A 111874-nucleotide genomic window follows, 5' to 3' on the forward strand; every position below is an offset into this window, starting at 1 on the left:
GATGCATCGCGGCGTCCTGACTTCGGAAGCGTGAAACGGCGAACGGCCTGGATAGTCGACGTCATTCACCGGAGACAAAACATATACTTCGTAGCCGATACGAGTGTACCGCCGTGACATGGTAACAGCTACTCTGGCCGCGTCGAGCGTCTACACCGTCGCTGGGATCGAACTCACCGCGTTCGAGGCCGTCCTCGCGCTTGGAATTCTTCTCCTCGGTGGTTTCGTCAAAGGCACCGTTGGGTTCGCAGTCGGTCTCATCACGGTGGCTGGACTCGTCCAGGTATTCCCTCCCCAGATCGCCTTAGTAGCGCTCTCGATCCCGTTTTTCGTATCGAACGTCGTCGTACTGGCCGGAGACGGTGTTCCTGTGGGGTTTCTCCGGGAGCAGATCCCGTTCGTGGTCGCTCTCGTCGTCGGTCTGTTCGCAGGTGTCTGGTTGCTCACCGTCCTTTCGCCGGAACTTCTGTACCTGTTCATCGCCGGGTACGTGATGCTCTTTCTCGGGTTCCAGCACGTCGAAGAGCGGATACAGGAACACGCCTCCAGCGACAGCGCGGGAGCGTTCTCGGGATCGCTTAGCGGTCTCCTCGGCGGCGCGGTGAGCGCACCGGGCCCACCGCTTGTCATTCATACGTACCTGAACACGATCACGGATCGTCGGGCGGTGTTCGTAACCGGTGTCTCTGCACTGTTTCTCATCGCCCACGCCGTTCGAGTCCTCTTTCTCGCCCGCGCGGGTCTGTTACACGTCAGAGAGATCCTGCTTGGCGCTGTCTTTACCGTCCCGATCTTCGTCGGGGTGACGCTCGGAATCGCCTTCCGACCGCACATCGACGACGAGACGTTCACGCTGTTGATCAAGGTACTCCTGGCCGTGATCGGTATTCGGCTACTTCTGAACGGGTTCGGCTGGTAGGGCCCGCAGGCTACGAGCGGATCGTATCGACGCAGTCGGCGAGTTCGTCACTGGCGTTCTCGAGCGCTTCGCGCCGTCCGTTGATGGTGACAGCGTCCTCGTCGAGGTTTGCCCGTCGGTCCTGGATCATCCGCTGGACTTCTCTCGGAGCTGGACCGCCAGGAACGTCGTGAGCCTCGACGAACTCCCGAGGATCGAGCGCGGACTGAACGAACTCGTCGTCGATGTCGAGTTCGTCTCCGGTTATCTCGACGGCCGATTCGTTGACGAGGTCTGCGTCGACCTCGGTTGCGTCGAGGTTCCGATCCAGTGCACGCCCGACTAGATCGCCCACGATTCGGTGGGCCGTGCGGTACGTCAGGTCTGTCCGGCGGTCGATCTTGGCCGCGAGTTCGCTGCAAGATGCGAACCCTTCGGCCGCGAGTCGCTCCATCTCCTCGGCGTTGAACGTCGCGCTTCCGACGGTCCCATCGAGAAGCGTAAGCGACCGTTCAACCTCCTCGAACGCGTCGAACAGGGGGTGGACCGCGTTCTCTTCGACGTCTTTGATGTCCTGGAAGTTGGTGTTGTGAAGCGTCTCGAAGACGGCAGACACGTGCCCTACCGCGTACGCTGCCCGCCCACGGACGTACTCGAACGGGTACGGGTTTTTCTTCTGTGGCATGAGACTGCTCGAGCCGGAGTATTCGTCGCCGATCTCGACGAAGTCGAACTCCCAGGTGTGCCACGTATAGAGGTCCTGGCAGAACCGGCTCAACGTCACCATCATGTTCGCCATCGCCGTGGCCGGCTCCATGTGATGGTCGCCACCGGAGACACAGTCTATCGTGTTCTCTTTGTAGCCGTCGAACCCCAGCAGATCTGCCACGAGCTGTCGATCAAGATCGTACGACGCTCCGGAGAGGGCACCACAGCCGAGGGTGCACTCGTTTACCGTCTCGTACGCACCGAGCAGCCGCCGGGTGTCGCGTTCGAGCGAGTCGACGATTCCCAGCAGGTAGTGAGCGACCGTCGACACCTGCGCGTGCTGGTAGTGGGTCCACTGTGGCATGACCGTCTCGATCTCCCGTTCGGCGAGATCGAGGAGCGTGCTCCGTAGCGAAACGACGCACTCGAGCACGTCGAGTAACGACTCGCGTTCGACCATTCTGGCGAGCGGTTCGGGACGGGTTCGCCCGATGTTGATGTTGCCGGCCACGTCTTCGCCGACCCGTTCGTTGAGCTGGTACTCCATGTGCGAGTAGAAGTACTCGAGGCTCGGGTTGTACTCCCCGAGTACCTCCGGCCCTTCGTCCTCGAGATCCGCGAGTGCGTTCAGCAGTTGTGCGCCGTCGTCCTCGTCGACGATGCCCGATTCGACGAGCATCACCGTCCAGGCCTTGTTCGTCTCGATGAGCGGGTAGAAGTAGTGGTCGCGCTTGAACTCGTACGTCGGTTGCTGGATCGTTTCCGTGTACACTTCGCCCGGTGCGGTCTCTAGTCGTTCCCGTGAGATTTTCTCGTCTGACGACATCGACTTTCGCTTGTCGTCCGGACAGTATAAATCCAGGGGGTGACGTCGGGACCGATCACGGAGACGCGAACCGGAGATCGAAGTCGTCGGCAGCAGGGTTAGACTCAAATACCTACAGTTTGTTGTAGCAAATCACATGGTTCAGTACGCTGAGCGAGCAACCGATGTAGCGATCATCGGTGCCGGAGGTGCAGGGCTGTTCGCGGCGATGTATGCCGACGATAACACCCCCGATGATCTCGACGTGACCGTCGTCGTCAAGAAACTCGCCGGGAAAAGCGGCTGCACCCGCATGGTGCAGGGAGGGTACAACGCAGTACTCCATCCAGACGACTCGATCGAGGACCACTACGTAGACACCATCGAGGGCGGAAAGTGGATCAACGACCAGGAGCTAGCGTGGACGCTGGTCGAGAACGCGCCGAAGGTCATTCGGAAACTGGAAAACGATCTCGGGGTCTTCTTCGACCGAGACGAGGACGGTAACATCCATCAAAAGCCGTTCGCGGGACAGTCGTTCGACCGGACGGTCCACAAGGGCGATCTGACCGGGATCGAGATCATGACGAAGATCCGTGACGAGCTGTTGACCCGCGACGTGACGTTCCTCGAGGAGACCCGGGCCGTCGACCTCCTGACTCGAGACGGTGAGGTCGTCGGCGTCGTCGTGTTGGACATGCGCTCCGGCGAGTTCGAGGTGATTACCGCCAAGGCCGTCGTCCTCGCTACCGGTGCCGGCGCGACGATGTACCGTATCTCGACGCCAGCTCTCGAGAAGTCTGCGGACGGACAGGCGATGGCGTACCGTCGAGACGCTCCGCTGCAGGACATGGAGATGATGCAGTTTCACCCGACTGGGTTGCTGGCGGGAGATACGAAACTCACGGGTGGCGTCATCGAAGAGGGAATCCGTGGGGAAGGAGCACATCTCTACAACGCCGAAGACGAGCGGTTCATGGAAAAGTACGCGCCCGAGGAGATGGAACGGGCGACGCGAGATATCGTTTCCCGGGCGAGCTACCAGGAGATCATCGACGGTCGAGGAACGGAACGCGGCGGTGTGTTACTCGATGCGACCCACCTCGGAACCGAGTTCGTCGAGGAGACGTTCCCCGGAATGACGGAGCGAACGCGAAACGTCGGACAGGATCTCTCGACCCAGCGAGTCGAGGTATCGCCGACGTCTCACTATCACATGGGAGGCGTCACCATCGACTCCGACTGTGGGACGGAACTGCCGGGACTGTTCGTCGCTGGGGAAGACGCTGGCGGTGCCCACGGGGCGAACAGACTGGGCGGAAACGGCGTCGTCGACTCGACGGTACTCGGCAAGCAAGCCGGGGAGGCCGTCGCGGACTACGTCGAGGACCGACCGCGCCCGTCGTACGACTCAGAACAAGTAGAACGCGTGATCGAACGGGTCACAGCGCCTCTCGACCGGGAGGACGGAGCCGACGTATACGACCTCCGTGACGAACTCGAGGACGTGATGTGGGAGCACGTCGGCGTCGTCCGAACCGGGGAGAAACTCGACACGGGAATCGAACGTATTTGCGGGATTCGCGACGCACTCGACGACGTCGCGGTGTCGGGGACCCGCAGGTACAACCTGGAGTGGAACGAGTACATGGACCTCGAGAACCTCTCGCTGATCGCGGAGACGGTCGCACGAAGTGCCCGCTACCGGACGGAGAGCCGGGGGGCACACTACCGCGACGACTACCCCGAGCGCGACGACGACGAGTGGATCGCCAACGTCTACGTCAGGCGCACCGACGACGGAATGGAGCTTTGGAAGGAAAACGCCGCGTTCAGTCGGACGCACCCGAACGACGTCGAGGACGCCCTCGTGACCGTGTCGGACGCTGACGACAGACGGGCAAAGAGTGACTGATCCAAACCGAAATCTACCAATGACCGAACAAGAATTCACCGTTCATCGCTACGATCCGGAGACCGACGATGAGGCACAGTTCGAATCCTACGATGTCCCGATCACCGAATCGACGTCGGTACTCGACGGGCTGTTCTACATCCAGGAAACGCTCAACGAGAACCTCTCGATGCGGTTTTCCTGTCGGCAGGGTGTCTGTGGGAGCTGCTGTATGGAGATAAATGGAAAGGCGCGGCTCGCCTGTCAGACGCCAGTCACCGATCTCGCTGACCAGGACGTCACCGTCCGACCCATGTACAACTTACCAGTCATCAAGGATCTCGTCGTCGACATGGATCCGTTTTTCGAGAGCTTCGAGGAGATCGATCCATCCTTCGAAGCCGACGGGAGAGACGAGGACAGCGAAACCGCAGTGATACCCCCCGATTCTCGAGAACGAGAAGTCATCGATCCTCGAACGGACTGTGTCGGGTGTGGTGCGTGTTACTCGAGTTGTAGCGTTGCGGGCGAGACGTATCTCGGCCCAGCCGCCATAAACAAGGCCGTAACGCTTCTGAAGGACTCGCGGGAGACGAAAACTGACGAACGTCTCGCTCGGCTCTCCGAGACCGATGGCGTCTGGGGCTGTCACGTCCAGGGCGAGTGTAGTGACGTGTGTCCCAAGGATATCCCCGTCTCGGAGGGTATCCAACTGCTCAAACGGGACGCCGTCAAACGTGGAATCAAAGCACGTCTCTTTTCCTCGGACTGAGAGCGATAGACGTACTGCTTCCAACTCTACAATCGGAATTGTATCCGCCCTTCGAACGGGTAGCTATGCGTTGCTTTACCACTCCTCTCGATTCGATAGGATCGAACACGTGATTTATATTCTGGTCACTGTTATTGGCGCCTATGCCAGAAAACAACGCGCGGGGGCGTGCAGTGAAGTCCGACGAGCGGTTGTTCGACATAGTCGAATTTATCAGGGAGCAGGATGGTGCAGGCGTCACCGAGATCGCGTCGGAGGTCGGACTCGCAAAGAGTACCGTCCACGGTCACCTGACCTCGCTTCGCCGACGGGGATACGTCGTCAAAACCGACGACGGATACCGCCTCGGGCTGGAGTTTCTGAATCACGGTAAATACGTTCAGACCTCGTACAGCCTGTACACGATCGGTCAACAGAAGGTCAAACAGCTGGCGGCAAAGACCGACGAACGGGCGTGGTGTGTCGTCGAGGAAAACGGACTGGGATATTACCTTACGGGAGCCGAGGGGGACCATCCGGTACATCCGCCAGCCCGTATCGGGCAACGCGTTCACTTACACCCGCTGGCGTCCGGGAAGGCGATTCTCGCGCACTTACCGGAGTCACGCGTCGACGAAATCGTCGATCAGCACGGCCTGCCGGAGATCACATCGAACACGATCACCGACGAGGACGAGCTGTTCGCGGAGTTAGAGCGGACAAGAGAGCGTGGCTACGCCGTCAACAACATGGAGTCCCTATCCGGATTGTACGCGATCGGCGCGCCGGTCGTCGACGAGACCGGCGTCGTCAGGGGTGCACTATCGATTTCCGGACCCAAAAACCGACTGAAAGCCGAGAACAAGCAACACCGGTTCGTCGATCTCTTGCTCGGCGCGACGAACGAACTCGAGATCAACATTCGCAACCACCGTTCGATGTAGTCGAACCGGCACTGGATTACTGAGATCCGAGCGGTTCGTCTACGTCACGAGCGGACGCGCACACAGAGGAGAGGTAGCGACGTCGTCCGGCATTCAGGAGCAGTCGGTATCGAGCCAGACGAAGTGAGTAAGTCGTGTATCCGTTGTTGCACTGTTCGTGGCCGCTACCGGCAACGGCAGATACTTGGGCAGGAGCTCGAGCGAGATGCGTCCGTAGTTCGATACCAACGAACAGCTCGACTGCGACGCTGTCACCGACTCTCTCGCTCGAGTATCGTCGGGGCGATACCACGAGAACGTTGGCGGGTTCGACTTTCGCCTCTGACGCTCGTGGCCGAGGACTCTCGGAAGAATTACAAGCATATTGTTGTAATGGGAGTGTCTGCTTGGACAGAGGTAGATCGACAGTGCCTCGGTACCGAATCTCCCAATTAGATCACATACATATGACTGTAACAGCCTTGTCGGATAGAACCGATGAAACAGCACGGTTTGTTATCGTACGTAATCTCGAGCCTGCGCTGCTACTGCGATGGATATCCCTCGTCACTTCCTCCTTTCGAACGGGTCAGTATAGACATGCTATAGTAACAGATAATAAATATTATTTTCTGGCTTTATTTCCCATCAGCCATCGTCGATCCAGGCTCGAGTGGTCGACCACACCATCTCAAATTTCACATACTATGTGCTATACACTATATGGCCAATATATAATCTAGGTTAGGTATGGCTAAGCTGGTGAATATTTGGAAGTGAATTATCTAGCCACATGCCAATACAGGGTGTTAAATCCTAAACTTCCGGCCTCAACATCACACTCGGATGTCGTCGAAGACTATATCAATATTACTATAGTAGCGTTCCAATGGTAGACTAATATTATTTCGAGGAGAAGAATATGCCTCCCATATTGGACACATAAATAAAGTAGTTATATTATTGTTTCCATAGGTTGGCAGAGAGTCGAAAGAAGTCCGACGAAAACGTCATTAGATATATTTCATGCGTTTGGGTTTGCTACGATTGGCGGAGGTGGGCTGAAACCGATGGCAAATGTAGCATACACCGCGAGAACCAGTGGAGAGATTCACTTCCTGGACGGTGCTTCGGCGCAACCGTATCTATCGTGCGTTCGTAGCACTAGCGTGCCTTCGGCGGTGACGTCTCGCTGTAACCAGTCTCCGGGATCGACGATAAACACAGCATCTCGAGCCGCGCTCCGTCGACGGGTTCGTCGAAGAAAGTCTCATCGAGGGATCGTTGAGAAGGGCCGTACGTGACTGTCCTCCGACGGCTGCTGGAGTGTGGTCCTATAATATTCATAGATCTGCTATATCTCCTTTACTATTTCTAAAATGGTATTTCTGTGGTCGTTTGGCTCACACGGTTTCGTACCGAGACTGAAAGCTGTAATCAAAACGCATATCTGCAGAATATGGCATTAAACCGACCGAGATCGGCATTCCCGGTGTAGTCTCTTTCGACATTTCATCGAGAAACGTCGAGGTGTGCGTGACCGCTCGCGCTGGATAGATACTGCGTCGTGAGGCCTGTCACTTGCTATATCTCGTCCTTCATCGTTCAGGCACGGTCGGTCCGCCGAACCCATATGATATTATATATGTTTATGAGAAAAGTTGTATTTGAATATGATATATTTGTGACCGAGATACGAACCGGAGCCGTCGATAGACGAACTACCATACTCCCTGCTGGAGAGCGTGCAGATTGCGTACTTTCGTGGTGGGGTCCCAGGCCGGAGTAGTGTCTGAACACGGTCAGACCGACCGAACATTGACGGGGTACTACGAAAACGGTTATCATAATGTCTATCACGCCAACTCGAGTCGCAGTCGGTCTCGCCCTCGCTCTCGCAGTCGGCGTCGCGTGGTACGTCGACGGGCGCGGGCGGTGGCGAACGGCCGCTTCGGACCGGTTGCTCTACGGCGTACCGTGGGGAACCGCCGTCACCGTCGTGGTGGTCGTTGCTTTCTACCTGTTGGTCCAGGGCGGACTGGATCACTGGGACGACCCCGTCACGTACGCGTTCGTCACGTGGTCGTACTTCTATCCGGAGGGGCTTCTCACGGCGGGGCTCGCTCACGGTGGCCCGAATCACCTGCTCTCGAATATGACCGCGACGGCTGTCTTCGGGGTGATCGCCGAGTACGCCTGGGGTCATTATCCCGGGCCGGACCGACGGAACAGCGAACCGACCGAAGAATCCGAGGGTCGGGCCGACGGCGGACGGGACGGCTTGCTAGTGCATCCTGGGTTCCGAGCGTTCGTGGCGTTTCCGGCGGCGTTGCTCGTGGTCGCGTTCTTCACGGCTGCGTTCTCGCTCGGACCGGGGCTCGGCTTTTCGGGAGCCGTCTACGCCGTCGTCGGGTTCGCGGTCGTCGTCTATCCGCTCGCGACAGTCGTCGGTCTCGCGGTTACCTCGAGCCTGTCGGTGGTGATCGACGCGCTCGCCAGCCCCGTCGTCCGCGAGACCGTCGAGGTGGGGCCGCCGATGCCGCCGGGGTGGGCCGGCGTCGGCTTTCAGGCGCACTTGCTCGGGTTTCTCGTCGGCGCGCTCGCCGCCGTCGCGTTGCTGTCGCGTCGCGGGCGTCGCCCGTCGTTCGCGACGCTCGCGTTCGGCGTGCTCGTCGTCGGCGCTGTCCAGGCGCTGTGGCTGTTGCCCCTGGGCGGTAGCGCCGACGAGTACGTCCTCTATCGAGGCGTCGGCGTCGTGATGGTCGTCGGGGTGACGCTGGTAGTTGCGGGAGCCGCCGCGGGTAGCGATCGGCGGATTCCACGACCGTTCGGAGGGGTCGACTGGATACCCTCGAGGCGAACGCTGTCGATCGCCTGGCTCGCGGTGGTCCTCGTCGGCTTCCTGCTCGGCGTCGGTGGTGTCTTCTTCGTCGGTGACGCGATCGTGCTGTCGATCGGCGTGTTGGTGGTCCTCGCAGCGGTACTCGCCGTGCCCGGACTCACGGTGGTGCTTCCGGATCACGTCATTCCGACGCCGGTCTCGCGGCGACACGCCGCAGCTACCGTTCTCGTGGTAGTCACTGCTCTCGTCGCGCTCGTGAGCGTCCCGATGGGGTTGACCGTCGTCGGGGACGACGCGGTGCCGGAGACGAACGCGATGGCCGTCGACGACTACGCGGTGACCTACGCCGAGAACACGACCAGCGGACAGAGCTGGGTCATCGACGTCAGCGAAGAGGAAGACGCCGAGAACGGCACCGTAAGCGGCGTCATCGTCGTCAACGACGAACGCGAGATGTGGACCCTTGGTGTCACCGATGAGTTGCTCGCGTTCGAAGGCGAGGGCAACGTCACGGTGGGTGGCGTCGACTGGCGAGAGACGATCCACGTCGAACGTACCGGCTGGGAGGTCCTCGGCAACGACACGGTTTACGCGGTCGACGTAGCGCGAGAGGGTGACGGAGAAACGACCCGGGCGTTTACCTCCGAGTCGGCCAGTGCAGCGGCGGAACTCGACGGTCACACCGTCGACGTCGTCCCGACCGACGACGGGTTCGACCTCGAGGTCAGTGCCGACGGCGAGGACGTCGGCACCGCGTCGGTGCCGGACGTCGGCGAGTCGACGAGCGTGGGTGACCTCTCGTTCTCGACGGTCGAGTCGGGCGACGCAGCACGCGTCGTGGCAGCGACCGACGACGCACGCGTCCAGATCGCCGAACGAGAGACGTACCCGAGCGCGACGAACTAGTATTTCGAAGCGACGTCAGCCGCCGACTCGACGAGTGCGTCCGGCGCGAGCGACCGTGACGGCGCGGCAAGCGGACGCGTCTCGGCTCCGTCGACGACGACCAGATCCGCGATCCTGACGGCTCCGCCCTCGAGGTCGGTCACCGCCGCCTCGAGTCGGACCACCGCGCCCGTCTGGACGGTCTCGTCACGGCCGGGCCGTTCGTGGGGCTCGAGGCCGACGCCGTGGACCGTCGTCTCGATACCGTCGTCGAAACCGAAGGCCATGACCTCCGCCTCGAGGTCGCCTCTGATGGCCGGAACCGACGTCTCGCCACCGGCGAGCATCGCACGGGCCGATTTCAGTGCGCCCGTGACGGCGACGTGGGCGCGTCGCTCCCGTCCGCCGTCGCCGTCGACGACGACCGTGCGAGCGAGTCCGCCGCGGTAGCCGTCGGGACCGCGGGGAGCGAGTGCGACCGTGATCGCCTCGCCGGGACGAACTTCCTCGTCGGCCGCCCGGCCGCCCGCGTCGACGACGGTGGTTCCCGCGGGGTAGGCGCCGGCGGCGACGACGGCCTCGTCGGCCGTCCGGCGCAGTCGCTGTGGGGTCAGTACCGTTCCGTCGACCGCGAGACGGTCGTGGCCGTGATCGTCGACGACCGACGCATCGGCAAGCGACGACGCGACCGCTCGAACGCCTTCGCTTGCGGCGGCCTGAACCCGTTCGATGGCCTGCCGCTCCGCGGGCGTCTTGACCGCACGCGCTCGCTCGAGAGCGTCGCTCGAGGCGAGTTCGAACCCTGCCTGCTCGAGGTAGCACGCGGCGTCGTGGGGAATCGTCCGGGGCGTGAGAACCGGTCCGGAGATCCCGCGGTCAGACAGCCGGGTGGCGAGTTCCTGGGTGGGGTGGGCGGTTCCGACTCCGTTCTCGTCCGCACTGACGTGCTCGAGTCCGTCGTCTGCGGTGACGGCGACGGCGTGGCGGCCGACGCCGGAGAGCGCGCTCGAGCTGTCCGTCTCGCTTGCGTCACTCTCGAGGCAGTACCGAACCGACGGATTGGCTGCCGGACCGACGTGTACGAACGCGCCTGCGTCACGATCTGTGAGCGTCGTCTCGATCGTTTCCTGGAGATGCGTCCGCCGATCGGTCACGGCGCTTCGGCTTCGAGTTCGTCCTCGACTGGCTGTTGGGCCTGCTCGACGAGTTCCTCCAGGTCGTCGTCGGTCAGACGGTTGTACAACAGGACGTCGACCGGCAGCGTCGGTGCGCCGTCGACGAGGTTCTCGAGTAAGACGAGCCGTTCGCGGGCACGGGACATGCCGACGTAGAAGACGCGCCGTTCGTTGTCGGTGAGAATCGGCACGGGGTTGGTCGACTTGGTGAACTCCTCACAGCCGGGAACGGCTTTGGGATCTTCGACCGTGGCGGCCATCTGTTCGACGACCTTCTCGGTGAGGTCGGTCGCGACGAAGACGTGGTCGGCCTCGCGGCCCTTCGCGGAGTGGATCGTGCCGATGCGGACGCGATCGGTGTCCATCCTCTGGTACTCGCCGATGGCGAAGTACGCCTGCACCGACTTTTTCTGGAAGTTCGTTACCTTCCGGACCATGTCGGAGGCCGAGGCGGGACCGGGCATAAACGGCGCGTACTCCTCGATGACGTCTGCCGGAATCGTCAGGTCCTCGAGGTCGTCGACGCCGGCGTCTTCCTGTCGTTCGTCGATCTCGTCGAACAGGTCGTCGCGATCGTTGGTGCCGAACGCCGAGTCCATCAGCATGTCCGCAAGTCGGCGGGCCTGCAGCCCGTCGACGTCCTCACCGGCGTCGATCGCCTCAACGGCGCGGACGTACTGTGTGAGCCGGTCGGTCCACATCCGCTGATCGGTCAACGCGGTAAAGGGAACCCCCTCGGTGATGAACTCGTCGACGAACTGGAACATCTGGTAGCGGGCCCGAAACAGCAACATGATGGTGCCCTCGCCCTCGTCCTCGACGAGGGTTCGACGGACCATCCGAACGAGATCGAGCATCGACGGGCCGGCGTAGGCCTCGACCGAACCGCCCTCCTTGCGTGGTTTGAGGTCTTTGTCCTGTCGTTTGTCGATGTGGCGAATCTCCTGGTTGACCGCGTGTAATACGTTCGAGGGGAGTCGATAGGAGTTTGGCAGAATGACGTCCTCGTCGACCTCTTCGTCGAGCAAGAGTGCGGGGTCAGCCCCCTGCCAGGAGTAGACGACCTGGTCGTCGTCGCCGGCGATCAACACCCGGTCGACGTGGGGTTTCCACTCCTGGTAGACACCGTACTGCAGCGTCGTGATGTCCTGGAACTCGTCGATGACGAGGTAGTCGACGTTCGGAACGAGCGAGCGCTGTTTGACCCGCTCTAACATGTCCGCGAAGCCGATCTTGCCCTCCTGGCCCTTGTAGGAGCGCCAGGCACGGATCGCTTCCGGGACGTCGATCCGATCGTCGTCGCTCGGCCAGGTCGGCGTGTACTTGTTCCCTTCCTGGGCGTTCGGATCGATCTCGGGGGGGAGACGGACCTCCTCTTCGTTCCACTGGAAGGGGACGTCGTACCAGTCCGCGACGTCGCGGTTGGTCCGCTGGAGCCACTGGCTCGTCGCGATGATCTTGTTGCCGATTGTCGTCGACCGCGCCGTTCGTCGGCCGGCTCCGCTGTACTCGTCTTCGTACTCGAGGCCGTACTCCTCGCAGAACTCCTCTTTGTCGGATTCGTCGATAACGTCACCACGGGAGAGATCCAACAGCTCGTAGGCTTTCGCGTGCATCGTACAGACGTTCCCCTGTAACGCCCGCGGACTCACCTCGAGGCGTTCGGCGAGTCGTTCGCGGACCTCCTGGGCGGCAGCGCGCGTGTAGGAGACGACGAGCACGTCCCGAAAGCTCACCTCGTCGTCCTCGAGAATCTCTTCGACGTGGTCGAGCAACGCTGTCGTCTTCCCGCTTCCCGGACCCCCGAACAGCCGGGTTATCTCCGTCTCCGTGGTAGCCATTGCTCACATGCAAGCGCGCGATACCTATAAGTGACGTGGGTTTCACGCGACGATTCGTCGGGCGGTCACGCCAGCCCCTTAGTTGTCCCGCGGCGAGCGCGCCGTTCTGACGTCTGCACCGTCGCGGATCTTGTCCTCACAGTCGGGACACACGCGCGGGTTCTCGACGTCTCGAGGCGTAAACACGCGAGCGTACGCTTCCGTTACAAAAGCACCACAGTTCTGACATTCCGGCATCGTATCTCTCCAGTTCGGTATAGGGAAATGATAGGTAATAATTGTGCCGGATGATGGAGCGGTAAAATACACGAACGGCTCCGCTCGGCCAGGACGGTGGAGCAAAAAACGCGACGGTGGTCAGTCGACGATACGTCGGATCAGCCTCGAGGCTCCCACCCGCAGACGGCACACGACGTCGCGGTTGTATCGTGGAGTCCGCCACACTCCGGACACTGTTTCTTGTTATACTCCCGTTCCCAACCTACTCGTTCGACGTCGTGGCCGCGGTCGGTCAGGAACTGGTCAAACACGTCGTCGGCACCGTCGGGTGCGGATGCCATAGGCGTGTTATCGCACACCACAATAATAAATCGCCCGGTCGTGGCAGGCGTTACCAACTCTCAAAGATAGTGGTAGTCAGTGAACACTACCCACGAACTTTTCTCGTCGCCCGTCAAAGTAGGTGTATGAGCGATCTCCGTCTCGACGCGACACAGCTCGATCGGTACTCGAGACACGTCATCATGGACGAGGTCGGTCCCGAGGGACAGAAGCGGCTGCTCGAGGGATCGGTACTCGTCGTCGGTGCCGGTGGGCTCGGCTCGCCGGCGATCCAGTATCTCGCTGCGGCCGGCGTCGGCCGGCTCGGTATCGTCGACGACGACGACGTCGAACGATCGAACCTCCAGCGCCAGATCGTCCACGGCGACGACGACGTCGGCCGTCCGAAAGTCGACAGCGCCGCCGACTTCGTCGCCGCGTTGAACCCCGACGTCGACGTCGACCGCCACGAGACGCGACTCACCGCCGACAACGTGGGCGACCTCGTCGACGACTACGACCTTGTCCTCGACGCCAGCGACAACTTCGCGACCCGGTACCTGCTCAACGACTACTGTACGCTCTCCGGTGTCCCGCTCTCACACGGCGCGATCTACCGGTTCGAGGGACAGGTTACGACGTTCACGAACGACGGCGACGGCCCGTGTTATCGCTGTATCTTCCCTGAAGCGCCCGAGCCCGGCACCGTCCCGGACTGTGCGACGACGGGCGTCCTCGGCGTCTTACCCGGCACCGTCGGCTGTATCCAGGCGACGGAGGCTGTCAAGTACATACTCGGCGACGGCGAGTTGCTCGAGGGACGGCTGTTGATGTACGATGCGATGAACATGAGCTTCGAGACCGTCGAGGTGCGACAGAACCCGGCCTGTCCGGTCTGTGGCGACGAGCCTGCTATCGAGTCGGTCCGGGACGCGGAGTACGAAGGAACCTGTACACTCTCGGCGGACTGACGGACGACCCTGGCGGCCGGTCGTCAATGGGCGTGCGCTTGCATGACAACCCTTTTCCGATCCGGAACAGAAGCCCAGACATGGCCGAGGACAACGATACCAACGACGACAGCGACGAGGAAAAATCGTTCCGCGAACGCGTCGAGGAGATCCGCGAGAAACGCGCCGAGGAGGGCGAAGAGGGCGACCGCCCCGACGATCCGTTCGGCGGCGGCCCCGGCGGTCCCGGCGGTATGGGCGGTAACCCGTTCGCACAGATGATGGGCGGCATGATGGGCGGCGGCCCCGGCGGCCCCGGCGGAGCCGGCGGAGCCGGCGCGGAGGAAGTCGGCAACGAAGAACTCGTCCGGGAGGTGCGCCAGCTCCGCGACGAGATGCGCGATCAGACGCGAGCGCTCAAGCGCATCGCCGACGCTCTCGAAGACGAGTAGCCGGCGACGATCGACACACCGATACGTTTCGTAGAGCGAGTTGCGACAGGTTCGCGTGACCGATCACCGACGGTGCCTGGAGAGTCGCTGTGTCCGACTCGATATCGACTCCACCAGCTCCGAGACCGACCAGTTCTCGACGAGTCGTACCGAGAGTGCGACGCTTACGACCGCGAGGGCGAGTCCGGCGACGACGTCGACCGCCCAGTGGATACCGAGGTAGACCGTCGAGACAGTGACGCTCGCTGCCAGCGCGACCGCGAGATAGTACCACGACGGATAGACGTCCCGCGTCCGGTAGGCGAGCAAGGCGGCTGTGGCCGCAAGCGACGTATGTAACGAGGGGAAGACGTTGGTGTTGCGGTTGACCTGCCGGGTGAGATGCTGATACTGCGGGTACGTCTCGTACAACAGGGCCTCGACCGGCATCACGTTCCGTGGTCCGTAGGCGATCACCAGGACGTAACAGACCAGCCCGAGTACGTAGTTGAGCGTGTACGCGGTCAGAAGCTCCCGGAGTGGTCGCATCCTCGACAGCGCGAAGTACGCGACGAGCGGGAACACGAGCAAGAAGACGTAGCCGTAGACGTAGACGAACGAGAAATACGCCGTCGCTTGCGGCGTCGCGTACGACTGTACCCAGAGAACGAACTCTCCCTCGAGGTCGTGGATCGAATCGGTCAGCCCCCAGCCGATTAGCCACGAGAGGTCGTACCCGATCTGTCTGGCGGCGCTGTTGAAAAGCAAGACGGCGGCGAGGACGGCAACGATCGGAGCGATGGACCGGAGCCGTCCCAGCCACTCCGCACGAGCTCTCGCGAGCCTGTCGCGGCCGACGACGAGCACGATCGCGACGACGAGCATGATCGCAACGACGACGATCACCTGGAGGAGGACGCGATAGTACTCGGGAGCCCATTCGTCTATCATAGTTTGTCAGTGTCTCGCCAGAAGGCGACCCTCGTCGTCGTACTCGAATCCCGCTTCTTCGAACGCCGTTCTCGCGACCGTCTCGTTGAACTCGCCATCCGTTCCAAGAAACGGCACTGCCGGATCCGTACCGTCCCACGCCAGCTTCTCGGGAACCCACTCGCCGGTCATGGGCGTTCCGACCGGGATCGCCTGTCCCTCGAACACCTCCTCGACGATCCAGGCCTTATCGAGCAGCCTGGCGACGGTTCGACGGAAGTAGGGATTGCTACAGGGTGCGTTCCGGGCGTTGAACCCGACGTGATAGAACGCCCGGGAGGGCGACTCGAGCAGCCGAATCGGCGCTGATTCGTTCACGCCGCCGGCCAAACCGGGCGCAAGCGGCGTGATCGTGACGTCGACGTCGCCGTCTTTGACGGCCTCGATCGCCGACGCGCTCCGTGGGTGGACGACGATCCGAACCGTCTCGGCCGTCGCCGCGGGAAGGGTCATCGATCGTCGACTGAAGTGATCGTCGAACTGCTCGAGAACGAGCGATTCCCGCTCGGTTCGTTCGACGAACTGGAACGGGCCGCTGCCGATCGGCGGGACGTTGTCGGTGACGACGGCCTCCGTCGTTCCCGGTGTGGTGCCGAATCCGGCCACGTCGGCGTCGTTTGTCCGGTCGGTCCAGACGTGTTCCGGCAGAATCGGGACGGTAAACGCCCGCTCGCCGACCGCGGGGGTGGCGTCGACGTCGATGGTGAGAGTCAGAGTATCTTCGGGGTCGACAGCAACCGACGAGACGGCTGCGGCCCGGCCACGATACAGCGGCGGCGGTGACGGGGCCTCGCTCTCGCCGAGCGACGTGTCCTCGAGGAACCGGTAGGTGAACGCGACGTCGTCGGCCGTCAGCACCTCGCCGTCGTGCCACCGGCAGTCGTCCCGGAGCGTGACCGTCGCGGTCGAGCCGTCCCACTCCCACTCCGACGCGAGCCACGGTCTGACCTCGTCGTCGACGGCCGTCCCGAGCGAATCGTAGACGAGCGAGACGAGCGGCCCCTCACCCCGATACTCGACCGAGAGCGGGTTGAGATTTATGGTCGGACGCGTGTCGGTGATCGCACCGGCAAACGAGTCGTCGTTTGCGAGCGGGTCGAGACCGAGATAGCCGAGTCGGGTCGTCGGGTGATCGTCGCCCCACCCTTCGAAGCGATCCGTCCGGACGATGCGTCGTTCGATCGGCATGCAGATCGGGACGAACGGCTGTTCGTTCGCGACTCCGGTGAGGATTTCGGCGACTTCTTCCCGCCGCTGGTCACCGTCGAGGTCGCGCTGGGCCTCGAGACGCTCGTCGAACGCCATGCTGGTAAAGCCGAACGGATTTTGCCAGCCGGACTCGTCGGCGTACCTCGAGTGTAACAACTCGTAGAGAAAGTCGGGATCGACGTCGCCCGGATGACGGCCGACGTAGAGGTCGAAGTCGTGGTTGACGAGGACGGTTCGCAGAAATTCGACCTGTGCGAGGTACTCGATCGAGACGTCGATGCCGACTGCCTCGAGAGCGTCACCGAGCAACGAGGCGAGCTGGACCAGCTCGGTGTCGTAGTCCGAGGGGACGGTCGCGATCGTCATCGACAACTGATCGGTCGGGTTTCGCCCGAGCACATTTCGGGTCTGGCGGACGCAGCCACTCGCCGCGACCGTCAGTCCGGTCGCTGTAGCTGAGAGGAGGGATCGACGGCTCGGAGAGCCGTTCGAACGGGGGGTGGCGGGTGCCATTTGCCTTTTCTGTAGATTCGGGGCTGCGATACAACAGTATTGCGTCTCTCTTTTTTGTATGTCTAGTATAACGTTCCGAGTGTACGAGTACGCGTGTGTTAGAAATGTAACCCAGCGAGCAAAACGGTTCTGGAACGTCGTACGCGTCTCTGACCGTCGGGCCGAAGAGCAAGACAGATAGGACGTCCCTCCTAACGGCCGACAATGGCTACTGCAGACGCGCAACGGCGGCTGCGAGAGAACCCCCTCGGTGCGACGGCGATCCTGACGGTCGTCGGGTACGTGCTGGTGATCGGGACGTTCCTCGTCGACGTTCCGATATATCCCGATCTCACGCTCGCCGAAGTCAACGCCCTGACACACGCGATCGCGGTCATCAACGCCGCGACGACGGTGTTGCTCGTGGCGGGGTGGTACTGGATTCGAAACGACGAGGTCGACAAACACCGACTCGCGATGGTCGGAGCGTTCGGACTCATCTTGCTTTTTCTCGTCGTCTACCTGGTCCGGGTCGGTGGCGGCGGCGAGAAGTACATCACGGGCGTCTCCGATCCCGTCTACTACTCGTATCTCGCCATGCTCGGGATCCACATCCTGCTGTCGATCGTCGCCGTTCCGGTCGTCCTCTATGCGCTGATTCTCGGGCTGACGCACACGCCGGCCGAGCTGCGCGGAACTGCCCACGCGAGCGTCGGTCGGATCGCCGCTGCCTCGTGGATCCTGAGCCTCGTCCTCGGGGTCGTCACCTACGTGATGCTCAATCACATCTACGCCTATGAGTTCGAGCCGATGGTGATCGGCTAGGCTCGAGCGTCGCCGTCGGCCGTGAACGGAGCTTCCTCGAACTACGATCAGAATGCTCGAACTATCTGCAGCGTTCTCTTTCGCTTCGCATTTCATACTCCGTCACTCCGACGTCCCCGCAACGACACACCGCTCGGGGTGACCAGCGCGACCCAGAAAGAAGACGAGAAGCACGAGACCGCCGATCCGAAGGAGCGTGCCGTCGTACGGAAGAAGCGCCAGCCCGCCAGTCGTTCCCAGAAACCCGAGCAATCCGGCACCACAGCTCGCACAGCCCGACGCGAGGAGCCCGGGAAGTACGCCGGAGAGATCGGTCAGGCTCGAGGCACCCGCGTCCGTACCTGTGCGGCGACGTTGACGGTCGCGACGCCCGTGAGCACGGCATAGTAGTCTGTATCAGACGGTTCGGTGTCGCTCGACGTATCCCTGCATCTTTTCGAGCGCGGCTTCGGCCTCGGTCCGATTCTGCTCGAGACGCTCTCGAACCCCGGGAGGGAGTTCGAGATTCCCGGCCAGAAGAAGCAGCCGGTCGAGAAGCGTAATCTCGATGCGCTCGTTGATCGTCCCGATCCCGATCGCATCGAGGTCACGGAGGTCGTCGCGTTCGACCTCGTGTACGAACTCGTCTTTCTCCGCGAGGAGTCCCTCCATGATCGGACTGCCCCTCTCGGTCGGCGATTTATCGAGGATGTCGAATATTTCCTCGATGCGGGTGATCTGTGTCACCGTATCCTCCCGATGACCGGCGAACAGATCGCTGACCTCGGCGCTAGCTGCCGCCTCCGACAGATCACCGTGAAGGTCGAGAATCTCGACCTCGGCGTGGTACAGCTTCTGTAACTCCCGTTCGAACATGTCGGCTTCGGTTCTAATGCTCATGCGCTTCTCGTACTGTCGGACCCGGATCGATCCTGACTGTCACGCCGGCCGGGCCGCCGAAGACGGCTACTCTTCATCGACGATCACCTCCCGGAGGCAGTCCTGTACGTCTGCGGTATCGATCCTGTCGCTCTCTATCAGAAGGCGTAGCTCCGCCGGAGAGACATCGTTTCCCGCTTTCAGATCCGACAGGACCGCCGCGACCGACGCCCGAGTTGCTTCGACTGTCAGATCGACGTCCTCGACGAGGATCCCGTCCCGTTTTCCGGCTCGATATACGGCGTCCGCTAACAGCTGTTCTGCCAGCGGTTCGGATTCTGTGGGTCCCTCTCGGATCATCGCCTCCGTAATTCCGGTACTGTACAGAATAAACGCGAGCCCATCTCGCAACCCGTTCGTGAACGCTTCGTCGTCATCGGTTTCGAGGCCCCGGTCGTCTACCCCTTCGAAGAGTTTCGATCGCTCGGCCTCCTCGAGATGTTCGACGAGAAGCGTGAAATCGAGGATCGTACTGTAGATTCGCTGTCGGATATCGCGTCGGCGCTGGTACCGCTGTTGTTTGGCGTGCTCGCCTTCGTACGATTTCTCGCCGGTGAGCCAGCGACGGTCTTCGGTCGTCAGCATCGCGTTCTTCCGGCTCGTCATACCATGTCCGTGGTGGTCGCACTCGCCACGGGTAAACGCACCGGCTAGTAAATGCTATCTCATATATAGTCTATGAGAATCTATTTACTGGTGCAGCGTAACACGCCGCATATGGACACGAGAGAGAACATGACGTTCTCCTCCGTCGGGCGGGCCACGATCCGTCGGCAGGCGTTGCGAGGTGAGCGATGACCGAAACGACAGCGAGTGACGTCGGGCATACCTATCGCGGGGAGACGACGTCGGCGAAGTTACTCGAAATTGCCCGCTATTTCCTGTTCATCGGTATCGTCGGCTTCGGCGGTCCCCTCGTCCACATCGCGATGATGGAAGACGACCTCGTCGGCGAGGACAGCAAGGGCTGGACCGACGAGTCGATCTTCATGGAGGGACTCGCGATCTGTAACATGTTGCCGGGTCCAGCCTCGACACAGCTCGGTATCTTCATGGGCTGGATCTACGCCGGGAACCTCGGTGCGCTGGTGGCCGGCTTCTTTTTCATGCTCCCGACGTTTCTCATCGTCGTGTTCTTCTCGTGGCTGTACTTCGCCTACCAGGAGCTGCCCGCGGTCGAGGCGATGTTCTACGGAATCAACCCCGTCGTGATCGGTCTCATCGTCGGCGCAGCGTGGTCGATGGCCCAGAGTGCACTCGCTGAAGGGCGCGGACACCACGAGTTCGACGTCGGTTCCGAAACGTGGTCGATCGACTTCCTTCTCGTCGGATTACTCGCTGCGGCCGTCGTCGCCACCGCGACGCTAGGTTCGAACCCCGTCGTCCAGTTCGTTCTCGCCGGGGTCGTCGCCGTCGCGATCTATCGCTCGAGGTGGGTGCGCGAGAACCTCCGTCGAGTCACTCTCTGGTCCGTCGTCGCCGCTGTTCTCGGAGCGTTGTTCGCGTTCCGCGATCGTCTGCTGGACCTGCTCGGTCCCGCCGTGCGCCGAACGGTCGAGGCGAGTCCCCTCTGGGGTGCGCTGCTCGCGCTGTGGTCGAACCCCTGGGTCCAGCTGTTCGCCTTCATGGTGTACACCGGCTCGTTCATCTACGGCGGCGGACTCGTCTTGATTCCCTTTATCGAACTCTACGTCGTTCGGGAGTTCGGCTGGATGACCGGTCGGGAGTTCGTCGACGGGATCGCGATCGGTCAGCTCTCACCCGGTCCAGTGGTGATGACGACGGCGTTCGTCGGCTACAAGCTCATCCTCGACGTCACCGGCGGGCTGGTCTGGGTGGCCGTCGTCGGGGCGCTCGTCGCGACGATCGGGGCCTTTGGCCCCTCCTTTGCGTTCATCATGGGCTTTTTCCCGTACTTCGCGAAGGTCCGCGAGAACGATGTCGTCCAGACGGCGCTTACGGGCGTCAACGCTGCGGTCGTCGGGGCGATTCTCGGCGCGACGGTGACCCTCGCCGTCGAGTCGTTCGTCGACGTCTTCACCGTGGTACTGGCGCTCGTCACCGTTGGACTGTTCGTACGCGGACTCCACGCCGCCTATCTCATCGTCGGGGGCGGAGCCGTCGGAATGGCGTGGTACTTCCTCGTTCTGTAACGGAGACGGCGGCGACTGCATCGACGACTCGAGCCGGCGTCTCGAGGGGACAATTCTCAAGGCCGCCCGGCGGGAAGGTGTTTCCATGAGCGAGTCGGACGACGACGGCGTGAGCCTCACCGTGCGTGCAGCCGAGAAACGCGACGCTGGCCGCGGCGTCGCCCGCATCCCCGAGATGGCACGGCGACAGCTGGGCGTGTTGAGTGGCGACAACGTCGTCATCGAGGGCAAGCAGGCGACGGTCGCCAAGATGTGGCCGGCGGATCCGACTGCGCCGGAAAACGCCGTCCAGATCGACGCCGACACTCGCGCGAACGCGGGCGTTCACGTCGGCGACACCGCCACCGTCCGCACGACGGAACGCTCGACGATCCGTGAGGCCGAGGCGGTGACGCTTGCGGCCCCGTCGTCGATCAGTGAGGCCGAGTCCGACCTCGCCGACCGGGTCGTCGAGGGGAAACTCAGAAACCGGCCGATCAAAGAGGGCGAACAGGTTCGCCTCGAAGGCGTCGCCCCCGAGCCGTTTACCGTCCTCGAGACGGAGCCGCCGGGTGACGTCCGCATCACGGGCTCGACGACGATCCGGATCGTCGAGAGCGAAGCGTCGACGGCGACTGCCGGCACGACGGACACCGACGAGGGTACCGACGGGGACCTCGAACCACCGTCTGGCGTAACCTACGAGGACATCGGCGGACTCGACGACGAACTCGAGCTCGTCCGGGAGATGATCGAACTCCCGCTGTCGGAGCCCGAACTGTTCCAGCGACTCGGCGTCGATCCGCCCTCGGGCGTTCTGCTGTATGGCCCGCCGGGCACCGGCAAGACCCTGATCGCCCGGGCGGTCGCCAACGAGGTCGACGCCCACTTCGTCTCGATTTCGGGTCCCGAGATCATGTCGAAGTACAAAGGCGAAAGCGAAGAACGGCTCAGAGAGACCTTCGAGGAGGCCCGTGAGCAAGCGCCCTCGATCCTGTTTTTCGACGAGATCGACTCGATCGGGAGCACCCGCGACGGCGACGGCGACGCGGAAAACCGCGTCGTCGCCCAGCTGTTGACGTTGATGGACGGGCTGGAGGGTCGCGAGGAGGTGATCGTCATCGGCGCGACGAACCGCGTCGACACGCTCGATCCAGCCCTCCGACGCGGCGGGCGCTTCGACCGCGAGATCGAGATCGGCGTCCCGGACGAGGGCGGCCGCACGGAGATCCTCGAGGTCCACACCCGCGGGATGCCACTCGCCGCGGACGTCTCGATCGAGACGATCGCGAGTCGAACCCACGGCTTCGTCGGGGCCGACCTCGAGTCGGTTGCGAGCGAGGCGGCCATGGCCGCGCTTCGGCGACGGCCGACCGACGAGGACGCCCGGGCGGAGTGGAACCGCGATCCCGAAGTCCGCAAGACCGACTTCGACGCCGCACTCGCCTCGGTCGAACCCTCCGCGATGCGTGAGTACGTCGCCGAGTCGCCCGGGACGGACTTCGACGACGTCGGCGGTCTCGAGGAGGCGAAATCGACCCTTCGAGAGTCCGTCGAGTGGCCCCTGACGTACGACCGACTGTTCGAGCAGACGAACACGGATCCGCCCTCGGGCGTCTTGTTGTACGGGCCGCCGGGAACCGGCAAGACGTTGCTCGCGCGGGCGCTCGCAGGCGAGACCGACGTCAACTTCGTCCGCGTCGACGGCCCCGAAATCGTCGACCGCTACGTCGGGGAAAGCGAGAAGGCGATCCGGAAGGTCTTCGAGCGCGCCCGTCAGGCCGCCCCTTCGATCGTCTTCTTCGACGAGATCGACGCCATCGCCGGAACCCGCGGCGAGAGCCACGAGGTGACCGAACGCGTCGTCTCCCAGCTGCTGACCGAACTCGACGGCATGAGTGAGAACCCGAACCTCGTCGTGCTGGCGGCGACGAACCGGAAAGACGAGATCGACCCCGCCCTGTTACGTCCCGGCCGGCTCGACACCCACGTGCTCGTCCCCGACCCCGACCGGGGGGCACGTGAGAAGATCCTCGCGGTCCACGCGCGGGAGAAACCCCTCGCCGACGACGTCGACCTCGCGGCGCTGGCCGCCGACCTCGAGGGCTATACCGGTGCCGACATCGAGGCGATCGTCCGGAACGCTTCGATGAACGCTATCCGCGAGGTCGCCGAGGAGTACGGCCCGGCGGCGGCGAACGAGCGCGCCGACGAGATCGTCATCGAACGCCGTCACCTCGAGGCCGCCCGGGAGGGTGTCGAGCCGACCAACGGCGGTATCGGTCGCGAGTAGGCCGTGTCCCGTCCCCGAACGCGGGTTGCGGTCGGCGATAGTCGCTTTCGAAACATCTCACGCGAAGTGGCGATGCCAACGTCTACATAGCTCGCCGGGGACGGCTACGGCGATGACTGACGAGCCCGCACGCAGCCGACGAACGAGCGATCCGTTCGAGCAAAGCGAGCGCATTCTCGAGGCCACCGGCGGGACGATCGACGCCCACGAGCAGCTACTGGCGTCCTGGCGTGCGAGTCTCGAGGCCCAGCGAACGCTGCTCGGTGCCTGGACGACCGCCATCGGCGGCCGACAGGTCGATCGAGAGCGCACGACGGATTCCGATCACGAGCCGGTTACACGAACCGTCGACTATGACGGTGGCACCGAACAGGCGACCCCGGCCACCGCGGACCGGCTGTACGCCCTCGAGCGACGACAGGACGCCCTCGAGCGGAAGGTCGATCGTATTCTGGACGCGATCGAGGAGTCGGAGCGGCCGTGAGACGTCGCCAGCGGCGACCGTCGCCGGTCGTGCAGTAACCGCGTACCACGTCCGGGACATCGCTGGAACCGACGAGGCTTTGAGGTCGCCGGTCCCCGCCTCGGGTATGGCCATCCAGTTCGTCACGGGTAACGAAGGAAAGGTCCGGGAAGCGCGCAGCTACCTCGAGGACGTCGCCTCCGTCGAGCAGGTCTCGTACGACTACACCGAGATCCAAAGCGACGACCTCGCAGAAATCGCCGCCTACGGCGCGCGCGAGGCCTACGCGGAACTCGGCGGTGACGGGGTCCTCGTCGGCGACGCGGGGCTGTTCGTCGAGGCGCTCGAGGGGTTCCCGGGACCGTACTCGGCGTACGTCGAAGAGACGATCGGGATCGAAGGCGTCTGGCAGCTCGCGAGCGAACGGGAAAACCGGCGGGCGTACTTCCGGACGGTGCTCGCATTCGCCGACGAGGGCGGTGTCGAGACGTTCGACGGATCGGTCGGCGGCACGTTAGTCGCGCCACGCGGCGAGGGTGGGTTCGGCTACGATCCGATCTTCGCGTACAACGGCCAGACGCTCGCGGAGATGAGCACCGAAGAGAAAAACGCGATCTCACACCGCGGGCGGGCGCTCGCGACGTTCGCGGACTGGTACGCAGACCGGGCGTGACTCGAGCCGCGAGCGTCGTCACCGGTCGACGGTCCGCTCTCGCACCGTCATCCCCTTGCGACCGAGGTGCTGGAGTTGTTTTCGGGCGAACTCCTCCTCGCGGGTGCCGCGGGTCGCGAGCACGTAGACGAGCGCGCCGCCGGCCGGTCGCATCGTCCGTCCGGCACGCTGGGTCCCCTGCCGGCGCGAGCCACCCAGCCCAGAGGCGACGATTGCGAGGTCGGCGGTGGGCAGGTCGATCCCCTCGTCGCCGACGCGAGAGACGACGAGGACGTCCAGTTCGCCGTTTCGGAACGACGCGAGTAGCCGCCGGCGTTCGTGGTGGGGCGTCTCTCCCGAGAGAAAGGGGATCTCGAGGGCATCGGCGACCGCCCGGCCCTGCGCTAAGTAGTCGACGAAGACGATCACGTTCGCGTCGGGGTGTGCCGACAGCAGGTACCGGATTTCGTCGATCTTCGCGCTGTTCGTCGCCGCGAGCTGGCGTTTCTCCCGCCCCTCGGCGGCCGCGTAGGCGTTTCTGTCTTCCTCGTCCCAGGGAACGTAGCGGATCTCGAGTTCGGGTTCGGCGACGAAGCCGGCCTCGAAGAGGGCTTCCCAGTCGGTGCCGATCGGTGGCCCGACGAGGGTGAAGATCTCGGCCTGGCGGTCGTCCTCCCGGATCGGCGACGCTGACAGGCCGAGGCGATGCCGGGACTGCAGGCGCGTGCTCCGCGAGTAGACGTCGCTTGGAACGTGATGGACCTCGTCGAAGACGATCAGGCCCCACTCCCGGTCGTCGAACAGCGACCGGTGGCGATCCATCCCGGCGATCTGGTAGGTGGCGATCGTCACTGGCCGGACCTCCTTGCGGCCGCCGTGGTACTGGCCGACCTGGTCGGGCTCGAGGCTGGTGTTCGCGAGCAGGGCGTCCTCCCACTGGCGGACGAGGTCCCGGCTGGGGGCGAGAATCAGCGTCTCGCCCTCGATCCGGGCGAGGACGCCCATCGCGGCGACGGTCTTGCCGCTGCCGGGTGGGCCAACCAGCACGCCCTCGCCGGCCTCGAGGAAGCGCTCGACCCACGTCCGCTGGTACTCCCGCAGGCTCACTCGGAGGTCGACGGGGAGCTCTTCGCCTTCCTCGAGGTCGCGCTCGTCCTGGACGGGGTAGCCGGCCTCGTAGAGAATGCGCTTGATCGCGGCCGCGGCCCCCTCCTGGACCCAGGCCTCGGTCTCGGAGATCGGTGCGTGGAGCTGGTCCTCGTCGAGTTTCTCGCGGGCGACGTTGCCCATCACTTCGGCGCTTTCGGCCTCGAGGACGGTGTAGCCGTCCGGGTGGGTGCGGAGTCGGAACTGCCGGGCCCGGTCGTACTGGCTTCGTACCCACTCCTCGAGGTCGGCCGAGCGCTCGCCGAGTGCCTGGCGCATCGTCCGCGCCAGCGCCGCGAAGGAGTCGTGGGGAGCCTGCCAGACGTCCTCCGGGCGGACGACGTAGCGGTAGCCACCCTCGCCGTTCGTATCCGCGAGGTGGGCGAACTGCGAGAGCTGTGCCCGAGTGAACTGGCTCGGCCGATCGACGACGACCTCGCGTCGCTTCGGGAAGACGACCACGCGCTCGCGGTCGGTGAGGTCCTCGAGTTCGCTCGGGTACCAGACGACGGGGTCGGCCGCGACGGAGAGCCGTTCGACCTCGCCGCGGTCGGCAAGGGCCGCGAGTCGGTCGCTCGCCTCCTCGTGGGAGATCCCGAGGGTACGCGCGACCGCACCGGCGGTGAGGACGGGCCGGCCCTCGTGCTGGCAGACGTCGTGAAACGACGAGAGCTCGAGGTCGTCGCCGTTGGCCGCCAGCCGTGAATCGCTGCCGCCAGTCGACGCCTCCGCGGTGTCCTCGAGCGATCGATCGTCGACGCCGCCACTCGTGGATGGATCACGATCGTCGGTCACTACCGACCGGTAACGGCGACGCGGGTAAACCGGTTGCGCTCGAGTGGGTCGATGATATATGCGGGTGGACGGCATACACCTGTGTATGTTCCGTGCGATCCTGCCGGAAGGTCAGATCATCTGTGAGCGATACGACCGCGCCGAAAACGGCATCGAACTCTACGACGAGGACGACGAGTTCGTCGCCTTCGTGCCGTACAACAACCTGCACGCACTGATGAACGAGGATGTCTACACGGAGAACGAACGCTCGATCATGTAGCGTGATCTCGGACTCGACTACGGCGAGCGATCGATCGCCTCGAGCTGTTCGCGATACCGGTTCCGGACGGTGACGACGGTCGTCTGTGCGGTGTCTGCCACCGCCCGTTGCGGAACGGTCTCCTCACAGAGCAGGCCAGCGGCGTAGATGGCGGCCGCGGCGTAACCGGTCGGCGACTTCCCCGAGTGCAGCCCCTGATCGGTCGTCTCGTCGATGATCTCGACGGCTGTCGTCTCCACGTCCTTGCTGACGTCAAGCTCCGAGCAAAAGCGAGGAACGAACTGGCTTGGATCGGTCGGCTCGAGGTTGATGTCAAGTTCCGAAGCGACGTAGCGGTAGGTGCGCCCGATCTCGCGCTGGTCGACGCGGGCGACCGCGGTGACCTCCTCGAGACTGCGAGGGATGTCCTCTTTCCGGCAGGCGGTGTACAGCGCCGAGGTCGCGACGCCTTCGATCGATCGGCCGCGGATGAGATCTTGCTCGAGTGCCTGCCGGTAGATGACGCTTGCGGTCTCTTTGACGGGGTCGGGAACGCCCAGGGCGCTGACCATCCGATCGATCTCCGAGAGCGCGTACTTCAGATTTCGTTCGCCAGCGTTTTTCGTCCGAATTCGTTCCTGCCAGACCCGCAGTCGATGGAGCTGGCCGTGTTTGTCGGCGGACATCGAGTGGCCGTTTGCGTCCCGGTTTCGCCAGTCGATCGTCGTCGTCAGCCCGCGATCGTGCATCGACTGGGTAAGCGGTGCGCCGACACGAGAGAGTTCCTCGTGTTCGGTAGCGGTAAACGCCCGCCACTCGGGGCCGTAATCGATAGGATCTTCGCTGAGGACGAGGCCACAGTCCCGACAGACCCGCTCGCCACGATCCGGGTCGTGGACGATCGTGTCGGTCTCGCAGTCGGGACACCGCCCGGCCTCGGTCGCCTGCGATTCGTGTCTGACGCGATTGGTGATCGACTGCGTCATCAGTGCCTTCAGGCATCCTCGCCGTCACTGTAAGGGGCTTACATGGTTTCGCGAGAAACCGAATCTTACCGCGGACGTGTCCGCTCGGAAAGAGAAGAGAGATCCGACGCTGGTCTTCGAGTGTGTCCCCGTGGTGGATGGCGAACCGACGATACCGTGTCCCATCGGTTGCGGTGGGCGGAGGTTCGCGAGAACGCTCCTCCCGGACGGGAGTGTGCGAACGACGAACATGAAACTGGCGTATCGTTACGACTGTACGTCGGAAGAAATCCGATCGTTCGACGTGTAATACCCGTTTATCGTCACGGATGATCGTGTTTGACACGCCGAACCGTCGCCCTTATTTAAGTATCGGTGGCCACACGGAACGGTTCGAAACGGCGTCGTATCGACCGACCTCGTCAATATATTCATATGCTTTATCTCCGTCCAACGCGTTCGTGCTCACGTCGTCCGTTTCGGCGTATCTCGAGGGTACGCTCGCGAACGCGGTCTATACTCCCGTCGCCTGACGCCGATATCCGTGGCCGGTCGCGCGATACAGCAGGTGTCGTCGGTCCCATCGTCGGCATCGGGAGACCATCACGAGAAGCGATAGGTAACCGAGACGTCGAGACTGGAAGACGGAACGTATCCCTGTTGCAGCCGCTGCGAAACGTGACTGTGTTTATTAGTTTCTACGTTGCCCTCCAAATTGGTGTGTCAAACGTGCCTGCGTGCCACCCGTCACCGGAAACGTCGTTGCTGGCGATACCGTTATGGGGACAGACGTCGGATGTCTCCGATGAACAACCAGATGCTACCGACCGACCGAATCACTGGCAATCGACGGGTATCGGCGTAACGCCTGTTTACGACGAGGTCGTCAACTAATGTCGTCGATCGATACGTCACTGCCCGAGGAAATCACGTCCGTCACCGAAGACGAGGACGACCAGCTTTCGAAAGACGTCATCTTCGAACTGTTGAAAAACCGCCGGCGACGAGAAGTCCTCACCTACCTGCTCGAGGCCGACGATACGGTCACGCTGGGTGAACTCGCAGAACAGATCGCCGCCTGGGAAAACGATACGGACGTCAATGCGTTGAGCTCCGATCAGCGAAAACGGGTTTACGTTGCGCTCTATCAGACGCATCTGCCGAAGATGGACGACGCCGGTATCATCGAGTACGATCAGGACCGGGGCCTGATCGAACTCTCCGACAACGCCGATCTGTTGATGATGTATCTCGACACCGACACCCACCGGACGGATCGGTGGGACCGGTGGTACGCCCTCGTAAGCGTCGTCGGCGCGGCAGCGATTACGGCCGCAGTTCTCGGCGTCCCGCCGTTCTCGTTCGTCCCGTCGGTCGCGGTCGCAGTCGTCGTCGTCGTCGCGTTTCTTTCCCTCTCGATCGCACACGTCGCCGTGAACCACCGTCGCAACCAGGACGTCGACGGCAAGCTCTCCCGGATCGAGTGACGAGAAGGGTTTTTACCGGTCGATCCCCTACCCTCGACCGGCTCCCGACGTCTCCAGTACCGGAGCAGTTCGCGTGCCAGCAACTCGTTCCCGGCGCGGGAGCCATCTTCGCTTCGGACTGGCGCTTCTCTTGGAGTCGAACCTGCGGGCTGATACTGTCGACGTACAGCCGATGGTATGACCGACCGCTTACTCTGTCGTCGACACCCGTGAATTAGTCGGCCGTCTGCGGTCGCATCCGGTCGCCTCGAGTACGTCGGCACAGAACGACTCCAGTCGCTCGGCCTGGGCCTCCCAGGTGTACTCGAGGGCGCGCTCGCGGGCCCGTTTGCCGAATCGCTCGCGTCGGTCGGAGTCGGTGACGAGGCTCGAGAGGCGGTCCGCGAGCCCGGAGACGTCACCGACCTGGACGAGGTAGCCGGTCTCGTCGTCGTCTGCGTACGCCTCGATCGCCTCGAGCTCGCTCGTCACGATCGGTGTTCCACACGCCATCGCCTCGAGGTTCGCCATCCCGAAACTCTCCGTGTGTGAGGGCAGACAGAAGACGTCCGACGCGGTGTAATAGCCCGGCAGGTCGAGGTGTGAGACCTCGCCCTCGAGGATCACGTCGTCCCCGATTCCCAGATCTCGAGACGCCTTTCGGACGGCGGGCGTCTCCCCTGCGCCGACGAGACGAAGCTCCGCGGGCTCGTCGAGCCGTGCAAACGCCTCGAGCAGGTCGAAGATGCCCTTCTCGGGCACGAGTCGACCGACGAACAGCACGGTCGGTCGGTCGCTCGAGAAGGCGGGATCGACGTCGGGACGAAACCGCGTCTCGTCGACGCCGGGCGGGACGACCGCGTCGACCTCGTAGCCGAACGTCCGGGACACCGTTCGGGCCGTGGCCGTGGAGTTAGCGACGATCCAGTCGGTCCGGGAGAGCCGTTCGCGCGCTCTGGCACCGAGGCCGACGCTCGCGAGGCCGTGAATGCCGTAGATCGTGGGGACGTCCACGAGATGCGACAGGAGCAGGTCGTCGAGAAACTGGTACGTTATCAACACGTCGACGTGGCGCTCGACGTGCTCGAGGAGACCGTTTCGCAGTCCCCACAGGGTCATCGCGAGTTTGGCCTGGCTCTGGGGGCCGAGCGGGAGCAAGCGTTCGAGGGGATCGGGGACGGAACCGGTGAACGACGGCGTCGTGACCACCTCGGCGTCCGAGCGAGCGAGCAGGTCGGCGATCTCTCCCGTCTGGGTGTAGACGTACACCTCGTGGTCGGCTGCGAGCTCCGCGGCGACGTGTTGGGTGTAGACTGCGATTCCACCGGCGTGTCGGGTCCCCGCGGAGTCGTGATAGAAGCCGATTCGCATGCGTCAGGCGTACCCGAGCGAACGCAGTCGGTCGGTGACGACACCCTCGTCTGCGTCGGCGTCTGCGTCGGCGTCGACCGGCGGCTCGGCGACCGTCCGGCGGCGCTCGTCGCGTTCACTCTCGAGCCAGGGTACCGCGAGCAGCTCCTCGTGATGGAGCCCGCGTGGATGGCCGTACATCCGGATCGGAATCGGGAACCCTCGTTCCCCGACGAGGTTGCCGTGATCCGACGTGACCACGCTCTTTCCCGAGAGCGTCTCGAGCAGCTCCTCGACGTGAGGGAGAACGAGGTCGAGGTTCTCCCGGTAGGCGGCGAGTACCTGCTCGCGACCGACTTCGTCGCCGTAGACCAATCCGAACCAGGGATTCGGCGCGTCGCTTCGGTCGTCGTCTGCAAGGTGGGCGTCGATCCCGGTGTGAGCGAACGTCCGACCCGTCGGCCCTAGGAACGGAAAGTGGGGCTGCATGAAATGAACCAGCAGACGTTTCTCGGGGTAGCGTTCGTGGGCCGCGATCGCCTCTTCGACGACCGCCTCGGGGTGGACCGTCCCCGTCTCCTCGTCCCAGCGGGTCTCGAGCAGGTCGACGACGGCGTGGAACGTCCCCTCGGGAAGCTGGTAGACGTGAGGGTTTGCGGTGACGTAGACGGTGTCGTGGAGGTTCCGTCCCGCGAAGTTCTGTTCCATGAACTCCCAGCTGTCGCTGCCCTTCGAGCGAACCCGACGGAGCTCGCCCTCGAGGTCGGCGCGGGCGGCGAAGAGGTCGTACCGACAGGCGTCCAGTATCAGGAGGTTGTCCCAGTCGGCGGCGATCACGTCGACGCCCCGGTCCGCGCCCGCGAACGCGTTCAGGACGGTTCGCGTTCGCGAGTTGACGCCCAGTGCGAGGGTAAACAGCTCTCTCCGAAGGAGCTCGGGATTCCGGAGGACCCGCTTCAGGTTCGCTGCGGTGTATCGCCCCGGCAGGATCGAGTCGACCATACTACTCGAGTACGCCGGCGGCGAACCCGTTGTTATGCTCCCGGAACGAAACGCTAGCCACGCCCTAGTGCACTTGCAAGCGTCGACTGATGAGTGAAACCGGTCAACCGCACTCGGTTTCACCCATCAGTTCAGGCTTTGAACGCCAGTAGACCCGATGGGAGCGCTCAGGCGTAGCCGAGTTTCTCGAGTCGATCCTGGACGGCGGCGTCGACGGCGTCTTCACTCTCGCCGTCTTCGGCCAGCCGTCGCTTGGCCGACGCCGCGTCCTCGTCGAAGTACTCCTCGGCCCACGGTGGGACCGACGCGTCGTCCTCGACCCGACGCTGCCAGCACGGCCGCGCGGGGTCGAGACCGTACGCTCTCGCGTTTCCGAGCGAGTCCCAGACGACCTTTCGTCCGTCCTCGTAGGCCGCCCGCATCAGCCGGTCCCAGTACTCCCGACGCTCCGGCGGCTCGGGTCCCGCGCTCATGCCAACGTGTTCGGCGACCACGCGGTCGCGGGTGAGGTCGACGACCTCCTCCCGGGCGAACGCCGCGAGGAGATCGCCGAGTTCGAGGTGAGAGACGTAGCCATCTTCGATCTCCGGGTAGCCGTCGGGTGGGTTGACGACCGCGAGCGGGACGTGTAACAGCCCCTCTGAAAGGCTGCTCTTGTGGCGGACGTGCCCCTCCTCGCAGGGGTAGCCCTGATTCTCGCCGTGGTCTGCCGTGATCACGACCGTCGTCTCCAGGGCGGTGTTCGTCTCGAGCCAGGCGAGGAAGGGCGTAATCGTCCGATCGAGGTAGTCGACGGTGGCGTCGTACAGCTCGCGACGCGTCTCGAGGAACGACTCGTGGTCGTCGGTCGCCTCCATCAGCTCCCAGACGGAGCGTTCGTACGTCGTGAATCCGTTCGACGCCGAGTGTAGCGAGCGGTCGAACCCGCGAATGTGCTGCAGTGGTGTGTGAGCCTCCATAAACGTCGTAAAGAGGAACAACGGCTCTCTGGACGTCGTGATCGATCGTTTGCTCTCTTTGATCACGGCACGTGCGCCGTCGTCGAACAGCTTCGGGACCGGCGCGTCCGCCGAGACGGTATCGAGAAAGCCGACCGCGCCGTTTGCGAGACTCTCGAGCGGACGATCGTGTCTCACTGCCTCCCGGAGAAACTCGAGGTAGGCGCTCGGACCGGACGCATCCGACTCTGCGGTCAGCGAAGCCGGATCGAGCGCGTCGGGATACCGGTTCGACTCCGTCACGTCCGCGAACCGATCGAAGAACCGGTCGAAGCCAAACGCCGAGCCGGCGAAGGCGTTCGTGCTCACGCCGATCGCCTCGTGGCCCTCGAATGCCTCGCGTGCGAGGAACGTCTCGGAGGGGTCGATGCTCGAGACGCGTTTGTCGTGGGTGCAGACACCGTGGTCGTGTGCCAGGTCGCCGGTGAGCATGCTCGCGTAGCTCGGGGCGCTCCAGGAACTCGCGGCACGACACTGTTCGTAGGACAGCTCGATCCGCCGGTCGAGCCGACGGGCGTAGGCGTCGAACGTGTCCTTTCGGACGGAATCCAGACAGAGCAAGACGACGTTTCGCATAGCGGCGGCTGTCGGCGAGTGCGATCATTGTTACGCACCTGTTATCCACACGACGACAAAGCCCGCTGGGGTGTAGGAGAGCCGTTCGCCGTCGAGCGTCGCCCGTCAGCGCGCCCGTAACCGGCCCACTACTAAATGAACGAATCGGGAACGCCCGGTGGATGGCCGACGATTCTTCTGGCAAGACCGGACTGGCGTCGCTACGATCGGTCGCAGACGGCGCGTCGCTTCACTACGTCGGGACTCTCGTCGTCAACGTCAGCGGCTTTCTGCTGAACCTCGTGTTGACCCGGACGCTCGGGGCGAGCGTCTACGGCATCTACGCCTACGGGACGATGGTACTCGCCTCGGTGCTGACGTTCGCGAACTTCGGGACGGACGTCTCGGCGACGCGATACCTGTCGGCGAACCACGACAACAGAGCCTACCAGAACCGGACGCTCGGACTCGCCTACCTCACCACGATCGCCATCAGCGTTCTCATCGCGGCGATCCTCTACGTCGCCGCGCCGACGATAAACGCCTACACGCTCGAGGAGCCGCTGTTTACCCCCGCGATGCAGGTGTTCGCGATCGCGCTCCCGTTCCAGGCGTTGGTCCACATCGTCTCGAGTACGTTCCGCGGACTCGAGCGAGCCGTCGACAAGACCGTGGTGATGGTTCTCGGACCGACGCTGCAACTCGTCGCCGTCGTGGCTGCCGTCGCCGTCGGCTACTCGCTGCTCGGCGTCGCCGCAGCCTACGCGCTCGCGTGTCTCATGGCGTTTCTGATCGCTATCTGGTATGCCTTCTGGCGGACGAATCTGCGTCCGTCCGTCGAGTTCGACCGGCAGGAGGTCGCCGACTTCTACAACTACTCGGCTCCGCTTTCGCTCTCGAAAGCGAGTTCGTTCCTGTTCAAACGCGTCGACGTCTTCATGGTCGGGATCTTCCTGACCTCGGCGAGCGTCGGCATCTACAACATCGCCGTCTTGATCGCGGGGATCATCGCCATGCCGCTTATCGGCATCAACCAGCTGTTTCCGCCCGTCGCCTCCCGGCTGTACGCCGAGGACGATCGCGGGCAACTCGAGTCGGTGTACGAGACGGTGACCCGGTGGTCGATCACGGCCTCGCTGATCGTCGCCCTGCCGCTTGTCGTCTACCGGACCGAGGTGCTCGCACTGTTTGGCCCCGAGTTCGTCGCCGGAACCGCCGTCGTCACGCTGTTCGTCGCCGGACAGCTGTTCAACGCCGCCGCCGGCCCCGCAAACGACCTGTTGACGATGACCGACCACCAGTACGTCGTCATGACGAACCACCTCGTGCTCGGGGTCGGCAACGTCGTTCTCAACTACTACTTCATCCTCGAGTTCGGTCTCGTCGGCGCGGCGATCGCAACCGCGGGCGTGCTGGCGTCGCTCAACGTCGTCCGTGCGCTTCAGGTCTGGTATCTCGAGGGACTGGTCGGTTACTCGGTCGATCTCTGGAAACCCCTTGCTGCAACCGCCGCCAGCGCCTTCGTGATGTTCGTCGTCGGACTGTACCTCGGCGGGCTCGTCGCTGTCGTCGTCGGAAGTGCGGCCGGCGTCGGTACCTTCCTCGCCGCGTTGTATCGGTTCGGACTCGAAGAACAAGATGTCGAACTCGCGGGCGATTATCTCGAACTGATGTCGTAACGTCCACGCCGGTGTCGGACTTTCCCCCGTCACTGAACCCACCACAGCCGACGCCCGTCGTCGCCTCGAGTTCGACAGTCGCGTGCCAGCGATTCGATCCCGGCGCGGGATCCGTTTCGTGAACTCGAGCGACGGTCGTGGCGTCGGCACGCCCGTCTATCGGATGGCGCAGCACGATCCGCGACTCGTTACTGATCTCGTGCGTTGTACTCGACGTCGACGTTCGCCTCGCCGAGTACCGTGACGTCTTCGACCTCGCCGTCGAACCAGTAGGCGTCGTTCCAGTCGGCGACGACGCCGCGGACGGTTCCGTCGGAGACGACGGCCTTGTGGTTCGCGTCACCGGCGCTCGCCTTGGCGAGGGTGCCATCGACGTGGATCGAGTAGACGCTCGGACCCGACGCCTCGGTGCCGTCGACGACCAGCGCGTGCGGAAGTCGTTCGTCTTCGCCGTACTCGTCGGAATCGATCTCCTCACCGTCGACTCTCACCGTTGCACTCCCCTCGGTGACGGTGATGGCTGTAATCGTCCCGGCGAAGTGAAACCGCTGGACGTCCTCCGTGATCGAACTCTCGACGGTGGTCCCCGAGACGACCGTCACGTCGTCGTCGCCGTCGTACTCGATCTCGCCGTCGACCGTTACCTCGTAGCTTGCGGGCTCGTCGCCGGCTTCGATCTCGAGGGTGTGAGGCAACCGGTCACCGTACTCGTCGGGATCGAGCTCCTCGCCGTCGAGGACGACCGTCGCCGGTCCGTCGACGGTGAGTTCCTCGAGGTCGCCGTCGAACCGCCACGCGTCCTTCCAGTTCGCGACGACGCCCGAGGCGGTGCCGTCTTCGACGGTCGCCTCGTCGTCGACGGTCGCACCCTCGTCCGTCGAGGGGGCGACGTCGCCGGAGACGACGAACTCGTATCGCGTGGTGGCTTCCTCGCTGCCGTCGAAGAGGAGCACGTTCGCGTCGCTGTCGTCATCGTCGCGGTCGTCAGGATCGATCTCCTCGCCGTCGAGAGCGAACGTCGCGGGACCGTCTGCCTCGAGCGTCTCGAGATCGCCGTCGAACGCCCAGGCGTCGACCCCTCCGTAGACGCGGCCGGTGGCCTGGGCCTCGTCGTCCGCGATCGAGATGTTGTCGTTGATCGTCGCGCCGTCGTACGCGGAGGGTTCGATCGGGCCGCCGTCGACGGTGAGCTCGTAGTCGGTCGGCTCGCCCGGTTCACCGTCGGCGACGAGGACGTGGTCGCGTTCGTCGGCCGGATCCGTCTCGTCGGTCTCGTCCGGATCTGACGGTGCGTCACCGCTCGATCCCGAGCCGCCGCTTGCGGCTTCCTCAGCCGACGTCGGACAGCCGTCGGGAACGACGTCCTCGGGATCGCGGCCGTTGCCGGAGACGAGATTGATGGTGCTGCCGTTTGACTCGACGAGGCCGTCGTCCCACTCGGTGTCGTAGACCTCGACCTCCGAGCCACGGTTGCTCGCGCCGCCGACGAGTGCGTTGTGTCGGCCGTTCATCACGAAGTGACAGTCACGGACCTCGACGGGACCGGGGGCCCACGCCCACAGACCGCGGCCATTCTGGCCACCGCCGTCGTTGACGGCGACGCTGTTCGTCACCTGGCCGCGGGCGAGTCGGTAGTGTGCGACCCAGGAGTTCTTCGAGTAACAGCCGTCGATGTGGACGGTGCCGCTGCCACCGGGGGGCGAGCAGTAGAAGGAGTTGTCGCCCATGCCCTCGACGTAGACGTTTTTGATCTCGAGGTGGCCGCTGTGTCGCGGCGCGACGTAGATCCCGAGTCCGGCGCGGCTCTGGTTAATCGCGCCGTCGCCGAGGTAGACGTTCTCGATGCGACCGGTCGATCCGGCGTCGACCGAACAGCCGATGTACGAGCCACGGGCCTTGTGCGGCCCGACGACGCCGATGTTTCGGATCGTCCAGTCCGAGCCGTTCACCCTGAACCTGACCTGTGCGTTGTTCGCGCGCTGGTCGTAGAGTACGTTTTCGTGTGTTTCACCGTCGTCGAGTCGTACCGTCCGGAGCTCGCCCGGCTCGAGCTCGACGACCTCGTACTCGTCGGCGGCCGCAGTGCCGGCTGCAGCCGTGCCTGCAGCCACAGCCGCGGTCGCGCCAGCGAGTTTGAGATACGATCGTCGGTGAAGTAATCCGTCATTACCGCCTCCAGTCGGACCCTCGTCCGACGAGCGGTCCGCGTGGTAATCGTCCAGTACCGAAGGTTCGCGTGCCATGCAGTTCGGGTAATCAGACTATACTCGCATAAACCTTACTTCCGATAGATCGGTTAAATTTACGTATATTCAATTGTTCATTACGTACATCTCGATCAATCTTCCGTATTTATTCACGAATATATATAACAGGCCGACGCTCAGTCGGGCGAGTAATATCGTATTACCCGCCGCTTACGCTCGAATCGGCGCTGAATCGCCGACAGTCGTCACGATCCGACAGCTAGCCGGGACAGAAGGCGGTCGAACGACCGTCACGAAAAATCAAAACGGCGTCGAACGAAGCGTCAGGGGGACGAGACGGCGGAGGGCCGAGCGTCAGGGGGACGAATGCGGCGTCGAGTGGAGGGGTGGAGTGGAGGGTGACGCCGAGTGTCAGTGGGGGTTAGAACAGTCGGTCGCGCAGGGGCGATTCGTCCGTTTCGGAGCTCGTCTGGCCGTCGCCGCTTGCTGCCTCCTCGGGGGAGGTCGGACAGCCGTCGGGAACGACGTCCTCGGGGTCGCGGCCGTTGCCGGAGACGAACTCGATGGTACTGCCGTTAGACTCGACGACGCCGGTGTCCCACTCGGTGTCGGTAACTTCGATGCGCGAGCCCTGGTTGCTCGCGCCGCCGACGAACGCGTTGTGGCGGTCGTTCATCAGGAGGTGACAGTTCTCGACCTCGACGGGACCCGGAGCCCAGGCCCAGATACCCCGGCCGTCGTGGTCCTCGCCGTCGTTGACGGCGACACAGTTGGTAACTTTCCCCTGTGCGAGTCGATAGTGTGCGACCCAGGAGTTCTTCGAGTAACAGCGGTCGATGTGAACGGTGCCGCTGCCGCCGGGGGGCGAACAGTAGAAGGAGTTGTCACCCATCCCCTGAATGTTGACGCGTTCGACGTCGAGGTGGCCGTTGTGCTGGGGCGAGACCCACATACCGAGGCCGGCCCGGTGCTGGTCGATCGCGCCGTCGCCGAGGTAGACGTTCTCGATCGTACTGGTGTTGCCGCCGGTGTCGGCGACGCCGAACTGGGCACCCTCGGCGACGTTCTCGCCGGCGATGCCGATGTTACGGACCGTCCAGTCCGTACCCTGGGCGACGATGACGACCTGTGCGCCGTCGGCCGTCTGGTCGTAGAGTTTGTTCTCGAGCGTTTCGCCGTCGCCGACTTGGACCTCGTGTCGTTCGCCGGGCTCGAGTTCGACGACCTCGTACTCGTCGGCGGACGCGGTTCCGAGCGCTGCCGCACCGGTCGTCGCCGTCGCAACTGCAGCGAGCGAGCGAACGTAGGAACGACGCGTTAATCGCGAGTTACTGCGTTCGTTCAGGGCGGTCTCGGTCTCGGTATCGCGGGGGTTCTGCGCCATTGCATTCGGGTAACCCCGCGTTTTCTCTATAAACCTTTCCTTGTGGATCCCTATTAAATTTATTGAATGTAAATAATACACTACGCAAATGGAACGGCATTTTGGATATTTCTTCGCGAATTAAATACAGTGTCCGGTCGCCGACGATCCGGATGAGTCGAACGAAAAGGGCCAGTTACGCGGATGAAACGGAACGGAAATAGACTGTTACTCGAGGGAATAGCCGTTCTCCGTCGTGAATTCGGTCAGTAGCGTCGGCCGGGCTGCTCGAATATCTTCCGGTGCTCGCAGTCGAAATCGGGTCGGACGTTCGACGGTTCGCGGCCGTAATCGATTAGTTAGACGACCGGTTCGATCGGCGATAGGCGACAATCATCGATTGTCCGTACCATTCCCGATCGTGTGGTGGTCCGTGCGAGCGAGTCATACCGGACCGGAAAGTCAGTCCGAATCGATCGGGCGTCGTCCGGGCTCACTCGTCGGACTCGATGGCGTACATCCGGAACTCCTCGTTCGAGACCACCTTGTTCGCGTTCGGGGACGCATCGACGCCCTCGAGAGCCGCTTCGCTGTGGTGGAGTTCCTGATAGACCTCGAACTCTCGGGTCTCGTCGTACTCCGTGGCGACGAAGTAGTACTCGCCGTCTCCGTACGCGCCGCTGTAGTTTCCGGACTCGAACTCGTCGACGTCGACTCGTCCGTCGTCGACGCCCTCGTAGTTGCCACGTTCGTCCCCTTCGACCCCATTGAGCCCGTCACCGTACCGGTTGACGCCGAAGCCGAGCCCCGCGTAGGGGCGGTCGTCGCCATGTTCGAGTGCCGACCCGTAGCCGCTTACTTTCTGATCGGTGACGTGCTGGGTCGGCGAGTAGATGTACGGCGACGCGAAGACGACCGGCAGCGAGAGAACGAGACAGGTCCCGAGCAGTATCGCAGCGAGCGTGTTCGACCCGGGCCTCGGAAGCAAGCCTGCGAGCCGTCCGAAGCCGTGGGCGAGGCCGATGCCGGCGAGGATCGTCCCGAGGACGTAGATGAACCCGACCTGTCGGAACGCCATCGCCTGGGTACCGAAGAAGTAGACGACGAAGATTACGGACAGCGGAATCGAGGCGACACCGAAGTACGTGACGAACGCCTTCGACTCGCGGTCGGTTCGCGTCCAGCCGAGCCAGGTGAGCAGTACGAACAGCCCGACGACGACGGCGACGAGCGCGCTGACGAGAAACAGCTTCGTGAACAGTTCGGGGACGCTGCCGCCGATCTCCGCGAGCGACGTCTCTCGCTGTTCGACCTCTTCACCCGTACCGACGTCCTGGGTGAGCAGACCGTATATCAATCCCGCGAACGCCTGCCGAAACCGTTCGTTGCTCGCCGACCAGACGAGGAAAAAGCCGCCGAGAACGACCGTGTGAGCGTACGCTGTCGGCTGTTCGACGATCGGGTGAGAGACGTACCGGTGACGAGCCACGAACTGGATCAGCGAAATCGTCGCCAACACGAGCACGACGTTTACCATCTGCTGGGGGTGGACGAACAACAGTCCGGCACCAGTCACGAGCACGACCACGCCGTACGGCGAGACGCCGAACGGCAACGCCGTGTGGTCGCCGTGACGCCGCAGATACGCGACGATCGCGAAGATCACGACGGGAGCGAAAAACAACGCGTTGGAGTTCGTATGCACGCTCGTGTGCGTCGCGATGTTGTTGATCGGCAGGACGAACCAGGAGACGATCGCGGCGAATCCGACGGCGGCCGCGTTGCCGGTTATGTCACGCACCACGAGCGGAACGAACACGACGAACAGGACGAACACGACCACGAGCGAGAAAAGGAGGGCTCGCTCGAGGGGAACGCCGCCGACGAGGTGGATGATCGCCCCGAGGCTGTGCATTCCGGGATAAAACAGCTCGTAGGGTGCGAGCGAGCCGTCGACGATGTCTGTCGTCCAGCCGAGGTGTGTAAGCGCGTCGCCCATCCCGGAAAAGCGGTAGTTCCTGGTGAGCGGAAGGCTCACGATCGACGTGATCGCCGTCGCGCCGAGTGCGATTCCAAGCGCCTGGTACCGACCGCGACAGGCGAGTGTCACGCCGAGTGCAACGGCGAAGGCAACCGCGATCCCGACCCAGGTCACAGTCGGCGTTCCGGCGTAGATCGACGCCTCGTACCCGTCGGGCGGAGACGCTCTCGCGACGGCGACTGCCACCGCGATCGAGAGAAACCCGACCGAGAGGAGCCAGTTCAATGCAGGACGTGTCATGTCTCGACGTCGTCCACTCCGGCGGTCGATCCAGCGGACCCGTCACAGCCATCCGAACGACTACCGATACACATGTGCCGCGACGGTCTGTGACGCGGTAATTTGTTATCCACAGAATAGCTGCGGATGCCCTCGAACCCGCTGCAGTAGTTCAGGAATACGAGCACGTCCTCGCGCCTTCGCAGACGGTACGGATTTTCGAAACGGTTCAACGATTCGGATGATTTTTACCGTCGTTCGTGATCCGTCGGGTCACGAGACGGTATCGGACGCTGCCGTTTCCCGACCACCATGCAATCCGACCCGTTCGTCCGCATCGACCGAATCGACGTGACCGGAACCAGCCTCGAGTGTACTGTCCGCCCGTCGCCGTCCATGCGGCGATTCTTCACCGGCGAGCCGTTCAGAGCGCGGTACGACGTCGAGATCGAGGACGTCCCCGACGGCGTCCTCGCGATCCCCGTCCTCGCGCAGGTCTGTCCCGTCGCCTGGACCCAGGGGGCGGACGTCTACGTCGACGAAGTCGACACCACCTTCGCACACGCACTCGAGGACGCCGAGACTGCGCTCCGTTCGCTGTACCCGGAGTTTATGCTCGGCGGGGATCTCCAGGTCCGGGAGACCGTCGACGTCGCGCCCGACAGTAGCGGCGACGACAGTGCGAGCGGCCTGCTGTTTACCGGCGGCGTCGATTCGACGTGTTCGCTCGTCCGCCACCGCGAGGAAGCGCCCACGCTGATCAGCGTCCGGGGGTGGACGGTCAGGCCCGACCCGGTCGACGACGGCAAGTGGGCCGACCTTCGGTCGCGGGTCACCCGCGTCGCCGACCGACGCGACCTCGAGGCGTCGTTTGTCGAGTCGAACATGCTCGCGACGCTCGACAACCCCATGTTGCTCGCACACTTCGGCCACCGGGTCGACGGCGGCTGGTACAGCTCCGTCGGCCACGGGCTCGGTCTGCTCGGGCTCTGTGCGCCGCTCGCGTACGCACGCGGGCTCGAGAACCTCTACGTCGCTGCCACCCACTGGGAAGGCGTCGACCTCGAGTGGGGTTCCCGGCCGGAAATCGACGACCACGTTCGCTGGGCTGGCACGCAGTGTCATCACGACGGCTACGAGCTGACCCGCCAGGAACGGATCGACGCCATCGCTGCGTTCGTTCGCGAGACCGGCGACGACCTCGAGCTCCAGACCTGTAACGACCGGATGGACGGCAACTGCAGCGCCTGCGAGAAGTGTTACCGCACGATGGTCGGCTTGCGCCTGTCGGGACTCGACCCCAACGACCACGGCTACCGGTTCGCAGACGCCGACTACGCCGACCTCCGGCGATCGTTCGAACGCGGCGAGTGGGTCCTCGGCGAGGACGAACGCATCATGTGGGCCGACATCCGCGACCGCGTCCGCGAGACCGAGCCCCGCTCGCCCGTCGAGCGGGCGTTCTTCGCGTGGCTCGAGGAGGTCGACCTCGAGGACCTCGTCGCGGATGCGGAGCCGCCGCTGTCACATCGGCTGCTGCGGGCGACCGCACGGAACGCGCCACACGGCGTCTACAACGCACTCTATCCGGCCTGGACGGCGGCGAAGGTGGGAACGCGTCGCCTCGGGCTACGCTAGCGGATCCGAGACGGAGATCCGTCCGGATCATATATACTTCCGCGCGCCCGAGTCCCGAGCATGCGCGTTGCTATCCTGGGCTGTGGCTACGTCGGTCGCGAGCTCGGCCGGCAGCTGCTCGCGGCGGGACACGATCCGATCGGGGTCAGGCGGTCGAGCGAGGGGGTCGCAGCGATCGAATCGGACGGCTTCGAGGGCGTGCAGGCGGACGTCACGGAGTCGCCCTCGCTTGCGGTCGTGCCGGACGTAGACGGCGTCGTCTTCGCCGCCAGCAGCGGCGGCCGCGACGCCGAGGCCGCCCGCGAGATCTACGTCGATGGTCTCGAGACGGCGATCGAGGCGTTCGGTACGCGGGAGGACCCACCCGAACGGTTCGTTTACACCTCCTCGACGGGCGTCTACGGCGACCACGGCGGCGACTGGGTCGACGAGGAGACGCCGATCGAGCCGACGACCGACAAGACCGAGGTGCTCGCCGAGGCCGAACGAATCGCTCTCGAGGTTCCCGATCGGTACGGTATCGACGGGACCGTCGCCCGCTTTGCAGGGCTGTACGGTCCCGATAGGTACCGCCTCGAGCGCTACCTCGAGGGGCCAGTCACGGAGGGCTACCTGAACATGATCCACCGCGACGACGCCGCCGGCGCAGTTCGATTCCTGCTCACCGACGACCTCGCACGCGAGGAGACGGTGCTCGTGGTCGACGACGAGCCGGCAGATCGCTGGACGTTCGCCGACTGGCTGGCCGAACAGTGTGGGCTCGAGCCGCCCGAGAAGCGGACGACCGACGAACGCCTCGCCGAGGACGATCTCTCGGAGGCGACGCGTCGTCGCGTATCGACGAGCAAGCGGTGCTCGAACGCCACACTCCGGGGACTGGGCTATGATCTCGTGTATCCGACCTACCGCGAGGGGTATCGCGACGCGATCGAGCAGTTCCGTCGCGAACGTGGACGTCGACCGTAACAAACGACCAACGAGGGAGAAAGTTCTTGGTCGTTCACTTTGACTGTGGCGTATGAGCGACCGGATCGTCCGGACGACCGCTGACGGGGCGACCGCACCGCTCGTCGTCGACGGGACGACCGACGCGCTCCAGGACGTCGATCCGCTCGTGCTCTCGCTCGCCGTCGTCGTCGTGTTCGTTGCCGTCCTCGGTGGCTGGTGGCTCGTCCGCTGGTTCCGGCGACCCGTGGGGATCCGCCTCCAGCGCGTCCTCGAAGGGTACGACGACGTGACGGTGTTGATGCACCCGAACCCGGATCCGGACTCGATGGCGTCCGCGATGGGTGTCGCACGGATCGCCGAGTCGGTCGACACCGACGTGACGTTGCAGTACGCCGGCGAGATCCGCCACCAGGAAAACCGTGCGTTCCGGACGGTGCTCGAACTCGATCTGGAGACGATAGAGACGAGTACCGATCTCGCCTCCGAGGCGGTCGTCCTGGTCGATCACAACACCGCCCGTGGGTTCGCCGGCGCACAGCGGATCGAGCCGATCGGCGTCGTCGATCATCATCCCGGAAACGGGACGGGGACGGAGTTTACGGACGTCAGAACCGACTACGGCGCGGCATCGACGATCGTCGTCGAGTATCTTCAGGACATCGACGGGATCGGAGACGAGGACGACGACGGACCCGGCATCTCGCCGGAACTAGCGACCGGACTCTTGTACGGCATTCTCTCCGATACGAACCACCTGACAAAGGGATGTTCCGCGGCCGAGTTCGAGGCCGCCGCGTTCCTCTTTCCGGGGATCGACGAGGACCTGCTCGATCGGATCGCGAACCCGCAGGTCTCGGACGAAGTGTTACAGATCAAAGCCGACGCGATCACGGACAAACGCGTCGAAGGGTCGTTTGCGGTCTGTGACGTCGGCCAGATCGGAAACGTCGACGCGATCCCACAGGCCGCAGACGAACTCGTGCAACTCGAAGGCGTCACTGCCGTGGTCGTCTACGGTGAGAACGACGGGACGCTTCATCTCTCCGGGCGCTCGCGCGACGACCGGGTCCACATGGGCGAGACGCTCCGACACGTCGTCAGCGACATCCCGATGGCAAGCGCCGGCGGTCACGCGCGGATGGGCGGCGGACAGCTCTCGCTCGATCACATGCAGGGGATCGGGCCCTCGAGCGGCCTCGACAGAGACGAGTTCGAAGATCGACTGTTCGCGGCGCTGTCGGGCGAGCGATGAGGGCGATCGAGTCCGGAATCCGGTATCAGACCGTAAAGACGGGACAGCCACAGGTCCGGAGCACGCGGTCGGCGACGCTGCCGATGTGTGGCAGTTCGGCTTCTCCCTCACCGTGTTTCCCCATCACGACGAGGTCGGCGTCGACCGCATCGGCCACTGTGACGATCTCCTCGTGTGGCATGCCACGTCTGCAGTGAACCTCCGTGTCCAGATCGTGCTCGCGGGCGCGCTCTGCGAGCGCTTCCAGATCGGCGAGCGCCTCGTCTTCGGCGTCCTCGAGCGTGAGTTCGTAGTTCGAGAGCGCTGGCGTGTCTCCGTGGCGGATCTTGTCGATAATGTGAACGAAGTGGACGTCCGCATCGTTGTCGGCGGCGATCGAGAGTCCGTGTTCGACGCCGCGTTCGGCCGGTCGGCTACCGTCGGTCGGAATCAAGATTGTGTCGTAGGTCGGCATATCTTCCGCTGGGTCGTCCAGCGAGGTGAAACTACCGACCGCCGTATTCTCCTCGGCCGACCCTTCACTCGAGCACACGCCACGTCCACATCACGCTTATACTGTCGGTCATACATACGTACCCTACCTGTGAGAGCGGACGGGCTGACATGCGCTGCAACGCCGGTTCTGGCACACGCCAGTTCATCGGTCCACGACCGACAGTATTAACAGCGGCGGGTGTTCGCTGATGAGGGCGATCCCGAGAGCACGATAGAGCGTCCTCACAGGGAGTGCCGGAGAGAGACACGAAGGAATCGAACGGTCGTCTACGGTGAGAACAGCCGCCGGATCCTGGCGAGGATACCGCCGTCGTCGGCTCCGTCTGCACCGTCATCGTCCGAATTCGGCTCCCGTGTCGCTGTCGCCGTCGTCCCCTCCTCTCCCGACTTCGCGAGCGGACCGTCGGCCGGTTCCGGTTCGGCTGCCACGTCCGCCGAGTCCGGCCCCGCCTCGAGGTCCTCGAGCGAGAGGTCGAGTTCGTCGACCTCAGGCGTCGGCTCGCGGTCGGCTCCGGCTTCGGCGCTGCGAACGTCCGCGCCAGTTACGTCGCCGCGCTCGACTCGTGTGGCAAGGTCGTCCGCCGCCGACTCGAGATCGGCCGGTGGCGACTCGGCGCTTGGATCATCGTCGTCTGCCGGCTCGTCCTCGATCCGGACGCCTCCGTCCTCGCCGTCGGCTGGCGTCGTCTCGTCCCCGTCTGGCATCGAGGAGATCGACTCGAGGATGTCGTCGACGCCCTGATCCGAGACGACGCGCCGTGGTCCACCGCCGGGAGACATCGGGTCGCTGCCGTCGTCCGTGTCGGTCGCGGTGTCCTCGTTGTCCGCGCGTTCCTCGTCGTCGCTCATCGTCCACACCTGTCGGCTGCGTCGTTATATACTATCGGACGTACCTGTGTGACGATTCTCGCCACCCCGAGGCGGCGAGAATCGTTCACGACGTACGTCCGGCAGTATAACTCCGGGCATCACGCGGCGGCGTCCGGTCGTGCGAGGACCACGTTGATCACGGCTCCGAGCAGGATTAGGATACCGGCGAAGTACAGCCAGGTGACGAACAACAACACGGCACCGATGGCACCGTAGGCCTCGTAGCGAGCGGCATTTGCGGCGTAGAGTTGAAAGCCGGCCTGGAGGACCACCCAGCCGACGGCGGCGAAGGCGGCTCCGGGAACGACCTCGACGAGGCCTACTGGAACCGGTGGAAGGACGTAGTACACCGGGAGAAAGGCGAGAAAGAGCCCGAGTAACAGGGCGAGCCAGCCGAGCGAGCCGGCGGCGGGGATCTCGTCCGCGACGATCCCGAGGACGACGCCGATGACGATCATCAACGCGATCGCACCCGCGACCGCGAGGACGACCACGATGCCGTCACGAAGCTCCTCGAGTAGGGAGTCCTCGCCTGCCGTGCCGTAGACCTCGTCGAAGGCCTTGCTGAGTCCCCGAAACACCTTCAGGCCACCCCAGGTCGCGACGGCGAGTGCAACGATCGACGCTTCCGCACGGCCCGCCTCGGTCGTCAGTGCAGCAGTGACGAGGTCTTCACCGGCCGCGGGAAGCAAGTCGCCGGCGGCGTCGATCAACCGTTCGGCGAGTTCCTCTCCGCCGAGCAGCGAGCCAACCACGAGCGCCAGCAACACGAGCGGGATCAACGAGACGAACGCGTAGTACGCGAAACCGGCCGCGAGAAGCGTGATTTCGCGGTCGCTCGCGGTCCGGTATATCCCCTCGAGCGTCTCCCGGGCGTTCATACCGTCTCCGACGGTGTCTCCGGCAAAGAGTATGCAAGCCGTACACCCGAATTCGCCGCGCAGGCAGCAGATCCAGACGGCTTTACTACCTCTGGCGTCTACGTCCGCCACACGCACATGGGCCTGACCAAACGCATCATCCCCTGTATCGACGTCGACATCGACGACGACGGCGACCCGGCGGTCTACACCGGCGTTCACTTCGAGGACCTCGAGTACACGGGCGATCCGGTCGCGATGGCACGCGAGTACAACGAAGCTGGCGCGGACGAGTTCGTCTTTCTCGACATCACGGCCTCTGCCGAGGGCCGGGAGACGATGCTCGATGTCGTCGAGCAGGTCGCCGACGAGGTGTTCATCCCGCTCACGGTCGGCGGCGGCATCCGGACGACCGAGGACATCAAAGAGACCCTGCGTGCCGGCGCGGACAAGGTCTCGATCACGACCGGCGCGCTCGAACGTCCCGAACTGATCAACGACGGCGCGTCGGCGTTTGGCAGCCAGTGTATCGTCATCAGCGTCGACGCCCGTCGCCGGTACGACGAGGCCGGCGAACACTACGTCGAAGTCGACGGCGAGTCCGTCTGGTTCGAGTGCACGAAAAAGGGGGGGCGTGAAGGAACGGGAATCGACGTCCTCGAGTGGGCCGCCGAGGCCGAATCCCGTGGCGCGGGCGAGCTGTTCGTCAACTCGATCGACCGGGACGGGACGAAAGACGGCTACGACATCCCACTGACGAAAGCGGTCTGTGAGACCGTCGACACGCCGGTCATCGCCTCCTCGGGCTGTGGGAAGCCCGAACACATGCACGAGGTGTTCACCGAGGCCGGAGCCGACGCGGCGCTTGCGGCGTCGATCTTTCACTTCGACGAGTACTCGATCGGCGAGGTCAAAGCGTACCTCGACGAGCGGGACGTGCCGGTCCGGTTGTAGCCGCTCGATATCCCGGAACGACGGCCGACCAAGCGGCTAATCGGCTGTTTCTCGTCGCTGTGTGCCGTGGTATATCCGACGAATCGAATACGCATACCGGTACACCTTTCCGTCTTCCACCTCCATCGTAACGTATGGGTTTTGGTAGCTACGACGAATCCGAACAACAACAGCAGACGGCAGACGATGACGAGGACGTCGAAGCCGTCAACGTCCACGAGAACGACCACGAAGGGGAGCTGTCTTTCGAGTCCGACCTCTCGACGGACGAACTCGTCTCCCAGCTCGGGGAGATGAAAGACGAAGAGTAAGTCGACTTCTCTCGGACCGACGTCGCGGATTCTGCTGGTCACAGACCAGTGTTCAGGGGACGAGCACCCATGCTGAAGTTCTCCGACACGTCGGCCATGCCTGTCCCCCGCCGTTCGAGTGAAGGCAGGGCCACGTCGCTATCGACGAGCATCGGTCAATACGACGCCACCACGGTCACGCAATCGTCCGACGACAGAGATCGTCGATCGCTCGGCGGAGTCGCTGTGAAATCGCGGATTTCGAGACGCCAAACCGCCGTGCGAGTTCGGCTTGTGAGATCTCCCGTGGCACCTTGAAATACCCCTCTTCGTAGGCGACGCTAAGCAACTCCGATTGCTCGGGTGTGAGACCGACGATGGTGTCGTTCTCCTCGTCTGCCGTCTGCAGGTACGTGACCTGGAAGGCGACGTCTCGGTCCTGACAGCGGTCGTTGAGCGCGACAAGTGCATCCCGATCCGGAAGCCACAACTGCACGGTCCAGCCGTCCCGACGGCCCGTTTGATCGAGGATTCGCCCCCCGACCTCGGCCGTCGCCGGAACGTACGTGATCGCGCGATCGGTAAGCGTGACGCGGTAGACGTGTCGATCGGAGTCACGACGGATGAGGATCGGATCGACCACGGTCGGATCGTCCTCGAGCCCCGCCTCGAACTCCTCGAACGCGGAGGCGTAGGCGGTGAGATACAACAGCGTGTGGTCTCCGTCGACGGTCGTCTGGTAGTCGGGTTCGACCATCACGTCCGATCCACGCCGGAGCGTCGGCCGCAACAAGAGATCGGGGTGGTCGAGCTGGACCGCTGCGACGACACCGTCTCCGACCTGCGATTGAAGTTTCGCACGGCCGGCTCCGATGGCGTTCGTGCTCACCGTTTCACCTCCGTTCTCGATTCCGTTGGACCGTCCAACGAACGACCCCCGTAGTGATAGACCAGTACCGCAAGTTCGCGTGCCATGCAACCGGGTACTATCACGATACGTGTATAAACCTTTCTCAGACAAAATCTATTGAATTAACATAATATAACTTGTTTCTTACTGAACTATCACACAATCTTCTACGTTTCGTCGCGAGTATATGTCCGCTGTCGCGTCGATCGAACGAGTCGTGCTGTCCGCTTCTCGGTGACTGACGTCCGCGTTCGACCCGCGAACTCAGACCGGAAGCGTACCCACGACGCCGAGATAGATCTGGGCAAGCCCCGCGACGATCATTACACCGCCGGCGACCCGCTCGAGCGTCCCGATGTATGCCGATAGCCGGCCCGCGCCCGCGACCAGCCCCATCCCGGTTGCGACGGTCACCGCGAGCATGAGTGCGGCGACGATCCCGGCGTAGGTCGCCATTACGAGGACCGCACCGCTGGTCGAGAGCGTCACCGCCCGGCCGACGACGCCGACGAAAAGCGGCGCGACACAGCCGGCCGCCGCCAGTGCGTAGCCGGTTCCGAAGATTCCGAACCCGAGCACGCTCGAGCGACGTTTTGGCAGGGTCATCGACAGCGACGGTGCACGGTCGACGACGACGAGAACGCCGAAGACGACCAGAAGCGCGCCGACGACCGGCTCGAGGATCGTGACGCGCGAGAAGGCCGCGTGTCCGATCGAGAACGCCACCGCCGTGAGGACGGCGAACGTCGCGAGGATGCCAACGCTTGCGGCGATACCCCGACTGATCGCGCCGCCAAGTGAGGCGTCGCCGTCGGTCTGGCTGACGTAAAATCCCACGTAGCCGGGCAACAGCGGGTACGCACACGGGGAGAAAAACGTCGCGACGCCCATCGTAGCCGCGAATCCGATCGTTCCGAGTACTGCAGCATCGAACATCGTCAGGTATCACCCTCGGTGACGGTACTGGCGGCCTGGACGGCGTCGACGATCTCGTCGACCGACTTGTCGCCCGCCTCGGTCAGGTGTGGCGTCCCTCGCTCGTCGAGGACGACCGTCACGGGGACGCTGATGGCGTCGTAGCGTTCACCGAGTTCCAGGTCCGGATCGTGGCCAACCGGCCACTCGCCGCCGTGTTCGTCCCACCACTCGACGAGCGTGTCCTCCTCGACGGTTCCACCGGGATCGTTCGACACCGCCAGAAACTGCACGTCGTCCTCGAGTTCCGCCCGTGCCTCCCGAAGCGTCGGCAGCTGGCGCTCGCAGTGAGAACAGGAGGTCAGGAAGAACTCGAGGACCATCACCTGTCCCGGCTGTGGAACGGCCATCGTCCCGGCCTCGCTGCCCGGCGCGTCGATCGTCTCGACCGTGATCGGGTCGTCGTCGTACGTTTCGGGCTCGTCGTCACCGTTGAACGCGTCGGTCGTAACCGCACCCACGCCAGCGAGGACGGCGACGCTTCCGAGCCCGGCGATGAGTTCTCGTCGTCGCATCTATGAGTGGACCATTGGTTAGTTCGACTCGTCGGTCGGTTCCTCGATCGCGGCGACGGTACCGTCGACGGCGTCGACGAGTTCCTCAACCGTCTTCCGGCCGGTATTGTTCCAGTGGACGTCCCCCGCGCCGTCGATGACGACGGTTTCCGGGACGCCCGTGACACCGTACCGTTCGAACAGGTCGACGCTCTCGTCGCGACCGACGGACCAGTCGCCGTCGTAGTCGGCCCACCACTCGGCGAGTTCTGCGTTCTCGATGCTGCGTTCGTGCGTCACCGACAGGAAGCGAACGTCGTTGTCGTCGTCGAGTGCTGCTCTCGCCTCGGCAAGCACCGGCATCATGTCCTGACAGACGCCACAGGTCGTCATGAAGAAATCGAGGACCATCACCTGTCCCGGCTGTGGGACAGCCATCGTCCCGGCCTCGCTGCCCGGCGCGTCGACCGTCTCGATCTCGATCGGATCGTCGCTGTAGTCTCCCCTATCGGCGTCATCGCCACCGTCGCCGGCCGACGGCAGCCCCTGTGTTGCGACGACGCCACCGCCAGCGAGCACGGCCAGGCTGCCGACGCCTGCGATGAGATCGCGCCGTCTCATCCCTCGACCACCGTCCCGAGGTCGTCGCTGATCGTCGACCACTCGACGCTCGTCGCGTTCGGATACGCGCGTTCGACGATCCCGTCTTTGTTGACGAGCAGGATCAGGTTGTAGTGGACGATGTCGTACTCGCCCTCGAGGTCGTCGCCATCGTCGTCGGTCTCGTTGTGGTCGTGGTCCTCCAGGGCCTCGTTTCGCAGCGTCAGCCCGAACTTCTCGTCGAGGATGTCCCGTGCCTCGAAGAAGTTCTCCGGACGCAGGAAGTGCCAGTTACCAGCCTCGAGGTCGACGTCCTGTATCTCCGCTTCCTCACGGAGTGTGTCTTCGGTGTCTCTGTCCGGATCGAACGTCATCGCCAGAAAGGCCGTTTCGTCGGCGTACCCGCCATCGATCGCGTCGTGTTGTGCGTGAGCGAGCCGCGAGAGCAACATCGGACACGAATCGTCGTGGCAGTTCGTGTAGATAAACGTCAGCAAGAACGCGCGCTCGCCCTCGAAGCCCTCGGTCGAGACCTCCTCGCCGAGCAGCGGGTCGGGAAGCGAAAGCGACGGAAACTCGTCGCCGTGGGTGGGATGGGTGGAGGCACTCAGGTCCTGTTCCGGCGGCCCGAGTACCGTCCGACTGGAGCCCACGCCGGGGACGGTCTCGAGACAGCCTGCGACGCCGGCCATACCCGCGATCCCGAGCGACCGAAGATACGTACGCCTGTCCATGCCCGAGGGATATGGAGCGAACGAGCAAAGGCACATTGGTTCGTTCCTCAAAACTGAGCCGTCGTGACGGTGGGTGGTGGCCTCGCTCGTTCGTGCGTCACGGCATCGGGAACACCGGCCACGGATGGATACAATACTTGAGAGTGCCCAATATTGTGTTTGATGTACAATATTACAGGAGTTTTGGTACGATCGTCGAAAACATCGGGAAGTGGCCAAAAGGTTTTATGACAGCTGATGGAGTGATTAACGGTACCGATGGGGAGGACCGTATACGCGTGCAGTGACGGAACGTACTACGGAGACGTACAGGTCTGGGAACGATTCGAATCTGGAGCGTGGCAACCGTGCTGTTGGGACGACGACTCCGGCACGGAGTGGGTCGTAACGAGCGACGGCGACTTGCTCACTCTGCTGCCTGTCTCGCGCGCTGACCTTCCCAACCGGACGGGCGTCGAACGCGTCGCAGCCGGCGTCGTCGTCACCGGAGACCGAAACGTTCCCGATCGGACACAATCCTCGTCGGCCCGCCCGTTCACCGTATCGGCGAGCGATCGCTAGTCGTCGCGCCCGACTCAGTTTTCGGTTTCGCTCGACCGGTTCCGGTCGGGCATCGTCGAGTGTCGCGTCACGCTCCGAACGTCCGGTCGCTCCGATGGCGGCGGCGCTATCGTCGAGTACGTCGTCGGGTTCCGCGACGAATCCGCTCCGGACGGAATCCAGTCGTCCTCTTCGCTCGCCTCGTCACCGCCGCCGTCATCGTCGCCACCGTCGTCGGTATCGCTCGCCACCGTCTCGAGTCGATCACGGAACCCACGGACGTCGTCGCCGAACTTCTCGAGCGTCGACCGCACCGTCTCCCGAAATTCACCCTCGAGGTCGTCGACCGCCCCTTCGTCGGTCTCGGCCCCGTCTTCGGTCTCCGTCCTCGGCTCGTCGGCCGTCCGTTCGTCGACCGCTTCTTGGAGGGTCGAAAGCGACTGTCGTCGCTCGGACTCGTCCTCGCTGTCGGCGAGTTTGGCGAGCGTGAGGAGCGCACGGAGCGTCGCGACCCGTTCGCGCTCGCCGTGGACGATAGCTTCGGGAATCGACGCCGGCTCGCTCCCGTCCGACAGTTCTGCCAGTCCGAGCGCGGCGAGTAGCTCGTCGGCGTCCGTCGTCTCGAGGAGGTCGCTGGCGTCGTCTGCGGTCTCGTGCAGACCGTCCTCGAACGTTTCGTGAAGTTCGTCCTCGCTTGCATTTCCAGGTGTCGGCACCGACTCGAGAGCCGCCTCCGCCTCCGCGAGCAGGTCGCTCGCCCGTTCGTCTACTCCGGTCACGGCTCGGTCACCTCCGGCAATCGGGCGATCACGATTCCTCCGTGACCGTCTCGACGATCCGGTCTGTCATCTCCTCTCTGCTGAGGTTCGCTTTCACGCCGACATCTTTCGCGACCGACTGCAGGTCCTCGTAGGACATCACCTCGAGGAAGTCCTCGAGGGTCTCTCGTCGGAGGTTCTCGAGGTCCTCGACGGCGGTCTGGTCGTCTGCGTCTCCGGCTTCGGCCTCGGCTTCGACCGCGGCCGACGTATCCGCGTCCGGCTCTGGGGCGTCGGATTCGCCGGTCTCATCCTCCGTCTCGGCGGCTTCGGCGTCTTCCGTCGCATCCTCGCGTTCGCCGGTCGGCACCGCATCGGTCAGTTGCTCGCCGAGGCCACCGTCGTCACCCAGAGTCCGCAGGAGCGACCCGACCGTCTCGCTGGCACCGAACCCGCGGACGGCATCTCGGATCGCCTCGAGGACGGCCTCCTTGAGGTCGGCCAGAATCGCTCGCAGTCGTTTCTCCTGTTCGAACCCTTCCGCAATCGTCGCGTGAGCCTCCCGACCGATCTCTCTTCCCAGCTCGCGGCCGAGCCGTTCGCCGAACTCGCGACCGACTGACGCACCGACTTTCGCCGTGTCAATCTCTGCTTCGAGACTGCCGTCACCGAGGAGGTCGCCGACGTCGAGCTGGTTGGTCACTTCCTCGGTGACGACGTCGGTCAGGTCGGAGTCACTCACGGTGACCACCTCGAGCCGGAGTGCGACTGAACCGGCGTGTCGCTCGTGGAGTCTCGCATCGAGTTACCCCTCGTTGCCGTCGTCTTCGGACTCCGATTCGTTCTCCTCGCCCCCGTTTCCGTCGTCCGCGTCGGCTTCCGACTCGCGTTCCTCCTCGTCGGATTCGTCCGTTTCGGCCTCGTCGTCCGGCTCTTCCTCGACGTCTTCTTCGGGTTCGGCTTCGCTTTCCGCTTCGGCCTCCGCCTCTCCATCGCCGAGAACCTCCTCGACGAGCGTCTCGCTGATCGTCCGGCCGAGCACCTCGCCGACCGCCCGTCCGACGATCTCGCCGACGATGCCGCCGATCGTCTCGCCGAGGTTCTCGTCGTCTTCGAGCTGGTCTTCCCACTGGGTTCCCTCGAACAGTTCTTCGACCTCGATTTCGTCGGCGATCCGTTCGTAATCGAGTCGCTCTACTAACGTTTCGTCGCTCATGACTGGGCCTCGGCCTGTTGATCGCTCTCTGATTCCGGCTCCTGTTCCATCTGTTCTTCCGCGTCAGCTCCCTCGTCGGTCGCCTTGCTCGCAGTCGACTCGGCCTGTTCGACGAGCTGGTTGATCGCCGTCTTGACGACCGTCGCAACGACCTGCTCGAGCGGCAGGGCCGCGATCGCCCCGCTTACTTTCGCTCGGATCCATCCGGTTATCGAGGAGACGACGCCGCGCAACCGGTCAGCGATCGCGGAGAGGACCCCGCCACGTGCCCCATCTTCTCCATCCTGTTCGGCTCCGTTCGCTTCGCCGCCGACGCCAGGAAGCACGCCGAGGAGTCGATCCGTCACGCCACCGAGCAGCGACCCACCGCCGCCGAGTAGCCCGGACACCGCAGACAACAGGTTCCCGAGCAGGTTCTTCTCGCCCGGCCGGGCCGACACGTCGAGGTTGACCTCGTTCAGGGTGACCTCGAGACCGAGCACGTCGAGGAACAACCCGTCGAGATCGAGGTGAGCGACGCCAGCGGTGTCTTCGTCTTCGTACGTCGCTTCGGCGTCGGTGCCGTGTTCGTCGGAATCCATCTCCGTCTCGTCGTCCGTTGTCGGCTCTTCACCTTCCGTCTCCTCGCCTTCCAGCTCGTTCCCTGCCGTCGTCTCGTCGTCTCCCGTTTCCGATTCGCCGTTCTCCGTTTCTGCCGTCTCCACTTCGTCGCCCGACTCGTCGTCGCCGTCTTCGGAAGACGCCGTCTCTCCCTCGCTCGTACCACCGTCGGTCACCAGTCGCCGAGTCGGGCTCGACAGAAGAGGCGTCGCGCGCCCACCTGTGACGTCCCGAGGCCCGGCCCACTTGGAACCCGGACGGTCGTGATTGCGTTCGTGTTCGCTATCCATGAACGAAAACCAACGATAGATACGACGAGCGAGCGTGTGGGAGTTCGGCTTGCGTGTGCTGCAGTCGCACGGCCAGTGGCCAGCAGCACCGACGAAGGGCTCGCAGCCGTCGCTATCAGGCCCGCTCGAGCGGAGCGTGCTCGAGTCGGTATCCCGACGGCGTCTCCCGGACGGCCTCGACTTCCCGGAGTCGGATCTCCCGTTCCATCTTCGTCATCACGGGAAAGTCGTAGTGTTCGGCGTCGTAGCCCAGTTCGTCGCCGTCCGCGCGACGCCGACTGACGAACGCGCGGTGATCCTCGAGTCTGGTCTGGGCCACCGACCGGGACAGTTCCACGACGTCTCCGACCCGGTCTTCGAACACCGAGACGAACTCTGACTCGAGTTCGTAGCCGACCGAATCGCGAGCGCCACACATCGCCGCGAGCGTGGTCGTCCCGGTCCCCCAGAACGGATCGAGGACGGTGTCGCCGTAGGCCGAGTACATACAGATCAGCCGGTACGGGATCTCGAGGGGGAACGCGCCGGATCGCTCCCGCAGGTCGTCTCGCTCGAGTGCCTGCAGTTCGCCTCTGACGTCGGTCCAGACGTCCGAAAACCAGCGGTTGCGCTCCTCCCAGAAGTACGCGGCCTCGTAGCGGCGGTCGACACACGGCTCGAAGCTGCGACTCTCCCCACCCTTGCGAAAGACCAGCACGTACTCGTGTTCCAGCGTGACGTAGGCATTCGGCGGCAGGGTGCCGCTACCCATGAACTTCGCGGCGCTGTTTGCCGGCTTGCGCCAGAGGACGTCGGGGAGGGGATCGAATCCGCGGCGTTCGAACGCCTCGAGGATCCGGGCGTGGTTCGGATAAACGCGAAAGCTCCCGTCGACGGTCCGGGTCGCGTCGCCGACGTTGATGCAGGCGATGCCGCCGTCGACGAGTACGCGCTCGAGTTCGTCCCAGACGCGGTCGAGCTGGGCGTGCATCGTCTCGAACGCCGCCTGCCCGTCGCCGGCCTCGAGTGCCTCCTCGACGGCCGGGTCGAACTCGGCGAAGAGCTCGTCCCAGAGCTCGATCATCGGGTACGGTGGCGAGGTGACCACGAGTTCGATCGAGTCGTCTTCGAGTTCCGACAGTTCCCTCGAGTCGCCGACGACGACGCGGTGGGACGTCTCCATTGGGCTACAGTGTCGCCGTCATCCCCTTAGGTGCTTCCGTTGACTCGTTGGGAATCCCCAGCGTTCTCCATTAAGCGATCGCAGATCTCGAGGGAGCGGACCCGGCCGAGCTACCGCCGATGTACGACTGCATAGATGGGATGCTCGAGAACCTCTTTTCGCATCCTCCCGCACCGACGCACAGATGGAGATCGAGTTCACCTATATGACATACCGGATTGCTATCGAGCAGGACGGGACCGCGACGTTCGTGAGTGCAGAATGAGTTCCCCGACTCGAGACGGCACGCCGCTTCGAGTGACACTCAGGCCGACTCCGAGAGGCTCGCGTACCGCTCTTCGAAGCTCGAGCGACAGACCGGACAGCAGAAGTGGTATCGCTCGCCGTCGATCACGACGGAGTCGCCGTTGCTCGTGACGGGGTTGCCACACTCGGCACACTCGAGTGCGAGGTCGGCGTCGCCGACCGAGGGCGACCAGCGCCGTTGCTCGATCAGGTGGATCCGGTAGGACTCCACAGCCTCGAGGTCGACTGCCTCCCCGAGCAGCGCCCGAGCCCGGGTCGGCTGGACGGTCGCGACCGCGAGCAGCCTGCTGTCGGCGGTCTCGATGACGTGTTCGACCCAGTCGGTCTCGGCGAGTTGTGAACTGACCCCGTCGTCGGCTCCCGGCTGGAGGTCGAGGTCGACAAGAACCTCGACGCCGTCGGTGATCGTCGATCGATCGAGGTCGACGGTGAACCGTTCGATGACGCCAAGTTCCTCGAGGCGGTCGATCCGATCCGAGACCGTCGGCGCCGACCGGTCGACGCGCTCGGCGATGTCGCTGTATGGTCGGCGCGCGTCCTCGACGAGCAACCGGAGGATCTCGAGGTCCGTCTCGTCAAGCGTGCTCATAACGGACGTTAGGAGAGCCGTCGCTTACGACTTTCGTCCGCGAAGCCAGGTCGCTTTCGCGTCGCCGGAGCCGAAACCGATCCTTTCGAGACGGTACGCACCGGTTTCCGAACCGTATCAGCCTCTTACTAATATCGGATCCGGTGAACGTTCGTCACGTATCCCTGTCACCCTGTGCCCATCACCGTCCACGTTCCATTCCCTCCCCCCTACCCCCAGACGACAGGGATACAGGGCCGATTTTTATGCCTCCCGCGTCCAAACACCACGTATGGCTCTCGAAACCATGCGGCCGACCCCGACGTGGGACGCCGTCGCCTACGAGGACACCGTCGAGGTACTCGCTGCCCACCGCGACGAACTCACCTACAAGATCTGGGGCGGCGACTGGTGTAAGGACTGCCGCGCTCTGTTGCCCGACTTCGGTGCCGCACTCGAGGCCGCCGACGTCCCGGACGAGCGCATCGAGGAGTTCGCCGTCGATCGGGACAAGCAGGGCCCGGGCGTCGAGGCGTACGACGTCGAGTACATCCCGACGATCGTCGTCGAGCGCGCAAACGGCGAGGAACTCGTCCGCTTCGTCGAGGAAGAGGACCGTCCGCCGGCCGTCTGGCTCGCCGACGAGATCGAAGCAGCGCTCGAGACGGCCTGATCGTCGCGTTCCGTCGCTCTCTTCTACCGGCCACCGTAACCACCTCTCGAGCGGCTAGAAGCCGAACGGTCCGTCCTCGGTCTCGTCCTCGTCCTCGTCCTCGTCGCCGGCCGTGTCGTCGCCGTCGGCGTCCGTCGGGTTCAGCCACTTGGCCTCCGTCTCGTCGTCTTCGGCGCTCTCATCGACTTCGTCCTCGTCCTCGTCCTCGTCCTCGTCCGCCGGATCGACCTCGCCGATCCATTCGAGCGCCGCTTCGACATCCTGAACGGGTGGCGAACACGTCCGAGCCCGACAGACGTACAGCGTCGGCTCGCCCTCGCGTGCCTCGCGGTCGGCCCAGATCGTCGGTGGCTCCTCGAGGTCGAGTGCCTCGAGCCAGTCCTCGAGTCCGTCCGCAGTCGGCGGTCGACGCGCGAGCAGTCGGTCGGGGAGGTAGGCCTCGCCGAAACGGTCGCGCCACCCCCGGGGAAGCTCCGCCGCGGCGACCGTGATCTCGAGTTCGCCCGCGTTGTACTGGTCGGCGGCGAGACAGAGCGTGACGAACGCCAGCGGACTGCCCTCGAGGCGGTCGGCGTGAGTCTGCAAGACGGTGCCGGCGACTTGCTCGAAGTCCGCGTCGGCGAAGTGAGACAGCGAGAGCAAGACGTCGACGGCCACGCCGGTCGAAGACGGCGTCGAGGCGTCGTCGAGCTCCTGGGGTCGAGTGACCAGCGACTCGCCGCTCTCGGGGGTGAAATACAGCGTCCCGGCCTCGGGATCGAAGAACTCGGCCTCGATCGCCCGGGCGAGTTCGAGCGCGAACGCGAGGTGGTCGACGTTGCCTGTGGCCTGGTAACAGTCGAGTGCCCCGCGGGCGAGGAACGCGTAGTCCTCGAGGTAGCCGTCGACGGCGACGTCCCCATCCTTGTACCGCCTGTTGAGCCGGCTCGTTTCCGCGTCCCAGAGCTGCTCGCGGACGAACTCGAGGGCGTCGACGGCCTGGGCTACGTAGGCGTCATCGCCGAGGACGATCGCGCCCTCCGCGAGCGTCGAGATCATGAGTCCGTTCCAGCCCGCGAGGACCTTCTCGTCGCGGGCGGGGCGGGACCGCTCTTCCCGAGCGTCGAAGATCTCCTCGTGGGCCGACTCGAGTCGCCTCTCGACGTCGCTCTCCTCGAGGTCGAGGACGTCCGCGAGGTCCGCGATCGAGGTCGTGACGTTCAACACCGTATCGCCCTCGAAGTTGCCGTCTTCGGAGATGCCATAGCGGTACCGGAACAGCTTCGCGTCGGTCTCGTCGTCGACGGCCTCGGTTACCTTCTCGGGCGTCCAGACGTAGAAGTGTCCCTCCTCTTGCTCGCCCTCCTCGTTCTCGTTTCTGGCGTCGAGCGTGCTGAAGAAGCCGCCGTCCTCGTGGGTCATCTCGCGGTCGAGGAATTCGAACGTTTGCTCGACGACTTCGGCGTAGCGGTCGTCGCCGGTGAGCTGGTAGCCGGCGAGAAACGCCCGCGGGATCTCGGCGTTGTCGTACAGCATCTTCTCGAAGTGAGGCACCGTCCACTGCCGATCGACGCAGTAGCGATGGAAGCCGCCGCCGACGTGGTCGTAGAGTCCGCCGTTTGCCATCGCATCGAGCGCGTCGGTGACCGTCTCGAGGTACGCCTCCTCGCCCGTCCGGTCGTAGGTGCGAGCGAGCGCGTGGAGCCGTGACGTCTGGGGGAACTTCGGCCCGCTCGAGGCCCCGAAGCCGCCGTATTTGGGGTCTGCGTCGTCGTTCGCTTCGCTGGCGGCCGTCTCGAGGACGCCGCTTGACGGCGGCGCACCACCGCGCATTGCCGACGGCGTCGACTCGAGGCGGTCTTTCGTCGCCTTCGTCCACTGGTCGGCACGCTGTTCGACGTCGTCGCGTCTGTTCTCCCAGGCGTCGGTGACCTCTTCGAGGACCTCGAGGAACCCGGGAACGCCGCGTTTGCGACGTTTCGGATAGTAGGTACCGACGAAGAAGGGTTTCCCCTCCGGCGTGAGCCACACCGAAAGCGGCCAGCCGCCCTGTTCTGTCATGATCTGACAGACGGTCATGTAGATGCTGTCGATGTCCGGGCGTTCCTCCCGGTCGACTTTGATCGGGACGAAGCTCTCGTTGAGCGTTTCGGCGACCTCCTCGTCGGCGAAGCTCTCTTCTTCCATGACGTGACACCAGTGACACGCCGAGTAGCCGATCGACAGAAAGATCGGAACGTCGTGTTCGCGGGCCCGTTCGAGGGCCTCGTCGTCCCACGGCTGCCAGTTGACGGGATTGTCCGCGTGCTGGCGGAGATACGGGCTCTCCTCTTCGTCTAAGCGATTTCGCTGGGTCGGAGTTTCCATGCCGGACGTACGGACGACGGCGGGAAAAACACAACGGGAACCGCCGAATTGCGGATCGAGCCGTTTTTGATCGGTCATGGCGTCGATACGACTGTGCTGTCGGTCGAACTCCACGTGCACTCGTCGCTGTCCTACGACGGCAGAGACTCGGTCGATCTCATTCTCCAGCAGGCCCGGGCCGTCGGGCTCGACGCCGTCGCGATCACCGACCACGACGAGATCGACGCCAGTCTCGCAGCGGTCGAACACGCCCCGGCGTACGGGCTGGTTGGGATCCCGGGAATGGAGATCTCGAGCAAGGCGGGTCACGTCCTCGGACTCGGGATCGAAGAGACCGTCCCCGCGGGCCTGCCCTTCGGCGAGACGATCGCGCGGGTCCGAGAACAGGGCGGTATCGCCATCGTCCCGCACCCGTTTCAGGAGTCACGCCACGGCGTGTTGGCGAAGATCTCCCGCGAAGAACTCGCGCGGGCCGACGCAATCGAGGTCTACAACTCGCGGCTGCTCACCGGCCGCTCGAACCGCCAGGCAGAACGGTACGCTCGCTCGCGAAACCTCCCGATGACCGCAGGCAGTGACGCACACGTCAGCGAGATGGTCGGCCAGGCGGTGACCCGGGTCGGCGCCGACGAGCGAGACGCCGACGCGATCCTCGAGGCGATCGCCGACGGTCGGACCGCCGTCGAGGGCAAACGCACCCCCTGGCACATCAGCTTCCGACAGGCCGCCGGCGGGGCGAAACGACGGGTGAAAAGCCGCGTGACGGAGCTGTTCGAATGATTCGTGGTACCGGCCCCGAAACCGTCCGGAGCGCTCTCGAGTCCGGCGACCCCCTGCCGGGTACGACGGGGTTCGCCGGCGAACTCGATGGCCGGCTGGTGCGGGACGTTCTCGGGCGCGTGCCGCTGTACCTCGAGGACGAGGCCAGCCTCGCCCACGCCGACGACGGGCGCGTCTGGGCGTTTTCCCCCGCCGAACTCGCCGATCCCGTTCCGGTCCCCGCAGGTACCGTCCTCGAGGACGACGGCCGAACCCGCGTCTGGGAGCTTCCGGCCCCCGAGCCCGAAGCCGACCACGAGCGCGCCCTCGAGGCCGTCGATCAGGCGATTCGGAGCGCGGCGGCTGTGACCCCGGACGACGTCGCGGTCGCGTTCTCCGGCGGGATCGACTCGGCACTCCTCGCGTCCCTGCTCGACGCCCCGCTTTACGTCGTCGGCTTCCCCGACAGCCACGACGTCGAAGCGGCCCGGACCGCCGCCGAGGCGATGGGACGTGACCTTACGGTCGTCGACCTCGAGCCCGCCGATCTCGAGCGTGCGGTACCCCACGTGGCGCGGGCGACCGGACGCACGAACGCGATGGACGTCCAGATCGCACTGGGGCTGTATCTCGTCGCCGAACGCGTCGCCGACGACGGCTTCGATCGGCTCGCAGTCGGCCAGGGAGCGGACGAATTGTTCGGCGGCTACGAGAAGGTCGCCCGACTCGATCACCGCGTCGAGGCCGACACCGTCCGGGGGGCGGTCCGCGAGCAGATCCGGACGCTTCCCGAGCAGTTGCCACGAGACGTCTTAGCGATCGAGGCGGCCGGGATCGAGCCCGTCGCGCCCTTTCTCCACGACGTGGTCGTCGAGGCTGCACTCGCGTTGCCGACCGAGTTGCTCATCGACGACGAGACGCGAAAGCGCGGCCTGCGACTCGTCGCGAGGGAGTATCTGCCTGCGTCGGTCGCCGACCGGGACAAAAAGGCCGTCCAGTACGGCAGTCTCATCGCTCGAGAGCTCGACCGGCTGGCTCGCCAGGCCGGGTACAAACGCCGGATGGACGATCACGTCACGAAGTACGTCCGGTCGTTGCTCGAGAAGTCATACTGACTGCTGTACGTCCATACCGGGGCAACCGCAAGACAGGGTGCGGTTGCCCCGGTACATAGTTACAACAATCCGTATCACTGTAGCTCGATCTTGCGGACGAACTCGAACTCCCGGAGTTCGGTGATGAGCTCGCCGGGCAGCGCCTGGTCGGTGACGAGATAGAGTCGCGGGTCGTCGGTGAACTCGGGGTCCTCGCTGATCGTCTGGCGGATCGAGACGTCGTGGTCGGCGAGCGTTCCGGTGACGGCGGCGACGATCCCCTTTCGGTCGGCGTCGATCGGTTCGATCGTCAGCACCGTCAGATCGAGCACCGGCGCGAGGTCCATCAGGCTCGGCACCTGCGAGATGTTCTGGAAGATCCGTCTGAGTTCGGGATCCTCGAGGATGGCGTCCGTCGTCGAATCGACGACCCGGCGGTCGACGTCGATCTCGCGGGCGATCCCCGTGTTGGGAATCTCGATGCCGCCGGAGACGACCCGCCCCTCGTCGTTGACCGAGAACCCGCGCTCGAGCAACAGCCGGATGACGGCCTGCTGGCTGGGTGACCCCTCGAACTTCTCCATGATCTCGTCGAACATCGCTTGGATGGTATACGAGCGCCGTCGTATAATCCCCGGCGATCGGCGACGAGAGCGTCGATCGCGTCTGACGGACGTTTTTGAGGGGCCGGATCCATCCGACGGGTATGCATCCACTCCGGAGCTGTGACTTCTGTGACGCCGACGCCGTCGGGACGTTCGAACTGCTCCCCCCGGAGCTCGAGCCGAGCGAGGACGAACAGCGACGCGTCGTCCTCTGTGCTGACTGCAAGCCGCGTCTGGAGGCATTACTCGAGCCCTTACTCGCCCGTGCTGGCGCGGGATCTGAAGACGGGGGCGGAGATGGGGACGAAGACGGACGTGATCGATCGAATGCCGACATCGACGACAGGACGGGAGAAAGCGACGCAATCACGCTCGAGAACGACCGGAGCCACGTCGTCCCGATCGAAGGCGACGAGTCCGACTCGAACGACGCCGGAACCGACGACGTCGATCCGGTCGGCGACGACGGCGACGACGCCGACGCGGAAGACGCCGGTGACGATCCGTCCAACGGTTCCGATCGACCACCGAACGCCTACGGCAAGGCGCTCCGACTGTTGCGAAACCGTGAACTCCCGATGGACCGACGCGAGTTCGAGTCGCTCGCAGCCGGCGCGTACGACCTCGGGGACCACGAGGCCGAGTCGATCGTCGACCACGCCCTCGAGCGGGGGGAGCTGGTCCAGGACGGCACTCGACTCCGTCGTCCCTGAGCCTGGCTCCGCTCGCGACCGCCGAGTAGCAGGGCGTCGACGTGATCGAGTTCGGGGGCGGTACTATGACCCGGGCCGGCGTACGGAGCCTGCATGCACGACACGATCCCCGTCACCGAGGTGATGGTCACGGACGTCACGACGGCTCCCCCCGACAGTACGGTCACCGAAGCCGCCGAACGGATTCGCGATCGGGACGTCAGTTCGATCGTCGTCGTTCGCGAGGGTGCGCCCGTCGGCATCGTCACCGAGGGCGACTTCGCGAGACAGCTCTGCGATCGCCGGGACCTCGGCGACGCCCGCCTCGAGGACGTCATGTCCGCGCCACTGACGACGATCGAACCGGACGCCGCCGTCAGCGACGCCGCCGATCGACTCCGCACGAGCGACGTCGAACACCTGCCGATCGTCGACGACGGCGACCTCGTCGGCATCGTAACGGCGGCGGAGCTGTCGTATTTTATCCCCCAGCTGCTGCGTCCGCCGATCACACACGAGTCGGAGCCGCCGAAACGCGTCGTCCGGACCGACACCCAGTACGAACGCGACGACTGGACGTTCGAGTACCACGGCGCGGACGAGACGACCGTCTCCGTCGGCGACGTCGCCACGTTCTCGAAGACGGTCACCGAGGCCGACGTCGAGTCCTTCGCCGACGTCACCGGCGACACGAACCGCCTCCACCTCGAGGAGCCTTACGCCGCCGAGACCCGCTTCGGTCGCCGGATCGCACACGGCGTACTGGCACTCGGACTCGTCAGCGCGTCGCTGGCTCGGCTGCCGGGACTGACGATCTACCTCTCCCAGGAGGTCAGCTTTCGTGCTCCCATCGACGTCGACGAACGCGTGACGGCACGCTGTGAGATCGTCGACGACCTCGGAGAGTCGAAGTTTCGCGTCGCGACCGCCGTCGTCGATTCGGACGGAGCCGAACTGCTCGAGGGCGAGGCCGTCGTGCTGGTCGACGACCTGCCACCGGCGGACGTCCTCGAGGAGGTACCGGCGGATTGAGTGCCGTCTCGAGCCGAACGCGAGGAGGGTTCGGTGTCGTACACAGCTGAAGGCAGTCCCTACAGTTATCCCGGACGGACGCGTAACTGAACCCAACGGATGAAATTCGTCGAAGAGATCGTCGTCGAGGAGTTTCTCCCGACTGTCAGGTCGCTGCTCGCCGGCGAGTTACGCGAACGAGGATTCACCCAGCGAGAAGTCGCCGACGTCCTCGGGATCAGCCAGAGCGCCGTCTCGAAGTACGCCCACGGCGACGTCAGAATCAACGACCGCATCGCCGAGGACGATCGCGTCCGCGAACGCATCGAACACCTCGCCGACGGGCTCGCCTCGAGCGACGTGACGCCCGTCCAGGTGCTCATCGAACTCGAGGTGTTGATTCGAGAGCTCGAAGCCGGCGGCGACCTGCTGGCTCGCCTCCACGAAGACTCCGTCCCCGAACTCGCCGATCACGGTTCGACGTTTCGCGTCCACGATCCGGACAGCGAGGTACGAACCAGCGAGCGCGTCCTCTCGTCGCTGCGACGCGGACTGCGCGTCCTCGAGAACGCGGGCAGTTTCGCCTCGCTCATCCCGGCCGTGGGATCGAACCTCGTCGCCTGCATTCCCGACGCCGAGGACATCGACGACGTCGCGGGCGTTCCGGGACGGATCTTCGACGTCAGGGGGCAGGCGACGGTCCCCGGCGGTCCCGAGTTCGGCGTCTCCGAACACGTCGCGACCGTCTTACTCGCCGCACGAGCGGCCGGGAGCGACGCGTCGGCGGCCGTCAACATCCGGTACGACCCGGAGCTACTCACGGCACTTCGCGAACGAGGACACGTCCTCGCGGAGTTCGACGAAACCGACGACGTCGACGCGAGCGTTCGGGCAGTCATCGAAGCCGAGCCCGACGCGACGGTGTTGTACCAGACCGGCGGCGAGGGAATCGAACCCATCGTCTACGTCCTCGGATCCGACCCGGAGTCGGTCGCGGAGACGGTCCGATCGCTGCTATGAGCGCCTCGTCCAGTCCCGAAGACGCACAGGCGTTTTACGGTCGCTGGGCTCGCCTCTATGACTACCTGGCGCGGTTTACGCCCGGCATCGCGTCGCTCCGGCGGCGAGCGGCGGCCGCCTGTCGTCTCGAACCCGGCGACACCGTCGTCGAGATGGGCTGTGGGACGGGTGCGAACCTGCCGTTCCTGGCCGAGGCTGTCGGCACCGACGGCAGCGTACTCGGCATCGACTTCACTCGACCCGTCCTCGAGCGCGCTCGCGAACCCACCGCCGACGTCGAGAACGTCCACCTCGTCCGCGGGGACGCGACAGAACCGCCGGTGGCCGACGACGTCGACGCCGTGCTCGCGACGTTCGTCGCCGGAATGCTCCCCGAACCCGCCGCGGCGGTCGCGGACTGGTGTGACCTCGTTTCTCCAGGTGGGCACGTCGTACTCGTCAACGCCGCCCGAAGCCGACAGCCGTACGCGCCGCCGATCAACGCTCTCTTCCGTGCCGTCGTCGTCCTCTCGACGCCGCCAACGACGAAACTCCGATACGAAGACGATCCGACCCGTCGGCTCGACGCACGAATTACGGCCGCACACGACCGGCTTCGCGACCGGGCCGACGCGATCGCCGACGAACGCCACGCGCTCGGGGTCGTTCGGCTGACCGGCGGACGAATCCCGTGAGCCCGATTCGCCTCGAGATCTCTCGCCCGGGCTACGACTCGAGACCGTCGTGCTCGCGGATTCGCTCGCGGATCTCGTCCGGGATCGGTGACGGTCGTTTCGTCTCGCGGTCGACGAACACGAGCGTCGTCTCGCCGGTCGCAACGCTCTCGTCGTCGGCGCGTACGTCGTAGGTCATCGTCGCGCTCGTCTCGCCCAGCCCGGTGACTTCGGCGGCGACCGTGAGGTCGTCGTCCATCGTCACCGGCCGGCCGAAAGAGATCTCGAGGGTCGCGAGGACGAAGTTGTACTCGTCGAACGCGAGTCCGAGCACCTCCTCGGCGTAGGCCGCGCGGGCTTCTTCCATGTAGCTCGCGTAGACGGCGTTGTTGACGTGATTCAGCGTATCCAGGTCGCGGTAGCGAACCGGGACGTCGACGGTGATCTCGTCTCCCATGTGTCCCGGCGACGGTGCCGGCGTCAAAAGCGACTGCGGTTCGACGCCGACGGAAGACGAGAGAAACGCCCTGCTCCGGGCTGGTGGATCCGAAACGGGACGTCCGAGAACGGGCGCGACGGGCCTTGACCCCCGCGCTTGCTGCCAGTTTCGTAGTTTCGTGATTCATTGTGAACGCTGAATCTCTGTCCATCGTCGATCTGCTTTCTCGCGCTTCGAGGCGCGGTCGTAGTGCTTGTCGAGAATGTCGGTGGAGGCGTCGAGACGATCCGACACGATGCCACGGGCGATACCGTCGTTTCTGTACTTAGTCACCCGCGCTTTCCGGATATCGTGCGGTGACCGCGACGACGGGCACTTACAGGCCGTGTTGCGGGTCGTCATCAGACACGTGTCCGGGTCCTCGTCGTGTGGACACTCCTCGCCGATTTTGCAGGGGATTGTCCACCTGTATACCGTGTTTCGGAGGGTCGACGGCGAGACACGACCCTGTGCGGTCGACACCAACGGGTGCCGGCCGTGTTCGTCGGTAACCTCCTCTCGAGGACCGTCAATGTAGTCCTGAAGCGTCTGTGCTACCCGGTCGCTGATCCGGTTGACGCGCTCGCTCGCCTCGTCGTTCTTCAACGGCGTTCCGGTCTCCGGGCGGTGAACGAACCTAATCGACGGCTTTCGTCCATCGAGTTCGCAATCCTGGACGTCGAGTGCGCGAATGCCACCAAGCCGAGCGCCGGTGTGCCACATCAACAGGATCGAAACGTGGTCCCGACTCGCGTACTCGTACCGATCGAGGTACTCGAGAAGCGGCGGCACTCGCTCCGGAACCATCGAACTGTCGCTGACTTCCTCGCCGGGCGAGAGACTCGGCAGCGGGACCTTCAGATACAGGTCCTCGTGAACGGCCTCGATCTCGCCACAGAACCGGAGGAACGAACGAATGGTGGTCAGCACCGAGTGAACCGTCTTCGGGGCGATCTCCTCGTCCTGACCCTTGGAGTAACCACCTTCGCGACGCCACACCCGGAAGTGATAGAGGTCACGGCCGGACAACTCGTTCATGTTGTCGATGCCGGCCTCCTCGCGGCACCACTCGACAAACGCTCGAAGGTGGCTCTTGTGCGAGGTACGCGTCCACTCGGCCGAGTCGTTGCGCATCGCCTCGAGGTGAAGATCGACGGCCTCCTGGGGACTGATCGGCTCGAGGTCGTCGCTCACTGCTCCTCACCCCAGTTCGTCGGGCGACCCTTCGGCCCAACGCCCATGCGCGAGTCCTCGGCGTCGTCGCGCTCGAGCAGGTGGTCGGAAACGTCGGTCTGGATAGCGGTTCCCGAACGCTGCCGTGGCTCGTGGTCGGCGAAGTGGTGCTCGTCGACGCGGGCGGCGAGGTCGTCCATCGACGCCAGCAGTTCGCACAGGACGGCGTTCTGGTAGCGCAGTTCCGTCGCGATCGCCTCCATCGCCTCGGTCTGGCGCTCGAGGGCGTCGGCCTGGCGCTCGAGGGCGTGGAACTCGTCGCTCATGCGTCCTCCGTCGGTCATCGCGACCGACAGTCCACAGGCGTCGACGAGTTCGAGTGCGCGCTCCTCGAGCATCGCTTTCGCCTCGTCGGTGAGGGTGTAGCTGTTCGTCCGGTCGTCGAGTTTGGCCTTCTCGACGAACCCGGCCGCAACGAGGTCGTTGAGGTTCGGATAGAGGTAGCCGCCCGCGACCTCGCCGTGGCGGTCCTCGAGGGCGCGCCCGATGGCCATCCCGTAGGGCGTCTCGTCGGTGCGCTCGAGGCGGGCGATCGCCGCCAGGACGTCGCGCTGGAAGCCGGTGAGATCTCCCCACGCGGTGCCGCCGTCGGCGACGAGTCGCTGGTCGGAAACAGTCGATGCCGCTGGTCGGTCGGGGCTTTCAAGGCCCCGTGAATCGTCGTCGTACATGGCTTGCGTACCATCCCTACGCGAGCCGCGCGGACCCGGTGTCCCAAGCACCGGTCCGCATTTTACTGACGGACCCAACGGACAGTCGGGTCCACGTGAAGCTCGCGTCACCCAATAGTCTATACTACAGTTACATAAATCTAAGCTTACCTTAGCTTCTGTATAGCCCAAGATCTTTAAAGTGAGATAGTTCTCTATAATACCTAAGCCAATGCTCGATTTCAAGAACCTGAGATGGCCATAACTATAGTGATGAGAAAGCGTGCTGAATGGATGACAAGGTCGGATGACGAAATTCTCGAGTATCTCGAATCTGAAGGGGCTGGAACGCCGAAGCTGATTTCTGAATCGACTGGCAGGAACAACAACTACATCACGACGCGTCTTCGGAAGCTCGAGTCGTACGGACTGGTTGAACGTCCGTCTCGAGGGTTCTATACGCTCTCTGGAGTGGGTGAGAAGTACCTCGAGGGAGATCTCGACGCCTCGGAACTCGAGCCGGACGGGGAGTAACCGATTCACGCGTCCACCCCCTCGAGTCCGAGCCGGCGTAACAGCGGTTCGATCCACGCGGGCAGCTCGCCGTCACGATTCTCGTAACCGTCGGCGTCTAAGTCGAACATGGGCACGGCGACGTCCTCGTTCACGCCGAAGACCCACCGACGGCCGCCCTCGATGCGGACGTCGACACGGGCGTGGTTGTCCGGATCGCCGGTGATCTCGACGTCGACGGAGCGACCGTCCTCGAGATCGGTCGTCACTCGTCGCAACTTTCGGTCGGGACTGTCATCGGTTCTGACAGACATGTGTGGGTGAACGCCGGATATGGAATAAACGCTGACCCGTGGATGGGCGGAAAACGGGCCGAAAACCGCTCTCCGTGTCGAAAAGAACCGTTTCACGGCCTCTACTCCGATGGACGGAAAGCCGAAATCGTGGGCGGAAACTGAACGGAAGTGCGCTACCCGCCGAAATCGGACGGCTCGAGGGCGCTACGCGAATGGGCGGAAATGAACGGAAAGCAAAGGTGAATCACGATCAGGGCTCGGTGACGCGATAGACCTTCCCTCTCCCACAGCCGTCGGTGGCGATCAACTCGTACTTGTCCTCGAGCGATCCCAGATACCGCCGTCGGGTGCTGTTGCCCTTCGGTTCCGAACAGCGTTGCTCGTAGGTCTCGCGAAGCTCCGTCGCTCCGATCTCGCCGGCCGCCTCGATGATGTCGTACAACAGCCGCTTGTGCGTTCCGAGGTCGTCGACGCGATCGCGACGGATCTCCTCGCGGGCGTCGTCTTCGACACGACCGACGACGTCGACGGTGATCTCGCGTTCGTCACTCGAGTCGACGACCGTCGCGGCCTGGCGAAGAATCGCGATCGCTTCGCGGGCGTCGCCGGCGGCCGCATCGGCGATCTCGGCGATCGCCGCCGACGTGATCACGCCGGGAGCCAGCCCCGCCCGAATGCGCGCCCGGAGGATGTCGACCAGCTGGGCGTGGCTGTACTTCTCGAGGGCGACCGTCGTCATCGAGCGAAGGCGACTCTGGACGCGGCTGTCGGTTCGGGCGAGCAGGTCGTCCTCGTCGATAGTGATCACGATCATCGTCACGTTCGGGACGTCGTACAGCGCGTGGACGACCGTCTCGTCCTCGAGGCAATCCACTTCGTCGAGGATCACGAGCACCTGCCCATCGAACTCGCGAAACTGGTCGTAGAACTCGCTCGAGGGCGTGCCGTCGGTCGAGAGGTGTGCCGCGAGGCCGGCCGTCCGAACGAGTCGCTGGAGCACCGCGTTCGTCGACGAGTCCGACATGCAGTTGACGTACCCCCACCGAAAGTTCACCGCCTGCCGCTCGAGGCGTTCGGCGACGTACTTCGCAAGCGTCGTCTTTCCCGACCCGCTCGGCCCATAGATGAACGTGTGCTCACCCGGCGACTCGTGGGTGATCGGGCGCAACGCCGCCGTGAGGTGTGAAATCTGCCCGTCGCGATGCTCGAGTTCCGAAGGAACGAATGAGCGGCGAAGGGCTCGAGCGTCTGTGATCATACGCTATCGCTATCAGTAGCTGGTATTAATTACTGCTGATAGAACGGGTGGATGAGATAAAAAGGTGATCGTGGTTACAGCTTACTAAACACTATTGGCATGACTATGATAACATCCAACATTGTATTCTGGAGCCCTATATGATATATAACTGTCCAGTATTAACACTTGTGTAATTGTGATGTAATTGGTGGAGATTGCTTGGCTATGCACTCAGCATCACTCATTACCCAATTATCGACTTGAGCAGACGAAAGAAAACAAAGAAGCTGTCTCGTGAGGCGTGGTTAGTTGTCGTCGACTTCTGCGTCTTCCCACTCAACTGTGTCGGAAGAAACGACCGTGGTCACGCCTTCATCAGTCTCTGCAGTCACGACGACCTCTCCAGCAACGGATTCGTCGCCTTCACCTTCGACAGGGTCATAATCACTATCATCAACCCACTCATCATAATTTTCAGCATCGAACGTCACGCTGTCACCAACTGAATCAAGCGTTTCCTCTGCAGTTGCCTCTCCAGTATCATCAACCTGACTGAGCGTGATATTTATTGTCACCCTCTCCGAGTTACCCTCGGACTGCCACGTAACCTGGGTCTCTGCATCGGTAACACTATTATCAACGGACACACCTGCTTGAGCTTCACTATCGATTGAGTCACCAAGATCCAGCACGAAGGCAGCGATCACGGCGGCCAGGATGACTGTTATGGCCACCATGAGTATCACCCCAATGACAGGAGAGACAGCCCGTTCGTCTTCACTTCCCACCAGTTTCCGTGTTACCTTCTTTCCATCTAACATGTTTACGTGTTCGGTTGTCACACCATCTCGGCAAGAAGACTTTTGTTCCCAGTGGTATGATCACCACATGACGCCGATGGGGGGTCTACTGGCCCACGGTCGTCACCCTTCCTGCCGTTTTGGCGTGATGGTCAATACTCCTAACCGATGGTATATAAAACTAGATGATAGTCAGGAGATCCAGAGACTTAGCGGCGGTGATAGGCTATCACATCTGATAATCGACATACTGAATACCGATTCAAGCCCTCGCTGAACGACCCGTCAGCCAGAACCCTTTAGCGATCCGACACCAAACCACGAGCATGTCCGACTCGCCACTCTCGGAGCGCGCACTCGCCGACACCTTCGACGGCGGCCACTACGTCGATGCATGGGAGGCCGTCGAACAGTATCGCTCGGTGATGTCCTACTCCTCGCGACACCCCACTATGGGCTCGAGTGCGCTCGCCGCCCGATTCGACGACGTCCCTCGCGGGCGAATCCGAACGTGGCTCGACGGGGGTTCCCCCGACCCCGTGCGCGCGATCGACACCGCCCATGAGTACGGCTGGCTCCACGCCGGGTTCGATGACGAGACGTTTTCGGGACTGAATGCACTCGTCGCAAACGTCTTCTCCGGCGGATCGATCGCTGGACAGTACTACCAGCCGTCGTTCGCACTCACCCAACACGGCGAGCAAGCGCACGTAATCGACGCGCTCGAGTTAGCCGGAATCGACTACCGGATCGTCGACGATCGTGACGGCCGTGCCGACGAGGCTCGACCGACCGAGGACGGCACGGTTCTGGGACGTACGCTGGCGGCACTCGGCGCACCCGTCGGTCCGAAAGCCGGGAAACGGCTGGCGCTTCCCGACTACCTCGAGGACGCACCGGACGAGACGCGAGAACGGTTCGTGCATGCGTATCTCGAGAACCGCGCGGTCGAACGCGAAGGCAAGGACACGCTGACGGTTCGCGAGGAACGCAACCGGGAGTACCTGACGTCGCTGGCCGACCTCATCGAGGACGTCGCCGACGGTCCGGTCCGACTCGGTGAGAGAGACATCATCATCTCTGCCGATGCAGCTCGAAGCCTCGAGGGTTTGGTGACCCAGTGAGAGAACTGACTGTCGTTATCGATACCGACTCTCGACACTCGTCCGGTATCGCAACCCGAGCACGGAGGTGTTCGCGATCGCCTGGATCGTCTCGGGGTCGTACTCGTCGCGGGCGTTCTGGATGTTCTGTTCGGACTCGAGCAGGTGGGTCAACGCCGCGTCGATCACCACGGACATCGGCGGGTCGTCGTACTCGTCGGCGGCGACGATCGCACTCGCCTTGTCGAGCTTGCGCTGGCGTTCGTCGGTGAGCTTGAGGCTGGTTCGCGTGGTCATGTCTTAACTGGAGGTATGCACGGGGGGTCGGTTCGCGTCGCTCGCGGGTGAGCAACCGGTCGGTGCGTTATGAAGGGGTGTCGGGGTGCCGGCGTGATCGGCGCGGACTCCCGGCCCGATCGGAGCGATTCTATGCACCGCGGCCCACCGCCCACGGCTCGCAGGTGCATACATCGCGGTCTCCGTATACATTCGCGAGCAACCCCCAGGGGTCGGACTCGAGACCGCCATCGACGGGGCTGCGTTCATAGTTCCTCGACTAACTCGAGGGTCCACTCACCATCCCCGACGTGGCGCACGTGGAGGTAGTGTTCACCGTCGACGTCGCCGTTTTCGTCGACGAGTCCCTCGACCTGGAGGTCTCCTTTCGGCAGGGTGATCCCGGCGGAATCGCGGTCCAACTGGCGTAGTTTATTCAGTGCCATGACCCGGGGGGCAATCCGCCGTGTAATAAAGTTGGTGAACCTCTGTTTCCCTGACGTTTTAGCCGGGTTGGATCGACGGCGCGGTCGTATGGCGCTCACATTGCCACAGAAGTACGTCCCGTCGGCAGTTCGGCGGGAAGATGGTATCGATCTGAACGACGCGATCCTGGCACCGATCTGGGTGCTGGCGTCGGTCGTCACCGCGGGCGTGTTCGCCGTCGAGATGCTCGCCCCGATCGGCGCGTCGATGTCCGACCCGCTCTACAGCGCGCACGGAACGGACATCACCTACTCGTTCGTGATCGGGATGGTCGTCGTCGTCACCGCCTGGCTCACGAACGAACAGACGCCCGAAGAGTGGACCGACGTCGAGACGGTGGTGCTGTTGCTCGCGATCATCCTGAACATCCTCGGCGAGCTGGTGCCGCTTGTCTCGGTGACGATTCACGACTACTGGCCGCTCGGCTGGCTGCTCGTGATGCTCAACGGTGCCGCCTTCTACATCATCGCCTACAAGTGATCAAAAATGAGTGCTACAGACGCTAAGACGGACGAATCAGCCCATAACAGCCCACAGCCCACACAAGCGACCGACCGTGAGGTTCGCGAGGCACTCGAGGGCGATCGTACCGGCGACGGCATCACCCGCCGACAGGCACTCCGACGTGGCGCGACGACGGCCGGCGCGATCGCGGCGATCGGCGCGGGAGGCTCGAAGGTCGCTCCGCAATACGCTCCGATCGGCCGGGCACAGGCGGCCCCACCGCTCGCTGGAGCGGTAATGATCGGGGCATATGCGGGGGCGAGGTATACGTACTCCCAACTACGCGATGAGGACCCTGATATAGACTCGGACGATGTTATCGAGGATCAAATATATCATGCAGCCGAGACGCTATCAACAGGTCGTGAGTCTGTTGAGGCCGAGGTCGAGGCTCAATATACCGATGGAGACGGAAGCCGGACCGAGAATCCAGAGAACACTCCATACGGTCGCGCTGCGTATCAGGATATCCGCGCAGCGGTCGCTCGTGCTGCGGTCGACGGCGACGGCGAGTCAGACGCTATATCAGCATCTCACGACGCACTCGACCGCCGGACTACCATCGCAGTGATAAATCAGATATCGAGATGGAACGACCTCATAAACGGCCTCGCTGAACAGATCACTCTCGGGATCGAGGAGGGCGTTCACGTCTTGCACTCGCAGGACGACGACACGGAGAGGTTTACCGACCGATCAGTATCGGACATAGAGGAGGAATATGGGAGTGATTACGTCTCGTCTGACCCCGACGGGGATGCACGCATTACCCCTGTTGAGGCGTCCCAGGTCAATGACGATAGTTATGCGATCTGGGAGTGGGACCTAGATCTTCCTGTCGATCCTGATGAGATCGACGAGTATGATGGAGACTCCTATTCGATCTATGCCCTGTGCCCAACTATCGGCGAGGATATGCTGTTCCATCCGCTAGATGACCTATCTGACCTGTCTGTCGATGACTGGACTGGAGACCACCCCGTCGTGAGGCGAGACGCTATTTGGGCACATCATAGCGATCTGCCCACGATCAGGCTCATCACGCTGGAGGTAGATGGGGGTTATAGACTGTCTCTCAGAGCGATCAATGAGGCGTATATTAATATCCAGTCAGACATCCCGGATTTAGTGGAGTCTCTATATGCTGGATTTGCCCAGGGCGAACTCGACCCTGCCGACATCCTGAGCAGCCAAGGTATCGTGGACCAATTCGCCGACTCGAGCGAGCAATCCCGCCTCGCCGCGGAACTGCTCGCGGTCGGTGCCGAGGTGCCCGACGAGACGGGGTACCGCGCCACAATCTCGCATCCCGACCTCGAGGCTGACGAACTCGAGGGACTGCTGTATCCGCAGTTCGGCGACGCCGAACCCGTCTCGATCACGCCGGGCACCGTGCTCGAGTCGGACGACTACGACATGGCGTATTTCGGCTACGAAAGCGCCATCGACGACTCGTTTGAAACCGAACTGCTGTCGGGTGACGAACCGCTCGAGGTGATCGACACCGACGGCCTCGAGGACCAGCAGACAGTAGACGGAGCCGGCGATACGGCCGGCGACGACGGCCGCGTGATCGTCCACGAGGGCGACGACCCACCGGAGCCGATCGCCGACCCGACGCACGAGGATTACGACGGCTGGAAGATCCGCGTCTACGGCGAGACCAACGATCACACGGCCGACCTGACGGACGTGATCGAGGACGGAGACGACTACGTGCTCGAGCAGACTGACCTCGAGTATGGCGAGACAGTCGAGTCGGTCGAGATCGTCCCGTCGGTCGACTACTCCCGTAGCATCGACTACGTGGCAGACCCCACGGAGGTCGACAGTGAGGAGACGATCGAGCGCATGGATAATCTGCGCGATCAGGTCGACGAACTCGAGGAAGCCCTGGACGACGATGACGACGGCGGCGTCGCACTCCCGGGGATGCCGGACGATCCCTTCGAGGCTGGCGGTGCCCTGGCGGGGTTCGCGATAATCGCCGTGGTGATCACGGCGGTCGTCGGGTTCGTCACCAGTAACATCCCGTTCCTGGGGGACTGACCATGCGCCGGCTTTTCGTTTTCGTGACGCTGGCAGCGGTGGCGCTGGCGATGGGCATGGGCGGCGTGAGCGCACAAGCACAGGCAGCAAACGAGACGGTCGAAAACGCGACCGACCCCGACGAACCGACGTGTCTCGAGCCGATCGACTCCGAGACGTGCATCACCGACTGGCACTACAGCGGTGGCACGTTCACCGTCGAGATCGACGCCGACTCCCGAACCACGATCACCTACGCCGAGTCGGGACAGATGGACGAAGGCACCGGGCAGTTCGCGACGTCGACAGTGTCCGCCCCGGACGGCGAGTCGACGCATACGATCGACGTCCGCAACCCCGAGGGCGAGGCGGCGGTCACGTTCGCGACGCAGCTGTCCCAACGCGAGGGCGCTGGTGCGTACATCTCCACTGGAACCGAAGGGGAAGATCCGTTCAGACACTTCGGCGGCACGAGCGGGTTGCTCTCCGGCGTCGGGATGACGACCTTACTCGCCGGACTCGGGGCGTGGTACGTCGTCCGAAGCGAGGAATCCGGGGTGATCGAAGCGTGAGCGACACCAGTACCACCTTCGGCGGCTGGAGCGACCGGCTCACCTACATCGCTGCCGAGGGCCAGCTCGTCGTCTTCGGCGTGCTCGTCTCGCTTGGGGTGGCACTCATCTGGTGGCGGCCGTCGCTGCCGGGCATTCCGTCGATCGTCTACGGCTGGTTAGCCGCGTTGCTCCTGCTCGGCCCGCCGCTGCTGGCGCTGTTCGTCACCGGCGCTCGGAAGCTCCGCAACCGCAACATGGTGGCCGTTCACCACATCAACGGCGTCGACGACACCCGCCGGAAGCTCTACGTCGCCCCCGAACTCTGGAACCAGAAAACCGTCGAGGGACCGTCGCCGTATCCGGTCAACGACGGCGACGCATTCGAGGTCCGCGAGTTCGACCACCACGGCGACACCGGCGATCTCGTCGTCCGGGGCTGTTACTTCTCACAGCTGGCCGACTCCAAACTCGTCACCACCAAGGCCATGCTCGAGGACGTCCACGGCGACCTCGTCGACGCCTTCCTCGAGTACAACCGACTCCGGGGGCGCATCTCCAAGATGGGACTCGAGATTCAACGCGACGTCGTCAACGAGGAAGCCGAAGCCGACGAACGCGGGTTGATGAACCCCCGAACGACGGTCAAGGATCGCTTCGAGGCGGCGAAGAAAGACGCCGAAGAGCGCGACCTCGACGAGATCAAAGACGTCACCGACTACGTCAGCGAGTACAGCGACGAACACGGCATCGAGACGACCGGCGGACTCCCCCAGACCCAGGCACAGGCGACGGAACAGACAGCGACCGACGGAGGAACCCATGAGTGACGAACAGGACAACTACACGGTCGGCGGCTTTCGCGAGTACCAGCAGAACAACCTCGAGGCAGACCCCGAGGAGGTGCTCCCACACTCGGGGTTCGTTCGCGACGAGAAGCTCGATCGCCAGCTCACCGTCCGGGCACTCCACCACGATCCCGATCGCTGGAACGGCAAGGCGGCGAAAGACTACCTCGCCGTCGAGAAGAACCGCCAGATCCTCCAGGCCGAAGGCGGCCACACCGCCCGAAACGCCCTCGAGAACGGCGACACGGTCACCCTGAAACACTACATCGGCGACCCGTCCCAGCAGGCCGACCTGGCGGGCATCAAAGCGATCACCCGACTCCAGGAGATCGTCGCCGGTCCCGCGCCCGTGATCGTCGTGCTCGGGGAGATGGGTGCGGGCAAGACCGACTTCGCCGGACTGCTCGGCCAGCTCCGTGAGCGGTGGGTCGACGGCGATCTCCTCGTCGGCTCGAACATCCGGACGCTCGACCGGCTCGACTCGTGGGTTCGCGACGACGGCTCCGTCGAGGACGGCTGGATTCCGAACTACCCGCTGCTCGAGGAGTGGGTGCAACAGGACGGCGACCCCGTCGACAATCCCCAACAGCCGAAGCTGTTCATCGGCGACGAGTTCTCGACGAACGCTTCGGGAACCGGCGCGGACGGCCACAAGGTCCGCAAGAAGATGGGACCGCTCGTCTACAAGATCCGCAAGTACGGCGGCGCACTCATCTACATCGCACACGGCGAGTCCTCCATCCACCCGCTGCTGTGGCGCGTCGGCACGATCATCAAGAAGACGTCGCAGAAGCGAGCCGTCGTCGCCGACCGCGTCTCCGGCGGCAAGCTCGTCGACGTCGACCCTCGCCCGCTCGAGGGCATCCCACCGACCGACTGGGGCTTCCACACCCAAGACGAGGCGGACTGGTCCTGGACGGCGTCGGCCGACGACAAGGAAAACGAAGGTATCGCCGAAGAGGACGTGAAACGGGTGGCCGCCTGGACGATGGAAGAGTGTCGTCGGCAGGGGATGTCCGCCCGCGAAACCGCCGAATTCGTCCCCTACAGCCACGCAACCGTCGCAAACTGGTGGAACGACATCGACGACGGCGGCGAGAAAAAAGAGTGGATTGACACCGTCGAGCGGGTGATCGCATGACGACGACGGGATACCTGCCTGTCAAGCGGAACCGACCGCCCTTCACTCGAGCCCACAGCCCACCGCGCCAGCCCCGGCTCCGGCCCTGGCGGGCCGGATCCGGCGGCGATGGGCGCGCGGCTCGAGGGCAGCGGAGGCGTATATATATCGGCGCGCGACGCGCGTGGTGTGCGTGAAATCCCGCTCGAAGCGCGCGAACCACTTCGGCACGATCGTCGAGAAGCGCATGGCGAAGAAACGACGGTTCGACCTGGAACGCTCGAGCTGGCACGACGCCCGCTTCGGGAACGGCACGCCCGTCGAAATCAAGAGCACCATGCTCGAGCACGCCGACGGCCAGCCGGGGACGTTCAAAGTCTACCGCACGTACCACGAAAAGCTCCGGCGGGCCGACGGCTGGTACTGTTTCGCGGTGTATCGGCCACATGGTCGCTCCGGACTGACGGTCGTCAACGACAAGATGGTTCGCTCGTGCGATCTCCCGCTACTCCGGTGGCACGGTGGCGGTGATCACCGCGACACCCAACAGGCGAAGATCGCGATCTCGGATATCTTCTGACCCCTTCCTAAGCGGACTCGACAACGACTCTTATCGAGGTCCCGCTTTCCCCTATCGCCGCCGCATTACCCGTTCTTCCGTCTGGTATCAGCCGGCTCGTCTTTCTCGAGCGCGGCGAGCGTTATGCGAGCCGCGCAATTGCCCTGCCCCCTTAGGGGCATAGTGAGGGCTAAAATACCTTCTCGGGAGATTTCGCACCGTGGTCACGGAGTTCGGCATCGAACGAAACGAGTGTCGCATCGACAGCGTTCGCAGCAGCGAGTACCAGTGCATCCATTGGATAGAGGAGCGTCTCGTCCTGAAGGCGGTTGGCCTCGATCACGTCGGAGGCGTCCGGAAACGTGACTGTCGTCCGTGACGACACCCGCTGTTCGATCTGTTCGACCCGCTTGCGGTCGAACTGCTTTTTCTTGGCAAGGACGCTTCGAAGCTCCATGAGATTTAGCACCGACGTGTACGTGTCATCGGCGTCGTTGAGAACGCTCACCGCAGTTTCCGACCGTTCAGTATCACGTGTGACGGCAGCGACGAGCACGTTCGTGTCGAGAAAGAGCCTCATATTCGCTCACGGACGTCCCGAACCTCTTCGACTGCATCGACTTCGATGTCGACTGCCAGCTCCTCGAGTGCGTCACCGAGTGGGACCTCTTCGTCGTCCGCTGGATCTTCTGCCATGAACTCAGCGAAGTCGTCGGTCGTGAGGCTCATACTCCCGGGTTGTCGACCTGAGTGCAAAAGGTTGCTGGTGGCTCACGTACACGACAGGAGATTAGGGGTGCAGCTTCTCGCGACCGCTAATTGAATTTTCACGCGCACCGCAGGGGTGCGTTTCATCTGGATCAACTGGAGATGCACGAAGGTGGGGGTGGGGTGCCGTAATTTTTTGACTCTGTCCCCTTGGGGACACCCGCCAAGGGGTGTGTCGCGCGCAGCGCGAACGCACCCCGCTGGCGTCCCGTCGCGATCGCGACGGCGACCCCACCCTCGTGGGCTCGAGAACAACCAGAATTGTATCCGTCCGACTGTTATCCAACCTTGGTTTCTGAAATAAAGGAAGCGAAAAGCGTTGCCACTACGAGGGCCGGTTCAGCGGTCGGCGACCGTACCGACGAATCCGCTTTCAGTGCCGCCGTCGGGTGTCTTCCAGGTCATCTGCGCCCGCCGGAGGACAGCCGGATCGTTCCCCGAGCGCACCCACTTCTCGAGGGCTTCCGTCGCGATCGCCTGGACGTCCTCGAAGCTATCGGACTTGAGCCAGGACAGCACGGTGTCGATCCGGAGCCGGCGGGGGTCACCCGCGTCGTCGAAGACGATCTCGGCGCCGTTCGTCGCGAGCCACTCCTGGAACGGCGAGGACTCGGCGAGGTGATCGGCCAGGCCCATGATGTGTTGCATCCGATCGGCGTAGCTTTCGATCGCGGACTCGGCGGACTCGGCGATCGCCCGTAACTCCTCGCGGTACTTCCGTGCTCGATACGAAACGTGACCGTCCTCGAGCTGAAGAATCTCCCCGAGTTCGTTGATCGCCCGGTAGACCGTCGCCGTGTGATACCCCGTCTTCTCCTCGAGGTCGTCGACGGACTGGCCGCCGTCGGTGGCGACGAGTTCGGCGATCTCCTGTTCGGAGTCGCGCATGTCTCGCAGCGTCGTCATCAACAGGTGTTCCTGCTGTGCCTCGAGGCGCGGGGTAGGATCGTCGGAGAGCTCGACCGGCGTCTCGCGCGCGACGGCGTCGAAGTGATCGTCCGGGACGTAGACGGCGGTACCGTCCGGTGCCAGCGGGACGTCCGCCCAGTTCAGCGTGTTCAGGATCGTCTCGTCGATCTCCTCGCGAAGCTCGTCGCGCTCGCTCCAGGCGAACGCATCACCGCCGTTCAGTTTTTTCTTCACCAGCACGCCGTACTTCGGATGGTACGACGGATGGTCTTTCGACACGGAGTTCGCGTTCTCGAGCAGGTAGTTCTTCAGCTGCTTCCCGCGGTGGTGGTCGGGGAGTAACGCCTTCGCGTCGTCGGGCCGGAGCAGACATCGGTGCATGTGACCGACGACCTCCTCGTTGTCGATCTTGTACTCGGCTTTCGCTCCCTCCGTATCGGCGAGCAACAGCATGATCTTGTGCATCACACCGGCTGAAATCAGCTTTTCAGCCCATTCCCGTCGGATTCGCACGTATCGCTCGTAGGCGTGGATCGTACTCGCCTGGTGTGGGGATTCGCTCCAGTACTGTCGCGACACCCGTTCGTCGGCCTCCTGAAAGACGCCCGCGTAGAACGCAGACAGCAGCTCCGGGATCGTGTCCGGCTCGACGTTGCTCGAACGAAACTCGACGTCGACGCCTTCGACGTCGCCGACCTGATTCTCCCACGGGAGATCCATCGGCTCGCGGGTCTCCCAGTGACGCATGTTCGGGAACCGGGGCGAGATATTGAACGAACACTTCCGTTCACCGCGGCCCCGGCCCTTGATATTCCACTCGTAGAGCCGTTCTGACGTCACATTGTCGGACAGCCGCGGGGCGAACCCGGATTTCTGATAGTACACCTCCAGGTGCCAGCGTTCGCCGTCGACGTCGACACCGAACTCGAGGTGACCCTCGAAGGGTGGCCCGAGCATCACCGACGTCAGTCCCCAGTAGGGGGCGAGTCCCCACTGTGGGTACTTGAACCGGCCCTCACACTCGTGAGGACAGGTCTCGACGTGGCTCACTCGTCGTCACCCCGCTCGCTTCGGACGAGACCGGTCAGGACCGCAACCGGGTTCCACCACGTTGCTGTCTGACACCGGTGGCAGACGTGTTTGAACGAGGTGAGATCGCTCGCCTCGAGGCTGATCGGATCGGCCTGTGGTTGGTGGGTGATCGCGTCCGACGAGACGCGTTTGACGCGAACCTGTCGACAGCCGGTGCAGATCGCGTCGACCGGGATACCGCGGTGACCGGCCGCATCGTCTTCTAACTCTGCCCGGAGATCTCGCTCCTCGAGGTCGCGATCGGCGTCGGTGCTCACCCGACTCACCTCCCTCCAGGTCCGCGAAGGTCGTCGAACGCGGCCGTCCAGGGCACCTGTCGGTACTGATCGGCACACCGACCGCCGTCACCACACTCCCACCAGGACGTCACCAGCGCGTCGACCGTCGTCGCGCTCGTCAACGCCATCCGACAGACGTCACCCTCGGCGTGATCGTACACCGCCAGGACGTACTCACCGCCGGCCTCGAGCAAGCGCTCGTGATTCTCGCGACGGATCCACCAGCGCCCATACCGCCCACGGTAGCGCCGGCGGCAGGCCTTCACCTCGACGGGCGTTCCCTCCTCGGCGATCGGCGAGCTGGCAAGCGGCGTCTCGATCGGCGCAACCGTCCGGGCGTCGAACCACTCCGGACTGTCGTCGCCGGCGACGTGCTCGAGCGGCCACCGATCGCAGGCGGCCGTCTCGACGGTCCGCCCCCAATCGGCGTTGTCCGCGACGCTCACAGCAGATCAACGCGCGTTCGGCGGATCTCTCGAGCACAGTCGGGACAGAGCCGTCGGTCGACGGCGACGGTCGACTCACACCGTTCGCACTCGTCGTTCTCGACGACGCGGCTCACGCTCGCTCACCTCGCGGTTCGCTCCCGTGACGGCCGGGGTCGGTTTCGGGGTCGGGAACGTCGACGTCGACACCAGCAGCTGATCCTCTCGTCAGTCGTCGGTAGCTATCGCACTCGGGACAGCGATGGGCGACGTCGCGATCGTCGCCGAACACCCGGCCGAACCGGTCGGTCACGTGGGCTCCACAGTGCTGGCACGTCGAGGTGTTCGTCGACGGCCACGGGGCGGTCGTCACGCCGACCACCCCGCGTTTGCGCAACTAATCGACAGACGTGACGGGGTCGAAGTCCGATCCGGACTGATATCAAATTTTACCCCCGGAATACCGAAACCCGAATGTGACGAAAAACGCCACATTCGACACTCTGCGACGAGATTCGTGTTAGTTTCAAAACGGGACGTCCGAGAACGGGCGCGACGGGATACAGCAGGTAAACGAGTCGCATCGGCGCACGTTTCGTCCGTCGCCAGACGGTTGTCGCGACGACGCGCGTTCGACGCGTCGTTACGGGTACGAGCAGTCGCTCGAGTCCGACCGTCGTCCAGCCGCGGCCGACGACTGCTCTGTTCGTGTATGACGAGTCCGAGAGCCAGTGGACGGTCCCGATCCGTACCGCAGCGGCGACGCCGACGCCGGTCAACGCGACGGTGAACCCGACCCCGACACCGCCGACCGCAGCCGGTGGTACGAACGCGGGTTCGAGTCCGGGAACGCCGACGACGAGTCCGTCGGCGAGCCAGCTCACGGGCCAGAACTGGACCGGCCGGGAAAGCGCCGTGATCACCGAATCGACGCGACCGGTGACGAACACGGAGACGTACGCGAGCGCGAGGACGATCCCGAGCGGTATCTTCAGCCTGGCTAGGGGTTCGTAGCTAGACAGGAGGTGACGGACCGCGAGACCGCACGCGACCCCGCTCGAGACGGCGGCGAGAACCACGAGCGGCGTCGCGACAGCGAGGACGGCGAGCACGGACGCCGACCCTACTCCCAGAGCGAACGCGGAGCCGACGACGGCCGTCGGAACGACGAGCCAGCTCGCGACGAGTACCGCCTCCGCGAGCACCGTGGCGGCGACCAGATTGGGGATCGAGGTAGAGGAGAGATGCAACGCCGGCTGCTCGAGGTCGCCGACTTTCGTGACGGTGCGGACCGCGACGGTGACGGTGATCCCCACCCACACCAGACCGACGACGGCGCGCGTCCTCGAGCGGACGGCCACGTCGGCACTCGCGGCGGCCGTTCCGAGTTCCCGTCCGACGGCGTACGCGCCAGCGCCGCCGCCGGCCGTCACGCCGACGAGCAAGATCCCGAGCAAGAGCACGCCGACCGCCTCTCTGGGTGTCTCGCGGATCGACCGGAGCCGTCGGTGGAGGTCGCCACGGACGACGTGGAGGATCACCGCCGGCTCGTATCGGACCATCGACGGACGTTCGACCGCGAGTGTAAATGGTCTGTCGGTTCCAGTGGACGAAGTCGCAACGCTCATACGCGACGTCTTCGAGCCACGTGATATGATCGATGCCGCGGTGCGGATTACCCACCTGGTGTTCGCCGCCGTCTGGGCCGGAAGCGTCGTCTACGTCGCGCTCGTCGTCCTGCCGCTTGCCCGCGACGGCGCGTTCAACACGACGAGACCGCTCGAGGCCCTCTCCGGGAAGCTCACGACCATCTCGCGGGTGAGCGCTGTCGTCTTGCTCGTGACGGGCGGTCACCTCGCCGGGACGGGCTATACGATCGGCGAGAACGGACAGGGGCTGTTCACCTCAATCAACGGCCAGCTCGTACTCCTGATGGTCGCGCTCTGGCTCGTCCTCGCCGCACTCGTCGAAATTGGAGCGAAACGGTTCGAGTCGGGGCTCAACGGAAAGAAGATCAGAGAGCCCGCCCGGTCGGCGCTGTCGGTGTTCCGGGCCGGCGCGGTCGTCGCCGTCGCGTTGCTCGTGGTCGCCGGATTGATCACGACTGGCGTGGCCATCAGGTACACCTGACGTGACTCCCGGTCGAATCCGCTCGCATGACCGTCCTGCGAAAAATACTTAGTGGGTTACTGTAAGGTGAACGTATGATGCTCAGGGGTAGGGACGTGGCGCTGTCGCTGCTCACGGTCGGGACGGCCGCAGCCGTCGGCTATCTCCTTCGTTCCGATCGAACGCGTACGGATCGTGGCGAACTCAAAGCCAACGTCGGCGCACGCATCGTCGAGGACGTTCCCGACGGCGCGGTCGTGGTCGACGTCTCCTCTCGAGAGTTACAGTCGATTCCCGTCGTTCGTGACGCCATCGGCCGTGTCCTCCGGGCCGACGCTACCGAGGAGTGGACACACGTCACGCTCGAGACCGACGACGCCTGGGACGTCGTCGACGCACTCCGTGGATCCCTGCCGTACTACGAGGGAGATGGGACGGCGTACAACGGGATCTACGTCCGCTGTCGCGACCGAATCGTCGTCATCGACGCCATCGGCTGGGCGCGTCTCGAGGAACCGATCCGGTAAGAAATCGCAACCACTACCACGGCCGCGAGCGCAGACGCCCTCATGCAACTGGGCGTAATCGGGCTCGGTCGAATGGGACAGATCGTAACGGAGCGAGTTCTCGAAGCGGGCCACGACGTCGTCGCGTACGACCTCGATCCGACGGCCGTCGCCGACGCCGCCGATGCCGGTGCGGAACCTGCCGACTCGGTGGTCGACCTCGCCGACCGACTGGGCGAGCGAAAGCGAATCTGGCTGATGGTCCCCGCAGGCGAGGCCGTCGACGCCGCACTCGACGACCTCGAGGACCTGCTCTCTGCCGAGGACGTCGTCGTCGACGGCGGCAACACCTACTTCGAGGACTCCGTGCGCCGGGCCGAGTCCTGTCCCGCTTGCTATCTCGACTGTGGCACCTCCGGTGGTCCGGCCGGCGCCGAACTCGGCTTCTCGCTCATGATCGGCGGTCCTGAACACGCCTACGAGGAGCTCGAGCCCGTCTTCGACGCCGTCGCCACCGGCCCTGACGGCCACGCCCACATGGGTCCCGCCGGCTCGGGCCACTACGTCAAGATGGTCCACAACGGCGTCGAGTACGCCCTGATGCAGGCCTACGGCGAGGGGTTCGAACTCCTCCACGAGGGACGATACGATCTCGACCTCGAATCCGTCGCCCGCGTCTGGAACAACGGCGCAGTGATCCGCTCGTGGCTGCTCGAGCTCTGTGAGGAAGCGTTCCGCGAGGAGGGGACCGACCTGGGAACGGTCGCCGATCGCATCGAGGGTGGTTCGACCGGAACCTGGACCGTCCAGGAGGGGCTCGAACAGGAGGTCCCGGTGCCACTCATCTACACCGCACTTGCCGAACGATTCGGCTCCCGTGCCGACGACGGCCGCTTCTCGAGACGGCTCGCCAACCGACTGCGCTACGGGTTCGGCCGCCACGAGGTTCCGAGACGGGAGACGTGACGGTCAGAAGTGTTATCAAGGAGTGGCCGATTTACTCGAGCGAGGGCGCGTAGCTCAGTGGACAGAGTTCTTGGTTCCGGACCAAGATGTCGCGGGTTCAAATCCCGTCGTTTTCGCCATCGAACCGCTCCGACGCGCGTTCGAATCCGTCCAGACGACCGGCGAGCTCCCGACGCTTGCCGCGCCGGTCCTGATGGGGTACGTCGTCTGGGCGTCGGGAATGGCGTTCACCCTGAACCCACTCGGCGATCAGGGTGCGACGCTGCCGACGACGCTGTCGGTTCCCGAGGCCGCTCGAGCTGTCGTCCGCGGTCGACTCCTCGTCGCGGTCGTGGCGACGGCGCCGCCGGGACTCGCGTTCGTGGGTCTCGCCGCAGCGTTCAGCCCGCTTTCGATCGCCACGTCGGGTGCAGTTCTCGTCGCGACCGCCGTGGGAGTCGTCGCGACTGCCGCGTTGGCGACCGGGATCGGCGTCGCGTTTCCCCGGTTCGGTGCCGTTTCGGTGACGCGCAATCGGCGGGTCGTCGTGCCGAGCAAGACCGCCGCCGTCGGCTACTCGCTTTCCGTTCTGGTGTGTGTGGGCGCACTCACCGCAGTCGTACTCGAGCCGATCCGCGAGTCGATCGCCGCCGCGCTTACCTCGCCGATCGGTCCGATGGCTGCACTCCCCGTCGACGTCCTCGCGGCCGGGCTGGTGCTTGCAGTCGCGTCTGTCCCGATCTGTTCGTATCGGTACGCCGTCTCGCGGATCGAACGGTACCGACTCGAGTGATCGATCGGCTCACTCGAGCCAGCCCGAGGTCCAGTCGACGAGCCGACGGCGCACAGCCGCGTACGACAGCGAGACGACGACGCCAGCGACGGCGAGCGCCTGGATCGTACTGTACTCGTCGAAGATCACGAGCGAGGGCATCGCGAGCCCGACGGCGAGGACGGCGTCTTCGGGTGCGCCGTCGTAGCGAACCCACCGACGCGGTGCGATCCACCGACCACGTACGTGGTCGTACACTGCCCGGTCTGAGGGGTTTCGCCAGGGATCGATCGTGGGACCGGCTCCGAACGCGTCGCTTACGGCGTGCAGCCACGCGGCGACGGCGAAGGCCGCGAGGCCGACGGTGACGTTCGAGAGCGAGAGGGCAGCGAGAACGACCGCGGGAATCGCGGCGACGCCACCGTAGACGGGAAAGTGAAGCGTCCGGCGGTGTTCGAACGCGACGTCGAGGTCCGGGAAGATGCCGCCGGCGATCGCGCCGACTGCGAGCGGGAGGGCGAACTCGGGTGCGAGGTAGGCAAGCGGCGCGACGACTGCCAGCCCGGTGAACGCGTGGGTCGTCGCCATCATATCCGGCCACTCGGAAGGCGAAGGATAAAACGCTCGTGGATCTCCGCTCGAGGCTGCGACCGCCCGCGGTCGGGGCCGGGACCGTGGCTACTCGAGGTTCTCGCCCTGATAGGAACCGTCGTAGACATCCTCGTGATCGGCGTCCGCGAGCACGAGTTGGGCGATCCGGGCGTCGCGCTCGAGTTCGACGTCGTGGCCGACCTGTAACAGCCCTTCACCTCGTCCCTCGTAGCCGGCGTCCCAGACGGCAGTGTTGAGCATACAGGAGTTGCGAAGCAACGACGAACGCGGGTAGACGAAGCCGACGTGGCCCTCCGGGATCGCGATCCGTTCGCCGTATCGGACGACGTACGAGCCCGTCGGCAGGTAGTAGGTCTCGGGGGCGATCCGGTCGCGTTCCTCGAGCGGGCGTGCGATTCGGTCGCCGATCTCTGTGCCGTCGCTGGCGATGCGGCCGGGCTCGCGTTGCTCGAAGACGACGTCGAGGGTGAGATCGACGCCGTTTGGCTGGATCTGCTCGTCGTCGACCGGCGAGACGTGTTCCGCGACGAAAGCTCCGGAACGATGCATGTCCGCGTGAGAACGGGCAGCCGGCAAAAACCTGTCGCGTCCGGATCGGACGATCACTCGCGTCGGATTCGGTCTCGGCCGTGAGATCGGTCACGGATATTGGGACGGTCAGAGCCACCAGCCCGGCAACCGAGTTGGCGTGTCATCGTCTCGCTGACGAACCGAAACCGTCACGACACACACGGCAAGCGTTCGGTGTCTTGGAGTCTCATACGGTCATCCTCGACAGAAACACGCTGGATTTATCAAGGCGGACAGTCGAGGTTCAGACGCTATGGGACAGACACTCACTGAGAAGATCCTCGACGACCACCTCGTCGAGGGCGAACTCGAGACCGGCGAGGAGATCGGGATCGAGATCGATCAGGTCTTGACACAGGACACGACGGGGACGATGGTCTGGCTCCAGTTCGAAGCGATGGGGTTGGACGAGGTCCAGACCGAAATCGCCGCCCAGTACTGTGACCACCAGACCTACCAGTTCGACTTCAAGAACACCGACGACCACCGCTTCCTGCGTTCTGCTGCTGGCACGTTCGGGGCTCACTTCTCTCGTCCCGGAAACGGCATCTGTCACAACGTCCACCGCGAGAACTTCGCGGCACCCGGAAAGACGCTACTGGGCTCTGACTCGCACACCCCCACGCCCGGCGGCCTGGGCCAGCTCGCTATCGGTGCCGGCGGGATCGACGTCACCGTCGCGATGGGTGGCGCGCCGTACTACATCGAGATGCCCGAGGTCGTCAACGTCCGCCTCGAGGGCGAACTCCCCGAGTGGGCAACGGCGAAAGACGTCATCCTCGAGTTGCTCCGGCGACTGACCGTCAAGGGCGGCGTCGGCAAGATCCTCGAGTACACCGGCCCCGGCGTCGAGACGCTCACCGCGCCCGAGCGCATGACCATCACGAACATGGGCACCGAACTCGGCGCGACCTCGTCGCTCTTCCCGACCGACGAGCAGACCAAAGACTACCTCGAACGCGTCGGTCGCCCCGAGGACTACGAGGAGATCCAGCCCGACGAGGACGCCGAGTACGACGACGAGATCGTCGTCGACTTAAGCGACCTCGAGCCGCTGATCGCCCAGCCGTCGATGCCCGACAACGTCGTCCCCGTCAAGGAAGTCGAGGGCGAATCGGTCGAGCAGGTCATCGTCGGCTCCTGTACGAACGGTGGCTACGAGGACATCCTCCCCGTCGCCAAGATGCTCGAGGGTCGCGAGGTCGCGATGGAGACCGAAACCATCGTCGCCCCCGGCTCCAAGCAGGCCTCCGAGATGCTCGCCCGTGAGGGCTGGGTCGCGGAGATGATGGCCGCCGGCGTCAACTTCTCCGAGGCGACGTGTGGTGCCTGTATCGGCATCGGCCACGTGCCCGCCTCCGATTCGGTCTCCCTGCGGACGTTCAACCGCAACTTCGAGGGCCGTTCGGGTATCGAGGACGACAACGTCTACCTCTGTTCGCCCGAGGTCGCCGCCGCCGCCGCCATCAAAGGCGAGATCATCGACCCACGGAACCTCACAGAGGAAGAGGAGGACCTTGAGGCACCCGGCATCGAGCTCCCCGACGAGTACGACGGCTCCAAGACAGATCTCATCGCCCCCGAGGAGGCCGTCGACGACGAACTCATCAAGGGGCCGAACATCGGCGACGTCCCGCTGAAAGACGACCTCGAGAGCGACCTCGCTGGCGAGGCCCTGTTGAAGATGGAGGACAACATCACGACCGACCACATCATTCCTGCGACCCAGGACATCCTGATGTACCGGTCGAACATCGACAAGCTCTCGGAGTTCACGCTGAGTCGTGTCGACGAGACCTTCGCCGAGCGTGCCGCGGAGGCCGACGGCGGGTTCCTCGTCGCCGGCGAGAACTACGGCCAGGGCTCCTCGCGTGAACACGCCGCGATGTGTCCGATGTACCTCGGTATCGACGGCGTCCTCGCCCAGAGCTTCGCCCGGATCCACCGTGCGAACCTCTTTAACTTCGGTATCGTCCCCCTGATCATCGACGAGGACACCTACGAGCAGATCGACCAGGGCGACGACATCGAGATCGTCGACGACGTCCGCGAGGGCGTCGAATCCGGCAACGAAGAGTTCACGGTCCGCGTCAACGACGAGTGGGAGGCCACCGCGACGCTCGACGCCTCCGAGCGCGAACGGGACATGCTCGCCGTCGGCGGCAAGCTCCCGTGGACGAAACAGCAGGCCGAAGAGAGCGGCGCTGCACCCGCAGACGACTAAATCGGTATCTCCCCTTTCCGCTCCCTTTTCTCTCGTCTTCGCTCTCGCTTTCGACAGCGCCGACATCGTCGGCCGGGGCCCGACGCTCGACGAACATCTCGGATCCGTCGGCCGCCGGCGTCCGTACCGTATTAACGCCCTCGATTATACCGTCGGACAGATGCTTTGATACACTATCACCGGGAACGTCCTCCGGTGAATGTATCAGCCGTTCTGTCCGGCGGTATAGCCCGCGAACCGAACTCGCCGCTCGGCGTCGGCCGCGATTCGCTCGAGTGTCTTTCCCATCAGATACCCCGCGAACGGACGGACCAGCCGCCAGTACCGGCGAAACCGCCGCCTCGAGTTGGCGTCGGTCGTCGCGGTTCGCACCTCGTAGGTGAGCAGCGTTCGGCTCTCGTCGTCGGGCCGGACCGACAGGCTTGCCGCGATTTTCGCGTAACCCGGGTCGTCGAAGTCCGCGAACGCCTCGGGATCGACCTCCCGCCACTCGATCGACGGCTGCCAGAACGTGCCGACGGCCCCGACGACGAGTTCGTCACCCGGCTCCTCGTCGAGACGTATCCACTCGTCGATCTCGTCGAGGTCGCCGAAGGTGAGCCGGTCGAGCATCGGCTCCGGCCGTCTCCCCCGCACGCGCTCGAGGACGTGCGTCGGGACGATCCGGAGCCATCCCAGCGCGCGGACGATCGGGCCTACATCGAGTAGATCGACGGCGAGCATCGCCTGGTAGGTCGTCTCGGGGTCGGCGTCGACGATCGCGTGTCGGGTCACGGTGACGTCGTACTCGGGAAGGTGGCGATCGATCAGCACGTCTCCTCGCTCTCGTTCGGTTCGAACAGCCCTGCGAACTCGAGGGTCCCCGGATCGGTGCTCGCCGCAGTCTGTCCCTCGCTCGAGCCGTAGGCTACGAGGACAGTCGCCATCGCTTACCTCGTGGCAGACCCCGTCCTCGAGGACGATTCGAGGTCGTCGTGACGTCGGCTATCCGGGCGGTCGGAAGCGCCATGTTCGTTCCGTCGACGCGCAGCGACATCAACTGTCGTCCCGATCGTCCGCGCTCGCACGCGGCAGTCGGATAACGAAGGCGGCACCCCCGAGGTCGGACGTCTCGACCCGGACGTCGCCACCGTAGTGGCTGACGAGTGTGTCCACGATGTAGAGTCCGAACCCGGAACCCGGACTCTTGATCCCGCGTTCACCTCTGCCGAATATCTCTCGCTGCCGATCGTCCGGAATCCCCGGCCCGTCGTCGGCGATTCGGACCGCGACGGTCTCGCCCTCGACGGCGACGGCGACCTCGACCGTCGGATCGCCGTCGTTGTGTTCGATCGCGTTCTGGAGCACGTTCTCGAAGACCGAGCCGAGCAGTCCGTCCGCCGTGACGACGACTCCGTCGGGAACTTCGCCGTCTCGGACCGTGACCGTCGCGTCGGGGTGGTTCGTTCGGACGTCCGCGAGCACGTCCGTAAGCGTCCGCGAGAGATCGACCGCCTCGGGTTGGTCGTCGGTAATCGTGCTCACGACGGAGCGGACGTTCTGGACGATCGTGACGATGCGCTCGCTCCGAGCGCGGATCGTCTCGAGCGAGTCGTCGCGGGCGGAACGATCGTCGGCCGTTTCCAGTCGCTCGAGCTCGCCGAGCACGACGTTCATCGCGTTTAAGATCTCGTGTCTGAGGATCTGGTTCAGGAACTCGACGGTCTCGCGTTCCTCGAGCAACGCCTCCTCGGAGGTCTTCCGATCCGTGACGTCCCGGAGCGCAGCGAGGTGACGGCCGGGCTGGACGTTCGCGGTCGCGGCGAGTTCGACGATGCGACGCTCCCCGTCGGTCCGGACCAGCGGAAACTCGCCGCGCAGTTCGCCGGTCTCGAGAAACTGCTCCCAGGCGGCGTCGACCGCCACGTCGTCGGCGACGAACTCCGCCATCGACCGGCCGACGAGGTCCGTACGGGACGTCCCGAGTAGCCCACACGCCGCGGGATTGGCGTCGAGACACTCCGTGTCGTCGTTCACGACGAGCAACGCGTCGAGCGTTCCGTCGAACACCGCCTGGAACTTCCGTTCGTTCGCCGCCGTCAACTCGAGCTGGCGCGTGCGCGAGGCGTCGTAGATGCCGACCAGGACGCCGAGTACCGCACCGCCGACCGACGTAGTCGCGATCACGTGGCTAACACCGCTTACGGACTCGCCTTCCAGTTGTAGGTGGCCGATCATCGCCGCGGTGACGATCGCGATGCCCGCGACGCCGGCGAGACACCAGCCGAACACTCGCCACTCGTGGACGGGCTCGAGGTCGCTTCGCCGGATCCAGACGGCACTGTAGAGGACGGCGAGTGCGAGCAGCAGGGGAAAGACGGTTCCGAGAAGGTCCGCGAGCAGGGGTTCGTCACCCCGGTGATCGACGGCGTGTCGGGCCGGAGCGATCGCGTGGGCGACGGCGACGCTACCGATCCCGACGGCCGGACCGTACTCGCGTACCGATCGCGTCACGGTCGGTCGCCGCCGCGAGTACGACGTCTCTTCTCGAAGCCGGACAGGTGATCGAGCATGTCACGCCAACGTGGTGACGTTTCTCCGTCCCCTACATAAAGGCCCCGGCCGGGATCGAACCCGGGTGGCGTCCAAACTGCATTTCACGTATCGTAGATGTCGCCGACGGCCGGCGCCGTCGCCTCGTATCCCCTCTCCCGAAGCTTCGAGGCGAACGCCTCGCACCTGTCGCCGTGGACGACCGCGATCTCGGCGTCCCGGTAGGACTCGAGGAACTCGTATAGCCCGTCCCGATCGGCGTGTGCGGAGAAGTCGTAGGACTCGACCTGTGCGCTGACGGGTGTTACCCGCCCGTCGAACTCGGCGCTGCCGGTCTCGAGCAGCTCCCGACCCGGCGTCCCCTCGACCTGATAGCCCGTCAGCGCGATCTTGTTCGTCGGGTTCGCACTGATCTCGGGGACGTACGTCATCGCCGGACCGCCCGAGAGCATCCCGCTCGTGGTGACGATCGCCGCCCGCTGGTCGGTGATCCGTTTTCGTTGCCCGTTTCGACCGGTGACGTACCGCGCGTGGGATTTCGCCCGCTGCAAGGCGTCCGGGTCGCGGACGAACTCGGGGTACGCCCGAAGCAACTCGGTCACCCGTTTTCCCATTCCGTCGACGTAACAGGGGATGTCGTAGGCCTCACAGACGAGCAGCATCTCCTGGGTCCGGCCGATGGCGAAGGCGGGAACGACGACCGTCCCTCCCTCCCAGAGGGTCGTCTCGACGCTCTCGACGAACTGTCGCTCGAGGACGTCCCGGTCTTCGTGTTCGACGTCGGAATACGTACTCTCACAGACGACGACGTCGGCGTCGGGACGGGCGGTCGTCCCCGAGACCAGGCGCTGGTCATCGGTGTGGAAATCGCCCGTGTAAAGCAGCCTGGTCTCCCCGTCGTCGACCAGCACGTGTGCGCTCCCGGGGATGTGTCCGGCGTCGTAGAATGTCACCTCGTGGCCGGCGGCTTCGAAGGGGTCGCCGTACCCGTGGTGTTCGGAGACCTGGGTCACCCGCTGGAGATCTGTCTCGGTGAACGGACAGTCGTAGGTCCCACCGTGGAGTTTCAGCGTGTCCCGGGCGAGCAAGCGGGCGAGTTCAGCCGTCGGCGGCGTCCAGTGGATCGGCGGGCGGGCATCGCCCGACAGCAGAGCCGGCACCGCGCCGGCGTGGTCGAGATGGGCGTGTGAGACGACGATCGCGTCGGGATCGACGCTCCCGACGGGATACTGCGGCGGATTTCCGGTCAGAACCCCGTAATCGAGCAGCAACGAATCGTTCACCAGGACGGCGCTGCGGCCGACCTCGCCTGCGCCACCCAGGAACTCGAGTCGCATTCGGTGGACGTTGTGGCTCTGGCGGTTTGTTCCCGTCGGTTCGGGAGCGACAGGGCTCGTGACCCACGGTTGGTATTACCGGCGTCACGAAGCGTGAGTCTGGATTGAGAAAACCGTTATTCCGGTAGCGTCTGTACTCACATTATGACAAACGGTGACATGCGATCGACAACGGCGGATTCGGCGATCGGTGACGTCGCGTATCTCACACGGTCCGACCACCGCGTTCCGGCGCTCGTCGCGATGACGGACCGTCCGCGGAGTCGCTCCGAACTCTGTGAGCTGACCGGCGTCTCGTCGTCGACAATTCGACGCACCCTCCGGGAGTTCGAAGACCGAACCTGGATCCGCAAAGAGGGATACCAGTACGAGGCGACACAGCTTGGAGCAGCCGTCGCGGACTGGATGGAAGAACTGCTCGATCGGATCGAAACCGAACGAGGGTTACGCGACGTCTGGCACTGGCTTCCGGACGACGTACTCGAGGCCGCGATCGAGACGCGATCGGAAGTAACCGTAACCGTCGCCGAGCCCGACGCCCCGTACTGCCCGGTGAACCGATTCGAGTCGCTTCTCCGGGAGACGAACGCGTTGCGGTTTCTTAGACCCGAGGTCGCCCTGATGGAGCCCTGTCTGGACGTGCTTCGTGAACGGATCGACGACGGGATAGACGTAACGCTGGTCGACCGACCGAGCTGTCACACATACTTCATTTCGACGTACCCGGAGCGGAGTTCGGGGATGATGATGCAAGACAACTTTGCGGTTCTCGAGCACGACGACCCTCCCTCGTACGGAATCGGCCTTCTCGACGGCCGAGTCATCATCAGCTGTTACGAGGAGGACAGCGGGGCGGTCCAGGCGGTGATCGATACCGACGTCCCGGCGGTTCGCGAATGGGCGGAATCGACGTACGCGGCGTTCGAGAGCGAGGCGCGACCGCTCGAGCCCGACGCGATCGTGGAGTGATCGTCCCGGCGGTGTGAGCGTGCCAGCGGTTTCTTCCGGTACCGGATCGCAGCCGGTGACTCGTCGTCAGCAGGTGCAAGAACGGCAGCAACTGCTGGAATGTCACGAAATAGCTACAACAACGTCTGGTTCGTAGTCTCTCTCGCCGAGAGGCGATACCAAATGACTGACGACCAGCGACTCACACACGGTGTAGACCTCGAGACGCTCGAGGGGTTCGCCGAACACGCGGCCGCCGATCCGGAGGCCGTCCAGCTCGGACTCGGCGCGTCCGCGACCTACGAGGGGACGTGCGCACACAGCGTAGCGAAGATCGATAGCTACGAACTCGGGGGCGAGACGATCGACCGCGAAACGCGAGAGTACACCGTTCCCTACGGCGGCTGGAAGGAGGTACTCGACGCCGGCGGCTGGGTCGGTGCGACCGACCGGATGGAGCCGATCGAAGCCGCGCTGTCGGCACTCGCCGCCTGTATCAACGTCGGTATCACCATCAACGCCGTCGCAAGCGGCGTTGACGTCGAACACCTCGAGACGCGTGTCCGGACCGACTTCGATCCGGCCGTCCTCTTCAACCTCGCGGACATCGGGGAGGCCGACGCCGTCTTCGAAAATCTGACGGCGGAGATCGACGTCGACGGCGACGACCTCGAGGCGGACCTGATCGACGAGTGGGCACGGCGAGCGCCCGTCTACACGCTCGTCTCGCTCGCACAGGACGTCGAGTTGACCGTTGAACACTCCCGCACAGGTGGCGGGCAGGGACTGATCGACGATGGGTAACTCACTCGACACAGCCGAACTCGAACGGCAGGTCAAATCGATGTACCGCGACGTCGCGGCGTCGGCAGAGGCCGACTTCCACTTCGAGACGGGTCGCGACCTCGCTGAACGGCTCGGCTACGACCCCGACGACCTCGACGCCGTTCCGGACGCGGCGGTCGACTCCTTCGCAGGCGTCGGCTACTACTTCGACACCCTCGCGCTCGAGCCGGGCGAGAACGTGCTCGACCTCGGCAGCGGCTCGGGGATGGACGCCTTCGTCGCCGGATTACACGTCGCCGACGGCGGGTCGGTGACCGGCGTCGACATGACCGACGAGCAGGTCGAGAAGGCCCGAATCCTGGCGGCGGAGGGCGGCTTTCACAACGTCGACTTCCGCGAGGGGTACATCGAAGACCTGCCGTTCGATGACGAATCGTTCGACGCGGTGATCTCGAACGGCGTGATCAACCTCTCCGCCGAGAAAGAGCGGGTCTTCGAGGAGGCGGGCCGGGTGCTCGAACCCGGCGGGCGGCTGGCGCTTGCCGACATCGTCAGCGAACAACGACTCCCCGCGGGCATCAAGTCCGACGCGGACCTCTGGGCGGCCTGTATCGGCGGTGCCGAACAGATCGACAGCTACGCGTCACTCGTCGAAACTGCGGGGTTCGAAGTCCTCGAGGTTCGGGACAACTCCCAGTACGAGTTCGTCTCCGAACAGGCGGCGAACGCGTGTCAGGCCTACGGGGTGAAGAGTATCTCGCTGAGCGCTCGGAAGCGAGCTTGAACCGACAGCTCGGACGCTCCCTCGTTCAGAGAGTGTCATAGAACAGTTTACATATTCCCGCTATGATTACTCGACAAACGGTAAGTACAGGCCAAGTAGTCAACTCACAAGACACATATTCGGGAGTAGGTAGAAATACGAAATAATGAACGAGAACCCAGTCATCTTCCGTCTGAATCTGATTATCGCACTTTTGGTTAGCAACCTTGTACTAATGCTTATCTTTTTTCTCCCTCTGGAATTGCTACTTCTCGGAGGAATTTTGCCTGCCTTCCTACTTCCATTAGCGGGTCTGATAATCCTGCTTCGTATTCGGTAAGTGCGCAGGCTAGTGAACGGATAGTTCTGTCCGACTGGGGTGAAAGGAACGCCGTGCGAACCGTCCGATGACAGCCTCTCGTACGGGCAAGATCGTCGTTTCCGACGGGATCTCACCGATACCGCGCAACGACCTCGCCCACGTCGGTCAGCCACGTCCGCCTGTCGTCGGCTTCGATCACGGCCGAGGCCGCCCCAGCCGCGTCGGCACCGAGCTCGAGTGCCCGCTCGACGTCGTCGGCCCCGGAGATGCCGCCGCCGACGAGCACGCTGGTCTCGGGACTCACCTCCGCGACCGTCTCGACGAACTCCTCGAGGAGGTCGGGGTGAGTCTCGGTGAGCGGGCGATCGGTCGCAACGCGTTCGGGTTTCTCGAACAGGAGACAACCCGGCTCGAGCGTCGCCACCGCCTTTCCCAGCTCGAGGCTGCCGACACAGACGATCGACTCGAGCTCGAGGTCGTCACAGCGGTCGATCGTACGTGCGAGGTCGTCGACGGTGGCGCGGCTCTCGGGGTGGTTGACGAGCACGGCGTCGGCCCCCGCGGCGGCGACCGCCTCGAGCGTGATCCGGCCGTTCCCGCGGCCGCTTTCGGCGGACGTGGCCGACTGGGCGACGACCGCGAGGTCGGTTCGCTCGGCGACCAGCCGGAGGTCAGGTGTCTGGGGAGCCACGGCGAACCGTCCGCTCGTCTCCTCGGCGACGGCTTCGATCGTGCGTGCGAGTTCGAGACCGTCCTCGCCGGCCGTTCCCTCGTAGACCTTGTAGTTCACCAGAAACTGCGGGTACGAAAGCGTCACGTGTATCCGTCGCCTCGGCAGGGAGCCACAAAACCGTATCCGTCTTCACGACGGAATCGAGTTACCGCCGGTCGTCACCGCTCGCCTCGCCGGCCAGCGACAGCAGGTAGACGTCGAGTAAACAGACGAGCAGTACGGCGAGTGGAACGGCGACGTCGGCGTAGTTCACCTCCTCGAACTGTAACGCGGTCACGAAAAACGGGCTCCCGGGATCGAACGCGCCCGACAGCGTCCGGGCGCTCAAGAACGCGAGCGCGAGGACGTAGAGGAGAAACCAGAGCCCGCCGCGACGCCACTGGCCGAGGTAGACGTGTCCGAACCCGGCCGCAAAGACCGTCAGGACGTACGCCGGCCACGTCGGGCGAGCGCGATCGGTCATTCTCTTCGCTCCGGTGTGAACGTCCGTATCGCTCGCTCGAGTCGTGTCCGGGCTGGCGATGCCGGGAGGACCGAAACGACGTCTCGGGCCCGTTCGAGGTGGCGATCGATCTCGGTCTCGGTCGTGTCGGCGGCGACCGGCGCGTCCTCGCGGGCGAGCCGATCGCCGTCGAGGGCACGACGGAGCGTCTCGAACGCCTCGCTCGAGTCGGTCGACCGACACGCGAGGTCGGCAGCCGCCGCGACCGACTCGCCGTAGGTCGACGCCGCCGAGACGACCTCGTCCGTGCCGCCGGCGGCTGCCGCTCCGAGCGCACCGCCGGTGGCGGCGAGGACCGCCCGCGGTCGACGACGTCGGTCGATCGTCGTCTCGTCCGGACGAGTCTCCGCCGCCGTAAACAGCGTCGACGCGAGCGATTGCGAGCCGTTCGTGAGCAGCCGATAACACGCGAGTTGCCGATCGACCGGCAGGTCGGCGTCAGCGATCGTCTCGTGGGCCGTCGCGTGCAAGTGATCGCTCGCGAGGAGTGCGAGATCCCGTTCTCGCGCCGTCTCGTATCGACCCTCGAGGAGGTCCTCGCGGAGACGAACGTAGCCGGCGAGGGCGGCGACGGCGGTCGCGACCGTCCGGAGGTCGCCGTCGCGTCGCGCGCTGCTCGCTCGGCCGGTCGCCCCGACGAGGGTGACGGGGGCGTCGATCGATCGGACGACGGCGTCGCGCGCGACCGCGCCGGTCGCCGATGACAGTCCCGTCAGCGACGATTCGAGTCGATCCGTCACGTGCGTCGTTAGAACACCCGTCATGTCAGCTCACTCGTGTCGTCGGCTCTCGGCCGCCCGGTCGGATTCCGGCGCGGTTCGGTCCGTCCCCTCGAAACCGGCGATCGGAGTCACGTTCCGTTTGGCTGGGAACACGACGTCGTCTGCGAGCACCTCCTCGAGGACGAGCTCACTCGTCGCCGCTCGCACCTCGTCGGGGTAGGAGTCACGGCCGACGGTGAGCTTTCTGACCAGGGCACCATCGAGCGCTGCGAGCAACAGTGCCGCGATCCGACCCGGATCGTGCTCCCGGAACTGGCCCGCCGCCTGGCCGTCACGGAGGATCTCCTCGAGGATCGTCCGGAGCCGATCGTCGCTCTCGGCGAATCGCTTGCGGTATCGCTCGTCACGGGACGCGTGCGCCCGCAACTCGAGTAACGCGGTGTGAAAGGAGGCGTCAGACGAAGGCTCGTAGAGGTAGCTGTCGACGAAGGTCGCGAGCCGTTCGACCGGCGGGCGATCGTCCGCCGCCGCGACCCGGCGTTCGAACTCCTCGAGCAGGAAGTCGACGAAGTCGGCGATCAGCGCGTCCGTAGAGTCGTAGTGATAGAACAGCCGTGACTTGCTCTTGTCCGTTCGGTCGGCGATGTCTCGTGCCGTGAGTTCGGTGTAGCCGTGCTCACACAGCACCTCGTAGGTTGCAGCCATGATTTCTTCGCGTACGTCGGGATCGGTCACTGACTGACCGGTTGGTCAGGATGACAAAAAGGAGTTTCCCTCCGGCGGCGTCTACCGCTCATGGCCGATATCGCCGAACCCCGAACCGCTCGTACCCGCCGAACGCGAGTTCGAGCGAGCCGATCCACCAGTTCCAGCGGTCCGCCGGGGTACCGTTTGGAGCGTCGGCGAGTTCTTCGATCACGACGTCCGTCGTCAACTTGGCGCCGACGTCCTCGACGTAGCGGCCGGCGTCGGCGAGATCGACCGCCTGCCGGGCCACCGTCCGGGCCTCGCCTGCCGATCCGCCGAACTCCTGGCGGAGACGGGACTCGAGCCGATCCGGATCGATGCAGGTGCACATAGACGATCTACGCGGGTGACACACTTGGCTCTTCGATCGTCGCCTGCCGGCCGTCGATCGGCCGGTCGATCGACGTATTTTTGACCGACGGCCGTTTTCCGTCGGGCATGGCAAGTTTCACTGTCGTCGTTGGCGATCCCGACTCGGGGATGGCCCACCAGCTTGAGGCGGACGATCAGGATGCAAACCGGTTCATGGGCAAGTCCATCGGTGACGAGGTAGACGGCGGTGCCGTCGGCCTCGACGGCTACACGCTCGAGATCACCGGCGGCTCCGACGACGCCGGCCGACCGCTGAACGCGGACGTCGACGGCGCGAACCTCCAGGAAGTGCTGATGGACGAACGTCAGACGGGCTACAAGCCCCGACGCGAGGGCGAGCGACGCCGCATTACGGTTCGTGGCGGCGAGGTCTCCGACGCCGTTGCCCAGATCAACGCCAAGGTCGTCGATCGTGGCAGCGCCGACGTCGAAGAGCTGCTCGGCGACGGCGAGAGCGAGGACTGACTCGATCGGAATGGGAGACCGCGTCTCGAACGATCATCCGTCGGTTCGGACCGTCCGGACGACGCTCGCCGAGACGGCGACGGGCGTTCGGCTCGAAATACCGGCGGCCGATCGCGACGCTATCCCGGTCGAAGAGGTCGTCCGGCTCGTCCTCGACGGCGACGAGCTGTTCGCACGCCCCGAGCGGGCGCTGACCGGCGAGGACGTCTCGATTCCGGGCGTCTACGACTCGCCGCGGTTCGCCCGCGCTCCCGGTGACGGCGAGGATCGGCTGTCGTCGTGGATCGACAACCACGACGTCCGGGTCGGCGGCTCGGTCCTTCTCGACGTGGTCGAACCGGACTTTCTGTACGGACTGCGAGCGCCGGGCGAGACGGCGGTCTACGAGGCACGCGAACCGCCAAGCGATAGCCTGGCGTCGATCGCAGAAGACCTCGACGAGAGCCGGTGACCGCCACTGGTCGGTTCGCCGTCTCCAGCGACCGGGAACGCAGTCATTCGAGATAGCCCAGATCGGCGAGTCGTCGTTCGACGGCCTCGTCTGCGGTCTCGACCGACCGGTCGCCGTCGATCCGCGGATACTCCTGCCGGCCGGATCGTTCGACACAGGGGAGCACTCGACCGTCCATCCGGTCGCCGGCGGGGACGTCGAGCGTCGCTAGGACGGTCGGCGCGACGTCGAAGAGGTGAGCGTGTCCGAGATCGATGGCGTGATCGACGTCGACGCCCCGGGCCGCGAACGTTCCCTCGAGTTTGTGGTTCCACGGCTCCGAGGGCGGGCCGAACTGTTCGTTCCGAAGCGTCGCCGAGAGGAAGTGCTCGAAGTCTGCCGGGACGGTCACGACGTCGACGGCGGCTTCACTCTCCGGCCCGTTGAAGTACGTTTCCCGGGGCTGGACCGTCTCAAAGACGGGGTCTCCCTCCGGCGTCGTGACCGACCGAAGCTCGTCGATCAGCTGGCTCCGGACGTCTTCGTACGCGTCGGGCGGAACGACGCCGTCTGGCTCGCGACCGTCGAGGTTGAGACGCACGCCGAGTTCGATCCGCGATCGAACGTACGCCGTCGACTCCGCAAAGTCGACCGACGTCGCCCCGGCGGTGACGAGCCCCGAGGGAACGGCGGTTGCGACCGCATCCTCGAGTCCCAGCCGTCGGAGGACGGCTCCCAGACGTTGACTCGTGAGTCCGACGCCCGCGGCGGCCGCGATGGCCCGTTCGGCGACGCTTCGATCGTACTGGGCGGCGTCCTCGCCTGCTTTGAGAGCGTCGTCTCGCACCGTCGCCCAGGTCGGCATCCCGCCGCCGCGTTCGGTCTCGACGTAGCCCGTTTCGCGGAGGTACTCGTTGATACGGAACTCCCGTCCCTCGTACGGCCCCATCCCGTGATCGCTGACGACGAGCACGTTCGAGGGCTCGTACTCCTCGAGCGTCGCCTCGAGCTGTCGGTCGACCTCGCGGTAGATCGTTCGGATCGCCGCCTCGTCGTCGGGCCGTTCGTGAAAGATCGAGTCCGTCGCCTGGAACTCGAGAAAGCCGAAGTCGGGCTCGAACCGATCGAGGAGATACCGAAACGCCTCGCCGCGGCGTCGAACGCAGTCGCGATACGCGACCGCGAGGTCGGCTGTGTCCTCGTCGGGGTAGACGCGATACTCGCCGACCGCCTCCCGGACGTCCTCGAGCAGGCCGGGCGGATGGCAGTCGGGATCTTCCGGCGCGGTGTAGCCCGGAATCAACGCCCCGTCGAACGTCCGCGGAGGGGACGTCACCGGGACGTTGACGACGACGCTCGAGAGGCCGTGGCGATCGAGCAACTCCCACAGTGCCGGCTCGCGAACGTCGGTCGCGTTGACCACGTCCCAGTCGTAGCCCTCGAACGAGAGAAAGCCGAAGACGCCGTGTTTGCCGGGGTTCTTGCCCGTATAGAGCGACGGCCACGCCGAGGCCGTCCACGGCGGGATCTGTGACTCGAGCGTGGCGCTCGTGCCGGTCTCGTAGATCGACTCGAGGGTCGGGAGCTCGCCGTCGTCGAACAGGGGAGACAGGATCCGATCGCAGGCCGCGTCGATGCCGACGAGCAACGTCTGGGGGGAGGGTCCGTCGTCCATCGTCGCGGCGTCCGTCGCGTCCGCCCTTGGTTATGGATGCGGTTACGCCGGAGCCCACGCCGCGGACGGCGACGCAGTGTTTCGGACCCGGCGGTAGTGCGTGCGTGTCGACGCGAAAGTAACGCATACCGATCCGACGATCACTTGATGCTGTCGTACAGCGACGCGACCGTCCGCATCCCCCACGAGCCGTACTCGAGGCTGTAGTAGGTCTCCAGATCGGGGTTGAACTTCGCTTTGTACCGGTTGATCCGGCGCGTGTCGGCTCCGACGAGGTCGTACGTCTCGAGACCGCGCTCGAGTCCGTCGGCCATGATCGCCCAGTCGAGCAGGTCGTTCGTCGGCAGGTCGACGTCCGCGTCGGTTCGTACGCCACCCATCCACCGGCCCGTGGTTGCGCCGTACTCGAGCGCCAGAATGCCGCCGACGAACTCGCCGTCGACGGAGAGCGTGTACGGTCGGACGTGACCGTTCGGCGAGCGCTCGGCGAGATCGAGGACGAACGCGACCGGTACGTCGAACCCGATCCCCTGGGACTCGTAGCGGTGCTCGACCTGCTCGTGAATCCGTCGGATCGCTTCGGGTCCGCCAACGTCGATCTCGTAGGCGTCGTCGTCGGCGTTGCGGACGTTGCTCCGGGCGTCGCTGCTGAACGTCATCAGGAGATCGTCTCGCTCGAGCGTGAGGTCGACGGCGTAGGTGTACTCCGGGCTCGCGTGGTATCCGTCCCACGTGAACGCTCGCGTGTCGTCGACGGCCGTCGAGGTCCGGACGTGACCGTACCGCGGGTTCAGTTCGGATCGGATCCACTCGAGGCAGCCGTCGACGAACCGCTGTCGGCGACGCTCGCGCTTTCGCTGTTTCAGTTTCCCCATGTTCAGAAACGCTGGCCCGAGATACGGCACCCGGAGATGTGGCGGTGGCGAGAACACGGTCGTCACAGGCCCTTTTCTGAGTTCGAAGATGGGAAAGAGACCGACCGGCTCCTGTCCCTTGTACCCGATCAGCGGATGGAGCGTCGCACCGGCGTGGTCGGCCTGGACCTCGAGGGCCTCGTACTCGTGACACAGGGTACCCTGGGGTGACTGTGCGACGTATCCGTTCCAGCGCTCGCGGTCGTCCGCGGTCGCGAGTCTGACCTCGACGCTCATGGGACATCCCGGCCGTATACGGCCAGTACGATCGTGGTGCCGGTCGCTCGTCGTCTCATAGCGAGCGCGTCGCGTCGCGGTCACTTTGTAAGCCTCCCGTTTCCGTACGCACGCGTCGCGATCGCGACTCACTGCTGTGCTCGGTGACCCCTGATCGACCGGGTAGTCTGTCCGTGCCGATACCGAATCGACAGCGCGCTCGGGCCGACCTCGATAACTGGCGTGTACCAGCGGTTATGACCCGTATACTCGAGCGTGGTAGCCGTAGCGTTCCGGACGAACTATCAGTCCGTGAACCTAAACGCCGTGTCCTTCGCGTCCTTTTTCCCACTCGAACGGTAACCAGCCGGTATGAGCGATTCACGGTCGGCATTTCTCGCGGGCGAACGACACGACGACGTCGCACTCTTTCTCGCCGAGTCGTTCGTCGACGACGAGCGCCTCGAGCGTTTCGGCGAACGCGTCGACGGCGGCGTGGTGATCGTCGTCGAGGGCGACCGCGGCCGAAACGCGTTCGAGGCGGCGACGGGACTGGACGCGATGGAGTTCGCGGGGACGGCGATGGACCGAGAGGGTACGGTTGCCGACGACCTCGCCGGCGGAACTTGCCCCGACGCCGACGGCGGCGACCACGACGTACAGTTCGTCTTCGCGTTCACCGAAGCACAGAACGAGGAGATCGGCGGCATCTACGCCGAGGGCGACGTCGTCCACGCCTACGCCCGGTGTGAGTGTGGAACGGCGTACTCGGATCGGTGGAACGCAGGCGACGTCGACGGCGAGTGATATCGTCGGTCGAAACTGCGTGTCTCCGTACATATCCGTTCGTGGGCCCACACCCACGTTCGGCGGTAACCGAAGGGGTATCCTTTTTAGCGCATCCGGAATACGCACGCACGATGAGTTCGTTCGATACGTCCCACGAGACGGAGCGGTTCGCGCTTACCGGCCGCGAAGGCCGGGTGATGGGTGGTGCGAGCGCGTTGATGGTGATCAACGTCGCGTTGATGTACGTCTTCGTGGCGACCCCGCTCGCGGTCGTCAACGACTACCTGTTCGGGATCGCGCCGATACTCGGCGTGCTCGTCTACGGGGTGGCGATTTTCGTCGGCGAGCTGATCGCCGAACGCGGCGTCAAGAACAACGACGTCGGAACGGCGTTCGTCGGAATGGTCCTCTTGCAACTCGCCTTCGGCGTCTTCGGCGCTGGCGTCCTCTCGGTTGCACCCCCCGAGTCACACCTCGAGATCCTCGGGATTACCGCGGTCCTCACCGCGCTCATGACGGCCGTCGTCACGGGTTACGTCTACGCGCGATCGACGACCTTCGAACACTGGGGACGGTTCGCTAATTTTGCGTTCCTCGGTGGCGTCGCCGTCATCGCCGTCGGCTCGTTCGTCCTGCCGGTCCTGTTGCTCCTCGGTTTCGTCCTGATCTTTCTCGGCTTTACACTCCGGCTCGGCTACGAGATCTGGCAGGTCAGGGACCGACGGGACGTCTCGACTGCCCTGCAGACGATCGGCGTCTACATCGCCGTGGCCGGCGTCTTCGTCCACATCCTCCAGCTCGTGATGCGGTACGTACTGTCTCAGGACTGAGACTCGTTTTCGGCTTCCTCGTCGCCGACGACCTCCTCGAAGGCGTCCAGAATGACCTGTTTCGTCACGGCTCCTCGGCTCGTCCAGTGGTGGGCGTAGTCGAGCATGTCGTCGTACACGTCGGGCTTGCAGCCGGCCGCCTTCGGGTGACCGCCACCGCCGACCAGCCCGGCGACCTCGTGACAACGCTCGAACGCGTCGGTGCCACGAATCGACGCCGAGCCGGCGGGTTTGACGATCACCGAGGCGTCCGCACCCTGTTCGCGCATCGCTTCGGCGACCTCGTTCTGCGAGCAGCGACCGTACGTGATGCCGACGGTGTAGCCGCCGATCTCGCGAAGTTCCGCCCGCGAGACGGCGCGCTCGATCAGCGCCTCCTTCTCGACGCGTCGTTCGGCGATGTACTCCTCGACCCACTCGGGCACGGAAACGCCGTACTCGCGGACGACCTCGGTGTACTCGGCCGGGTCGGTCCAGTAGGCGTAATCCGCGAGGTCGTCGCTGCGAGGGTCCTCGCGCAGCCAGAGGTCGTGGTCCCGGGTGACCGCGGCCAGTTCCTCGTACATCGGGCCGAACTCGTACTCGAGCGAGCGGTAGACGACGTCTGCGCTACACTCGCTGTCGCTGTCGCCGACGACGAGTTCGACGCCCGCCTCCCGGACCGCGTCGGCGACGTCGTCGTCCCACTGGTGATGGTCGTACCACGCCGCGTGATCGGCGACCGCGAGTGCGGCCTCGAGTTCGTCGGCGACGTACTCGTAGCGGTCCGGACAGAGGTCACAGACGTAGAGGTCGATTCCCTCGTCGGCGTACTCGCCGACGCGAGCGAGCTGGTCCTCGAGGTCGTGGGGACTTGCTGGAAGCAGTGCAACCCGGTGGGGCGTCGGCTCGGGCTCGAGTTGCTCTGTCGGCTCGTCGGGTCCGGGCTCGTCGTCGTCTTCGGGTTCGGGAACCGACCGGACGTCGTCGTAGGCCTCCCGCAACAGGGCGACGCAGGCGAGGCCGTCGGCGTCCGTGTCGGCGACGACGGCAGCCTCCGCACCCTCGAGTGCGGCGACGGCCTGTTCGTCCTCTAAGTCGTCCTCGAGGTCGTCGGGAAGAAAGAAGCCGGTGCCCGGGAGGACGGACTTGCGGGCGATCGGGAGGTCGTCGTCCGCGATGAGCTCGTCGTACATGTACGTCCGTCTGCGACCGAGCGCCAAGAAACCGCCGGTATCAGGCGTCGACCGCTGTCTCGTTGCCAGTCTCGAGTTGGCGAACCGTCAGGACGGGAACTGGCGAAGAGGCGACGACCGCTTCGGCGACGCTACCGAGCAGGAACCGATTCTCGCCGTGTCGACCGCGCGTGCCGGTGACGATCAGGTCGGCGTCGGCCTCGCGCGCGTACGAACAAATTTCCGGTGATGGATGTCCCCGCCGGACCGCGGTCGTCAATCCGTCGGCGTTTCGTTCGTGGATGGCCGCGAGAGCGGCCTCGGCCTGGGATTCGAGTGCGGCCTCGAGTTCGTCACGAAGCTGCTGTGGCGAGGCATCGACCTCGCCAGCGTCGATCACCGACAGCGCGTGGACGTCGGCGTCGAACCGGTTTGCGAGGTCGAGTGCGACGTCGACGGCCCGACTGACGCTCTCTGATCCGTCCGTCGCAACGACGACCGTATCGAACATGCGTTCAGCTTGCGTGTGAACCGACATAAACGCTCCCGATGCAGAGGCGACGACGCCTTCGGCCGGCCGTGATCTCGAGTGTGGATCCGCCCCGACCCCACGACACCCAATATTGAAGTGTTTGGACAATACTATTATAGTAGGGCTAGTGGTGTAGTGGCTCTCTCACACGCCCAGAACATCACGAAGATGGCTCTATAGGCTAGTGTGTGCTCTACCCCGACTCTGTAGTCGACCTGAAGTCGTCTGACACCGATACTATATTGTATGATGTATGGATTTCTATGCAAACCCTTATGTGGGTGGAGGCTATACTATCGGATGCAATCATGGATGACATGGACTTCCCGACTCCGGACGTCTCCGTCGAGTCGATCACGCCGGACGGACTCAAATCGCGAATCGACGCCGGCGAAGAGGTGACACTCCTCGACGTCCGAATGGAATCGGAGTACGAGCAGTGGCACATCGACGGCGAGACCGTCGAGTCGATCAACGTCCCCTACTTCGAGTTCCTCGAGGACGAGGTCGACGACGACATCCTCGCACAGATCCCCGACGACCGTGAGGTGACGGTGCTCTGTGCGAAAGGCGGCTCGAGCGAGTACGTCGCGGGGACGCTCAAAGAGCGCGGCTACGACGTCAATCACCTCGAGGAAGGGATGAACGGCTGGGCGCGCATCTACGAGCGCGTCGAAGTCTCGCGCTACGACGGTGCCGGGACGCTCTATCAGTACCAGCGTCCCTCGAGTGGCTGTCTCGGCTACCTCGTCGTCGACGGCGACGAAGCCGCCGTCATCGATCCGCTGCGGGCCTTTACGGATCGCTACCTCGAGGACGCTGACGAACTCGGCGTCGAGCTGAAATACGCGATCGACACGCACATCCACGCCGACCACATCTCGGGCGTTCGTGCGCTCGACGCCGTCGGTGTCGAGGGCGTCATTCCAGAGGCCTCCGTCGACCGTGGCGTCACCTACGCCGACGAGATGACCCTGGCCGCAGACGGCGACGAGTTCGCAGTCGGCGACGCCACTATCGAGACGGTCTACACGCCCGGTCACACCTCCGGGATGACCTCTTACCTGATCGACGACTCGCTGCTTTCGACCGGTGACGGCCTCTTCGTCGAGAGCGTCGCCCGTCCCGACCTCGAAGAGGGTGACGAGGGCGCGCCCGAGGCCGCTGCCCAGCTCTATGAGACGCTGCAGGAACGGGTCCTTGTCCTGCCCGATGACACCCTCATCGGCGGTGCTCACTTCAGCGACGCCGCCGAGCCCGCCGACGACGGCACCTACACCGCCCCGATTGGCCAGCTGAAAGCGGAGATGGACGCCCTCTCGATGGACGAAGACGAGTTCGTCGAACTCATCCTCTCGGACATGCCCCCGCGGCCGGCCAACTACGAGGACATCATCCCCACCAACCTCGGCCAGCAGGAGGCAGACGACGACGAAGCGTTCGAACTCGAGCTCGGCCCGAACAACTGCGCCGCCAGCCAGGAATCGCTCGCCGGTGACTGATCGACGCCGAAGCGGTGCCGTGCCGTCGCCGATCGTCGGGTAGCAATTTTTCGAGCGATCGATCGACGTCGACGTTTTGCGACACTACTGCGTCCAACCCGAATGTTGATACACTGATCGGTCCAACGACGTAGCAAGACACTGATGGACCTTACGACGATACTGCTTTTTTCCGTCGCCGCGCTCGCGAGTCTGTTCATGGCCTGGGTGATCGGTGCCGGCTCGAGCGGTGCGACGCCGTTCGCTCCGGCCGTCGGCGCGAACGCGATTACGACGATGAAGGCGGCGTTCGTCGTCGGAATCCTCGGCTTTGCCGGTGCGGTCACCCAGGGAGCGAGCGTCTCCGAAGCCGTCGGCCGCGAACTCGTCACCGGCGTCGTTCTCCCGCCAAGCGGCGTCATCGTCGCGCTGTTGATCGGTGCGGGAATGATGGTGATCGGGATCTACACCGGCTATCCGATCGCGATCGCGTTTACCGTCACCGGCGCGGTAATCGGCGTCGGCTTCGCGCTCGGAGGCGAACCGGCGTGGGCGAAGTACGCCGAAATCGGCGGCATGTGGCTTCTCACGCCGTTTGTCGGTGCCGGCCTCGCGTTCGGCATCGCACGCGTGCTTCCGCGGCCCGACGTTCCCGAACACATAAGCGTCGCGTTGCTCGCCGGCCTCGTCGGTGCCGTCGTCGCGAATCTCGAGTTCGTATTTCTCGAGCCGGTCGGCGGGACCATCGCCATCGCTGGAAGCACTGCGGTACCGCTTGCGGGTACCGCCGCCGTGGTCGTCGTCTCGGTTGCCATCGGCGTCGGTGCCGCACTCGTCGTTCGCTGGGATATCGCTCGCGACAAACTCGGCGGGCTGCAGCGGTTCCTGCTCGTTCTCGGCGGGCTCGTGGCGTTCTCTGCGGGTGCGAGCCAGGTCGGACTGGCCGTCGGACCGCTGTTGCCGTTACTCGAGGAGGTCTCATTGGTATCGCCTATCGCAGTCTTACTCGGTGGCGGTTTCGGGATTCTCGTCGGCTCGTGGACCGGTGCGCCACGGATGATTAAGGCGGTCTCCCAGGAGTACGCCTCGCTGGGACCGCGTCGGTCGATCGCGACGCTCGTGCCCTCGTTTCTGATCGCACAGACCGCGGTCTTGCTCGGCGTTCCCGTCTCGTTCAACGAGATCGTCGTCAGTGCGATCATCGGTAGTGGGCTCGCCGTCGGTGGGAGCGCTGGCGTCAGCCCCCGAAAACTCGGAGTTACGGTCGTCGCCTGGATCGCGTCGTTTCTTCTCGCGTTCGGGCTCGGATACGGATCGATGTACGCGCTGTCTACGTTCAGTATGACACCGTAGGTCGAGCGGGCCGACGCCTCGTGCAGAGGTGGCCACTTGCTTGAATTGTCACACTTCTCCGCCAATATTTCTACGCCTATACACTTCTGTTCCGTACCATAATCCGAATACGTCTATTTGAATGAGAATTTCATCGATTCAGTTCAGTCATCGGCCGCTACTGGCGTCGAATGGCGGTATTATTCCTGTCATCCAAAACCATTATAATCAGTTGGGTGCTATGTGTGCTCGAATGGGTGTGTATGAGATGTACACACTAGGTCTCGTCGCAAGCGACCGTCACGAGACCGGAACTGGAGCCTGCCCGGGGTAATCCCTCGCATCAGGCGTTTCCCTCGAGTCGCTCGATTACGTCGTCGAGGGTCCCGTAGGCAGTTGCAGAACCCGGTCGAACTACACTCGAGAGTGACTGATGGAGCTACGTACATACCGATCCTGGAACGGAACGTCGTCCGGCGGGCGTGATATCCCCGAATTCGGGGTTACGATACGAGAGAGAGTCCTCTAGCCATGGCGTCGGGACTCAACCGCGATCTCGGATTGCCCGAAGTCGTCGCGATTAGCATCGGCGCGATGGTCGGATCGGGAATCTTCATTCTCCCGGCACTGGCCTACGAGATCGCCGGCTCGACGGTCGTGCTGGCGTACATCCTGGCTGGGCTGTTAGTCATCCCCGCAGCGCTGTCGAAGTCCGAGATGGCGACGGCGATGCCGGAAGACGGCGGCAGCTACGTCTACATCGAACGCGGGATGGGGCCGTTGCTTGGCACCGTCGCCGGCATCGGGACGTGGTTCTCGCTGTCGTTCAAGGGTGCGCTCGCACTCGTCGGCGGCGTTCCCTATCTCCTGTACATGCTGGATCGCAGCCTCTCTTCAGGAGTCGTTACGGGACTCGCGCTGGGTATCGCAGCGCTTCTGATCCTGCTCAACCTCATCGGATCCGACGTCACTGGGCGGTTCCAGGTCGGCATCGTCGCGATCATGCTCGTCGCGATGGTCTGGTTCGTCGCCGGCAGCGGCCTCGCCATCGAGAGTGAGCGCTTGAGCGGGTCGCTCGATCCGGGATCGACCGGTTTACTCGCGGCGACGGGTGCGGTCTTCGTCTCGTACGCCGGTGTCACCAAGATCGCGAGCGTCGCCGAAGAGATCGAAAATCCCTCCCGGAACATCCCACTCGGGATGCTGGTCTCGCTCGGGTTCACGACCCTGCTGTACGTGTTGCTGGTCGTGGTGCTCATCGGCGTCACGCCCGGCGACGTCCTCACTGCCACCGACGCGCCTGTCGCCGTCGCTGCCGAGCAGACCCTCGGTACGATCGGCGTCGTCGCAGTCGTCGTCGCTGCCTTGCTGGCGCTTGTCAGCACCGCCAACGCCGGCGTGCTCTCGGCCTCGCGGTATCCGTTCGCGATGGCGCGTGACAACCTCGTTCCCACCTCACTCGAGGAGCTTCATCCCCGGTTTAACACGCCGATGAGGGCGATCCTCCTCACGGGTGCCGTCATCATGGTACTGATCGCGTTCGTGCCGATCCTCCAGATCGCGAAACTGGCCTCCGCGTTCCAGGTGCTCGTGTTCATCCTGGTCAATCTCGCGGTCGTCGGCTTCCGGGAGGGAGCCGTCGAGGGGTACGATCCCGACTATGTCTCCCCGCTGTATCCCTGGGTCCAAGTGGCCGGCATCGTCGGCGGACTCGTCGTGTTGACGACGATGGGGACGATTCCGTTCGTCGGCGCGATCGTCATCACCGCCGGTGCGATGGCGTGGTACTACGTCTACGCCCGCAAGCGGATCGACCGCGAAGGAGCGGCCCGCGCCGGCGTCCGCGAGAACGTCAGCGAACGTGCCACCGACCGTACCCGCGAGCTCTTCGAGTCCGACCAGGAGTACGACGTGCTGGTTGCGATCACCGAGACGACCTCACCCGAGGCGAAACGAGACATGCTCCGGATGGCGACCGACATGGGGCGGCTACGATCGACGACCGTCTCCGTCGTCGAGTTCGTCGACGTCCCCTGTCGGGTGTTCGCCGGCGATCACGCCGACGTCTGTACCGACGACGTTCCCGACTGGTTCCCAAACGGCGCCACCGACACACCGACGTGGTTCCCCGACGACCAGCCCGTCGAACGTCCGGTTCGTGCCTCCGGTGGTGTTACCGTCGCCGACGCCGAACCGGAGGCGACGACGGGATCGCGAATCGAGTACCGCGAGGTCGACAGCGAGGACCACAACCGCGCGATCGTCGACTTCGCGACCTACGGCGACTACGATCTGGTGATCGCCGAACGCGACCAGGCCGAGTTCCACAAGCGGCTGTTCGGCAGCGACACCGACTGGCTGCTCGAGAACGCTCCCTGTGACGTCATGCTGGTCGACGACGACGGCTTCGACGGCGCCGACGAGATCGCCGTCGTCGCGA

At 64.2% G+C, this 111874-nt stretch carries 114 protein-coding genes and 1 pseudogene (1 of these 115 cut by a window edge); 52 read left to right on the forward strand and 63 right to left on the reverse strand.

What is annotated here, in order from left to right:
* Positions 1-118: 118 nt before the first annotated feature.
* Positions 119-919 carry a TSUP family transporter gene (locus QQ977_RS15295; RefSeq protein ID WP_285926639.1) on the forward strand — a complete coding sequence of 267 codons (801 nt, stop codon included), beginning with the start codon at positions 119-121 and terminating at the stop codon, positions 917-919.
* A gap of 10 nt (positions 920-929) precedes the next feature.
* Here the strand turns inward: QQ977_RS15295 and argH are convergent, their stop codons facing one another.
* Complete coding sequence (argH, locus tag QQ977_RS15300; RefSeq protein ID WP_285926640.1) at positions 930-2432, reverse strand: argininosuccinate lyase; 1503 nt, start codon at positions 2430-2432, stop codon at positions 930-932.
* Positions 2433-2568: 136 nt separating this feature from the next.
* Here argH and QQ977_RS15305 point away from each other — a divergent pair, with 136 nt between their 5' ends.
* The 4 genes from QQ977_RS15305 (at position 2569) to QQ977_RS15320 (ending at position 9727) form a co-directional block, all read left to right on the forward strand.
* Positions 2569-4326 carry an FAD-binding protein gene (locus QQ977_RS15305; protein ID WP_285926642.1) on the forward strand — a complete coding sequence of 586 codons (1758 nt, stop codon included), beginning with the start codon at positions 2569-2571 and terminating at the stop codon, positions 4324-4326.
* Positions 4327-4345: 19 nt separating this feature from the next.
* Positions 4346-5077: a succinate dehydrogenase/fumarate reductase iron-sulfur subunit gene (locus QQ977_RS15310; protein WP_285926643.1), complete on the forward strand. Its 732-nt coding sequence runs from the start codon at positions 4346-4348 to the stop codon at positions 5075-5077.
* 143 nt (positions 5078-5220) lie between these two features.
* Positions 5221-6000: an IclR family transcriptional regulator gene (locus tag QQ977_RS15315; protein ID WP_285926644.1), complete on the forward strand. Its 780-nt coding sequence runs from the start codon at positions 5221-5223 to the stop codon at positions 5998-6000.
* Between the two features lie 1828 nt (positions 6001-7828).
* Positions 7829-9727, forward strand: coding sequence for a rhomboid family intramembrane serine protease (locus QQ977_RS15320; RefSeq protein WP_285926645.1), 1899 nt, complete (start codon positions 7829-7831; stop codon positions 9725-9727).
* Here the strand turns inward: QQ977_RS15320 and QQ977_RS15325 are convergent.
* From QQ977_RS15325 to QQ977_RS15335, 4 genes are all read right to left on the reverse strand, one after another.
* The gene (locus tag QQ977_RS15325) at positions 9724-10860 is read right to left on the reverse strand and encodes a M24 family metallopeptidase (protein WP_285926646.1); all 1137 of its coding nucleotides are present in this window, start codon (positions 10858-10860) and stop codon (positions 9724-9726) included. The two genes, QQ977_RS15320 and QQ977_RS15325, sit on opposite strands and share 4 nt — an antisense overlap.
* On the reverse strand, positions 10857-12722 hold the full coding sequence (locus QQ977_RS15330; protein ID WP_285926647.1) for a UvrD-helicase domain-containing protein: 1866 nt from the start codon (positions 12720-12722) through the stop codon (positions 10857-10859). The genes QQ977_RS15325 and QQ977_RS15330 overlap by 4 nt, the downstream gene beginning before the upstream one ends.
* 78 nt (positions 12723-12800) lie before the next feature.
* On the reverse strand, positions 12801-12959 hold the full coding sequence (locus QQ977_RS17360) for a DUF7563 family protein (RefSeq protein ID WP_430540834.1): 159 nt from the start codon (positions 12957-12959) through the stop codon (positions 12801-12803).
* 140 nt (positions 12960-13099) lie between these two features.
* The gene (locus tag QQ977_RS15335) at positions 13100-13282 is read right to left on the reverse strand and encodes an HVO_0416 family zinc finger protein (RefSeq protein ID WP_285926648.1); all 183 of its coding nucleotides are present in this window, start codon (positions 13280-13282) and stop codon (positions 13100-13102) included.
* A gap of 126 nt (positions 13283-13408) precedes the next feature.
* Between QQ977_RS15335 and ubaA the strand changes: the two genes are divergently transcribed.
* Both ubaA and QQ977_RS15345 read left to right on the forward strand, forming a co-directional pair.
* Complete coding sequence (gene ubaA, locus QQ977_RS15340; RefSeq protein WP_285926649.1) at positions 13409-14233, forward strand: SAMP-activating enzyme E1; 825 nt, start codon at positions 13409-13411, stop codon at positions 14231-14233.
* 80 nt (positions 14234-14313) lie between these two features.
* A complete protein-coding gene (locus tag QQ977_RS15345) occupies positions 14314-14664 on the forward strand; it encodes a hypothetical protein (RefSeq protein WP_285926650.1) in 351 nt (116 codons plus the stop codon).
* A 63-nt stretch (positions 14665-14727) separates the two neighbouring features.
* Here QQ977_RS15345 and QQ977_RS15350 read toward each other — a convergent pair whose 3' ends face one another.
* The gene (locus tag QQ977_RS15350) at positions 14728-15594 is read right to left on the reverse strand and encodes a phosphatase PAP2 family protein (protein ID WP_285926651.1); all 867 of its coding nucleotides are present in this window, start codon (positions 15592-15594) and stop codon (positions 14728-14730) included.
* Between the two features lie 6 nt (positions 15595-15600).
* Positions 15601-17355, reverse strand: a complete 1755-nt coding sequence (locus QQ977_RS15355) for an ABC transporter substrate-binding protein (RefSeq protein ID WP_285926652.1) — start codon at positions 17353-17355, stop codon at positions 15601-15603.
* Positions 17356-17559: 204 nt separating this feature from the next.
* Here QQ977_RS15355 and QQ977_RS15360 point away from each other — a divergent pair, with 204 nt between their 5' ends.
* The gene (locus QQ977_RS15360; protein WP_285926653.1) at positions 17560-18159 is read left to right on the forward strand and encodes a DUF420 domain-containing protein; all 600 of its coding nucleotides are present in this window, start codon (positions 17560-17562) and stop codon (positions 18157-18159) included.
* A gap of 102 nt (positions 18160-18261) precedes the next feature.
* Here the strand turns inward: QQ977_RS15360 and QQ977_RS15365 are convergent.
* The 3 genes and pseudogenes from QQ977_RS15365 to QQ977_RS15375 form a co-directional block, all read right to left on the reverse strand.
* Positions 18262-18545 (reverse strand): annotated as a pseudogene (locus QQ977_RS15365) (hypothetical protein); the annotation flags it as partial.
* Between the two features lie 10 nt (positions 18546-18555).
* Complete coding sequence (locus QQ977_RS15370) at positions 18556-19038, reverse strand: DUF892 family protein (protein ID WP_285926654.1); 483 nt, start codon at positions 19036-19038, stop codon at positions 18556-18558.
* Between the two features lie 66 nt (positions 19039-19104).
* The gene (locus tag QQ977_RS15375) at positions 19105-19683 is read right to left on the reverse strand and encodes a hypothetical protein (RefSeq protein ID WP_285926655.1); all 579 of its coding nucleotides are present in this window, start codon (positions 19681-19683) and stop codon (positions 19105-19107) included.
* Positions 19684-19871: 188 nt separating this feature from the next.
* Here QQ977_RS15375 and chrA point away from each other — a divergent pair, with 188 nt between their 5' ends.
* The 4 genes from chrA to QQ977_RS15395 all read left to right on the forward strand — a co-directional run bounded on the left by chrA (position 19872) and on the right by QQ977_RS15395 (position 24638).
* Positions 19872-21230: a chromate efflux transporter gene (gene chrA, locus QQ977_RS15380; RefSeq protein WP_285926656.1), complete on the forward strand. Its 1359-nt coding sequence runs from the start codon at positions 19872-19874 to the stop codon at positions 21228-21230.
* 85 nt (positions 21231-21315) lie between these two features.
* Positions 21316-23502 (forward strand): CDC48 family AAA ATPase, encoded by a 2187-nt coding sequence (locus QQ977_RS15385; RefSeq protein ID WP_285926657.1) that lies wholly within the window; start codon positions 21316-21318, stop codon positions 23500-23502.
* 112 nt (positions 23503-23614) lie between these two features.
* Positions 23615-23986 (forward strand): hypothetical protein, encoded by a 372-nt coding sequence (locus tag QQ977_RS15390; protein WP_285926658.1) that lies wholly within the window; start codon positions 23615-23617, stop codon positions 23984-23986.
* A 106-nt stretch (positions 23987-24092) separates the two neighbouring features.
* A complete protein-coding gene (locus tag QQ977_RS15395) occupies positions 24093-24638 on the forward strand; it encodes an XTP/dITP diphosphatase (RefSeq protein WP_285926659.1) in 546 nt (181 codons plus the stop codon).
* Positions 24639-24656: 18 nt separating this feature from the next.
* Here QQ977_RS15395 and QQ977_RS15400 read toward each other — a convergent pair whose 3' ends face one another.
* The gene (locus QQ977_RS15400; RefSeq protein ID WP_285926661.1) at positions 24657-26558 is read right to left on the reverse strand and encodes a DEAD/DEAH box helicase; all 1902 of its coding nucleotides are present in this window, start codon (positions 26556-26558) and stop codon (positions 24657-24659) included.
* Between the two features lie 85 nt (positions 26559-26643).
* Here QQ977_RS15400 and QQ977_RS15405 point away from each other — a divergent pair, with 85 nt between their 5' ends.
* Complete coding sequence (locus QQ977_RS15405) at positions 26644-26820, forward strand: hypothetical protein (protein WP_285926662.1); 177 nt, start codon at positions 26644-26646, stop codon at positions 26818-26820.
* Positions 26821-26837: 17 nt separating this feature from the next.
* On the opposite strand, the gene QQ977_RS15410 is transcribed toward QQ977_RS15405, so the two are convergent.
* Positions 26838-27785: a transcription initiation factor IIB gene (locus tag QQ977_RS15410; protein ID WP_285926663.1), complete on the reverse strand. Its 948-nt coding sequence runs from the start codon at positions 27783-27785 to the stop codon at positions 26838-26840.
* A gap of 872 nt (positions 27786-28657) precedes the next feature.
* Here QQ977_RS15410 and QQ977_RS15415 point away from each other — a divergent pair.
* Positions 28658-29251: a DUF7344 domain-containing protein gene (locus tag QQ977_RS15415; protein ID WP_285926664.1), complete on the forward strand. Its 594-nt coding sequence runs from the start codon at positions 28658-28660 to the stop codon at positions 29249-29251.
* 189 nt (positions 29252-29440) lie between these two features.
* On the opposite strand, the gene QQ977_RS15420 is transcribed toward QQ977_RS15415, so the two are convergent.
* From QQ977_RS15420 to QQ977_RS15430, 3 genes are all read right to left on the reverse strand, one after another.
* Positions 29441-30601, reverse strand: coding sequence for a glycosyltransferase family 4 protein (locus tag QQ977_RS15420; protein ID WP_285926665.1), 1161 nt, complete (start codon positions 30599-30601; stop codon positions 29441-29443).
* Positions 30602-30604: 3 nt separating this feature from the next.
* The gene (locus QQ977_RS15425) at positions 30605-31582 is read right to left on the reverse strand and encodes a hypothetical protein (protein WP_285926666.1); all 978 of its coding nucleotides are present in this window, start codon (positions 31580-31582) and stop codon (positions 30605-30607) included.
* Between the two features lie 167 nt (positions 31583-31749).
* Positions 31750-33156 (reverse strand): sulfatase-like hydrolase/transferase, encoded by a 1407-nt coding sequence (locus tag QQ977_RS15430; RefSeq protein WP_285926667.1) that lies wholly within the window; start codon positions 33154-33156, stop codon positions 31750-31752.
* 161 nt (positions 33157-33317) lie between these two features.
* Here QQ977_RS15430 and QQ977_RS15435 point away from each other — a divergent pair, with 161 nt between their 5' ends.
* Positions 33318-34814, forward strand: a complete 1497-nt coding sequence (locus QQ977_RS15435; protein WP_285926668.1) for a flippase — start codon at positions 33318-33320, stop codon at positions 34812-34814.
* Positions 34815-35002: 188 nt separating this feature from the next.
* On the opposite strand, the gene QQ977_RS15440 is transcribed toward QQ977_RS15435, so the two are convergent.
* The 3 genes from QQ977_RS15440 to QQ977_RS15450 all read right to left on the reverse strand — a co-directional run bounded on the left by QQ977_RS15440 (position 35003) and on the right by QQ977_RS15450 (position 40665).
* Positions 35003-37057 (reverse strand): right-handed parallel beta-helix repeat-containing protein, encoded by a 2055-nt coding sequence (locus QQ977_RS15440; protein ID WP_285926669.1) that lies wholly within the window; start codon positions 37055-37057, stop codon positions 35003-35005.
* A gap of 385 nt (positions 37058-37442) precedes the next feature.
* Positions 37443-38405: a hypothetical protein gene (locus QQ977_RS15445; protein WP_285926670.1), complete on the reverse strand. Its 963-nt coding sequence runs from the start codon at positions 38403-38405 to the stop codon at positions 37443-37445.
* 472 nt (positions 38406-38877) lie between these two features.
* Positions 38878-40665, reverse strand: a complete 1788-nt coding sequence (locus QQ977_RS15450; protein WP_285926671.1) for a hypothetical protein — start codon at positions 40663-40665, stop codon at positions 38878-38880.
* A 291-nt stretch (positions 40666-40956) separates the two neighbouring features.
* Between QQ977_RS15450 and QQ977_RS15455 the strand changes: the two genes are divergently transcribed.
* The 3 genes from QQ977_RS15455 to QQ977_RS15465 are packed head-to-tail and all read left to right on the forward strand — an operon-like array spanning position 40957 to position 44482.
* Complete coding sequence (locus tag QQ977_RS15455; protein WP_285926672.1) at positions 40957-42282, forward strand: hypothetical protein; 1326 nt, start codon at positions 40957-40959, stop codon at positions 42280-42282.
* Positions 42283-42342: 60 nt separating this feature from the next.
* Complete coding sequence (locus QQ977_RS15460) at positions 42343-43248, forward strand: SDR family oxidoreductase (protein ID WP_285926673.1); 906 nt, start codon at positions 42343-42345, stop codon at positions 43246-43248.
* 52 nt (positions 43249-43300) lie between these two features.
* Positions 43301-44482: a DHH family phosphoesterase gene (locus QQ977_RS15465; protein ID WP_285926674.1), complete on the forward strand. Its 1182-nt coding sequence runs from the start codon at positions 43301-43303 to the stop codon at positions 44480-44482.
* 25 nt (positions 44483-44507) lie between these two features.
* Here the strand turns inward: QQ977_RS15465 and QQ977_RS15470 are convergent, their stop codons facing one another.
* From QQ977_RS15470 to QQ977_RS15480, 3 genes are all read right to left on the reverse strand, one after another.
* Positions 44508-44936, reverse strand: a complete 429-nt coding sequence (locus QQ977_RS15470) for a universal stress protein (RefSeq protein WP_285926675.1) — start codon at positions 44934-44936, stop codon at positions 44508-44510.
* A gap of 308 nt (positions 44937-45244) precedes the next feature.
* Positions 45245-45826, reverse strand: coding sequence for a hypothetical protein (locus QQ977_RS15475; RefSeq protein WP_285926676.1), 582 nt, complete (start codon positions 45824-45826; stop codon positions 45245-45247).
* A 119-nt stretch (positions 45827-45945) separates the two neighbouring features.
* Positions 45946-46728 (reverse strand): YihY/virulence factor BrkB family protein, encoded by a 783-nt coding sequence (locus tag QQ977_RS15480; protein WP_285926677.1) that lies wholly within the window; start codon positions 46726-46728, stop codon positions 45946-45948.
* A 117-nt stretch (positions 46729-46845) separates the two neighbouring features.
* Here QQ977_RS15480 and hisF point away from each other — a divergent pair, with 117 nt between their 5' ends.
* Positions 46846-47661 (forward strand): imidazole glycerol phosphate synthase subunit HisF, encoded by an 816-nt coding sequence (hisF, locus tag QQ977_RS15485; protein WP_285926678.1) that lies wholly within the window; start codon positions 46846-46848, stop codon positions 47659-47661.
* A gap of 134 nt (positions 47662-47795) precedes the next feature.
* On the forward strand, positions 47796-47972 hold the full coding sequence (locus tag QQ977_RS15490) for a DUF5786 family protein (RefSeq protein WP_285926679.1): 177 nt from the start codon (positions 47796-47798) through the stop codon (positions 47970-47972).
* 175 nt (positions 47973-48147) lie between these two features.
* Here the strand turns inward: QQ977_RS15490 and QQ977_RS15495 are convergent, their stop codons facing one another.
* From QQ977_RS15495 to QQ977_RS15515, 5 genes are all read right to left on the reverse strand, one after another.
* Entirely contained in the window at positions 48148-48840 is a 693-nt protein-coding gene (locus tag QQ977_RS15495; RefSeq protein WP_285926680.1) for a helix-turn-helix domain-containing protein, read from the reverse strand.
* 285 nt (positions 48841-49125) lie between these two features.
* Positions 49126-49797, reverse strand: coding sequence for a cytochrome c biogenesis CcdA family protein (locus QQ977_RS15500; RefSeq protein ID WP_285926681.1), 672 nt, complete (start codon positions 49795-49797; stop codon positions 49126-49128).
* A 2-nt stretch (positions 49798-49799) separates the two neighbouring features.
* Positions 49800-50351 carry a peroxiredoxin family protein gene (locus QQ977_RS15505; RefSeq protein WP_285926682.1) on the reverse strand — a complete coding sequence of 184 codons (552 nt, stop codon included), beginning with the start codon at positions 50349-50351 and terminating at the stop codon, positions 49800-49802.
* Between the two features lie 18 nt (positions 50352-50369).
* Positions 50370-50951, reverse strand: a complete 582-nt coding sequence (locus QQ977_RS15510; protein WP_285926683.1) for a TlpA family protein disulfide reductase — start codon at positions 50949-50951, stop codon at positions 50370-50372.
* Positions 50948-51664 carry an SCO family protein gene (locus QQ977_RS15515; protein ID WP_285926685.1) on the reverse strand — a complete coding sequence of 239 codons (717 nt, stop codon included), beginning with the start codon at positions 51662-51664 and terminating at the stop codon, positions 50948-50950. Before QQ977_RS15515 ends, QQ977_RS15510 begins: the two co-directional genes overlap by 4 nt.
* Before the next feature lie 258 nt (positions 51665-51922).
* Here QQ977_RS15515 and QQ977_RS15520 point away from each other — a divergent pair, with 258 nt between their 5' ends.
* Positions 51923-52225, forward strand: coding sequence for a hypothetical protein (locus QQ977_RS15520; RefSeq protein WP_285926686.1), 303 nt, complete (start codon positions 51923-51925; stop codon positions 52223-52225).
* Between the two features lie 14 nt (positions 52226-52239).
* On the opposite strand, the gene QQ977_RS15525 is transcribed toward QQ977_RS15520, so the two are convergent.
* The 5 genes from QQ977_RS15525 to QQ977_RS15545 form a co-directional block, all read right to left on the reverse strand.
* Positions 52240-52983 carry a hypothetical protein gene (locus QQ977_RS15525; protein ID WP_285926687.1) on the reverse strand — a complete coding sequence of 248 codons (744 nt, stop codon included), beginning with the start codon at positions 52981-52983 and terminating at the stop codon, positions 52240-52242.
* A gap of 28 nt (positions 52984-53011) precedes the next feature.
* Positions 53012-53704, reverse strand: a complete 693-nt coding sequence (locus tag QQ977_RS15530) for a hypothetical protein (protein WP_345783342.1) — start codon at positions 53702-53704, stop codon at positions 53012-53014.
* Between the two features lie 63 nt (positions 53705-53767).
* Entirely contained in the window at positions 53768-54178 is a 411-nt protein-coding gene (locus QQ977_RS15535) for a hypothetical protein (RefSeq protein WP_285926689.1), read from the reverse strand.
* The gene (locus QQ977_RS15540) at positions 54175-54954 is read right to left on the reverse strand and encodes a hypothetical protein (protein ID WP_285926690.1); all 780 of its coding nucleotides are present in this window, start codon (positions 54952-54954) and stop codon (positions 54175-54177) included. The genes QQ977_RS15535 and QQ977_RS15540 overlap by 4 nt, the downstream gene beginning before the upstream one ends.
* A 229-nt stretch (positions 54955-55183) precedes the next feature.
* Positions 55184-56230: a DNA-methyltransferase gene (locus QQ977_RS15545; protein WP_285926691.1), complete on the reverse strand. Its 1047-nt coding sequence runs from the start codon at positions 56228-56230 to the stop codon at positions 55184-55186.
* A gap of 119 nt (positions 56231-56349) precedes the next feature.
* Here QQ977_RS15545 and QQ977_RS15550 point away from each other — a divergent pair, with 119 nt between their 5' ends.
* Positions 56350-56439, forward strand: a complete 90-nt coding sequence (locus tag QQ977_RS15550; protein ID WP_285926692.1) for a hypothetical protein — start codon at positions 56350-56352, stop codon at positions 56437-56439.
* A 95-nt stretch (positions 56440-56534) separates the two neighbouring features.
* Here QQ977_RS15550 and QQ977_RS15555 read toward each other — a convergent pair whose 3' ends face one another.
* On the reverse strand, positions 56535-57125 hold the full coding sequence (locus tag QQ977_RS15555) for a winged helix-turn-helix transcriptional regulator (protein ID WP_285926693.1): 591 nt from the start codon (positions 57123-57125) through the stop codon (positions 56535-56537).
* A 271-nt stretch (positions 57126-57396) separates the two neighbouring features.
* On the opposite strand from QQ977_RS15555, the gene QQ977_RS15560 reads away from it, so the two are divergent.
* On the forward strand, positions 57397-57777 hold the full coding sequence (locus QQ977_RS15560) for a TlpA family protein disulfide reductase (RefSeq protein ID WP_285926694.1): 381 nt from the start codon (positions 57397-57399) through the stop codon (positions 57775-57777).
* 54 nt (positions 57778-57831) lie between these two features.
* Here the strand turns inward: QQ977_RS15560 and QQ977_RS15565 are convergent, their stop codons facing one another.
* Entirely contained in the window at positions 57832-60123 is a 2292-nt protein-coding gene (locus QQ977_RS15565; protein ID WP_285926695.1) for a thioredoxin domain-containing protein, read from the reverse strand.
* A gap of 93 nt (positions 60124-60216) precedes the next feature.
* Between QQ977_RS15565 and QQ977_RS15570 the strand changes: the two genes are divergently transcribed.
* Together QQ977_RS15570 and QQ977_RS15575 are read left to right on the forward strand one after the other, a co-directional pair.
* Complete coding sequence (locus tag QQ977_RS15570) at positions 60217-60903, forward strand: PHP domain-containing protein (protein ID WP_285926696.1); 687 nt, start codon at positions 60217-60219, stop codon at positions 60901-60903.
* On the forward strand, positions 60900-61997 hold the full coding sequence (locus tag QQ977_RS15575) for an asparagine synthase C-terminal domain-containing protein (RefSeq protein ID WP_285926697.1): 1098 nt from the start codon (positions 60900-60902) through the stop codon (positions 61995-61997). The genes QQ977_RS15570 and QQ977_RS15575 overlap by 4 nt, the downstream gene beginning before the upstream one ends.
* Positions 61998-62071: 74 nt before the next feature.
* Here the strand turns inward: QQ977_RS15575 and QQ977_RS15580 are convergent, their stop codons facing one another.
* Entirely contained in the window at positions 62072-62575 is a 504-nt protein-coding gene (locus tag QQ977_RS15580) for an amino acid-binding protein (RefSeq protein WP_285926699.1), read from the reverse strand.
* A 107-nt stretch (positions 62576-62682) separates the two neighbouring features.
* Between QQ977_RS15580 and QQ977_RS15585 the strand changes: the two genes are divergently transcribed.
* The 4 genes from QQ977_RS15585 to QQ977_RS15600 all read left to right on the forward strand — a co-directional run bounded on the left by QQ977_RS15585 (position 62683) and on the right by QQ977_RS15600 (position 65978).
* Entirely contained in the window at positions 62683-63294 is a 612-nt protein-coding gene (locus QQ977_RS15585) for a hypothetical protein (protein WP_285926700.1), read from the forward strand.
* Between the two features lie 93 nt (positions 63295-63387).
* The gene (locus QQ977_RS15590; RefSeq protein WP_285926701.1) at positions 63388-64305 is read left to right on the forward strand and encodes a CBS domain-containing protein; all 918 of its coding nucleotides are present in this window, start codon (positions 63388-63390) and stop codon (positions 64303-64305) included.
* A gap of 99 nt (positions 64306-64404) precedes the next feature.
* Positions 64405-65304, forward strand: a complete 900-nt coding sequence (locus QQ977_RS15595; protein ID WP_285926702.1) for a thiamine-phosphate synthase family protein — start codon at positions 64405-64407, stop codon at positions 65302-65304.
* Complete coding sequence (locus QQ977_RS15600; RefSeq protein ID WP_285926703.1) at positions 65301-65978, forward strand: class I SAM-dependent methyltransferase; 678 nt, start codon at positions 65301-65303, stop codon at positions 65976-65978. The genes QQ977_RS15595 and QQ977_RS15600 overlap by 4 nt, the downstream gene beginning before the upstream one ends.
* 31 nt (positions 65979-66009) lie before the next feature.
* Here QQ977_RS15600 and QQ977_RS15605 read toward each other — a convergent pair whose 3' ends face one another.
* The 3 genes from QQ977_RS15605 to QQ977_RS17295 form a co-directional block, all read right to left on the reverse strand.
* Complete coding sequence (locus QQ977_RS15605) at positions 66010-66414, reverse strand: acyl-CoA thioesterase (protein ID WP_285926704.1); 405 nt, start codon at positions 66412-66414, stop codon at positions 66010-66012.
* A 165-nt stretch (positions 66415-66579) separates the two neighbouring features.
* Positions 66580-67629, reverse strand: coding sequence for a tyrosine-type recombinase/integrase (locus QQ977_RS15610; protein ID WP_285926705.1), 1050 nt, complete (start codon positions 67627-67629; stop codon positions 66580-66582).
* On the reverse strand, positions 67626-68339 hold the full coding sequence (locus tag QQ977_RS17295) for a PadR family transcriptional regulator (protein WP_345783343.1): 714 nt from the start codon (positions 68337-68339) through the stop codon (positions 67626-67628). Before QQ977_RS17295 ends, QQ977_RS15610 begins: the two co-directional genes overlap by 4 nt.
* A gap of 273 nt (positions 68340-68612) precedes the next feature.
* On the opposite strand from QQ977_RS17295, the gene QQ977_RS15625 reads away from it, so the two are divergent.
* A complete protein-coding gene (locus QQ977_RS15625) occupies positions 68613-68852 on the forward strand; it encodes a hypothetical protein (RefSeq protein WP_285926707.1) in 240 nt (79 codons plus the stop codon).
* A gap of 5 nt (positions 68853-68857) precedes the next feature.
* Here the strand turns inward: QQ977_RS15625 and QQ977_RS15630 are convergent, their stop codons facing one another.
* The 3 genes from QQ977_RS15630 to QQ977_RS15640 all read right to left on the reverse strand — a co-directional run bounded on the left by QQ977_RS15630 (position 68858) and on the right by QQ977_RS15640 (position 71209).
* Complete coding sequence (locus QQ977_RS15630) at positions 68858-69145, reverse strand: hypothetical protein (RefSeq protein ID WP_285926708.1); 288 nt, start codon at positions 69143-69145, stop codon at positions 68858-68860.
* 232 nt (positions 69146-69377) lie between these two features.
* Positions 69378-70385 (reverse strand): Cdc6/Cdc18 family protein, encoded by a 1008-nt coding sequence (locus QQ977_RS15635; RefSeq protein ID WP_285926709.1) that lies wholly within the window; start codon positions 70383-70385, stop codon positions 69378-69380.
* 287 nt (positions 70386-70672) lie between these two features.
* On the reverse strand, positions 70673-71209 hold the full coding sequence (locus tag QQ977_RS15640) for a type IV pilin (RefSeq protein ID WP_430540835.1): 537 nt from the start codon (positions 71207-71209) through the stop codon (positions 70673-70675).
* Between the two features lie 284 nt (positions 71210-71493).
* Here QQ977_RS15640 and QQ977_RS15645 point away from each other — a divergent pair, with 284 nt between their 5' ends.
* Positions 71494-72291: a hypothetical protein gene (locus QQ977_RS15645; RefSeq protein ID WP_285926710.1), complete on the forward strand. Its 798-nt coding sequence runs from the start codon at positions 71494-71496 to the stop codon at positions 72289-72291.
* Positions 72292-72306: 15 nt separating this feature from the next.
* Here the strand turns inward: QQ977_RS15645 and QQ977_RS15650 are convergent, their stop codons facing one another.
* Positions 72307-72567, reverse strand: a complete 261-nt coding sequence (locus tag QQ977_RS15650) for a DUF7386 family protein (RefSeq protein WP_285926711.1) — start codon at positions 72565-72567, stop codon at positions 72307-72309.
* 245 nt (positions 72568-72812) lie between these two features.
* On the reverse strand, positions 72813-72992 hold the full coding sequence (locus QQ977_RS15655) for a hypothetical protein (RefSeq protein WP_285926712.1): 180 nt from the start codon (positions 72990-72992) through the stop codon (positions 72813-72815).
* Between the two features lie 88 nt (positions 72993-73080).
* On the opposite strand from QQ977_RS15655, the gene QQ977_RS15660 reads away from it, so the two are divergent.
* From QQ977_RS15660 to QQ977_RS15685, 6 genes are all read left to right on the forward strand, one after another.
* A complete protein-coding gene (locus QQ977_RS15660; protein WP_285926713.1) occupies positions 73081-73512 on the forward strand; it encodes a hypothetical protein in 432 nt (143 codons plus the stop codon).
* A gap of 6 nt (positions 73513-73518) precedes the next feature.
* Complete coding sequence (locus QQ977_RS15665; protein ID WP_285926714.1) at positions 73519-75585, forward strand: hypothetical protein; 2067 nt, start codon at positions 73519-73521, stop codon at positions 75583-75585.
* 2 nt (positions 75586-75587) lie between these two features.
* Entirely contained in the window at positions 75588-76136 is a 549-nt protein-coding gene (locus tag QQ977_RS15670; RefSeq protein WP_285926715.1) for a hypothetical protein, read from the forward strand.
* A complete protein-coding gene (locus QQ977_RS15675) occupies positions 76133-76945 on the forward strand; it encodes a hypothetical protein (protein ID WP_285926716.1) in 813 nt (270 codons plus the stop codon). Before QQ977_RS15670 ends, QQ977_RS15675 begins: the two co-directional genes overlap by 4 nt.
* Complete coding sequence (locus QQ977_RS15680; RefSeq protein WP_285926717.1) at positions 76938-78104, forward strand: hypothetical protein; 1167 nt, start codon at positions 76938-76940, stop codon at positions 78102-78104. Before QQ977_RS15675 ends, QQ977_RS15680 begins: the two co-directional genes overlap by 8 nt.
* A gap of 226 nt (positions 78105-78330) precedes the next feature.
* On the forward strand, positions 78331-78663 hold the full coding sequence (locus QQ977_RS15685) for a hypothetical protein (protein WP_285928720.1): 333 nt from the start codon (positions 78331-78333) through the stop codon (positions 78661-78663).
* Between the two features lie 169 nt (positions 78664-78832).
* Here the strand turns inward: QQ977_RS15685 and QQ977_RS15690 are convergent, their stop codons facing one another.
* The 7 genes from QQ977_RS15690 to QQ977_RS15720 form a co-directional block, all read right to left on the reverse strand.
* Positions 78833-79222 carry a type II toxin-antitoxin system VapC family toxin gene (locus QQ977_RS15690; protein WP_285926718.1) on the reverse strand — a complete coding sequence of 130 codons (390 nt, stop codon included), beginning with the start codon at positions 79220-79222 and terminating at the stop codon, positions 78833-78835.
* Positions 79219-79371, reverse strand: a complete 153-nt coding sequence (locus QQ977_RS15695; RefSeq protein WP_285926719.1) for a hypothetical protein — start codon at positions 79369-79371, stop codon at positions 79219-79221. Before QQ977_RS15695 ends, QQ977_RS15690 begins: the two co-directional genes overlap by 4 nt.
* A 378-nt stretch (positions 79372-79749) precedes the next feature.
* Positions 79750-81369, reverse strand: coding sequence for a DNA-binding protein (locus QQ977_RS15700; RefSeq protein ID WP_285926720.1), 1620 nt, complete (start codon positions 81367-81369; stop codon positions 79750-79752).
* Positions 81366-81668, reverse strand: a complete 303-nt coding sequence (locus QQ977_RS15705; RefSeq protein WP_285926721.1) for a hypothetical protein — start codon at positions 81666-81668, stop codon at positions 81366-81368. The genes QQ977_RS15700 and QQ977_RS15705 overlap by 4 nt, the downstream gene beginning before the upstream one ends.
* Before the next feature lie 5 nt (positions 81669-81673).
* Positions 81674-82135: a hypothetical protein gene (locus QQ977_RS15710; protein ID WP_285926722.1), complete on the reverse strand. Its 462-nt coding sequence runs from the start codon at positions 82133-82135 to the stop codon at positions 81674-81676.
* Between the two features lie 112 nt (positions 82136-82247).
* Positions 82248-82496 (reverse strand): DUF7563 family protein, encoded by a 249-nt coding sequence (locus tag QQ977_RS15715; protein WP_285928721.1) that lies wholly within the window; start codon positions 82494-82496, stop codon positions 82248-82250.
* A gap of 67 nt (positions 82497-82563) precedes the next feature.
* Positions 82564-83676 carry a hypothetical protein gene (locus QQ977_RS15720; RefSeq protein ID WP_285926723.1) on the reverse strand — a complete coding sequence of 371 codons (1113 nt, stop codon included), beginning with the start codon at positions 83674-83676 and terminating at the stop codon, positions 82564-82566.
* Positions 83677-83767: 91 nt separating this feature from the next.
* Between QQ977_RS15720 and QQ977_RS15725 the strand changes: the two genes are divergently transcribed.
* The 4 genes from QQ977_RS15725 (at position 83768) to QQ977_RS15740 (ending at position 86467) form a co-directional block, all read left to right on the forward strand.
* On the forward strand, positions 83768-84244 hold the full coding sequence (locus tag QQ977_RS15725; protein WP_285926724.1) for a copper resistance protein CopD: 477 nt from the start codon (positions 83768-83770) through the stop codon (positions 84242-84244).
* Between the two features lie 74 nt (positions 84245-84318).
* Positions 84319-84750 (forward strand): hypothetical protein, encoded by a 432-nt coding sequence (locus QQ977_RS15730; protein WP_285926725.1) that lies wholly within the window; start codon positions 84319-84321, stop codon positions 84748-84750.
* A 42-nt stretch (positions 84751-84792) separates the two neighbouring features.
* Positions 84793-85695, forward strand: a complete 903-nt coding sequence (gene gnd, locus QQ977_RS15735) for a phosphogluconate dehydrogenase (NAD(+)-dependent, decarboxylating) (protein ID WP_285926726.1) — start codon at positions 84793-84795, stop codon at positions 85693-85695.
* A 70-nt stretch (positions 85696-85765) separates the two neighbouring features.
* Positions 85766-86467: a hypothetical protein gene (locus tag QQ977_RS15740; RefSeq protein ID WP_285926728.1), complete on the forward strand. Its 702-nt coding sequence runs from the start codon at positions 85766-85768 to the stop codon at positions 86465-86467.
* A 9-nt stretch (positions 86468-86476) separates the two neighbouring features.
* On the opposite strand, the gene QQ977_RS15745 is transcribed toward QQ977_RS15740, so the two are convergent.
* Together QQ977_RS15745 and QQ977_RS15750 are read right to left on the reverse strand one after the other, a co-directional pair.
* Positions 86477-87037 (reverse strand): metal-dependent hydrolase, encoded by a 561-nt coding sequence (locus QQ977_RS15745; protein ID WP_285926729.1) that lies wholly within the window; start codon positions 87035-87037, stop codon positions 86477-86479.
* Positions 87038-87124: 87 nt separating this feature from the next.
* Positions 87125-87634 carry a deoxyuridine 5'-triphosphate nucleotidohydrolase gene (locus QQ977_RS15750; RefSeq protein WP_285928722.1) on the reverse strand — a complete coding sequence of 170 codons (510 nt, stop codon included), beginning with the start codon at positions 87632-87634 and terminating at the stop codon, positions 87125-87127.
* Positions 87635-87881: 247 nt separating this feature from the next.
* Here QQ977_RS15750 and QQ977_RS15755 point away from each other — a divergent pair, with 247 nt between their 5' ends.
* Entirely contained in the window at positions 87882-89852 is a 1971-nt protein-coding gene (locus QQ977_RS15755; RefSeq protein WP_285926730.1) for an aconitate hydratase, read from the forward strand.
* 204 nt (positions 89853-90056) lie between these two features.
* Here the strand turns inward: QQ977_RS15755 and QQ977_RS15760 are convergent, their stop codons facing one another.
* From QQ977_RS15760 to QQ977_RS15770, 3 genes are all read right to left on the reverse strand, one after another.
* Positions 90057-90665, reverse strand: a complete 609-nt coding sequence (locus QQ977_RS15760) for a hypothetical protein (RefSeq protein WP_285926731.1) — start codon at positions 90663-90665, stop codon at positions 90057-90059.
* 222 nt (positions 90666-90887) lie between these two features.
* Positions 90888-92345 (reverse strand): ATP-binding protein, encoded by a 1458-nt coding sequence (locus QQ977_RS15765; RefSeq protein ID WP_285926732.1) that lies wholly within the window; start codon positions 92343-92345, stop codon positions 90888-90890.
* A gap of 143 nt (positions 92346-92488) precedes the next feature.
* Positions 92489-93721: an MBL fold metallo-hydrolase gene (locus tag QQ977_RS15770; RefSeq protein ID WP_285926733.1), complete on the reverse strand. Its 1233-nt coding sequence runs from the start codon at positions 93719-93721 to the stop codon at positions 92489-92491.
* 144 nt (positions 93722-93865) lie between these two features.
* Between QQ977_RS15770 and QQ977_RS15775 the strand changes: the two genes are divergently transcribed.
* The 3 genes from QQ977_RS15775 to QQ977_RS15785 all read left to right on the forward strand — a co-directional run bounded on the left by QQ977_RS15775 (position 93866) and on the right by QQ977_RS15785 (position 96239).
* A complete protein-coding gene (locus QQ977_RS15775) occupies positions 93866-94690 on the forward strand; it encodes a helix-turn-helix transcriptional regulator (protein ID WP_285926735.1) in 825 nt (274 codons plus the stop codon).
* Between the two features lie 162 nt (positions 94691-94852).
* A complete protein-coding gene (locus QQ977_RS15780) occupies positions 94853-95473 on the forward strand; it encodes an OsmC family protein (RefSeq protein WP_285926736.1) in 621 nt (206 codons plus the stop codon).
* Positions 95466-96239, forward strand: coding sequence for a methyltransferase domain-containing protein (locus tag QQ977_RS15785; RefSeq protein WP_285926737.1), 774 nt, complete (start codon positions 95466-95468; stop codon positions 96237-96239). The genes QQ977_RS15780 and QQ977_RS15785 overlap by 8 nt, the downstream gene beginning before the upstream one ends.
* Positions 96240-96670: 431 nt before the next feature.
* Here the strand turns inward: QQ977_RS15785 and QQ977_RS15790 are convergent, their stop codons facing one another.
* The 5 genes from QQ977_RS15790 to QQ977_RS15810 form a co-directional block, all read right to left on the reverse strand.
* Entirely contained in the window at positions 96671-97357 is a 687-nt protein-coding gene (locus QQ977_RS15790; RefSeq protein WP_285926738.1) for a triose-phosphate isomerase, read from the reverse strand.
* A 61-nt stretch (positions 97358-97418) separates the two neighbouring features.
* Positions 97419-97736 (reverse strand): hypothetical protein, encoded by a 318-nt coding sequence (locus QQ977_RS15795; protein ID WP_285926739.1) that lies wholly within the window; start codon positions 97734-97736, stop codon positions 97419-97421.
* A complete protein-coding gene (locus tag QQ977_RS15800; protein WP_285926740.1) occupies positions 97733-98515 on the reverse strand; it encodes a hypothetical protein in 783 nt (260 codons plus the stop codon). Before QQ977_RS15800 ends, QQ977_RS15795 begins: the two co-directional genes overlap by 4 nt.
* Positions 98516-98545: 30 nt before the next feature.
* Positions 98546-99232 carry a TetR/AcrR family transcriptional regulator gene (locus QQ977_RS15805; RefSeq protein ID WP_285926742.1) on the reverse strand — a complete coding sequence of 229 codons (687 nt, stop codon included), beginning with the start codon at positions 99230-99232 and terminating at the stop codon, positions 98546-98548.
* 58 nt (positions 99233-99290) lie between these two features.
* Positions 99291-99575 (reverse strand): hypothetical protein, encoded by a 285-nt coding sequence (locus QQ977_RS15810; RefSeq protein WP_285926743.1) that lies wholly within the window; start codon positions 99573-99575, stop codon positions 99291-99293.
* Positions 99576-99682: 107 nt separating this feature from the next.
* Between QQ977_RS15810 and QQ977_RS15815 the strand changes: the two genes are divergently transcribed.
* On the forward strand, positions 99683-100081 hold the full coding sequence (locus QQ977_RS15815; RefSeq protein ID WP_285926744.1) for a 30S ribosomal protein S6e: 399 nt from the start codon (positions 99683-99685) through the stop codon (positions 100079-100081).
* Positions 100082-100091: 10 nt separating this feature from the next.
* The gene (locus tag QQ977_RS15820) at positions 100092-100532 is read left to right on the forward strand and encodes a DUF7112 family protein (protein ID WP_285926746.1); all 441 of its coding nucleotides are present in this window, start codon (positions 100092-100094) and stop codon (positions 100530-100532) included.
* A 43-nt stretch (positions 100533-100575) separates the two neighbouring features.
* On the opposite strand, the gene QQ977_RS15825 is transcribed toward QQ977_RS15820, so the two are convergent.
* Both QQ977_RS15825 and QQ977_RS15830 read right to left on the reverse strand, forming a co-directional pair.
* Positions 100576-102186, reverse strand: a complete 1611-nt coding sequence (locus tag QQ977_RS15825) for an alkaline phosphatase family protein (protein ID WP_285926747.1) — start codon at positions 102184-102186, stop codon at positions 100576-100578.
* 140 nt (positions 102187-102326) lie between these two features.
* Complete coding sequence (locus QQ977_RS15830) at positions 102327-103337, reverse strand: lipid II:glycine glycyltransferase FemX (protein WP_285926749.1); 1011 nt, start codon at positions 103335-103337, stop codon at positions 102327-102329.
* A gap of 351 nt (positions 103338-103688) precedes the next feature.
* Between QQ977_RS15830 and QQ977_RS15835 the strand changes: the two genes are divergently transcribed.
* Positions 103689-104123 carry a DUF5807 family protein gene (locus QQ977_RS15835; protein WP_285926751.1) on the forward strand — a complete coding sequence of 145 codons (435 nt, stop codon included), beginning with the start codon at positions 103689-103691 and terminating at the stop codon, positions 104121-104123.
* A 113-nt stretch (positions 104124-104236) separates the two neighbouring features.
* On the forward strand, positions 104237-104935 hold the full coding sequence (locus QQ977_RS15840) for a hypothetical protein (RefSeq protein WP_285926752.1): 699 nt from the start codon (positions 104237-104239) through the stop codon (positions 104933-104935).
* Here the strand turns inward: QQ977_RS15840 and QQ977_RS15845 are convergent.
* Together QQ977_RS15845 and QQ977_RS15850 are read right to left on the reverse strand one after the other, a co-directional pair.
* Positions 104926-106110 carry a DHH family phosphoesterase gene (locus tag QQ977_RS15845; RefSeq protein ID WP_285926754.1) on the reverse strand — a complete coding sequence of 395 codons (1185 nt, stop codon included), beginning with the start codon at positions 106108-106110 and terminating at the stop codon, positions 104926-104928. The two genes, QQ977_RS15840 and QQ977_RS15845, sit on opposite strands and share 10 nt — an antisense overlap.
* A gap of 40 nt (positions 106111-106150) precedes the next feature.
* Positions 106151-106600: a universal stress protein gene (locus tag QQ977_RS15850; RefSeq protein ID WP_285926755.1), complete on the reverse strand. Its 450-nt coding sequence runs from the start codon at positions 106598-106600 to the stop codon at positions 106151-106153.
* A gap of 329 nt (positions 106601-106929) precedes the next feature.
* Here QQ977_RS15850 and QQ977_RS15855 point away from each other — a divergent pair, with 329 nt between their 5' ends.
* The 3 genes from QQ977_RS15855 to QQ977_RS15865 all read left to right on the forward strand — a co-directional run.
* Positions 106930-108123 carry an MBL fold metallo-hydrolase gene (locus QQ977_RS15855; protein WP_285926756.1) on the forward strand — a complete coding sequence of 398 codons (1194 nt, stop codon included), beginning with the start codon at positions 106930-106932 and terminating at the stop codon, positions 108121-108123.
* A gap of 144 nt (positions 108124-108267) precedes the next feature.
* Positions 108268-109455, forward strand: a complete 1188-nt coding sequence (locus QQ977_RS15860) for an inorganic phosphate transporter (RefSeq protein WP_285926758.1) — start codon at positions 108268-108270, stop codon at positions 109453-109455.
* Positions 109456-109965: 510 nt separating this feature from the next.
* Positions 109966-111874, forward strand: partial view of an amino acid permease gene (locus QQ977_RS15865; protein ID WP_285926759.1) — the 5' portion only. The gene runs 404 nt beyond the window's last position; only the first 1909 of its 2313 coding nucleotides appear in the window; the start codon lies at positions 109966-109968; the stop codon falls past the right edge of the window.

Source organism: Natrialbaceae archaeon AArc-T1-2 (assembly GCF_030273315.1).
GTDB lineage: Archaea > Halobacteriota > Halobacteria > Halobacteriales > Natrialbaceae > Tc-Br11-E2g1.

Excerpts from the sequence above, each read along its gene's own strand:
- QQ977_RS15335 (WP_285926648.1), bottom strand. The coding sequence starts at position 13,282 with ATGGCATCCGCACCCGACGGTGCCGACGACGTGTTTGACCAGTTCCTG.
- QQ977_RS15460 (WP_285926673.1), top strand. The coding sequence starts at position 42,343 with ATGCGCGTTGCTATCCTGGGCTGTGGCTACGTCGGTCGCGAGCTCGGC.
- QQ977_RS15690 (WP_285926718.1), bottom strand. The coding sequence starts at position 79,222 with ATGAGGCTCTTTCTCGACACGAACGTGCTCGTCGCTGCCGTCACACGT.
- QQ977_RS15850 (WP_285926755.1), bottom strand. The coding sequence starts at position 106,600 with ATGTTCGATACGGTCGTCGTTGCGACGGACGGATCAGAGAGCGTCAGT.
- QQ977_RS15730 (WP_285926725.1), top strand. The coding sequence starts at position 84,319 with ATGATGCTCAGGGGTAGGGACGTGGCGCTGTCGCTGCTCACGGTCGGG.
- QQ977_RS15505 (WP_285926682.1), bottom strand. The coding sequence starts at position 50,351 with ATGCGACGACGAGAACTCATCGCCGGGCTCGGAAGCGTCGCCGTCCTC.
- QQ977_RS15430 (WP_285926667.1), bottom strand. The coding sequence starts at position 33,156 with ATGCGAAACGTCGTCTTGCTCTGTCTGGATTCCGTCCGAAAGGACACG.
- QQ977_RS15600 (WP_285926703.1), top strand. The coding sequence starts at position 65,301 with ATGAGCGCCTCGTCCAGTCCCGAAGACGCACAGGCGTTTTACGGTCGC.
- QQ977_RS15770 (WP_285926733.1), bottom strand. The coding sequence starts at position 93,721 with ATGCGACTCGAGTTCCTGGGTGGCGCAGGCGAGGTCGGCCGCAGCGCC.
- QQ977_RS15555 (WP_285926693.1), bottom strand. The coding sequence starts at position 57,125 with ATGAGCACGCTTGACGAGACGGACCTCGAGATCCTCCGGTTGCTCGTC.
- QQ977_RS15565 (WP_285926695.1), bottom strand. The coding sequence starts at position 60,123 with ATGGAAACTCCGACCCAGCGAAATCGCTTAGACGAAGAGGAGAGCCCG.
- QQ977_RS15560 (WP_285926694.1), top strand. The coding sequence starts at position 57,397 with ATGGCTCTCGAAACCATGCGGCCGACCCCGACGTGGGACGCCGTCGCC.
- QQ977_RS15670 (WP_285926715.1), top strand. The coding sequence starts at position 75,588 with ATGCGCCGGCTTTTCGTTTTCGTGACGCTGGCAGCGGTGGCGCTGGCG.
- QQ977_RS15455 (WP_285926672.1), top strand. The coding sequence starts at position 40,957 with ATGCAATCCGACCCGTTCGTCCGCATCGACCGAATCGACGTGACCGGA.
- QQ977_RS15470 (WP_285926675.1), bottom strand. The coding sequence starts at position 44,936 with ATGCCGACCTACGACACAATCTTGATTCCGACCGACGGTAGCCGACCG.
- QQ977_RS15355 (WP_285926652.1), bottom strand. The coding sequence starts at position 17,355 with ATGGCACCCGCCACCCCCCGTTCGAACGGCTCTCCGAGCCGTCGATCC.
- QQ977_RS15590 (WP_285926701.1), top strand. The coding sequence starts at position 63,388 with ATGCACGACACGATCCCCGTCACCGAGGTGATGGTCACGGACGTCACG.
- QQ977_RS15295 (WP_285926639.1), top strand. The coding sequence starts at position 119 with ATGGTAACAGCTACTCTGGCCGCGTCGAGCGTCTACACCGTCGCTGGG.
- QQ977_RS15535 (WP_285926689.1), bottom strand. The coding sequence starts at position 54,178 with ATGAGCGACGAAACGTTAGTAGAGCGACTCGATTACGAACGGATCGCC.
- QQ977_RS15695 (WP_285926719.1), bottom strand. The coding sequence starts at position 79,371 with ATGAGCCTCACGACCGACGACTTCGCTGAGTTCATGGCAGAAGATCCA.
- QQ977_RS15650 (WP_285926711.1), bottom strand. The coding sequence starts at position 72,567 with ATGACCACGCGAACCAGCCTCAAGCTCACCGACGAACGCCAGCGCAAG.
- QQ977_RS15510 (WP_285926683.1), bottom strand. The coding sequence starts at position 50,951 with ATGAGACGGCGCGATCTCATCGCAGGCGTCGGCAGCCTGGCCGTGCTC.
- QQ977_RS15785 (WP_285926737.1), top strand. The coding sequence starts at position 95,466 with ATGGGTAACTCACTCGACACAGCCGAACTCGAACGGCAGGTCAAATCG.
- QQ977_RS15545 (WP_285926691.1), bottom strand. The coding sequence starts at position 56,230 with ATGGAGACGTCCCACCGCGTCGTCGTCGGCGACTCGAGGGAACTGTCG.
- QQ977_RS15435 (WP_285926668.1), top strand. The coding sequence starts at position 33,318 with ATGGCCGACGATTCTTCTGGCAAGACCGGACTGGCGTCGCTACGATCG.
- QQ977_RS15780 (WP_285926736.1), top strand. The coding sequence starts at position 94,853 with ATGACTGACGACCAGCGACTCACACACGGTGTAGACCTCGAGACGCTC.
- QQ977_RS15475 (WP_285926676.1), bottom strand. The coding sequence starts at position 45,826 with ATGAGCGACGACGAGGAACGCGCGGACAACGAGGACACCGCGACCGAC.
- QQ977_RS15440 (WP_285926669.1), bottom strand. The coding sequence starts at position 37,057 with ATGGCACGCGAACCTTCGGTACTGGACGATTACCACGCGGACCGCTCG.
- QQ977_RS15725 (WP_285926724.1), top strand. The coding sequence starts at position 83,768 with ATGATCGATGCCGCGGTGCGGATTACCCACCTGGTGTTCGCCGCCGTC.
- QQ977_RS15445 (WP_285926670.1), bottom strand. The coding sequence starts at position 38,405 with ATGGCGCAGAACCCCCGCGATACCGAGACCGAGACCGCCCTGAACGAA.
- QQ977_RS15360 (WP_285926653.1), top strand. The coding sequence starts at position 17,560 with ATGGCTACTGCAGACGCGCAACGGCGGCTGCGAGAGAACCCCCTCGGT.
- QQ977_RS15810 (WP_285926743.1), bottom strand. The coding sequence starts at position 99,575 with ATGTGCACCTGCATCGATCCGGATCGGCTCGAGTCCCGTCTCCGCCAG.
- QQ977_RS15465 (WP_285926674.1), top strand. The coding sequence starts at position 43,301 with ATGAGCGACCGGATCGTCCGGACGACCGCTGACGGGGCGACCGCACCG.
- QQ977_RS15385 (WP_285926657.1), top strand. The coding sequence starts at position 21,316 with ATGAGCGAGTCGGACGACGACGGCGTGAGCCTCACCGTGCGTGCAGCC.
- QQ977_RS15310 (WP_285926643.1), top strand. The coding sequence starts at position 4,346 with ATGACCGAACAAGAATTCACCGTTCATCGCTACGATCCGGAGACCGAC.
- QQ977_RS15835 (WP_285926751.1), top strand. The coding sequence starts at position 103,689 with ATGAGCGATTCACGGTCGGCATTTCTCGCGGGCGAACGACACGACGAC.
- QQ977_RS15415 (WP_285926664.1), top strand. The coding sequence starts at position 28,658 with ATGTCGTCGATCGATACGTCACTGCCCGAGGAAATCACGTCCGTCACC.
- QQ977_RS15420 (WP_285926665.1), bottom strand. The coding sequence starts at position 30,601 with ATGCGAATCGGCTTCTATCACGACTCCGCGGGGACCCGACACGCCGGT.
- QQ977_RS15595 (WP_285926702.1), top strand. The coding sequence starts at position 64,405 with ATGAAATTCGTCGAAGAGATCGTCGTCGAGGAGTTTCTCCCGACTGTC.
- ubaA (WP_285926649.1), top strand. The coding sequence starts at position 13,409 with ATGAGCGATCTCCGTCTCGACGCGACACAGCTCGATCGGTACTCGAGA.
- QQ977_RS15660 (WP_285926713.1), top strand. The coding sequence starts at position 73,081 with ATGGCGCTCACATTGCCACAGAAGTACGTCCCGTCGGCAGTTCGGCGG.
- QQ977_RS15855 (WP_285926756.1), top strand. The coding sequence starts at position 106,930 with ATGGATGACATGGACTTCCCGACTCCGGACGTCTCCGTCGAGTCGATC.
- QQ977_RS15320 (WP_285926645.1), top strand. The coding sequence starts at position 7,829 with ATGTCTATCACGCCAACTCGAGTCGCAGTCGGTCTCGCCCTCGCTCTC.
- QQ977_RS15425 (WP_285926666.1), bottom strand. The coding sequence starts at position 31,582 with ATGGTCGACTCGATCCTGCCGGGGCGATACACCGCAGCGAACCTGAAG.
- QQ977_RS15820 (WP_285926746.1), top strand. The coding sequence starts at position 100,092 with ATGGGAGACCGCGTCTCGAACGATCATCCGTCGGTTCGGACCGTCCGG.
- hisF (WP_285926678.1), top strand. The coding sequence starts at position 46,846 with ATGGGCCTGACCAAACGCATCATCCCCTGTATCGACGTCGACATCGAC.
- QQ977_RS15745 (WP_285926729.1), bottom strand. The coding sequence starts at position 87,037 with ATGATGGCGACGACCCACGCGTTCACCGGGCTGGCAGTCGTCGCGCCG.
- QQ977_RS15605 (WP_285926704.1), bottom strand. The coding sequence starts at position 66,414 with ATGGGAGACGAGATCACCGTCGACGTCCCGGTTCGCTACCGCGACCTG.
- QQ977_RS15635 (WP_285926709.1), bottom strand. The coding sequence starts at position 70,385 with ATGATCACAGACGCTCGAGCCCTTCGCCGCTCATTCGTTCCTTCGGAA.
- QQ977_RS15315 (WP_285926644.1), top strand. The coding sequence starts at position 5,221 with ATGCCAGAAAACAACGCGCGGGGGCGTGCAGTGAAGTCCGACGAGCGG.
- QQ977_RS15490 (WP_285926679.1), top strand. The coding sequence starts at position 47,796 with ATGGGTTTTGGTAGCTACGACGAATCCGAACAACAACAGCAGACGGCA.
- QQ977_RS15520 (WP_285926686.1), top strand. The coding sequence starts at position 51,923 with ATGGGGAGGACCGTATACGCGTGCAGTGACGGAACGTACTACGGAGAC.
- QQ977_RS15450 (WP_285926671.1), bottom strand. The coding sequence starts at position 40,665 with ATGACACGTCCTGCATTGAACTGGCTCCTCTCGGTCGGGTTTCTCTCG.
- QQ977_RS15655 (WP_285926712.1), bottom strand. The coding sequence starts at position 72,992 with ATGGCACTGAATAAACTACGCCAGTTGGACCGCGATTCCGCCGGGATC.
- QQ977_RS15680 (WP_285926717.1), top strand. The coding sequence starts at position 76,938 with ATGAGTGACGAACAGGACAACTACACGGTCGGCGGCTTTCGCGAGTAC.
- QQ977_RS15665 (WP_285926714.1), top strand. The coding sequence starts at position 73,519 with ATGAGTGCTACAGACGCTAAGACGGACGAATCAGCCCATAACAGCCCA.
- QQ977_RS15330 (WP_285926647.1), bottom strand. The coding sequence starts at position 12,722 with ATGGCTACCACGGAGACGGAGATAACCCGGCTGTTCGGGGGTCCGGGA.
- QQ977_RS15630 (WP_285926708.1), bottom strand. The coding sequence starts at position 69,145 with ATGTCTGTCAGAACCGATGACAGTCCCGACCGAAAGTTGCGACGAGTG.
- QQ977_RS15840 (WP_285926752.1), top strand. The coding sequence starts at position 104,237 with ATGAGTTCGTTCGATACGTCCCACGAGACGGAGCGGTTCGCGCTTACC.
- QQ977_RS15860 (WP_285926758.1), top strand. The coding sequence starts at position 108,268 with ATGGACCTTACGACGATACTGCTTTTTTCCGTCGCCGCGCTCGCGAGT.
- QQ977_RS15350 (WP_285926651.1), bottom strand. The coding sequence starts at position 15,594 with ATGATAGACGAATGGGCTCCCGAGTACTATCGCGTCCTCCTCCAGGTG.
- QQ977_RS15645 (WP_285926710.1), top strand. The coding sequence starts at position 71,494 with ATGTCCGACTCGCCACTCTCGGAGCGCGCACTCGCCGACACCTTCGAC.
- QQ977_RS15345 (WP_285926650.1), top strand. The coding sequence starts at position 14,314 with ATGGCCGAGGACAACGATACCAACGACGACAGCGACGAGGAAAAATCG.
- QQ977_RS15405 (WP_285926662.1), top strand. The coding sequence starts at position 26,644 with ATGTTCCGTGCGATCCTGCCGGAAGGTCAGATCATCTGTGAGCGATAC.
- QQ977_RS15775 (WP_285926735.1), top strand. The coding sequence starts at position 93,866 with ATGACAAACGGTGACATGCGATCGACAACGGCGGATTCGGCGATCGGT.
- QQ977_RS15795 (WP_285926739.1), bottom strand. The coding sequence starts at position 97,736 with ATGACCGATCGCGCTCGCCCGACGTGGCCGGCGTACGTCCTGACGGTC.
- chrA (WP_285926656.1), top strand. The coding sequence starts at position 19,872 with ATGACCGAAACGACAGCGAGTGACGTCGGGCATACCTATCGCGGGGAG.
- QQ977_RS17360 (WP_430540834.1), bottom strand. The coding sequence starts at position 12,959 with ATGCCGGAATGTCAGAACTGTGGTGCTTTTGTAACGGAAGCGTACGCT.
- QQ977_RS17295 (WP_345783343.1), bottom strand. The coding sequence starts at position 68,339 with ATGTACGACGACGATTCACGGGGCCTTGAAAGCCCCGACCGACCAGCG.
- QQ977_RS15550 (WP_285926692.1), top strand. The coding sequence starts at position 56,350 with ATGTACGACTGCATAGATGGGATGCTCGAGAACCTCTTTTCGCATCCT.
- QQ977_RS15410 (WP_285926663.1), bottom strand. The coding sequence starts at position 27,785 with ATGACGCAGTCGATCACCAATCGCGTCAGACACGAATCGCAGGCGACC.
- QQ977_RS15480 (WP_285926677.1), bottom strand. The coding sequence starts at position 46,728 with ATGAACGCCCGGGAGACGCTCGAGGGGATATACCGGACCGCGAGCGAC.
- QQ977_RS15390 (WP_285926658.1), top strand. The coding sequence starts at position 23,615 with ATGACTGACGAGCCCGCACGCAGCCGACGAACGAGCGATCCGTTCGAG.
- QQ977_RS15625 (WP_285926707.1), top strand. The coding sequence starts at position 68,613 with ATGACAAGGTCGGATGACGAAATTCTCGAGTATCTCGAATCTGAAGGG.
- argH (WP_285926640.1), bottom strand. The coding sequence starts at position 2,432 with ATGTCGTCAGACGAGAAAATCTCACGGGAACGACTAGAGACCGCACCG.
- QQ977_RS15375 (WP_285926655.1), bottom strand. The coding sequence starts at position 19,683 with ATGACGAGCCGGAAGAACGCGATGCTGACGACCGAAGACCGTCGCTGG.
- QQ977_RS15825 (WP_285926747.1), bottom strand. The coding sequence starts at position 102,186 with ATGGACGACGGACCCTCCCCCCAGACGTTGCTCGTCGGCATCGACGCG.
- QQ977_RS15305 (WP_285926642.1), top strand. The coding sequence starts at position 2,569 with ATGGTTCAGTACGCTGAGCGAGCAACCGATGTAGCGATCATCGGTGCC.
- QQ977_RS15815 (WP_285926744.1), top strand. The coding sequence starts at position 99,683 with ATGGCAAGTTTCACTGTCGTCGTTGGCGATCCCGACTCGGGGATGGCC.
- QQ977_RS15575 (WP_285926697.1), top strand. The coding sequence starts at position 60,900 with ATGATTCGTGGTACCGGCCCCGAAACCGTCCGGAGCGCTCTCGAGTCC.
- QQ977_RS15755 (WP_285926730.1), top strand. The coding sequence starts at position 87,882 with ATGGGACAGACACTCACTGAGAAGATCCTCGACGACCACCTCGTCGAG.
- gnd (WP_285926726.1), top strand. The coding sequence starts at position 84,793 with ATGCAACTGGGCGTAATCGGGCTCGGTCGAATGGGACAGATCGTAACG.
- QQ977_RS15580 (WP_285926699.1), bottom strand. The coding sequence starts at position 62,575 with ATGTTCGACGAGATCATGGAGAAGTTCGAGGGGTCACCCAGCCAGCAG.
- QQ977_RS15395 (WP_285926659.1), top strand. The coding sequence starts at position 24,093 with ATGGCCATCCAGTTCGTCACGGGTAACGAAGGAAAGGTCCGGGAAGCG.
- QQ977_RS15720 (WP_285926723.1), bottom strand. The coding sequence starts at position 83,676 with ATGGTCCGATACGAGCCGGCGGTGATCCTCCACGTCGTCCGTGGCGAC.
- QQ977_RS15370 (WP_285926654.1), bottom strand. The coding sequence starts at position 19,038 with ATGAGCATTAGAACCGAAGCCGACATGTTCGAACGGGAGTTACAGAAG.
- QQ977_RS15685 (WP_285928720.1), top strand. The coding sequence starts at position 78,331 with ATGGCGAAGAAACGACGGTTCGACCTGGAACGCTCGAGCTGGCACGAC.
- QQ977_RS15830 (WP_285926749.1), bottom strand. The coding sequence starts at position 103,337 with ATGAGCGTCGAGGTCAGACTCGCGACCGCGGACGACCGCGAGCGCTGG.
- QQ977_RS15515 (WP_285926685.1), bottom strand. The coding sequence starts at position 51,664 with ATGGACAGGCGTACGTATCTTCGGTCGCTCGGGATCGCGGGTATGGCC.
- QQ977_RS15500 (WP_285926681.1), bottom strand. The coding sequence starts at position 49,797 with ATGTTCGATGCTGCAGTACTCGGAACGATCGGATTCGCGGCTACGATG.
- QQ977_RS15845 (WP_285926754.1), bottom strand. The coding sequence starts at position 106,110 with ATGTACGACGAGCTCATCGCGGACGACGACCTCCCGATCGCCCGCAAG.
- QQ977_RS15585 (WP_285926700.1), top strand. The coding sequence starts at position 62,683 with ATGCATCCACTCCGGAGCTGTGACTTCTGTGACGCCGACGCCGTCGGG.